This window comes from Allobosea sp. GW821-FHT03A12 (assembly GCF_058986765.1).
Genome location: NZ_JBYSVZ010000008.1, coordinates 54,511 through 160,413, shown reverse-complemented (window position 1 = coordinate 160,413; position 105,903 = coordinate 54,511). Strand labels below are relative to the sequence as shown.

At 66.0% G+C, this 105,903-nt stretch carries 110 protein-coding genes and 3 pseudogenes (1 of these 113 only partly in view); 55 read left to right on the top strand and 58 right to left on the bottom strand.

The genetic code is table 11. The features are described from left to right. Together AC3WLC_RS28765 and AC3WLC_RS28760 are read right to left on the bottom strand one after the other, a co-directional pair. The coding region (locus AC3WLC_RS28765; RefSeq protein WP_493687314.1) for a carboxyl transferase domain-containing protein at positions 1-200 on the bottom strand (200 nt) is incomplete at its 3' end. A 117-nt stretch (positions 201-317) separates the two neighbouring features. Next, on the bottom strand, positions 318-1,694 hold the full coding sequence (locus AC3WLC_RS28760) for an aminotransferase-like domain-containing protein (protein ID WP_493687313.1): 1,377 nt from the start codon (positions 1,692-1,694) through the stop codon (positions 318-320). A gap of 97 nt (positions 1,695-1,791) precedes the next feature. Between AC3WLC_RS28760 and AC3WLC_RS28755 the strand changes: the two genes are divergently transcribed. Genes AC3WLC_RS28755 through AC3WLC_RS28740 form a run of 4 tightly spaced genes read left to right on the top strand, consistent with a single transcriptional unit; the run spans position 1,792 to position 3,753 of the window. After that, the gene (locus AC3WLC_RS28755) at positions 1,792-2,388 is read left to right on the top strand and encodes a LysE family translocator (protein ID WP_493687312.1); all 597 of its coding nucleotides are present in this window, start codon (positions 1,792-1,794) and stop codon (positions 2,386-2,388) included. A gap of 53 nt (positions 2,389-2,441) precedes the next feature. Then, on the top strand, positions 2,442-2,753 hold the full coding sequence (locus AC3WLC_RS28750; RefSeq protein WP_493687311.1) for an ArsR/SmtB family transcription factor: 312 nt from the start codon (positions 2,442-2,444) through the stop codon (positions 2,751-2,753). After that, on the top strand, positions 2,750-3,094 hold the full coding sequence (locus AC3WLC_RS28745) for an SRPBCC family protein (protein WP_493687310.1): 345 nt from the start codon (positions 2,750-2,752) through the stop codon (positions 3,092-3,094). The genes AC3WLC_RS28750 and AC3WLC_RS28745 overlap by 4 nt, the downstream gene beginning before the upstream one ends. A gap of 50 nt (positions 3,095-3,144) precedes the next feature. Next, on the top strand, positions 3,145-3,753 hold the full coding sequence (locus AC3WLC_RS28740; RefSeq protein WP_493687309.1) for an ATP-dependent Clp protease proteolytic subunit: 609 nt from the start codon (positions 3,145-3,147) through the stop codon (positions 3,751-3,753). A gap of 102 nt (positions 3,754-3,855) precedes the next feature. Here AC3WLC_RS28740 and AC3WLC_RS28735 read toward each other — a convergent pair whose 3' ends face one another. Continuing rightward, positions 3,856-4,245: a DUF1801 domain-containing protein gene (locus AC3WLC_RS28735; protein WP_493687308.1), complete on the bottom strand. Its 390-nt coding sequence runs from the start codon at positions 4,243-4,245 to the stop codon at positions 3,856-3,858. Between the two features lie 5 nt (positions 4,246-4,250). Beyond that, positions 4,251-5,039 carry an ATP12 family chaperone protein gene (locus AC3WLC_RS28730; RefSeq protein WP_493687307.1) on the bottom strand — a complete coding sequence of 263 codons (789 nt, stop codon included), beginning with the start codon at positions 5,037-5,039 and terminating at the stop codon, positions 4,251-4,253. Positions 5,040-5,414: 375 nt separating this feature from the next. Here AC3WLC_RS28730 and AC3WLC_RS28725 point away from each other — a divergent pair, with 375 nt between their 5' ends. Further along, the gene (locus AC3WLC_RS28725; RefSeq protein ID WP_493687306.1) at positions 5,415-5,672 is read left to right on the top strand and encodes a YjhX family toxin; all 258 of its coding nucleotides are present in this window, start codon (positions 5,415-5,417) and stop codon (positions 5,670-5,672) included. A gap of 61 nt (positions 5,673-5,733) precedes the next feature. On the opposite strand, the gene AC3WLC_RS28720 is transcribed toward AC3WLC_RS28725, so the two are convergent. Both AC3WLC_RS28720 and AC3WLC_RS28715 read right to left on the bottom strand, forming a co-directional pair. Further along, complete coding sequence (locus AC3WLC_RS28720; protein WP_493687305.1) at positions 5,734-6,099, bottom strand: VOC family protein; 366 nt, start codon at positions 6,097-6,099, stop codon at positions 5,734-5,736. Positions 6,100-6,138: 39 nt separating this feature from the next. Next, positions 6,139-7,137: a P1 family peptidase gene (locus AC3WLC_RS28715; RefSeq protein WP_493687304.1), complete on the bottom strand. Its 999-nt coding sequence runs from the start codon at positions 7,135-7,137 to the stop codon at positions 6,139-6,141. A gap of 240 nt (positions 7,138-7,377) precedes the next feature. On the opposite strand from AC3WLC_RS28715, the gene AC3WLC_RS28710 reads away from it, so the two are divergent. Beyond that, positions 7,378-8,046: a Spy/CpxP family protein refolding chaperone gene (locus AC3WLC_RS28710; protein ID WP_493687303.1), complete on the top strand. Its 669-nt coding sequence runs from the start codon at positions 7,378-7,380 to the stop codon at positions 8,044-8,046. 98 nt (positions 8,047-8,144) lie between these two features. Here AC3WLC_RS28710 and AC3WLC_RS28705 read toward each other — a convergent pair whose 3' ends face one another. After that, a complete protein-coding gene (locus tag AC3WLC_RS28705; RefSeq protein WP_493687302.1) occupies positions 8,145-8,390 on the bottom strand; it encodes a hypothetical protein in 246 nt (81 codons plus the stop codon). Positions 8,391-8,674: 284 nt separating this feature from the next. Here AC3WLC_RS28705 and AC3WLC_RS28700 point away from each other — a divergent pair, with 284 nt between their 5' ends. Further along, the gene (locus AC3WLC_RS28700; RefSeq protein ID WP_493687301.1) at positions 8,675-9,391 is read left to right on the top strand and encodes an MgtC/SapB family protein; all 717 of its coding nucleotides are present in this window, start codon (positions 8,675-8,677) and stop codon (positions 9,389-9,391) included. A 9-nt stretch (positions 9,392-9,400) separates the two neighbouring features. Here AC3WLC_RS28700 and AC3WLC_RS28695 read toward each other — a convergent pair whose 3' ends face one another. After that, positions 9,401-9,907, bottom strand: coding sequence for a DUF3060 domain-containing protein (locus tag AC3WLC_RS28695; protein ID WP_493687300.1), 507 nt, complete (start codon positions 9,905-9,907; stop codon positions 9,401-9,403). Positions 9,908-10,119: 212 nt separating this feature from the next. On the opposite strand from AC3WLC_RS28695, the gene AC3WLC_RS28690 reads away from it, so the two are divergent. Together AC3WLC_RS28690 and AC3WLC_RS28685 are read left to right on the top strand one after the other, a co-directional pair. Next, positions 10,120-10,977 (top strand): heparin lyase I family protein, encoded by an 858-nt coding sequence (locus AC3WLC_RS28690; RefSeq protein ID WP_493687299.1) that lies wholly within the window; start codon positions 10,120-10,122, stop codon positions 10,975-10,977. A 181-nt stretch (positions 10,978-11,158) separates the two neighbouring features. Beyond that, positions 11,159-12,643 (top strand): tyrosine-type recombinase/integrase, encoded by a 1,485-nt coding sequence (locus AC3WLC_RS28685; RefSeq protein WP_493687298.1) that lies wholly within the window; start codon positions 11,159-11,161, stop codon positions 12,641-12,643. A 113-nt stretch (positions 12,644-12,756) separates the two neighbouring features. Here AC3WLC_RS28685 and AC3WLC_RS28680 read toward each other — a convergent pair whose 3' ends face one another. Both AC3WLC_RS28680 and AC3WLC_RS28675 read right to left on the bottom strand, forming a co-directional pair. Further along, entirely contained in the window at positions 12,757-13,128 is a 372-nt protein-coding gene (locus AC3WLC_RS28680) for a hypothetical protein (protein WP_493687297.1), read from the bottom strand. A 340-nt stretch (positions 13,129-13,468) separates the two neighbouring features. Continuing rightward, positions 13,469-14,161, bottom strand: a complete 693-nt coding sequence (locus tag AC3WLC_RS28675) for an SIR2 family protein (protein ID WP_493687296.1) — start codon at positions 14,159-14,161, stop codon at positions 13,469-13,471. A gap of 361 nt (positions 14,162-14,522) precedes the next feature. Between AC3WLC_RS28675 and AC3WLC_RS28670 the strand changes: the two genes are divergently transcribed. Both AC3WLC_RS28670 and AC3WLC_RS28665 read left to right on the top strand, forming a co-directional pair. Further along, positions 14,523-15,122, top strand: coding sequence for a hypothetical protein (locus AC3WLC_RS28670; RefSeq protein WP_493687295.1), 600 nt, complete (start codon positions 14,523-14,525; stop codon positions 15,120-15,122). Between the two features lie 535 nt (positions 15,123-15,657). After that, a complete protein-coding gene (locus tag AC3WLC_RS28665; RefSeq protein ID WP_493687294.1) occupies positions 15,658-16,167 on the top strand; it encodes a hypothetical protein in 510 nt (169 codons plus the stop codon). Here the strand turns inward: AC3WLC_RS28665 and rnhA are convergent. The 3 genes from rnhA to AC3WLC_RS28650 form a co-directional block, all read right to left on the bottom strand. After that, a complete protein-coding gene (gene rnhA / locus AC3WLC_RS28660) occupies positions 16,164-16,658 on the bottom strand; it encodes a ribonuclease HI (RefSeq protein WP_493687293.1) in 495 nt (164 codons plus the stop codon). The two genes, AC3WLC_RS28665 and rnhA, sit on opposite strands and share 4 nt — an antisense overlap. Positions 16,659-17,926: 1,268 nt before the next feature. Continuing rightward, positions 17,927-18,268: a hypothetical protein gene (locus tag AC3WLC_RS28655; RefSeq protein ID WP_493687292.1), complete on the bottom strand. Its 342-nt coding sequence runs from the start codon at positions 18,266-18,268 to the stop codon at positions 17,927-17,929. Positions 18,269-18,504: 236 nt separating this feature from the next. Beyond that, positions 18,505-18,918: a hypothetical protein gene (locus tag AC3WLC_RS28650; protein ID WP_493687291.1), complete on the bottom strand. Its 414-nt coding sequence runs from the start codon at positions 18,916-18,918 to the stop codon at positions 18,505-18,507. Between the two features lie 289 nt (positions 18,919-19,207). Here AC3WLC_RS28650 and AC3WLC_RS28645 point away from each other — a divergent pair, with 289 nt between their 5' ends. Further along, a complete protein-coding gene (locus tag AC3WLC_RS28645) occupies positions 19,208-19,711 on the top strand; it encodes a hypothetical protein (protein WP_493687290.1) in 504 nt (167 codons plus the stop codon). Here AC3WLC_RS28645 and AC3WLC_RS28640 read toward each other — a convergent pair. Then, positions 19,701-20,258: a recombinase family protein gene (locus tag AC3WLC_RS28640; RefSeq protein WP_493687289.1), complete on the bottom strand. Its 558-nt coding sequence runs from the start codon at positions 20,256-20,258 to the stop codon at positions 19,701-19,703. The two genes, AC3WLC_RS28645 and AC3WLC_RS28640, sit on opposite strands and share 11 nt — an antisense overlap. Positions 20,259-20,470: 212 nt before the next feature. Between AC3WLC_RS28640 and AC3WLC_RS28635 the strand changes: the two genes are divergently transcribed. Then, complete coding sequence (locus tag AC3WLC_RS28635; RefSeq protein ID WP_493687288.1) at positions 20,471-21,256, top strand: hypothetical protein; 786 nt, start codon at positions 20,471-20,473, stop codon at positions 21,254-21,256. A 136-nt stretch (positions 21,257-21,392) separates the two neighbouring features. On the opposite strand, the gene AC3WLC_RS28630 is transcribed toward AC3WLC_RS28635, so the two are convergent. From AC3WLC_RS28630 to murI, 7 genes are all read right to left on the bottom strand, one after another. Then, positions 21,393-21,680: a hypothetical protein gene (locus tag AC3WLC_RS28630; protein WP_493687287.1), complete on the bottom strand. Its 288-nt coding sequence runs from the start codon at positions 21,678-21,680 to the stop codon at positions 21,393-21,395. A gap of 99 nt (positions 21,681-21,779) precedes the next feature. After that, the gene (locus tag AC3WLC_RS28625) at positions 21,780-22,541 is read right to left on the bottom strand and encodes a hypothetical protein (protein WP_493687286.1); all 762 of its coding nucleotides are present in this window, start codon (positions 22,539-22,541) and stop codon (positions 21,780-21,782) included. Between the two features lie 327 nt (positions 22,542-22,868). Beyond that, positions 22,869-23,486: a 30S ribosomal protein S4 gene (gene rpsD, locus AC3WLC_RS28620; RefSeq protein WP_152012763.1), complete on the bottom strand. Its 618-nt coding sequence runs from the start codon at positions 23,484-23,486 to the stop codon at positions 22,869-22,871. Positions 23,487-23,694: 208 nt separating this feature from the next. Beyond that, entirely contained in the window at positions 23,695-24,360 is a 666-nt protein-coding gene (locus AC3WLC_RS28615; RefSeq protein WP_493687285.1) for an antibiotic biosynthesis monooxygenase family protein, read from the bottom strand. 16 nt (positions 24,361-24,376) lie between these two features. Next, positions 24,377-25,366 carry an alpha/beta hydrolase gene (locus tag AC3WLC_RS28610; protein WP_493687284.1) on the bottom strand — a complete coding sequence of 330 codons (990 nt, stop codon included), beginning with the start codon at positions 25,364-25,366 and terminating at the stop codon, positions 24,377-24,379. A 175-nt stretch (positions 25,367-25,541) separates the two neighbouring features. Then, complete coding sequence (locus AC3WLC_RS28605) at positions 25,542-25,763, bottom strand: hypothetical protein (RefSeq protein WP_493687283.1); 222 nt, start codon at positions 25,761-25,763, stop codon at positions 25,542-25,544. A gap of 70 nt (positions 25,764-25,833) precedes the next feature. Then, on the bottom strand, positions 25,834-26,697 hold the full coding sequence (gene murI, locus AC3WLC_RS28600) for a glutamate racemase (RefSeq protein WP_493687282.1): 864 nt from the start codon (positions 26,695-26,697) through the stop codon (positions 25,834-25,836). Positions 26,698-26,845: 148 nt separating this feature from the next. Here murI and AC3WLC_RS28595 point away from each other — a divergent pair, with 148 nt between their 5' ends. Next, positions 26,846-27,772, top strand: a complete 927-nt coding sequence (locus AC3WLC_RS28595) for a bifunctional helix-turn-helix transcriptional regulator/GNAT family N-acetyltransferase (RefSeq protein WP_493687281.1) — start codon at positions 26,846-26,848, stop codon at positions 27,770-27,772. A 6-nt stretch (positions 27,773-27,778) separates the two neighbouring features. Here AC3WLC_RS28595 and AC3WLC_RS28590 read toward each other — a convergent pair whose 3' ends face one another. Beyond that, complete coding sequence (locus AC3WLC_RS28590) at positions 27,779-28,792, bottom strand: hypothetical protein (RefSeq protein ID WP_493687280.1); 1,014 nt, start codon at positions 28,790-28,792, stop codon at positions 27,779-27,781. A gap of 104 nt (positions 28,793-28,896) precedes the next feature. Then, a complete protein-coding gene (locus AC3WLC_RS28585; protein WP_493687279.1) occupies positions 28,897-30,213 on the bottom strand; it encodes a flavin monoamine oxidase family protein in 1,317 nt (438 codons plus the stop codon). Between the two features lie 358 nt (positions 30,214-30,571). Between AC3WLC_RS28585 and AC3WLC_RS28580 the strand changes: the two genes are divergently transcribed. Further along, positions 30,572-32,839, top strand: coding sequence for a TonB-dependent hemoglobin/transferrin/lactoferrin family receptor (locus AC3WLC_RS28580; RefSeq protein ID WP_493687278.1), 2,268 nt, complete (start codon positions 30,572-30,574; stop codon positions 32,837-32,839). A 193-nt stretch (positions 32,840-33,032) separates the two neighbouring features. Next, entirely contained in the window at positions 33,033-33,434 is a 402-nt protein-coding gene (locus tag AC3WLC_RS28575) for an HIT family protein (protein WP_493687277.1), read from the top strand. Positions 33,435-33,903: 469 nt separating this feature from the next. Here the strand turns inward: AC3WLC_RS28575 and AC3WLC_RS28570 are convergent, their stop codons facing one another. Genes AC3WLC_RS28570 through AC3WLC_RS28560 form a run of 3 tightly spaced genes read right to left on the bottom strand, consistent with a single transcriptional unit; the run spans position 33,904 to position 36,325 of the window. Continuing rightward, positions 33,904-34,263 (bottom strand): VOC family protein, encoded by a 360-nt coding sequence (locus tag AC3WLC_RS28570; protein WP_493687276.1) that lies wholly within the window; start codon positions 34,261-34,263, stop codon positions 33,904-33,906. A 48-nt stretch (positions 34,264-34,311) separates the two neighbouring features. Further along, positions 34,312-35,673: a sensor histidine kinase gene (locus AC3WLC_RS28565; RefSeq protein ID WP_493687275.1), complete on the bottom strand. Its 1,362-nt coding sequence runs from the start codon at positions 35,671-35,673 to the stop codon at positions 34,312-34,314. After that, on the bottom strand, positions 35,660-36,325 hold the full coding sequence (locus AC3WLC_RS28560; RefSeq protein WP_493687274.1) for a response regulator: 666 nt from the start codon (positions 36,323-36,325) through the stop codon (positions 35,660-35,662). Before AC3WLC_RS28560 ends, AC3WLC_RS28565 begins: the two co-directional genes overlap by 14 nt. A 105-nt stretch (positions 36,326-36,430) precedes the next feature. On the opposite strand from AC3WLC_RS28560, the gene AC3WLC_RS28555 reads away from it, so the two are divergent. The 3 genes from AC3WLC_RS28555 to AC3WLC_RS28545 are packed head-to-tail and all read left to right on the top strand — an operon-like array spanning position 36,431 to position 39,160. Next, positions 36,431-37,210 (top strand): ABC transporter ATP-binding protein, encoded by a 780-nt coding sequence (locus tag AC3WLC_RS28555; protein ID WP_493687273.1) that lies wholly within the window; start codon positions 36,431-36,433, stop codon positions 37,208-37,210. Positions 37,211-37,226: 16 nt separating this feature from the next. Further along, positions 37,227-38,093: an ABC transporter permease gene (locus AC3WLC_RS28550; protein ID WP_493687272.1), complete on the top strand. Its 867-nt coding sequence runs from the start codon at positions 37,227-37,229 to the stop codon at positions 38,091-38,093. Between the two features lie 50 nt (positions 38,094-38,143). Then, positions 38,144-39,160, top strand: coding sequence for an ABC transporter substrate-binding protein (locus tag AC3WLC_RS28545; protein WP_493687271.1), 1,017 nt, complete (start codon positions 38,144-38,146; stop codon positions 39,158-39,160). 69 nt (positions 39,161-39,229) lie between these two features. Here the strand turns inward: AC3WLC_RS28545 and AC3WLC_RS28540 are convergent, their stop codons facing one another. From AC3WLC_RS28540 to AC3WLC_RS28525, 4 genes are all read right to left on the bottom strand, one after another. After that, positions 39,230-40,027: an RNA methyltransferase gene (locus AC3WLC_RS28540; RefSeq protein WP_493687270.1), complete on the bottom strand. Its 798-nt coding sequence runs from the start codon at positions 40,025-40,027 to the stop codon at positions 39,230-39,232. Between the two features lie 75 nt (positions 40,028-40,102). Continuing rightward, on the bottom strand, positions 40,103-42,286 hold the full coding sequence (locus tag AC3WLC_RS28535; protein ID WP_493687269.1) for a methyl-accepting chemotaxis protein: 2,184 nt from the start codon (positions 42,284-42,286) through the stop codon (positions 40,103-40,105). 121 nt (positions 42,287-42,407) lie between these two features. Further along, the gene (locus tag AC3WLC_RS28530) at positions 42,408-44,918 is read right to left on the bottom strand and encodes a methyl-accepting chemotaxis protein (RefSeq protein ID WP_493687268.1); all 2,511 of its coding nucleotides are present in this window, start codon (positions 44,916-44,918) and stop codon (positions 42,408-42,410) included. A 135-nt stretch (positions 44,919-45,053) separates the two neighbouring features. Then, positions 45,054-46,196, bottom strand: a complete 1,143-nt coding sequence (locus tag AC3WLC_RS28525; protein ID WP_493687267.1) for a dipeptidase — start codon at positions 46,194-46,196, stop codon at positions 45,054-45,056. Positions 46,197-46,602: 406 nt separating this feature from the next. Between AC3WLC_RS28525 and AC3WLC_RS28520 the strand changes: the two genes are divergently transcribed. The 9 genes and pseudogenes from AC3WLC_RS28520 to AC3WLC_RS28480 all read left to right on the top strand — a co-directional run bounded on the left by AC3WLC_RS28520 (position 46,603) and on the right by AC3WLC_RS28480 (position 55,575). Next, a complete protein-coding gene (locus AC3WLC_RS28520; protein ID WP_346356910.1) occupies positions 46,603-47,520 on the top strand; it encodes a branched-chain amino acid ABC transporter permease in 918 nt (305 codons plus the stop codon). 5 nt (positions 47,521-47,525) lie between these two features. Next, entirely contained in the window at positions 47,526-48,908 is a 1,383-nt protein-coding gene (livM, locus tag AC3WLC_RS28515) for a high-affinity branched-chain amino acid ABC transporter permease LivM (RefSeq protein ID WP_493687266.1), read from the top strand. Next, positions 48,908-49,714, top strand: a pseudogene (locus tag AC3WLC_RS28510) (ABC transporter ATP-binding protein); the annotation flags it as partial. The gene livM and the pseudogene AC3WLC_RS28510, both read left to right, overlap by 1 nt. A gap of 26 nt (positions 49,715-49,740) precedes the next feature. After that, complete coding sequence (locus tag AC3WLC_RS28505) at positions 49,741-50,472, top strand: ABC transporter ATP-binding protein (RefSeq protein ID WP_346356907.1); 732 nt, start codon at positions 49,741-49,743, stop codon at positions 50,470-50,472. Positions 50,473-50,500: 28 nt separating this feature from the next. Further along, positions 50,501-50,854: a DUF6867 family protein gene (locus tag AC3WLC_RS28500; RefSeq protein WP_493687265.1), complete on the top strand. Its 354-nt coding sequence runs from the start codon at positions 50,501-50,503 to the stop codon at positions 50,852-50,854. Between the two features lie 147 nt (positions 50,855-51,001). After that, positions 51,002-52,117, top strand: coding sequence for a branched-chain amino acid ABC transporter substrate-binding protein (locus AC3WLC_RS28495; protein ID WP_493687264.1), 1,116 nt, complete (start codon positions 51,002-51,004; stop codon positions 52,115-52,117). Between the two features lie 187 nt (positions 52,118-52,304). Beyond that, positions 52,305-52,952 (top strand): glutathione S-transferase family protein, encoded by a 648-nt coding sequence (locus AC3WLC_RS28490; RefSeq protein ID WP_493687263.1) that lies wholly within the window; start codon positions 52,305-52,307, stop codon positions 52,950-52,952. A gap of 129 nt (positions 52,953-53,081) precedes the next feature. Next, positions 53,082-54,881, top strand: coding sequence for a rhomboid family intramembrane serine protease (locus tag AC3WLC_RS28485; RefSeq protein ID WP_493687262.1), 1,800 nt, complete (start codon positions 53,082-53,084; stop codon positions 54,879-54,881). A gap of 76 nt (positions 54,882-54,957) precedes the next feature. Next, on the top strand, positions 54,958-55,575 hold the full coding sequence (locus tag AC3WLC_RS28480; RefSeq protein ID WP_493687261.1) for a tetratricopeptide repeat protein: 618 nt from the start codon (positions 54,958-54,960) through the stop codon (positions 55,573-55,575). A gap of 29 nt (positions 55,576-55,604) precedes the next feature. On the opposite strand, the gene AC3WLC_RS28475 is transcribed toward AC3WLC_RS28480, so the two are convergent. After that, a complete protein-coding gene (locus AC3WLC_RS28475; protein WP_493687260.1) occupies positions 55,605-56,165 on the bottom strand; it encodes an RBBP9/YdeN family alpha/beta hydrolase in 561 nt (186 codons plus the stop codon). 43 nt (positions 56,166-56,208) lie between these two features. Then, entirely contained in the window at positions 56,209-57,516 is a 1,308-nt protein-coding gene (gene purB, locus AC3WLC_RS28470; RefSeq protein WP_493687259.1) for an adenylosuccinate lyase, read from the bottom strand. 180 nt (positions 57,517-57,696) lie between these two features. Here purB and AC3WLC_RS28465 point away from each other — a divergent pair, with 180 nt between their 5' ends. Next, positions 57,697-58,047, top strand: a complete 351-nt coding sequence (locus AC3WLC_RS28465) for a DUF1428 domain-containing protein (RefSeq protein WP_493687258.1) — start codon at positions 57,697-57,699, stop codon at positions 58,045-58,047. 7 nt (positions 58,048-58,054) lie between these two features. On the opposite strand, the gene rpe is transcribed toward AC3WLC_RS28465, so the two are convergent. From rpe to AC3WLC_RS28440, 5 genes and pseudogenes are all read right to left on the bottom strand, one after another. Further along, complete coding sequence (gene rpe / locus AC3WLC_RS28460) at positions 58,055-58,735, bottom strand: ribulose-phosphate 3-epimerase (protein ID WP_493687257.1); 681 nt, start codon at positions 58,733-58,735, stop codon at positions 58,055-58,057. A gap of 52 nt (positions 58,736-58,787) precedes the next feature. Further along, positions 58,788-59,465 carry a glutathione S-transferase family protein gene (locus AC3WLC_RS28455; protein WP_493687256.1) on the bottom strand — a complete coding sequence of 226 codons (678 nt, stop codon included), beginning with the start codon at positions 59,463-59,465 and terminating at the stop codon, positions 58,788-58,790. Between the two features lie 120 nt (positions 59,466-59,585). Then, complete coding sequence (locus AC3WLC_RS28450) at positions 59,586-59,747, bottom strand: hypothetical protein (RefSeq protein WP_493687320.1); 162 nt, start codon at positions 59,745-59,747, stop codon at positions 59,586-59,588. A 313-nt stretch (positions 59,748-60,060) separates the two neighbouring features. Next, positions 60,061-60,249, bottom strand: a pseudogene (locus AC3WLC_RS28445) (glutathione S-transferase family protein); the annotation flags it as partial. A 66-nt stretch (positions 60,250-60,315) separates the two neighbouring features. Next, positions 60,316-61,284, bottom strand: coding sequence for a hypothetical protein (locus AC3WLC_RS28440; RefSeq protein WP_493687255.1), 969 nt, complete (start codon positions 61,282-61,284; stop codon positions 60,316-60,318). A 344-nt stretch (positions 61,285-61,628) separates the two neighbouring features. On the opposite strand from AC3WLC_RS28440, the gene AC3WLC_RS28435 reads away from it, so the two are divergent. Next, a complete protein-coding gene (locus AC3WLC_RS28435) occupies positions 61,629-62,876 on the top strand; it encodes an NAD(P)/FAD-dependent oxidoreductase (protein ID WP_493687254.1) in 1,248 nt (415 codons plus the stop codon). Positions 62,877-62,878: 2 nt separating this feature from the next. Here AC3WLC_RS28435 and AC3WLC_RS28430 read toward each other — a convergent pair whose 3' ends face one another. The 4 genes from AC3WLC_RS28430 to AC3WLC_RS28415 all read right to left on the bottom strand — a co-directional run bounded on the left by AC3WLC_RS28430 (position 62,879) and on the right by AC3WLC_RS28415 (position 65,927). Beyond that, positions 62,879-63,751, bottom strand: coding sequence for a bile acid:sodium symporter family protein (locus AC3WLC_RS28430; RefSeq protein ID WP_493687253.1), 873 nt, complete (start codon positions 63,749-63,751; stop codon positions 62,879-62,881). 131 nt (positions 63,752-63,882) lie between these two features. Then, positions 63,883-64,293: a DUF3574 domain-containing protein gene (locus tag AC3WLC_RS28425; protein ID WP_493687252.1), complete on the bottom strand. Its 411-nt coding sequence runs from the start codon at positions 64,291-64,293 to the stop codon at positions 63,883-63,885. Between the two features lie 78 nt (positions 64,294-64,371). Beyond that, positions 64,372-65,604, bottom strand: a complete 1,233-nt coding sequence (locus AC3WLC_RS28420) for an FAD-binding oxidoreductase (RefSeq protein ID WP_493687251.1) — start codon at positions 65,602-65,604, stop codon at positions 64,372-64,374. After that, positions 65,601-65,927, bottom strand: coding sequence for a cupin domain-containing protein (locus AC3WLC_RS28415; RefSeq protein WP_493687250.1), 327 nt, complete (start codon positions 65,925-65,927; stop codon positions 65,601-65,603). The genes AC3WLC_RS28420 and AC3WLC_RS28415 overlap by 4 nt, the downstream gene beginning before the upstream one ends. Before the next feature lie 118 nt (positions 65,928-66,045). On the opposite strand from AC3WLC_RS28415, the gene AC3WLC_RS28410 reads away from it, so the two are divergent. Continuing rightward, positions 66,046-66,732 carry a GntR family transcriptional regulator gene (locus AC3WLC_RS28410; protein ID WP_493687249.1) on the top strand — a complete coding sequence of 229 codons (687 nt, stop codon included), beginning with the start codon at positions 66,046-66,048 and terminating at the stop codon, positions 66,730-66,732. Positions 66,733-66,858: 126 nt separating this feature from the next. Then, complete coding sequence (locus tag AC3WLC_RS28405; protein ID WP_493687248.1) at positions 66,859-67,374, top strand: flavin reductase; 516 nt, start codon at positions 66,859-66,861, stop codon at positions 67,372-67,374. Between the two features lie 127 nt (positions 67,375-67,501). Here AC3WLC_RS28405 and pcaB read toward each other — a convergent pair whose 3' ends face one another. Further along, the gene (pcaB, locus tag AC3WLC_RS28400) at positions 67,502-68,872 is read right to left on the bottom strand and encodes a 3-carboxy-cis,cis-muconate cycloisomerase (protein WP_493687246.1); all 1,371 of its coding nucleotides are present in this window, start codon (positions 68,870-68,872) and stop codon (positions 67,502-67,504) included. A gap of 167 nt (positions 68,873-69,039) precedes the next feature. Here pcaB and AC3WLC_RS28395 point away from each other — a divergent pair, with 167 nt between their 5' ends. After that, positions 69,040-69,492 (top strand): SRPBCC family protein, encoded by a 453-nt coding sequence (locus AC3WLC_RS28395; protein ID WP_493687245.1) that lies wholly within the window; start codon positions 69,040-69,042, stop codon positions 69,490-69,492. Between the two features lie 3 nt (positions 69,493-69,495). Here AC3WLC_RS28395 and AC3WLC_RS28390 read toward each other — a convergent pair whose 3' ends face one another. Beyond that, positions 69,496-70,839: a methyl-accepting chemotaxis protein gene (locus tag AC3WLC_RS28390; RefSeq protein ID WP_493687244.1), complete on the bottom strand. Its 1,344-nt coding sequence runs from the start codon at positions 70,837-70,839 to the stop codon at positions 69,496-69,498. A gap of 338 nt (positions 70,840-71,177) precedes the next feature. Between AC3WLC_RS28390 and AC3WLC_RS28385 the strand changes: the two genes are divergently transcribed. The 3 genes from AC3WLC_RS28385 (at position 71,178) to AC3WLC_RS28375 (ending at position 74,970) form a co-directional block, all read left to right on the top strand. After that, complete coding sequence (locus AC3WLC_RS28385; protein ID WP_493687243.1) at positions 71,178-71,675, top strand: (2Fe-2S)-binding protein; 498 nt, start codon at positions 71,178-71,180, stop codon at positions 71,673-71,675. Between the two features lie 107 nt (positions 71,676-71,782). Next, positions 71,783-74,146, top strand: a complete 2,364-nt coding sequence (locus AC3WLC_RS28380) for a xanthine dehydrogenase family protein molybdopterin-binding subunit (protein ID WP_493687242.1) — start codon at positions 71,783-71,785, stop codon at positions 74,144-74,146. A 17-nt stretch (positions 74,147-74,163) separates the two neighbouring features. Beyond that, positions 74,164-74,970: an FAD binding domain-containing protein gene (locus AC3WLC_RS28375; protein WP_493687241.1), complete on the top strand. Its 807-nt coding sequence runs from the start codon at positions 74,164-74,166 to the stop codon at positions 74,968-74,970. A gap of 297 nt (positions 74,971-75,267) precedes the next feature. Here the strand turns inward: AC3WLC_RS28375 and AC3WLC_RS28370 are convergent, their stop codons facing one another. Both AC3WLC_RS28370 and AC3WLC_RS28365 read right to left on the bottom strand, forming a co-directional pair. Beyond that, positions 75,268-75,624, bottom strand: coding sequence for a SnoaL-like domain-containing protein (locus AC3WLC_RS28370; RefSeq protein ID WP_493687240.1), 357 nt, complete (start codon positions 75,622-75,624; stop codon positions 75,268-75,270). Positions 75,625-75,689: 65 nt separating this feature from the next. Further along, a complete protein-coding gene (locus AC3WLC_RS28365) occupies positions 75,690-76,292 on the bottom strand; it encodes a trimeric intracellular cation channel family protein (RefSeq protein ID WP_493687319.1) in 603 nt (200 codons plus the stop codon). Positions 76,293-76,417: 125 nt separating this feature from the next. Between AC3WLC_RS28365 and AC3WLC_RS28360 the strand changes: the two genes are divergently transcribed. The 8 genes from AC3WLC_RS28360 (at position 76,418) to AC3WLC_RS28325 (ending at position 82,992) form a co-directional block, all read left to right on the top strand. Continuing rightward, the gene (locus AC3WLC_RS28360) at positions 76,418-77,335 is read left to right on the top strand and encodes an AAA family ATPase (protein ID WP_493687238.1); all 918 of its coding nucleotides are present in this window, start codon (positions 76,418-76,420) and stop codon (positions 77,333-77,335) included. 116 nt (positions 77,336-77,451) lie between these two features. Then, positions 77,452-77,826, top strand: a complete 375-nt coding sequence (locus AC3WLC_RS28355) for a nuclear transport factor 2 family protein (RefSeq protein WP_493687237.1) — start codon at positions 77,452-77,454, stop codon at positions 77,824-77,826. Next, positions 77,823-79,022, top strand: a complete 1,200-nt coding sequence (locus AC3WLC_RS28350) for a vWA domain-containing protein (protein WP_493687236.1) — start codon at positions 77,823-77,825, stop codon at positions 79,020-79,022. The genes AC3WLC_RS28355 and AC3WLC_RS28350 overlap by 4 nt, the downstream gene beginning before the upstream one ends. A gap of 38 nt (positions 79,023-79,060) precedes the next feature. Next, on the top strand, positions 79,061-79,387 hold the full coding sequence (locus tag AC3WLC_RS28345) for an XdhC family protein (protein ID WP_057188819.1): 327 nt from the start codon (positions 79,061-79,063) through the stop codon (positions 79,385-79,387). Between the two features lie 12 nt (positions 79,388-79,399). Next, positions 79,400-80,032, top strand: a complete 633-nt coding sequence (locus AC3WLC_RS28340) for a LysE family translocator (protein ID WP_493687234.1) — start codon at positions 79,400-79,402, stop codon at positions 80,030-80,032. 4 nt (positions 80,033-80,036) lie between these two features. Beyond that, the gene (locus AC3WLC_RS28335; protein WP_493687233.1) at positions 80,037-80,666 is read left to right on the top strand and encodes a LysE family translocator; all 630 of its coding nucleotides are present in this window, start codon (positions 80,037-80,039) and stop codon (positions 80,664-80,666) included. A 3-nt stretch (positions 80,667-80,669) separates the two neighbouring features. Further along, positions 80,670-81,362: an XdhC family protein gene (locus AC3WLC_RS28330; RefSeq protein WP_493687232.1), complete on the top strand. Its 693-nt coding sequence runs from the start codon at positions 80,670-80,672 to the stop codon at positions 81,360-81,362. Positions 81,363-81,375: 13 nt separating this feature from the next. Next, complete coding sequence (locus AC3WLC_RS28325; protein ID WP_493687231.1) at positions 81,376-82,992, top strand: NTP transferase domain-containing protein; 1,617 nt, start codon at positions 81,376-81,378, stop codon at positions 82,990-82,992. Between the two features lie 3 nt (positions 82,993-82,995). On the opposite strand, the gene bcsS is transcribed toward AC3WLC_RS28325, so the two are convergent. Further along, positions 82,996-83,709, bottom strand: coding sequence for a cellulose biosynthesis protein BcsS (gene bcsS, locus AC3WLC_RS28320; protein WP_493687230.1), 714 nt, complete (start codon positions 83,707-83,709; stop codon positions 82,996-82,998). Between the two features lie 178 nt (positions 83,710-83,887). On the opposite strand from bcsS, the gene AC3WLC_RS28315 reads away from it, so the two are divergent. Both AC3WLC_RS28315 and AC3WLC_RS28310 read left to right on the top strand, forming a co-directional pair. Beyond that, the gene (locus AC3WLC_RS28315) at positions 83,888-84,157 is read left to right on the top strand and encodes an usg protein (RefSeq protein WP_346356868.1); all 270 of its coding nucleotides are present in this window, start codon (positions 83,888-83,890) and stop codon (positions 84,155-84,157) included. An 81-nt stretch (positions 84,158-84,238) separates the two neighbouring features. Continuing rightward, positions 84,239-84,835, top strand: a complete 597-nt coding sequence (locus AC3WLC_RS28310; protein WP_493687229.1) for an exopolysaccharide biosynthesis protein — start codon at positions 84,239-84,241, stop codon at positions 84,833-84,835. Between the two features lie 10 nt (positions 84,836-84,845). On the opposite strand, the gene AC3WLC_RS28305 is transcribed toward AC3WLC_RS28310, so the two are convergent. Then, positions 84,846-87,032, bottom strand: a complete 2,187-nt coding sequence (locus AC3WLC_RS28305; protein WP_493687228.1) for a putative bifunctional diguanylate cyclase/phosphodiesterase — start codon at positions 87,030-87,032, stop codon at positions 84,846-84,848. Between the two features lie 294 nt (positions 87,033-87,326). Here AC3WLC_RS28305 and AC3WLC_RS28300 point away from each other — a divergent pair, with 294 nt between their 5' ends. After that, positions 87,327-87,827, top strand: a complete 501-nt coding sequence (locus AC3WLC_RS28300; protein WP_493687227.1) for an RrF2 family transcriptional regulator — start codon at positions 87,327-87,329, stop codon at positions 87,825-87,827. Between the two features lie 168 nt (positions 87,828-87,995). Next, a complete protein-coding gene (locus AC3WLC_RS28295) occupies positions 87,996-88,919 on the top strand; it encodes a DMT family transporter (RefSeq protein ID WP_493687226.1) in 924 nt (307 codons plus the stop codon). Between the two features lie 4 nt (positions 88,920-88,923). On the opposite strand, the gene AC3WLC_RS28290 is transcribed toward AC3WLC_RS28295, so the two are convergent. The 4 genes from AC3WLC_RS28290 to AC3WLC_RS28275 all read right to left on the bottom strand — a co-directional run bounded on the left by AC3WLC_RS28290 (position 88,924) and on the right by AC3WLC_RS28275 (position 93,020). Beyond that, positions 88,924-89,673, bottom strand: coding sequence for a proteasome-type protease (locus AC3WLC_RS28290; RefSeq protein WP_493687225.1), 750 nt, complete (start codon positions 89,671-89,673; stop codon positions 88,924-88,926). Positions 89,674-89,750: 77 nt separating this feature from the next. Beyond that, positions 89,751-90,578: a transglutaminase family protein gene (locus AC3WLC_RS28285; RefSeq protein ID WP_493687224.1), complete on the bottom strand. Its 828-nt coding sequence runs from the start codon at positions 90,576-90,578 to the stop codon at positions 89,751-89,753. A gap of 32 nt (positions 90,579-90,610) precedes the next feature. Continuing rightward, complete coding sequence (locus AC3WLC_RS28280; protein WP_493687223.1) at positions 90,611-91,552, bottom strand: alpha-E domain-containing protein; 942 nt, start codon at positions 91,550-91,552, stop codon at positions 90,611-90,613. Between the two features lie 52 nt (positions 91,553-91,604). Next, positions 91,605-93,020 (bottom strand): circularly permuted type 2 ATP-grasp protein, encoded by a 1,416-nt coding sequence (locus tag AC3WLC_RS28275; RefSeq protein ID WP_493687222.1) that lies wholly within the window; start codon positions 93,018-93,020, stop codon positions 91,605-91,607. Positions 93,021-93,210: 190 nt separating this feature from the next. On the opposite strand from AC3WLC_RS28275, the gene AC3WLC_RS28270 reads away from it, so the two are divergent. Next, positions 93,211-93,828: an NAD(P)H-dependent oxidoreductase gene (locus tag AC3WLC_RS28270; RefSeq protein ID WP_493687221.1), complete on the top strand. Its 618-nt coding sequence runs from the start codon at positions 93,211-93,213 to the stop codon at positions 93,826-93,828. A 9-nt stretch (positions 93,829-93,837) separates the two neighbouring features. Here the strand turns inward: AC3WLC_RS28270 and AC3WLC_RS28265 are convergent, their stop codons facing one another. Continuing rightward, entirely contained in the window at positions 93,838-94,455 is a 618-nt protein-coding gene (locus AC3WLC_RS28265) for a TetR/AcrR family transcriptional regulator (RefSeq protein WP_493687220.1), read from the bottom strand. Positions 94,456-94,579: 124 nt separating this feature from the next. On the opposite strand from AC3WLC_RS28265, the gene AC3WLC_RS28260 reads away from it, so the two are divergent. Then, positions 94,580-95,593, top strand: coding sequence for an SDR family oxidoreductase (locus tag AC3WLC_RS28260; protein WP_493687219.1), 1,014 nt, complete (start codon positions 94,580-94,582; stop codon positions 95,591-95,593). A 73-nt stretch (positions 95,594-95,666) separates the two neighbouring features. Here AC3WLC_RS28260 and AC3WLC_RS28255 read toward each other — a convergent pair. Both AC3WLC_RS28255 and AC3WLC_RS28250 read right to left on the bottom strand, forming a co-directional pair. After that, a pseudogene (locus AC3WLC_RS28255) lies at positions 95,667-96,017 on the bottom strand (LysR substrate-binding domain-containing protein); the annotation flags it as partial. A 10-nt stretch (positions 96,018-96,027) separates the two neighbouring features. Continuing rightward, positions 96,028-96,891, bottom strand: a complete 864-nt coding sequence (locus tag AC3WLC_RS28250) for a PhzF family phenazine biosynthesis protein (protein WP_493687218.1) — start codon at positions 96,889-96,891, stop codon at positions 96,028-96,030. Between the two features lie 311 nt (positions 96,892-97,202). Here AC3WLC_RS28250 and AC3WLC_RS28245 point away from each other — a divergent pair, with 311 nt between their 5' ends. Next, a complete protein-coding gene (locus AC3WLC_RS28245) occupies positions 97,203-97,877 on the top strand; it encodes a helix-turn-helix domain-containing protein (protein ID WP_493687217.1) in 675 nt (224 codons plus the stop codon). On the opposite strand, the gene radC is transcribed toward AC3WLC_RS28245, so the two are convergent. From radC to AC3WLC_RS28230, 3 genes are all read right to left on the bottom strand, one after another. After that, positions 97,855-98,583, bottom strand: a complete 729-nt coding sequence (gene radC, locus AC3WLC_RS28240) for a RadC family protein (RefSeq protein ID WP_493687216.1) — start codon at positions 98,581-98,583, stop codon at positions 97,855-97,857. The genes AC3WLC_RS28245 and radC overlap by 23 nt on opposite strands. Beyond that, entirely contained in the window at positions 98,580-99,404 is an 825-nt protein-coding gene (gene map / locus AC3WLC_RS28235) for a type I methionyl aminopeptidase (protein ID WP_493687215.1), read from the bottom strand. Before map ends, radC begins: the two co-directional genes overlap by 4 nt. A 66-nt stretch (positions 99,405-99,470) precedes the next feature. Then, entirely contained in the window at positions 99,471-100,391 is a 921-nt protein-coding gene (locus AC3WLC_RS28230) for an alpha/beta fold hydrolase (RefSeq protein WP_493687214.1), read from the bottom strand. A 152-nt stretch (positions 100,392-100,543) separates the two neighbouring features. On the opposite strand from AC3WLC_RS28230, the gene AC3WLC_RS28225 reads away from it, so the two are divergent. The 4 genes from AC3WLC_RS28225 (at position 100,544) to gpt (ending at position 105,249) form a co-directional block, all read left to right on the top strand. After that, entirely contained in the window at positions 100,544-101,395 is an 852-nt protein-coding gene (locus AC3WLC_RS28225; protein WP_493687213.1) for an FkbM family methyltransferase, read from the top strand. A 127-nt stretch (positions 101,396-101,522) separates the two neighbouring features. Next, complete coding sequence (locus AC3WLC_RS28220; protein WP_493687212.1) at positions 101,523-102,287, top strand: competence/damage-inducible protein A; 765 nt, start codon at positions 101,523-101,525, stop codon at positions 102,285-102,287. 513 nt (positions 102,288-102,800) lie between these two features. Then, entirely contained in the window at positions 102,801-104,630 is a 1,830-nt protein-coding gene (locus AC3WLC_RS28215) for a methyl-accepting chemotaxis protein (protein ID WP_493687211.1), read from the top strand. 109 nt (positions 104,631-104,739) lie between these two features. Further along, positions 104,740-105,249 (top strand): xanthine phosphoribosyltransferase, encoded by a 510-nt coding sequence (gene gpt / locus AC3WLC_RS28210; protein WP_346358177.1) that lies wholly within the window; start codon positions 104,740-104,742, stop codon positions 105,247-105,249. Positions 105,250-105,258: 9 nt separating this feature from the next. Here gpt and AC3WLC_RS28205 read toward each other — a convergent pair whose 3' ends face one another. Beyond that, positions 105,259-105,903 carry the 3' portion of a DMT family transporter gene (locus AC3WLC_RS28205; protein WP_493687210.1) on the bottom strand. The gene runs 264 nt beyond the window's last position, so the window shows 645 of its 909 coding nt (coding positions 265-909); the start codon falls outside the window, past its right edge; it ends in the stop codon at positions 105,259-105,261.

Genomic DNA, 105,903 nt, shown 5'->3' with positions numbered 1-105,903 from the left:
GCCTTGTCCATGCCGAAATCGACGGCGCGGTGCTGCACGAACATGTCGAACTCCTCGAAGGAATCCTTGTCGAGCAGGAGCTCGATGCGCTCGCGGGCCGTCAGCTTGCCGCGCTTGTGCTGCGCCGCGATCCGCTTCTCGCCGCCGCCAAGACGAGCCCCCGCGCGACGGTCTTCAAGCTGTTCAAGGATGTCCTTCATGAAGAGCCTCCCGGCGCGGTCTTTAAAGGTCTTGTTTCCCGCTTAAGCGGGGCTGCGAGCGAAGTCCATTGCGGCCTTCGCAGCATGCGACTGGCATTTTGTGCACTGCCGCGCCGGTCAGAGCGTGGCCCGGCTCTGCGGGGCGCTGCTGTCGAGAAGCAAGGTGCGCAGGTTGGCAAGCGCATCCTGTAGCCTGTCGAGCTTCGGGCCGCCCAGGCTGAGCCGCATCCCCCAGGACGGCGCCTGCGCGCTGGCCAGGAATATCTCGGGATCCGGCAGGAGGATGCCCGAGGCGGCGGCACGGGCGGGCAGGGCTTTGGCGCGCTCCGGCGCCATCGGCAGCCAGATATGGAAGCCATTGCCCGTGCTCATGGCGATCCCCGGCGGGAGGAGTTCGCGCGCCAGAGCGACGCGGCGGCCGGCCTCCTCGCGGATCGAGCGGGCGACCGAGGCTGCCGTGCCCTCGCTGAGCCAGCGTTCCATGATCAGGCAGGAGAGCAGGGACGCCATGGTGCAGGTGGCGGCGAGCTCGGCGAGGGCGGGCTCCAGCCAGGGCTTAGGGACCACCAGCGAGCCGATGCGCAGGCCCGGGCTCAGCACCTTCGACAGGCCGGAGACATGCAGCGTCCGCTCCGGCGCGAGCGCGGCGATCGCGATCGTGCCCGGCTCGGCCAGAGCGGAATGGATGTCGTCCTCGACGATCACCGCGTCATGAGCCCGGCAGAGCCTTGCGATCTCGCGGCGTCGCGCTTCGCTCATCGTCGCCGTCGTCGGGTTGTGCAGGGTCGGGGTGGTGTAAAGCACGGCGCGCCGGCCGGCCTTCTTCGCCTGATGCAAGGCGTGGTCGAGCGCCTGCGGAACGAGGCCTTCCTCGTCGATGGCGAGCCCGGTCAGCCGCAAGCGGCGCCGGCGGGCGAGGGCGATCGCTCCGGGATAGCTCAGCGCCTCGGTCAGGAGCTCGGTGTCCGGGCCGCAGGTGATCGCGAATGCGATCGCCAGGGCATGCTGGGCGCCGCTGCAGATCAGCAGCCGCTCGGGCGTGGCGGCGAGGCCGGTTGGCGCGAGCCAGCGCGTCAGCAGCGCGCGATGCTCGGTTCGCCCGGCGGGCGCCGCATAGGCGCCGAAGCTGTCGGCATCGAGCCGCCTTGCGAGATCGGAGAGGCTGGCGGCGAGAAGGCGATCGCTCAGCTGCTGTGGCGGCACGTTGATGCTGAGATCGACCACGCGGCTGGCCGCCTGCGACAGGCCTGCGACGAACATGCCGCGCCCGCGCACGCTGCGGACGAGGCCGCGGCGTTCGAGCTGGGCATAGGCCTTGGTCACCGTGCCGATGCCGATATCGAGCTGCCAGGCGAGGGGACGATGGGCCGGCAGGCGCGCGCCTGGCGGCAGCGAGCCGTCGGCGATGTCGCGGGCGAGGGCCTCGACCAGCCGCTCGCTCGCTGAGCCACTGCCATCCGCGAGCTGAGGTTTCCAGGGCGAAGCCAGGAGCATGTCACCTCGAAATTGCGTCATGAGACACTTTTTAGTCTATGCAATAAGTGTCACATGCACAATCACCGGCGCGACGTTTCCCAACGCTGGACCGGTCATGACGCCGCAACTCCTCATTGCCTTCGTGGGCTATGCCTTCGTGACCTCGATCACGCCGGGGCCGAACAACACGCTGCTGCTGGCCTCCGGCGCCAATCACGGCTTCCGCGCCAGCCTGCCGCTGCTGTTCGGGATCAATCTCGGCTTCTGCGGGCTCGTCCTTGCGGTCGGGCTCGGGTTAGGGGGCCTGTTCAGCGCGATCCCTGTCCTGCATGACGTCCTGCGCTATGCCGGCAGCGCCTATCTTCTCTATCTCGCCTGGAAGATCGCGCGTTCGGCGCCGCTGGAGCCTGGAGCCGACGCGGCGCCGCCGCTCAGCTTTCCGGCGGCTGCGGCGTTCCAATGGGTCAACCCGAAGGCCTGGATCATGGCGGTCGGAGCCGTCGCGGCCTATACGCCAACGGACGGCTATTTCCTCAACCTCGCGATCGTCGTGATCGTCTACGCCCTGGTCAACGGGCCCTGCATCGCCGTCTGGGCCGTCGGCGGCACACTGTTGCGCGGCCTGTTGGCCGATCCGGCCCGCCAGCGCATGTTCAACATCGTCATGGCGTTGCTGCTCGCTGCTTCGCTCTATCCGATCCTGGTGAGCTGACGGCAGTTCGGGGCAGCTTGCGAATGAAATAAGTGTATGCTTATGTATCTGGCATGGAGCAGGACATCTTCAAGGCGCTGGCCGACCCGACTCGCCGGACGATCTTCGAGAAGCTCGCTTCCGGCGGCATGAACGCCAGCGCCTTGCGCGAGGGCATGGCGATCAGCCAGCCGGCGATGTCGCAGCATCTCGCCGTGCTGCGGACCGCCGGGCTGGTGCGCGAGGAACGGCAGGGGCGCTTCGTCAATTACGAGGTCGACCCGGACGGGCTTGCCCTGATCGCGCAATGGCTGGCGAAATACCGGACCTACTGGCCGGCGCGCATCGATGCCCTCAAGGATCTGCTGCGGGACATGGACCAATGAACGAGAGCGACACGCAGGATCGGACGAAGCAGCTGGTGTTCGAGTACCAGCTCGACGCGCCGCCCGAGAAGGTCTGGCGGGCGCTCAGCATTCCCGCCTTCCGCGAGCGCTGGCTGCCGGCTGAGGTCGAGGCGCTCTCCAGCGTTCCGGGGGAGGAGATGCGCTATAGGTTGAGGGAGGACGAGCCGCCCTTTCTCGAAAGCACCGTGACCTTCAGGCTCGCGCCGAACGAGGGCGGGACGGAGCTGCGGATCATCCATAGCCTGACCGATGCGAGGCTGGCAGAGCAGCCGCCAGCGCCGGCGAACAGCAACCAGCCGATGATGCTGCGCGCCGCCTGACGCGGCTCGCAAACCAGTCCACCAACATCGCAGAACTGAGGAGGTCGTCGATGCACGGTACGATGCAGCTCGTCCCTATGGTCGTCGAACAGTCGACCCGCGGGGAGCGTTCCTTCGACATCTATTCGCGCCTGCTGCGCGAGCGGATCATCTTCCTGAACGGCGAGGTCAACGACGCCAGCGCCGCGCTGGTCTGCGCGCAATTGCTGTTCCTGGAGGCGGAGAACCCGAAGCGGCCAGTCCATTTCTACATCAACTCGCCGGGCGGCGTCGTCACCAGCGGCCTCGCGATCTACGACACGATGCAATATATCCGCTCGCCGGTGCATACGCTCTGCATGGGCACGGCCCGCTCGATGGGCTCCTTCCTCTTGATGGCGGGCGAGCCGGGCGAGCGTGCAGCGCTGCCCAATGCCAGCCTGCATGTCCACCAGCCGCTCGGCGGGGCGCAGGGGCAGGCCTCGGACATCCTGATCCATGCCGAGGAGATCCAGAAGACCAAGCGCCGCATGATCCGGCTCTATGCCGAGCATTGCGGACGCACGGAAGAAGAGGTCGAGCGTACACTCGACCGCGACCGGTTCATGACCGCCGAGGAAGGCAAGGAGTGGGGGTTGATCGACCGCGTGCTGACCGAGGCGCCGGCGGCGGCTGCCTAGGACAGTTCCGCAATTCTGCGAATCACGAAACTGCTCTAGGTCTTTGTTTTATTGCATTTTCTTCACGCGAACCGGTGTCCGTTTCGCTCGAAAATGCTCTAATCAAGCGCTCGGCTTGCTGGGATCGCCGATCTCGTGGTTGAGCGCGACCGCGGCGCGCACCAGCTCGGTCGCGGCCGTCATGTCAACCGCATCACCCTCGCGCAGCACCATGGTGGCGAGCTCGAACTTGCCGCCCGGCTTCAGCCGCGGCTCGATCCCGCGCAAGCGCTTGCCGCGCCAGAAGCCGAAGAGGACGCGCTCGGCCTCAGCCCGGATCAGCAGCACCGGCCCGTTCGAAAAATAGACCAGATGGGTCCACTTGATCCGCTCGTCGAGCGGAGCGGCGGCCTTCACCGCGGCGCGCAGGGCTTCGACTGTGGCGAGCCGCCAGCCATCGAGCTGGGCGATGTAGTCTTCCGGGTTATCGGCCTTGGGCGCGCCCGGAATCATCGCCGCTAGCCTTGCGTCAGCAGCAGCACGGCGGCGTCGTATTCCTTGCGGCGGATGGCGCGGCGCTCGGCCGCTTCCTCGTCCTGGCCCCAGATTCCGATCTGGTAGTCCTCGTCGAGATGGGCGGCCGCCCAGGCAGCATCGGCGTCGATCAAACCTTCGGCCAGCGCCAGCATCACGATGGTCGAGCCGGTCAGGGTCATGACATTGTGGGCGCCGGCAAGTGCGACCGGGGAGGAGATCGCGGCGACGCGCTTGCTCACGGCATCGAGCACGGTCTGCGGCTGCTGTGCGAAGACGACGCCCTGCGCCATGACGAAGCGGCCGCCGATCCGCTCTTCGAGCGCCGTGATCAGTGGGTTCCAGACCTGGTCCTGCCGCTCGACCAGCGCTTCCGGCTCGCCGGCGCGGTAGCAGAGCGCATCGCTGCCGGCATAGCGGACGATCTCGGCGCGGACCGCCTCATGCTGGTCGGCGACGCCGTCGAGCGCCGAATTGACCAGACGGGTCAGCGGCATGCGCGACGGGTCGATCTCAGCGGTCTGGGCCTCCCATTCGGCTGCGAGCGCGTCGGCGACGGGGCGCGAGGCGATGGCGAGGTGCTTGCGGGCCGGGGTGCGGGCGGTCCGGCCGTCGAGTGCGACATGGAACAGGCCGTCGCGCTCGAGCACGCCGGCCTTCTCGTAGAAGCGCTTCGGCAGGGGATTGCGCATCGCCTGCTGGGCAGCAGCGACGGGATCGGGCTGGCGCTGGCCGGCGGCGCCGAAGCGGGCGAGGAAATCATCGGTCGACATGGCGCGTCCATAGCGCATCCGGGGGCGGGCGTGAAACGGCTTCAATGAAGACGCTGCCTTGACGCGTTATGGACGCTCGCCTAAACGCCTCCTCCCCGGACGCGAGGCGTCCGCGCGATGTCCAAGAGGGCTTTATGTTGGAGACTGTGGGAACCCGGTGAGGTTTCGCTGCGGCGAGACCTGATCCAGCGCCGGGTGAAAGACGAGGCCCAGCGCGCTTTCCGTTCGACCGGACCGGTCGAACGAGAAGAATTCGCGCAGACTCAAAGTAGAGCATGTTCTCTTCGCAAAAGTGGTTGCCACTTTTGCGGAACATACTCAGGGCCCGCCTTCACTGCTGCGCTTGTCATGGTTCCATGCACAGGCTCTACCAACATGAACATTTCGCGGGGCGAGCAGCGCGTGTTGCACGTGCTGGCCCGTGGCGGACAGATCCGCCATCTTCGCGGCGAGGACGGCCGCATCAATCACATCGACTGCTTCACCCATGAGGGTTTCGTCCTAAGCGATTGCACGCTCGCCATCTTCGCCGGGCTCCGGCGAAAGCGGCTGATCGAGTCACGCGAAGGCGGCCCTTATCGGATCTCGCGGCTCGGGCGCCTCGGCGTCCGTTCGCAAGCGGACAATCGATGACCAAGGCGGGAGGGCGTAAGCCCTCCCGTTTTCGCTTCGGGCCAGGGGGAAACGAGGGCTCTCAGCCCGGCTCGAACAGCTCGATCACATTGCCCGACGGATCCTCGCACAGGATCTGCTTGCCGCCCGGCCCGACCACGATCTCATTGCGGAAGGGCACGCTCTTGCGGCGCAGGGCCTCGACGAGTTCCGCCAGATTCTCGACCTCGATGACGAAGCGGTTCCAGCCGCCGGGGATCGGCTTGCCGCCGCCCGGCATCGCCCGCGAGGCCGAGGCGCCGGGGCCGGCGAGCCAGAGCTTGAGGTCGCCGCGTTCGAGGATCGCCATGGCCGGCCCGAATTGCTGCTTCAGCGCAAAGCCGAGCCGGTCGACATAGAACCTTGTGGCTTCGTCGACGTCGGTCACGAAATAGCGGACGGTGGCCATCGCTTCGCTCCCTCGCGTCGCGGGGCGTTGCGCTCCCGCCTATGCGCCGAACCTGTCGCGCCAGGCCGGCTTGGCGCCCGCAAAGGGCAGGGCGCTGGCCGAGTATACCGCCCGCGCCACGGCGCGCGCCAGCACGTCGGCGGCGGTGGCGCAGAGCTCGGTCAGGGCATAGGCGTCGGATGGCGCGCCGCTATGGCCGGTCGCGGCAGCGAAGACGACGTCACCGTCGAGCGGGGCATGCACCGGCCGCAACGCCCGCGCCAGCCCGTCATGAGAGCAGAGTGCCATGCGCTTGGCCTGCGCCTTGGTCAGCACCGCATCGGTCGCAACCAAAGCGATGGTGGTGTTGGCGCCGGGCCCGCCCTTGAAACGCAGGGTCAGATCATCGGGCGCGAGCGTCGCCGGCCAGCCGCGGCCGCCGAACTCACCGCCCTGCTCGTAAGGGGCGGCCCAGAAATGCGGGCCGTCGCCGATCGTCGCCGTGCCGACGGCGTTGACTGCGACCAGCGCGCCGACAACCTGGCCGGTCGCGGCAATCGCGCTGGCCGAGCCGAGCCCGCCCTTCAGCGTCTTCGTCGTCGCGCCGAAGCCGGCGCCGGCGGTGCCGAGCCCGAACTCCTTGCCGGCCTGCGTGGCGGCGAGCCGGCCGAGCTCACGATAGGGCGCCTCGCCATCGCCGCGGGCGAAGGGCTTGTCGCCGCCATTGGCGAGGTCGAACAGGATCGCCTGCGGCACGATCGGCACGCGATAGCTGCCGACCGGGAATCCGCGCCCCTCGGCAGCCAGCCGGGCCATGACGCCGTCGGCGGCCGACAATCCCCAGGCGGAGCCGCCGGAGAGGACGATGCCGTCGACATGCTCGACCGTCATGCCCGGCTCCAGCAGCGCGGTGTCGCGCGTGCCGGGCGCACCGCCGAGGACGGCGACGGAAGCGATGCTCGGCCGCTCGAACAGGGCGACGGTGACGCCGGTCGCGGCGGCCGCGTCCTCGGCATTGCCCACGAGAACGCCACGAACATCGGTGATGAGATTGCGCATGGTGGACACTCGTTGCCGACAGGCCGCTTTGACCAGGCCCGCATGCTGCGCCGATTCGGCATCGCCGTGCGACCTGCCGGGAACTTACCGCTCGCCGGCGCGTCATGCCGACATTACGATCTTGTCATGCGTGCGCCATGGCCGGGTCAGGCCATCCGGGGCATCGTGGCGGTATCGCGACCCGGCTTCGAGACCCGCAAAGCGACCCGTTGTTGTAAAGACCACAATCGGAGACCTCGCATGAAACGCATCGCCCTCATCGTCGCTTCCAGCGCCGCGGCTGTCGCTGCGACCCTGGCGATCGCACAGCCGCAGCCGATCCCGCCCGCTCCGGGCAGCAATCCGCCGGGGCAGCAGCAGAACGAGACGCGCGGCGACCGTGCCGATCGCGGCGACCGCTCCGACCGGCGCGAGGAATGGCGCCAGCGCCGCGCCGAGCAGGCGACGGCCCGGATGAACGAGCGCCTCGCCCAGCTGCGTACCGATCTCAAGCTGAAGCCCGAGCAAGTGCCGGCCTTCGAGAAGCTGGAGGCGCTGATCAAGCGCAATGCCGAGCAGCGCCGCGAGCGCTTCGCCAAGATGCGCGAGCAGCGCGAGCATTATCGCGACGCCGACATCATGGAGCGGCTCGACATGATGGCGACCCGCCAGGGCGAGCGCGCCACCCGCAGCAAGGAGATGGCCGACGCGGTGCGCCCGCTCTGGTCGACCTTCAGCGACGAGCAGAAGACCGTGGCGCGCCGGGCCGTGCGCCAGGCGATGTCGGAAGGCCGCGAGCGCATGCGCGAGATGCGCGGGCGCTCGATGGAATGGCATGGCCGCGGCGGCGATCGCGATCGCTATGGCGACGACGACCGGGGCCCGCGCCGCTGGCGCGACCGCGGCCATGACGACGACGATCGCGGCTGACTGTCGAGATTCCGAAACAGAGAAGGGCGGTCCGGAAGGGCCGCCCTTTTTCGTTTGTCCAGCTCCCTGGCATGAGGGCTGGCGGCTGTCCGGGGTCGTCAGGTACCCACAGCGTCCTTCACGCATTTCGTCGTGAAGCTGCTCTTGGCGGCGCCCGCCAGTTTCTTGTCGGCCGCCTGCTTGTCGCAGGCTGCGCCGGCATCCTTCTCGCATTTGGTGACGAAGCTGGTCTTGGCCGCGCCGGCGAGCTTCTTCTCGGCGGCCTGGGCATTGCAGCTCGGGCTCTGGGCGTAGGCGGCACTCGACAGGCCGACGGCGAGGGCAGCAAGGATGAGCGTCTTCATGGCGGGATGATCCCTGTGGCGGGATCGGGATGTTAGCCTGAGTCGCGACGCAGCGTCATGGCGCAGACAGGGTACGCTAGGAGGCGGTCAAACATGCCGGTTTCGCGAATCAAGTCAGGGTGTTGTCGCGTCCGGCTGAGAAGTCGAATCAATGGCCGTAGCCGCAGCCGATCGCGCCTGCCGGCCAGTTCGGCTTCCCTTCATTGAACCGTCACATCCCGCCCGCTATAGGCGGCGAGGTCGCGGCGGTCGGAAGCGCGCCGCCGTCACCGGGAGGCAGGCGCATGCGCTTCATCCAGACCTTCGATCTCTATCCCTTCCTCGACTCGGTCGTCAGCCTGCTGGCCGCCTTCGTGCTCGGCGCGCTGATCGGGGCCGAGCGGCAGTATCGGCAGCGGACGGCGGGGCTGCGTACCACGGTGCTGGTCGCGGTCGGCGCGGCCGCTTTCGTCGATCTCGCCATGCGTATCGCCGGCGCGGACGGCGCGATCCGTGTGATCTCCTATGTCGTCTCCGGCATCGGCTTCCTTGGCGCCGGCGTGATCATGAAGGAGGGGATGAACGTCCGCGGCCTCAACACGGCGGCGACGCTCTGGTGTGCGGCCGCGGTCGGCGCCTGCACCGGCGCCGATATGGTGGCGGAAGGCGCGCTGGTCACGGTCTTCGTCATCGCCGGCAACACCTTGCTGCGGCCGCTGGTCAACGCGATCAACCGCATCCCGATCAATGAGAAGGCCTCGGAGGCGACCTATGAGGTGGTCGTCACCACCGATCCCGAGGCACTGCCCTCTGTGCGCGAAAAGATGGTCGAGCTGCTCGAGCAGGCCAATTACCCGGTCGGCGACGTCAAGACCGTCGAGCGTGGCGAGGAGGCAATCGAGATCGTCGCGACGCTGATCAGTACTGCCGTCGAGCGCAAGGAGCTCGATGCCGTGGTCGAGCGAATCGAGCGCCTGGCTGGCGTCACCCACGCGACCTGGGAGAGTAGTACGAGCGACTGAGCGCTGACCTCAGCGCTTGACGATGCGGTTCTCGACGCCCGTGGTCGAGATGCTCGGCGCTTTGACCTCGGCGGCCGCGGCCCAGCTCACGCTGTTCTTGGCGCCACCGACCTCGATCTTCGCCGGCCCGGTCAGCTCCAGCTCGATCATGTGATCGGCGCCGGAGACGTCGATCATGGCCGGGGTCTCGCCGCCATGGACCTTGGTCGAGACGGTGTTCTGCGCCGTCTCGACCGTCAGGTTTCCGGTCGAACCACCGCTCGCCTTGTTCTGGGCGCCACTGACGGCGAGCGAGGTCGAATCCTCGAAGCTGACCTTGTGGCCGCTGCCGTGGATGCCGATCGCGCCGCAGCTGCCCTTGAGCTCGACCGCATGACCCTGGCCGGTGACCGCGACATCCTCGCCATTGCAGGTGAAATCGCGCGACTGGCCGACGCCGGCGATGCTGATCTCCTCGGCGCCCGCGAGCGACGGTACGAGGATCGCTGTGGCGAGGAACAGATAAGGCAGGCGCAAGGCGATTCCCTCCGGGTTGTCTCGGGAGACTCATCTTTGCGGGCGACTATGGCGCCGATGCGGAGCGTCTGCGCATCGCTCCGATCTCGACGCGGTGGGCGATTGATCCTCGTCGCCATGCCGGTAAGCTCGCCTCGGGCAATGGCAGCGAGGGCTGAATGAAGCGAGTCGCGACAGACCGCAGCTATGCAGCTGCGGCGTTTTTCTGCGGGATGTCGCTCATCGGCGGTCCCAGCCTCGCCGAGGCGCCGGCACCCGCCTTCCAGACCAGCTTCGCCACCGGCTGCCTGAACTCCAAGGACTGGAAGGTCTCGGGCCAGCTCGACAAGGCGGTGCGGGCCGATCGCATCCGCTGCGTCGATGGCGAGCGGGCCGGGCAGGAGAGGCCGGCACTGGCGATCACAGTGAAGCCCGGCGACGCCTACGACCCCAATCCCGGCTCGACCCCGACCGAGCGCTCCGAAGTCCAGATGACCGCCGAGCTGATCCGCTTCGACGCGACGAGCTGGTACAGTTTCCGCTTCCGGGTCGAGAGCCCATGGGCGCCGCGGCGCAACCGCACGGTGATCCAGCAGATCAAGCAGAACATCGACCTGCGCTATGAGAAGGGCCGGGGCGGCGAGGAGATCTGCGACGCCGCCAACCCGCTGTTCAAGATCGAGGTCGATTCGGACAATGGCAAGCCGGTGTTCCGGGCCAAGACGGCGGGGACCGCGAGCTGCGGCGACAGCCTCGGCCAGGCGCAGTTCTGCGGCGACTGGCCGGTCGAGCCGGATCGCTGGCACCGCGTCAACGTCATGATCCGGCCGAGCCAGCAGGCCGGCGAGAGCCGCCTCAGGCTCTGGCTCGACGGGCGGGCCTGCCCGGAGTTCCGCGGCGTGCTCGGCTATCCGCGCTATGGCACGATGAAGGACGGCAAGCCCTTCATCGACACGCAGCCGCGCTTCGGCATCTATCGCGACGCGCTGCCCGAGGTCAGCCAGACGATCCTGTTCGACGACATCGCCTTCTGGGCGCAGGACCCGGCCGGCCATCCGGCCTGGCGCGGTGTCGCGAGCGCCGGGCAATAAAAAAGGAGAGGGCGGGAAGCCCTCTCCTGAAACAGACCGAAAGCGGGGTGGAGGCCATCCCGCAGGCCGTGATCAGCGCGAGTAGAACTCGATTTTAGTTCTGCCTAACCCTCTGAACTCATTGACGCATAACCGTTTTTAGCTATGCGTGTGGGGTGAAACGTGTGGGGGAGCGTGTGGGGTGGCGAAGATCGCGGGATACCTTGAGCAACGCCGAATGGGGTTTGCTGCGGTTGTGGATGTGCCTTCGGCTTTGCGGGATGTCGTCGGCGCGAAGCGGCTCAAGAAGGGCCTCGGCACAAGGGACAAGCATCTTGCGCAGGCCCGTCTCCCCAAGGCGCTCCTAGAGCTTCACTCGCGTATTGACGCGGCTCGCCGAGGGCACCCCAGCACAGACCCGAGGACGGCCGAGGCCATGGAACTTCGAGAGCGTCTGCAAGAGGTGAGGTCCGGTGTCGGGACCGTCTATCAGCCGCATGAGGTGTGGGACCCGGCACGGGGGAAATACACCGTCATTGAGGCGGAGGTCGCCGAAGGCCTCCTTATTGACACCGTGCAGGCCCGCAGCGAGGCGATTGGTGATGAGGAAGGTGAGAAGCGGGGAGACGCCTTCGCTGATTTGGCGCTCGGCCGCTCAACGCCGCTGAAGCATTACATGGAGACGTGGCTGTCGGAGCCCGGCAAGCGCGGGATGGCGAGGGCGGAGCGGACGAAACTCGAATACAAAGGCATTGTGACGGCCTTTGAGCATTGGCTGGCGAACGGCCGGCATGCTTCAACCGTCGAGGCCGTAACCCGGAAGATCGCAGGCGAGTATGTCAGCTCGCTCCACAAGGACGGCAAATCTGCTGCCCGCATCCGCGACGTAGTGGCCGCATTCTCGACCTATTGGGTTTGGCTGGAGAAGCGCGGGTGCGTCCCGGAGTCCTTCAATCCGTGGAAGGGACAGGCTGTCGCTAAGGTGAAGAAGGTGGTGGCTCTATCGTCGGGCGAGGAACAGAGCGATGACGAGCCGAGGCCATTCGAAACAGAGGAGTTGGAAAAGCTCTTCAAGGATGTCGAGGACATCGCTCTTCGGGACCTCATGCACGTTGCGACGCTATCCGGGATGCGGATTGACGAGGCTTGCAGCCTGACGGTCGGGCAGTGTGCGGAAGGCATCTTCGACGTTCGGGGCACCAAGACCAAAGCTGCCAAGCGGAAGGTCCCTATCCACCCTGACCTGTCGGAGCTGATAAAGCGACGCTGCACTGATAAGCCGTCAACCGACTGGCTTTTCCCGGAGGCCGGAGCGCCCGACAAGTTCGGCAAGCGGGCTCCTGTTATGAGCGCCCGGTTCTACAAGTTCCGGCTTGATCGCAAGGTGGATGACAAGCCTGCGGGGAAGAAAGTGTCCCGCGTCAACTTCCACTCCTTCCGCCGTTGGTTCGTGTCGGAGGCGGTCAAGGCGGGGACGCCCGTGCACGTTCTCCGGCAGGTTGTCGGGCATGAGCAGCCGAAGAGCGACGTGACGCTGAGCACATACTTCCGAGGCGAGCTGGAGCAGGCGAAGGTCGCGTGTGTGCAGGGGGTGGTGATGCCGGAGTCCGTCCGAAATCTGATGCCAGTTTCTTCAGGTCTGCTAGCAGGGCCAGCGGCAGGGGAGCTTCAGGAGGCCCAAGGGTAGCCTGTTGCCGGCAGCAGGCGTGCATCTCAGAAGCCTGTAGGTGGAACGGGCCTTATAGTGGCCGTCCTCCGCCTCAACTCGTCATTCGCCCCCACGAGTTCCGAAAGGGGTGCCTACGCCTTCGCCTTCTCGGGAACGCCGAGGTCAAGCTCATACTCCTGGCCGTCGCGAACCTTCTTGAGAAGGTCTACCGCCTCGTGTGAGTATTTGTGATACGGCGTCTTATTCACGCGCTCGGTGCGATGATAACGATTATCGGTCGCCTTAATGTAGACTTTCTTTTGCAGTGCGATCTTGTCGATCAATGCATTGGCTAGATGCCAAGTGTCTCCGCCAAGGGCTTGTCCAAGTTCAGTTGCGCTGAACGGGAACTGAGCAGAGGCTGCGCTGAAATCATTGATGTTGGCAATTCCAAATAGCTTTGCAAAAGACGTGGAGTCTTCGACCGCAGCTGACAGCATTTTGAAATCAGCTTCGACGGTCATCTTAGGTATGTCTCGGCGAACGAGTTCGTAGGATCGCGCAATGAGCGACCTAAGGACTCTCGTGTTGACCTGACTTAGTGCCGGGTTCGCGGAGAATGCGTCGAATACCCATCCAAAATCAGATGCTTCGATCAGCTTTACGCGCACGTTTCGGTCATCTTCCGTCGGGATAACGCGATCACGCGCGGGCCAGCTATCCTCGGTTAGCTTATCATTCCACTGAAGAATAAAGACGTTCGGTATCACGCCGCCCTTCTCAGGCAGGGCCTCGTCAATGTCGGAAAGGATTGCTCTGATGTTCGGGTCTCCGGCGCTGTACCCAATGAATACGAGTGGATGCTCATTGAAAAAAAGTCAGCAGCTTTGCGGAGAGGAACTTCTTGCGTTTCATAAAGTCGTTGTAGTCAGTTTCCGTGAAAACGATGCTATCGAACTCAGAAATGCATCCATGTATTTTGAAAATCTCACCTATCGAGAAATGCTGCCCCTTTAGTATCTGCTGCCCAATGATCCGCTTGTGATCGGGGAAAATCATCTCCAGCATTTCATCGTAGTTCGTGGTGATGATCGCGTGCGGTCTGATCCGAGCCAGCGACTCAATCTCGGCTTGATGTTCGGGGCTCAGACCGCCGATGGCCGTCGGCTGAAGTGAGGACAGGTGCGAAGCAATCATGTATTTGATGTATGACTGAGCCCCGACATTTTCTGCGAACATGTCTTTGGGGAACTCGTTATTTCCAGCTCCCCATGCCCACTCTTGATAAAGACGAGCAAACTCTTCGCCTATCTTAATTGGTTCTTTTAGTTGCTGCTTGTAAAATACCAGACCTTTGTTGATGTTCGACGCCTTGCCTGCGAGGAACTCGAGAAGCTCCTCCCAAGATGGAGCACCCATGTACCTTTTCGGTAATCCTGATCCGACAAACAGGATGGGTTGGCAGCCGAACTCCTCGACGGTATTTGTGATGTCTTCAATGATTTCAGAGACGTACCGCTCGTACCTCGGCTGTTTCGCTGCCTCGTCCGCTTGCACCGCTACGTCTCCCGCCAAATCAGGCCGCTATACTACCTTAGCTTGATGTGCTTTTCGCAAGCCCCCATTGCGAGCGGAGCCCGACCGAGGATGATCCTGCCTTAATGGCCCCGGAGAGCTTTCACCCTCCGGGACTTCAAACATGAAGTCACTTCAGTTTTCGTCGCCGCCACCCGGCACGATCGCTCGGTGAACCGTGATCTTATCCTTCAGGATCGCCTCGCGGACCTCGGGGCATCCTCGCCAACCTGCTGTTCCGCCGCCTGCCGGCAAACTGTGGTTCCGCCATGGTGGCGATAAGGGTTCCTGTGTAAGGGAGCCGCCGAAGCAGGCGTTGCCTGTCTGGGAGTGGGGGAAGTGAATGTCCGCGAAGCGCGAGGGTTTCGCCGTCAATAGAGCTGGGTTGCCGGCTGACTTCCCAACGCAAGCGCACAGTCCTCGGTTTTGGGAGGAGCTGGGACGCGCGGTCGCCACGTTCGGGTTTCTTGAGGAGGTCTTGGGAAAGGCCATTTTCACTTTCACCGCGACCCGCAGCTATCCCGAAGACGAGATTGAAGCTGCTTATAAGAAGTGGCTGCCGACGTTGGAACGAGCCCTGTCGGATGCGTTAGGGAGCCTCATCGGCTCCTACGGCAACGCGGTGAAGGCGCACGGCGAGGCCACGATCACGAACATAGACGACTTGCTGGCCGACCTTCGCGCCGCGTCCAAGTTGAGGAACGTGCTCTGCCACGGGTCGTGGCGCATACCTGACGCTCGGGGCAAATCGATACCCTTGTTTGTCAACCGCGAGAAAGAGGTCTTCGAAACTCCGATAGACGAAGCCTATCTCCGGCAGGTTAGGCAGCACGTCGTAGAGCTGATATGCGCGGTTATCGACACCGTGACGCGCATGGGCTGGCAGTTTCCCGGCTCAGGCGGCCCCGGCGTAGTAGCGATCTTCCAATCATCTCGTGCTTAGCTTGGGAAGGCCCCGGCAGGCCGGCCGAAAGCGTTGCGGATGAGTGTGGCTAGCGAGGGCGAGCCGGAGGCCGCTGGAGCCTGATCACTGACAGCTGAGAGCGCCTAGCCGGGAACGGGTGATGCCCCGGCCTTCAGCTCTGCCAGCGCGGCAGCGTCATATGGCGCGAAGACCGGACCTACGGTCTCGTTCTCCCGGACAGTGAGCTTTGCGGCCACTCCGAGCGGAGCCTTCAGGGACCATGCGGTTTCCCCTTCGCGCGTCATGGAGATGATTGAGGCAGGGGCATGGCCTTCCTGAAGAAGGACCCGAGCGGCGGAGGGAAGTGGCGTGCGGGTGGAGCAAATGACTCGGCCGGTGGCGTTAGTGACCGTGTAGAGGGCATTGAACTCGCCCTTACGGTTCCGAGGGGTCTTGCAATATGTGAGGTGGATTTCGGGTGTGGCTGTCATGGGTATGAGAAAACCCGCCGAGCGGATGCTGGCGGGTGTGGGTGGAGGTTGACGACGTGGGTTTGAGTTCGGATGAGCCGACCATGAACACGCCCGGAGGTTTGGACGGGCTCGTCGGCCTTCAGCTTTCAGCAATCAGGCGGGCGGCTGATATGGTCATGCTTCATTTCGGCCCTATGCGACCGCATGCCTCGGGGCGCGGGGCCGTGGGTGAGTATGCGCTGCATGTTCAATGCCCTTGGCGCTTCGACAGCCCGACCGAAACAATCACAGGACGCGACGACCTCTGGGAGTACGGCGGCGCCGGAGAGGCTCCCGAAGACTGGACGTATGACAATGGCCTAAGCCGCCAGGACGCGAAGCTGACGACCTATTTCGGCTTACCGGATCGCAGAGGCGGTTGGCTGATCGAGACCCCGCGCTTGCTCGTCGTGGCAGTTGAGGCATCTACGCGCGGTGATCTGAGCATCCAACTGTCTGAGAACCATGCGCTCATCGTTTTCCCCGCAGGGACCGGCGAGGAGGCTTGGCGGTTCTTCGCGACAGCTGGAGACAATCATGTGGTTTTCCCGGAGGAGCCGGCAGAGCCCTAGCGCGTCATCTTCCGCTTGAGCTTGAGGGCTTCTGCGTATGCCAGCCTGTCGACCTCTTCGTTTTGGAGGTGACCGGCATGGCCCTTCTGCCAGCGCCATTCGAGCTTGGCGGGCTTCTCCGCTAGCTCCACGAGCTGAAGCCAGAGGTCGAGGTTGCTGACAGGCTTGTTGTCCTTCCCGCGCCAGCTCCGCATGCGCCATCTCGGGAGCCACTCGGTCATGCCCTTCACCACATACTGAGAGTCCCCGACCATCGTGACGAAGGCTCCCGGTCGGATGGTTTCAAGGGCCTTGATGGCGGCCATTAGTTCCGCGCGGTTGTTCGTGGTGTCGGGAAGCGAGTCTTTCAGGACCTTGCGGGAACCCGTCAGGGTGTTGACGAGGATCGCCGCGTATCCTCCGGGTCCGGGGTTGCCGAGGCAGGAGCCGTCGAAATAGGCCGTGATTTCCCGATGGGGTAGGGGTTCTTCGCCCTGTAAGGTCTCCGTCAAGGACGGCTGCTTTCGGCTTTGGCTACCAGAGTAGCCGGGACCTCTGCGATGGGCCTGTATCCGGGAGGAGTGTAACGGCAAACCATGATCCGGAGGCGGGAGTATGGTCCTGCCCTCATCTCCGCCACCCGGCTCCCGCAGGAGCGTTCGGCCGGCGATCATCGCGACCGTATCGAGGCTTGGTCTCCTTCACCTGATTGGTGGTGAGGTTCCTGCGGCGGGGGTCTGTCAGGTCGCCGTTGGTGTGAGTTACGCGGGTGGCTCTATGGCCCTTGCCAGCGATCCCGAGAATGATGCGGGAGACCTTCGCGTATCGTGCGGTCCCGCTGTAGGTCGTCACGTAGCCGTGGTGGAGATGCCAGTTCAGCGAGAAACCTGCGGAACGGACCCGCTGGTAGTCGTCGGGGGCGATGAGGGCGAACCTGTCTGAGTTCGCTAGGGGGACTTGCAGAAGCGGTAAGGAGTCTGCGGGGTCCGTTGTTGGGATTGGTGGCCGGAGGGCCTCGCGTTTCATGGATGGGTGTGTCCTACGGTTACGGATGAGAAAAGGCAGGAGACAGATGCAAACAGAGATACGCGCAAATAAGCGCGGGCGACCTGCCTGAAGGTGTCTGAAGGTGACTGCGGGAGGGGGCCTTGGGTCTGCGGGCTTCGCCCGCCGGCATCGACCACCCTGAAGGAGACCGGGGGCAGGGGTAGTTAGACAAGGGTGGAGTGACTCCACTTTCATCGACCCCGTTGCCGGGGGCTATAGGTGAACCTGAAGGAAGATCTGCAAGATAACCTGCAAGAGAGAGGATAGGGGGAAGAAGTCAGGAACAACCTTCAGTCCCTCCCACAGAGACCTTCAGGTATCCTACAGGACCTTCCCCCCTTTCCCCCCTTCCATCGCTGGCGGGTACGACATTCACAGCCCCTTCGTCTGTGGTGTCGGGTAGTCTGCTCCGGGCGTCCGGGGCTCGTATCCTGCGTTGCTGATAGGCGGTCGGCGGTCTTGTCCTGCAATAGAGGTCCCTAATCGACCGGGGCCGCATCGGCGATCTTGGGTAGCTGTAGGTGCAACCTAATGGCACCCGGCCCGCCATTCGAAGCGGCCTGTGAAAGGTGAAGTCACTCCGCAGTCGGCGGGGCGTGAATAGCTGTAGGTGGTCCCTATTCGGCTGTCGGGCCGGGAAGGGCGTGGTCTAAATGGCTTAAGGTGCAACCCAATCGACTGAAGTGACTTCACGGTGGCCGGCAAAGGCGGGCCGTATAGCCTAAGGTGGTCCCTAATCGCCTCGCGCATCCATCAGCCCCTCAATCTCTCTTGCAACGCCCCTGCCGTACTCCGTCAGGCTGACCACGAGCACGCCCTTCTCCTTCCGTGTCCGAACCAGCAGGGCGTCTTCCATGAGCACGATGTTCCGATAGCCGCTGCCGTTTCCCATAGTCAGCGCCCTTTCCAGCTCCGGCTTTGTCATCTCTCCCCGACAGGCGACTAGCAGGAACGCTGCGGCTGACCTCATCTCCCATCGGTCGTGGATTTGGTTGAGCCGCTGGAGGACTAACAGGAGCCGTGCAAGAGGCGGGAGGCCACCGGCGGCTTTCGTCCTGGGGGACTGCGTTGTCATGGGCAGCTCTTCGGGCAGTAGCTCGGGCGGCTGTCCTCCGGATGGTCAGGACCGCAGTAGGTCATAGCAGCGCGGACGATCTGAGCGTTGCTAGGCGAATAGACCCACATGAAGAGGGCCGCGGCGAGGAACCAGATGACGGGCATTGAAGGGCTCCGGGTGGTCGGTCTGAAGACAGAAAAGCCGGAGCGGATCGTTCCGCCCCGGCTGGATAGGCATCGAAAAGTGAAGTCACTTCAGGTTTCGGGCAGGAGGGCTCTGCGGCGCTGCGGTGCCCATCCCAAGGGCTCCGCCACCAGCATCTTGAAGAGCCCCGCAGCGATGACCGACAGGACCACGGTCGGAGCCCCGAGAGCCAGCCAAGCGGCCTTGTTCCAAGCCAGCGGGTCGCTCGTGGTCCTCGTGATTTCCACCCGAGGGCAGTCTACGGTGATGTGCCAGCGGCCGACACGAAGCGTAAAGCCGGTGATGTCGCCCGCGCCTCCGTCGAGTTCGCCGTGTTGATTGTACGTGCTATCCGTGCGTAGGACTTCGCGATGAAGGAACGGGAGCCAGTAGGGGCGGATGTTGTCTCGACCGAGGAATGCTTCGCCAAAGTAAGGAAGGCGGACGTCCTGCGAGAACTCAGTCTGAATGCTTTGCTCAGTCACAGTCGGTCTCCCGAAAGGCAGCCTTATCGCAACACTTTCATGAGTCCTTATCTGATTGCGGTCCAATCAGTTTTCTGACTCGATCAGGCTCCATCGAGTCATTTCTGTGATGTATCCGGCAGCGGCTCGGGTCTTCCGGCAGGACGGCCGGGCAGGGCTTATGGGTAGTGGGTAGCCGGCTGGACGGTGACCAGCCTGTACGCTGGAGGCGTGCAGCGGGAAGGAGCATCTAGGGAACCGGGCCCCCCCTGTGCTTAGCTGTGGCGAAAAGCCCCAAGGAGTCCGTGTGATGTGCGAGAGCGACCCGATACTGAAATACAGCACGGCAAGAGGGTACGTTCAGTCGGCGCTGCTCCTGATTTCAAACCCCGCTCGGTTTCAAGTGGCGGAAGACAGTTCGTTCTTCCCATCCTTCCACATGTTGTGCGGATTTGCGGTCGAGCTGTACCTGAAGTCGTTTCTTGATTTCGCCGGAGTAATCGAGCGGGAATTGATTAGGGCAGGGCACAATCTATTCACGCTTCAGACAATGGCGCATGAAAAGGGTCTTTCCGATCCTGCAATCGTGCAGCTCGTGGACTATCTAGGAGAAAAGCATAAGAGCTTGGAGTTTCGCTATATGAAGGCGTCGGGCCGATACGACTATGGGGATCTGCGTCTTGTTTTTTCGGCCTTCTCGACACTCGATAACAGGGTTGACGAACTAATCGGGGCGCGAGCCTCGTACGGGCTGACATCGGGAGGTGAGTGGCTCTTGTCGGAACGGCAAGCGCGGTGGAGGTTCACATCCTAGCTGGTTCTGCTGTCAGGATGCGATGCACCTGCATGCGGCTCACACCAAGCTCCTTCGCGATCTCCGTAGGACCCTTGCCGGCCGCCTTCAGGCTCCGCACCTTGTCTGCGTCGATCCTGCGCTTACCGCCCGTGTAGACCCCGGCCTCCTTCGCTTTGGCTATGCCGTCCCGCTGTCGGGCCTTGATGAAGCCCCGCTCCATCTCAGCGACCATCCCGAGGACCGTCAGAACGATCCTGCCGGTGTCGCCCTTGGTGGACACATGGGGCTCTAGGACGGTGAGGCTGGCTCCCTTCAGGTCGCACTCATGGACGATGTTGAGGACATCCCGCGTCGAGCGTCCCAACCTATCGAGCCGCGTGACCATCAGCTCATCGCCGGGGCGGAGGAAGTCGAGGATCGCGGCCAGCTCATCACGGCCATCCAGGCTAGCGGCACTGACCTTCTCCTTACGGATGGTCGTGCAGCCTTCCGCCTTCAGCCGCTCAACCTGCCCCTCATAGTCTTGGTCTGTGGTCGAGACGCGGGCGTATCCGATCTTCGCCATGGTTGGCCTCTGTGTAACGTCAGGGTCTAGAGTCGTGACTCTTTCTGTAACAAATGCCTGATGTCAACCCTGATGTGACGCGACGGGCGTAACATGGCGGAGTCACTCTAGGGTGTACCGTGAAGTGACGTCTTGTCGTGCGTCGTGTTGCTGGTGTTGGTCCGCCAATTCGGAGAAGGTCTGCCGGATTTCAGGGAGCGGGCGGCCGAGCAATGCAGGACATCATCAGGATCAATGGAGAGGGGGTTGGGCTGCCAGCCAAGGCAGCTGCTTCCATCGCGGCAGACGCCGTTGCCGGGTGTTTCGAGATGATGGAGGGGCGCGAGCTGGGCACGCCTAAACCACTAACCGGCCAAGCCTTCGCCCTTCAGCTCGGTATGCCGGCACTCAAGCCCGACGAGCGGGCTGAGATGTACCGAACTTGGCTCATATCAAAAGGCTTCCATGACATTCTGAAAGGGCTGCGAACGTCGTTTGAGGAGGCGTTTCTGTATCTCGCTTTTTTCAACAAGAAGCGGATCGTTGGCCGTGATTTAGATGCGTTCCTGCGAGAAGTAACGAAGAAGGCCGGCTCATTGCCTTTTGTTGCCCTGATTGATCGTGTTGCTGAGCAACTGACTTCGCCCCTCTCGTATCTGCCAGAACTGCTTTCACTACAAAAGGCGCGGAACTGCCTTGAGCATCGGAACGGGATTGTTGCTCCGATCGATGCGACGGCTGGCAGCACGGACCTCGTACTCCGATACCCACGCATCAAGGTCTATTTCAAGAGGTCCGACGGTGAGGTCGAACTTACGGCGGGCACTGTAGTCGAACCCGGCGACGAGCGCAAAGAAGTTGATGTCTACACGAAGCTGATCGTGTACGAGCGTTGCTTTTCTGTAGGAGAGCACATCCTGCTTTCGTCTGCTGAGTTCATCGAGATTGCAATGGCTACCTGTCTCATCGCTGATGATCTCGTTGCTAAGCTCCCAAGAATGAGCGAGCCCGGCCAGTGAACGCCTCCTTTCAGTTCCCCGGCAGGCTCCCCTGATGTCACCTACAGGAAACGGGAGGGGGCACGGGGGGAAATCGAGAAGCGGCCGGAGAGGGGAGGCTTTCAGATTTTCTCGGCTGACTATCCGGCGATTAATCTCAACCAAGAGGCCAGCCACCGCTACCGGACCAAATCGTAGATCGCGCGTCAGAAATTAGTTTTGATCCACCACGAGCTAAGAACCCTGCTAATAGCTCATCGACGGTATCCATAATCCGGACGACCGTATCGTTGAAGTTGCGATCCATTGCGAGTTTCTGCGGCTGAAGAGCGTGCCGGTTAGTGATCCGCTTAATCCGTTCGGCCGCAATAGGATGCGTATCGCGATTGCCTTTCTTTCCAACAGCTTGTTCCATGATTTCAAGGCTCGAAAGGGATCTGAGCATTAGAGATGCTCCAGCTCCTGTTGAGTTATATGGATTGTGGAGAAATTCAAACGGCGCGTAGTCTAAGCGACCGCATAGTTTGATGGCAAAAGCATCTGCTTAAAATTCTTGAGGCAAGGGATCTGCATCGATCGATCGATGACGAAGTGCGTGGTGCCCAAACTCATGAGATAGTACGAAGTATTCCATCGACCATGCGATTTGCTCGAACATCATGATCTCGTCCTGCCGCGATGGCCGAAGCGGCACCATGACGTGTGTGCCCGTGGTCGCAAAAGACATGAATATGCGAAGCCAATACACCGCAATGTCCGGGCGACTCAGTAGGAGGCTACGGTCTTTTTCTTTGTCAGGCGGTGCTTCAGACCAATGAAGAGGGTCGAGATTGAGGGTACGGGTGTATGCTCGGGCTATCAATCCACACCAGCGAAACAAGAACGAGCTGACACTTAGTATGCCTTCCTCGGTCATGATCACATTGGTCATAGAAGCGAAAATACCGATTTTGGGGTCGATACCAAGCGCCACCGCTTTATGAGAGGTGTAACCCATCGCATCCATCGCCGACATGATCGGTTCGGCGATCTGGCGCAACTGTCGCTCAAGATGAGGCGCAACGCCAGGACTTGTTGGAAGGTCGACGGGATCATGCGAGGTGTGAGCTGTCATTCTCATCATCTCGATTTGCTCATCGGGCCAACCCGCGTTCTTAAGGGCAGTAGTTAGCCTATTCTCGTCTGCCTGCTTATCATGATTGGGGTCTTGAAGTGTTGCGTTGGGATCAGCCGCCGCCCGCTGAAAGATCTGACTCCAGAGATCGAGAGCTGCTCCGTTGGAGTGCGCAGGAGGCTTATTAGTCATGGTCTCGTCACCTGAATGCGGCGAGGCGGGGAGCGGACAGCGCGGGTCAACCGGCATATGTCATAGGACTAGCTGAACTGCCAGCGAACCCTGTCGGAAAGCTCCGGGGCCGTTGGCCCAATCAGTTTGAAGGTGCCCAAAAAGTCGAAAGAGTCTTCGCGCTATGGAGCGCGGCGGGCCGGAGCGTAGGCTCAACAGCCGGGCGCGGGAGTGCCCTCAAAAAACGTGAGGGGGAAAGCGTGTGGGGTGGCGTGTGGGGGAGGGCAAAATCTCGCCATCCCCCAAATTGTTGAAAATAAACGGGTATTCGTCCCCGTTCCGAACGTCTTACCGAGAGTAGAACTCGATGACCAGGTTCGGCTCCATCTGCACCGCGTAGGGCACGTCCGTCAGCGTCGGGGTGCGGGTGTAGGTGGCGGTCGACTTGGTGTGGTCGGCGTCGATGTAGTCAGGCACGTCGCGCTCGGCGAGGGCGGCCGACTCGATCACGATGGCGAGCTGGCGCGAGCTCTCCTTGATCGCGATCACGTCGCCCGGCTTGACCTGGTACGAGGCGATGTTGACGCGCTTGCCGTTCACGGTGATGTGGCCGTGATTGATGAACTGGCGGGCGGCGAAGACGGTCGGGACGAACTTGGCGCGGTAGATCACCGCGTCGAGACGACGCTCGAGCAGGCCGACCAGGTTCTCGCCCGAGTCGCCCTTCAGGCGGATCGCCTCGGCGTAGTAGCGGCGGAACTGTTTCTCGGAGATCGAGCCGTAATAGCCCTTCAGCTTCTGCTTGGCGCGCAGCTGGGTGCCGAAGTCGGACGGCTTGCCCTTGCGGCGCTGGCCGTGCTGGCCGGGGCCGTATTCGCGGCGATTGACCGGGGACTTCGGACGGCCCCAGATGTTCTGACCGAGACGGCGGTCAATCTTGTACTTCGCCTCATGGCGCTTCGACATGTCGCGTGTCCTCTATGGTTCGCGAGTTGAGGACCGCGCCCTCCTTCTCCCCGTCTCCGGGGCGACAGATCCGGCTCGAGAAGACGAGCGGATCACGGGTGCGGAAAAAGCCACGCGGCCCCGTGAGGAGCCGCGCGACGCCGGCTTACAAGCACTGCCGGCGCGATTTGTCAAACCCGAAGGGCAGATTTCTGTCGTCCGGAGCCGCTCAGCGGCTCACCGGTGGAAAATATTGCGGCGCTTCGCGTCTGTCGAAACGGCCATAGTCGCGGATGATCCGTACCGTCCGGTGCCGCAGCGCCGCCGCGCCCGCGAGCGGCTTCGGCACGAAGTCCTTGGCCACACTGGCATCGCGCCAGGAGGCGAGCAAAGCGAGCTTGCCGGGGTTGTAGATGCTGGCGAAGAGATCATGCTCGATCAGGCCGGGCCAGCCGGTCAGGCCGATCTGCGCGAGGAGTTGGTCCGGTCGCTCGCCGAGATCGATTCCATCCTGCGGCGTGATCTCGGTGAAGCTCGCGACCTTGGCGATGCCGGTTTCGGTTTCTTCGAGGTGCTGGTCGCCCGATGAGGTGGCTGGTGAAGCACTGTCTTGGATCACCTCGCCGATGCGCAGGTGATAGTCCTCGAACACCTCGTCGCGCCCCTTGCGTTGCACGGCGTGGTGTTCGCCCTGGGCGCGCCAGCGGACCAGCGATTTCTCGTCGCGCCAGGATGAATGCGACAGCACCCAGCCGGGCCGCATCAGGCTCTCGAAGCGCTCATTGTCGATGAAGCCGTCGATGCCTTCGAGGATCGGCTTCAGCTGCTTGCCGAGAGTGAGGTACTCGTCCTTGCGGTCGGTGTGAGGGTGGACTTCGAAGATCACGGAAAACATCGGTTTCTCCGTCGGTTCAAGCAGCAAGGGCAGGCGCGTCGGCGCCGGTGAGGAAGGCGATGCTCTCCTGCCAGAGCGCAAAGCGCATCGTCTCCAGATGCATCAGATGCGTGCCGCGGCTGAGCTTGATGTCGCGCTTCAAGGGCGAGGACCTGAAGGCGTCGAAGAGCCAGCGCGCATCGGCGTCGGTGATCAGGCTGTCCCATTCGCCGCGGATGATCGAAACGGGCGCGCGGACCGCAGCCGGATCGTAAGGCAATCGGCCCCGCCAGGCCTTGCCGATATCGGCCATCGGACCGGCCGGCGTCCGGACGCTGGCGGGTTCGTGCGAGCGTGCTTGCGGATCGCTGTCGAGATAGCGCTCGCCCCAATCGTCGAAATGCCGGCGCGACAGAACCGGCTCAGCGCCAGCCGGGACGTCCTCGACGAAACGGCGCCACTGGTCATCGAGCGAGATCAATCGCCAGGCCGGCAAGCTGGGCGAGGGCGCGTTGCCTGACGGCTGGCGTTGTGCGATCGGCCCGAACAGGACGAGGCGGTCGATCAGCTCGGGATGAGACCCGGCGAAGCGGCCGGCCGGCATCGAGCCCCAGGAATGGGCGATCAGGGATAGTCGGTCGAGACCGGAGCGGCCAAGGATGAAACGGACGCCGGCCTCGATCTGGCGCGCAGCATCCTCGGTCGTGCCGAGTGGTGCGTTCGTCGAGGCCGGTTTGTCCATCGCTGGATAGCGTCCGGAATGGCCGTAGCCATAGAAGTCCAGGCCCCAGACATCGAAGCCGGCCTCGCAGAGCGCGTCGCGCCAGGAGCGCCCGTCGAAGCGATGGGCGATCGACAGCGCCGAGGGGAAGGTCGCGCCATGGATGTAGAGCACCGCGCGGCGCGGCGAGAAGCCTGTTGCCGGTGCCGGGAGATGGCGCAGGAACAGCGGCAGTCCGTCGAGCGGGCCGGCAATCAGAAAATGCTCTTCCCGCGGGTCGAGCGGAGCGATGTCGTCAGCAGTCAAGGCAACCTCCGGCGATGCGAGCACGCAGCTGACGGCCGAAGACGGAAGGCCGTCCTCGGCTATGCTTGCGGCTCGTGGTGATCGTCAGAGAGTAACCCGAACAATGCCCCGCTGTTCTGCGCGATCGCTTCGGCGATCGCCGTAGGGTTTTTGACCGTCTGTGAGGCTGCTCGCGTCAGTAGCGCCAATAGGCGCGGCGATGATGCGGATGCTTGTACCAGCCGAGATGCCGGTCGCGATTCCAGCCATGGTGCCGGCGCGGGCCGTAGCTGTGGCCGTAATGGTGGCCCTTGTGCCCATGCCAGCCTTTCGGCTTGGCCTGGGCATCGCCGCTCAGGCCGGGGCCGAGCAGCAGTGCGCCGCAGGCCAGGGCGATGGCGAAGATCAGCTTTCTCATCCTGTCCTCCCTCGTAGAGGTGCTGGTGGCGCCGATAACGCCTCCAGATCAGAACAGTTCCAAATTGTGGTCAGAGTGCGAGCGGCAGCGGCTCGGTCTCGATCCGCGCCAGGCCGAAGCCGGCGAGCGCGATATGGGCCGGACCGGAGAGGCTGGTGCCATCGGTGAAGACGGCGACGGTCGAGGCGTGCTCCGGGCGTGGCTGGGTCGGGCCGAGCAGTTGCGCCGTGCGCCGCGCGATCGCCGGGGCGGGGTCGATCCACTCGACCGGCCAGGGTGCCAGCCGCTGCAGGCGGGGCAGCAGCAGCGGGTAATGGGTGCAGGCGAGCGTCACCACATCGGTGCGGCGGCCGTCGCGGGCGACGAAGCAGGGCGCGATCTCGGCGGCGATCGCAGCGTCGTCTACCGGCTCGCCCTTCAGCGCCGCTTCCGCCAGGGCGGCCAGATTGCGGGCGCCGACCAAGGTGACTTCGCAGCCGGCTGCATAGCGTCCGATCAGATCGTGCGTGTAATCGCGGGCGACGGTGCCGGGCGTCGCCAGCACCGAGATCAGCCCGCTGCGGGTGCGCTCGGCCGCCGGCTTCACCGCCGGCACCGTGCCGACGAAGGGAATGGCGAAGCGGGCCCTGAGCGCCGGCAGCACCAGGGTCGAGGCGGTATTGCAGGCGATGACGACGAGATCGGGATGGAAGCGCTCGACGAGACGCTCCATCACCACGAGCACGCGGTCGACCAGCGCCGGCTCGTCGAGGCGGCCATAGGGGAAGGCGGCGTCGTCGGCGGCATAGACGATGTCGGCATCCGGGCGCTGGCGCATGACCTCGCGCAGCACGGTGAGGCCGCCGAGGCCGGAATCGAAGACAAGGATGGTCGGGGTTCGCAAGGACAGCACCGGCGCGGCATAGCCGGCTCCGGCCAGAAGATCGACCCGCATCGCACTCATACCTACTGCGTCCGCCAAGCCTTCGATTGGGCTCCTGGCGGGTTAAGGAGCGGTGAACGCTTCGCTTCGGGTCCCTTGATAATTTAGTTGACTCTGTCCATTAATCGGCATTTCTCATCGCAGGATGAGGAGGCCAGCCATGTCCGCCATCGACACGCCTGCCATTGCGGCGATCCGCCGTTTCGGACGCTTCCACACCCGCTTCATCGGGGCGTTGGGCGGCGATCTGCACGGCTCCGGCTTCGGGCTGACCGAGGGGCGCGTGCTCTACGAATTGGCGCAGCGCGATGGCTGGCGGGCGGGAGAGCTGGCGCGCGAGCTCGGGCTCGACCCGGCCTATCTCTCGCGCCTGCTGAAGCGCTTCATGGAGATCGGCTGGCTGGAGCGGGCGCGGGCGGATGGGGACGGCCGCGCCTATGAGCTGAAGCTGACCGCGATGGGGCACGAAGCCTTCGCGCCGCTCGACGAGGCCTCGCGCGGGCAGGCCGACATGATCCTGTCGCGCCTGGGGGCGGGTGAGCAGACGAGCCTCGTCTCGGCGCTGGAGCGGGCGCAGACGCTGCTGTCGGGCGCCGCCAGCCCGCAACCTTCCGTGTCGATCCGCGAGCATCGCCCCGGCGATATCGGCTGGGTGATCTCGGCCCATGCCAGACTCTATTTCGAGGTCTATGGCTGGGACATCAGCTTCGAGGCGCTGGTCGCAGAGATCGCGGCGAAGTTCCTGCGCGAGTTCAAGCCTGGGCTGGAGCGCTGCTTCATCGCCGAGCTCGATGGCGCGCCGGTCGGCTCGGCCTTCGTCGTGCAGGAGAGCGACGAGGTGGCGAAGCTGCGGCTCGTGTTGGTCGAGACGCGGGCGCAGGGGCTCGGCCTCGGCAAGCAGTTGGTGCGGGAGGCGATCGCCTTCGCCCGTGCCGCCGGCTATCGCCGCATGGCGCTCTGGACCAACGACATCCTGCATGCGGCCCGCGCCATCTACATCGCCGAGGGCTTCAGGCTGGTGGCGGAGGAGCAGCATCACTCCTTCGGGAAGGATCTGGTCGGGCAGAATTGGGAGCGCGACCTGTAGCTGCCGTCACTGCACCGAGGTCAGCGCCGCGCGCTGGAAATCGGCGCGGCGCTGCTGGTGCAGCGAACCGTCTCCCATGGTCACCACCGAGAACATCACGAAGCCGCCCTGCTTGCGCGGCAGCACATAGAACTCGGAATACTTGGTGTCGCCGCCGTTCTCGCAGGAGGAGAAGCCGCGCAGCACGCTGGCGCCTTCGACTGTGTCGGTGGTCCGGCCCGAGGCGAACCGACCCTGGCAGCCGCGGGCATCGGCGGCGGAGACCGCGGCGGCGACGTCGATATCCTTCTGGTTGGGATTGGCCAGGACGCGCACCAGCCCGGTCGCGCCCTTGGCCTGCCAGCCGGCGCCATTGCCGCCGATGCCGGACGGCGCTTCCGGCCCGCTCAGCACCTTTGGCTCCGGCAACTGCGTCTTCAGCAGGAAATTGGTCGCGAGCGTCACCGCTTCGAGCTGGATCGCCGGGTCGGTCGCCGCGGCGGCCGTCGTCGTGCCGCTACCTTGCGCGGGCCCCGGTGTGCCGGGCGCGACCTTCAGATTGGCGTTCGCCTTCACGCAGTCGAGCAGCGCCGGCATGATCTCGGCGGTCGAGGTGAGGCGGAAGGTGTAGCGCGCGCCGAGCATGTTGGCTTCGAGGAACTCGGCACCGCGGAAGGCGCGGACGATGTTGGAGTTCGCCGGCATCACCACGACGACGAGCTGCGCCTGCACCGCCTTGGCGTTGATCCGGACCGTGTCGTTGCGGTCGAAGACCATCTCCATCGGCACCTCGGCGCCCGGCTTCAGCCCCCAGGCTCGGTTTGAGAAGCCGAGATTCCAGCCATAGGCGCTGTTGAGCGAGGCGTGCATGGTGACGCCGCTCTTATAGCTTGCCGAGACCGCGCAATGCGAGAAGTCGCCGGTCTGGTTGTTGGTGAAGGCGCCGCCGGCCCAGTTGCCGACCGAGAATTTCGCATAAGGTCCGGCGGCGAACACCGGTGATGCCAGCAGGACGCCGGCGAGAATGAGCGACAGGCGCATCATCAGGCTCCGCATCGATCCCCAGCCTCGCCATGGTGGCAAAGACCGGGCGGGTCGGGCAAGCCTTGTGCGCGCTTGGGCCGGTCTCGGCAGCCCCGGGGCTCTCAGACCTTGAGGCGGGCAACCGCCGCCGCAGCGGTGCGGCCAGCAAGCGTCGCGCCGCCCGCGGTCATCGCGCCGCCGCCGGCGGTCGCCTCGCCGGCGAGCCAGAGCTTGCCGCCGATCGGCTCGGCCAGGACCTCGCGCGCGCCGGCATGGCCCGGCCGGCAGACGGAATAGGAGCCGTGCGAGAACGGGTCGGTCCACCAGGCCGGGAAGGAGACCGGGCCGGCCGCCTTGCGGAACTCGGAGCCGACCATGCCGGCGAGCAGGTCGACGATCTGCTCGCGCGCCGCATCGGCGCCCGCGGTCGAGAGGTCGCGGGCGAAATCGCCGCCGCAATAGCCGATGACGAGGTCGCGATCGTCGGGGAAGAGATCGAAGCTGATCAGCCGTTCCGGGGAGGCGGCTTCGAAATAGGTCGTGCCGGGCGCGATGCCGAAGCGATCGCCCGCGACCTTGAGCGCGATCTTGGTGAGCGCGCCCATGCCGATGCCGGCGAGCGCATCGCGGGTGCGGGCAGGAAGTTCCGGCGTGAAGCGGATCGCGCCGGCCTTCAGCACGCCGACCGGCACGGTGACGATGCAGGCGCGGGCCCACAGGGTTCCCGCGGCGGTGGTGACGGCGACGCGTGAACCGCTCCAGTCGATCGCCGTGACCGGCTGCTTCAGGCGGATGTCGAGCCCTTCGGCATAGCGGGTGACGAGATTGCCGTAGCCGCTCGGCACGACATAGTCCTCGCCGGCCCAGAGCCGCTGATAGTCGCGGGCCGAGATGCGTGCCGATTCCTCGCCGATCGAGAGCAGCATGCCGGAGGCGGCCACCGACGCGAGATCCGGGCCGAGATCGCTCAGCACCTCGGCGACCGACAAATCGCGATCGTCGAGATCGGCATTGTCGAGCCGCCGGTCGATCTCGCCGAAGGCGCCGCGGCGGCGGGCGCGGTCGCCGGCCGGCATCGGCTTGCCGTTGGTGAAGAGCTGGAAGCCGCCGCCGCGGCTCTCGTTCGGGGTCTGCACGCCGAGCTCGCGGGCGATCTCGGTCCAGGGATTGCGCTCGGCCCAGTGGATGAACATCGCGCCGGCGTCATAGGACGGGCCGAGCGAGGAATCGGTGAAGGTCCGACCGCCGAGGCGGTCGCGGGCTTCGAGCACGATCACGGAGCGCCCGGCTGCCTGGAGCTGCTTCGCCGCGGCGATGCCGGCCGCTCCGGCGCCGATCACGACCGCGTCCGGCTCGGCGGCGCGGGCAGGCGAGCGCCCGCCGGCGGCGCTCATCGCCAGCGCGGTCGCGCCTGTCAGCAATGTCCGGCGGTCGAGCATGAAGGACGGCCCTGTGTCTTGAAGCGGGCTGATGATGCCAGCCGCTTTTCGCACCGCAATACACGAGCACGCGTGTGGCAGGAGCAGGGCCATCACAGCTTTGCGAGGTCGGCCGAATATCCGTTTCGGAGGGTCGTTCGTCTTTCAGTTTAGAAGAATGATAAATTCAGTCTGGAATTCCAATAAATAAGTAATGTATCGCGCAACCGCGAGTCTATTGACAGTTAAATTGAGCTTTAATAACCGCTGATGGTGAAACTAAGGCGCATGACCTAGTTTTCACGGATTATAAAAAGCAATTCGACTTGGCAAGACGGTTTGGCAAGTCGAATTGCATGTCAGCGACAGGATATGGGCGATGGGGATGAATTGCAGCGGGCTGCGCCGAGGCGTGGCGCTTGGGGCCTTGATGCTGGCGGCAGCGCCGGCTCTCGCGCAGCAGCAACGCAATCCCGCTCCGCCCGCGGCCACCGAGCAGGTGCAGCTCGACCAAATCAATGTCCAGGGCGAGCGTGAGGCGGCGCCGCTGCTGCAGGGGCCGACGACGACGACGACGACCCGCGCCGAGCTCGATCGCCAGCAGGTGCAGAGCCTGACCGACCTCTCCAACCGGGTCGAAGCGGGCATCACCTTCAATCGCCAGAACGGCTCGCTCAACATTCGCGGCCTCGACGGCGCGCGCGTGCTGACCACGATCGACGGCATTCGCCAGCCCTTCCTGATCGATACCCGCGTCAGCCGCGCCGGCGCCAACGCCTTCGACTTCGACGCGCTGTCCTCGCTCGACCTGCTGCGCGGCGGCAGCGGCGGCGCCACACTCGGCGGCGGTGCGCTCGGCGGCGCGCTGGCGGTCCGCACGCTCGACCCCGAGGACATCATCCGCAACGGGCGCTCCTATGGCGCGCTCGCCAAGACCGGCTATGACAGCACCGACCGGGCCTGGTTCGGCAGCGCGGCGGCGGCGGCGCGCATGGGCGGCACCTCGGTGCTGCTCCAGGGCGGCTTCCGCAACGGCAACGAGGTGGACAGCAAGGGCAACGTCAAGACGATCGGCGTCGACCGCACCGCGCCCAACCCGACCGACTTCAACCAGTACAGCTTCCTCGGCAAGATCTACCAGCAGGTCGGCGAGGCCCATCGCTTCGGTATCACCGGCGAGTTCTTCAAGCGTGCCGACCGGGTCCAGACCCGGACCAGCACGGTGTCGCTGACCGGCAATTTCCGTCCGGGCGCCTATCAGACCGGCGAGGATGTCGAGCGCAACCGCGTCTCGCTGACCTATGACTACAAGCAGCCCGGCGGCCTCCTCGTCGACGAGGCACATGCCAACCTCTACTGGCAGCGGCTGAAGCGCAACGACCTGGTCAGCGCCTGGCGCTACACCAGCATCGTCGGACCCTATGGCCGCGACAACGAGAACGAGGAGACCGCCTATGGTTTCAACGGCCATGTGATCAAGAACCTGCAGACCGGCGCGCTCTCGCACCGCATCCTGGCCGGTACCGAGCTGCGCATGTCGTCGCTGAAGCAGTATTCCTCGGGCATCGACAACTGCCCGGCGCGGCCGGCCGGCGGCTCCTATACGGGAGCGTTCGCCACCTGCAACAACCTCTTCACCAACCAGTCGGACCAGCCCGACATCGATGGGCGGCTCGTCGGCATCTATGTCCAGGACGAGATCGGCCTGCTCGACAACCGCCTGCGCATCACGCCCGGCGTGCGCTTCGACTGGTATGAGGAGAAGCCGCAGGCGACGCCGGCCTATTCGGCCAGCGGGTCGAACCCGGTCGGCCTGCCGCCGTCCTCGAGCGACTCGGCCTGGTCGCCGCGCGTCCGGCTCGAATACGACATCCTGAAGAATGCGCCGCTCGTGAAGGACGTCACCGTCTTCGCGCAATGGGCCAAGAGCTTCCGGGCGCCGACGGCGGACGAGCTCTATGGCCGCTTCGGCGGGCCGAGCACCTATCTGCGCGCCGGCAACCCGGTGCTGCGTCCGGAGAAGGGCAACGGCGTCGATGTCGGCCTGCGCTTCGGCGACAAGCAGCTCGGCGGCTCGATCACCTATTTCTACACCAACTACCGCAACTACATCGAGCAGTACCAGCTCCAGGCCCCGGGTGTCGGCGGCCTCTATCCGCAGGGCGGCATCGTCAGCCTGCGCAACATCCCGCGCGCCGAGATCCAGGGCGTCGAGATCAACGGGCAATACGCCTTCGCGCCGAACTGGCTGGTGCGCGGCTCCTTCGCCTATACCCGCGGCCGCAACAAGACCGACGACATCTTCCTGAACTCGATCCCGCCGATGCAGGGCATCGTCGCCGTCGCCTATGGCACGGATCGCTGGGGCGCCGAGGTCTCGGCCAAGATGGCCGGCAAGCGCGACGACGTCTCGACGGTCCAGGCCGGCACCGGCTTCAAGGCGCCGGGCTATGCGATCTTCAACGCTTCGGCCTGGTGGCGCCCGATGCCGGAGATCGCCGATCTCGAATTGCAGATCGGCGTCTACAACATCTTCGACCGCAAGTACTGGGACGCCGCCAACGTGCCGCTCGCCCGTCCGCAGCCGCGCGACTACTACAGCGAGCCCGGCCGCACCGTGAAGGCGACGCTCAAATACCAGTTCTGAGCGTCAGAGTTTCGAGACCACTTCAGCCGGCCCCACGGGGTCGGCTTTTTTGTCGGAGGGAGGGAAGCGGGCGGGTCCGATGAAGGGCTGCTATGGGTCGAAGACGGAAGTTTATCGCGATCCTACGTGCTATCGTCAGCACATGAGCGCGACATGCCTAAGCTGCGAGGTTGTTTCGGGCGGCCGAGAGGTCATGGGCGGAGCAATCCATGAGACGGCATACTTCCACGCCCATCAAGACATCGCTTATCCGATACCCGGCTGCGTCATCGTCGCCTCGAAGAGACATTTCAAGTTGCTCGCGGATATGGATGAGCAGGAGACGGCGACCTTCATTCCCACGGTCAAGGCCATTCGGAAGGCACAGGCCGAAATCGGGATCGAGGCAGTCTACTATTTCTACAACGAGGACACGCGGCACCACTTCAATTTCTGGATGGTCCCGCGCTATCCGTGGATGGCTCGGTTCGGCAAGTCCGTGGAAGCGGTTCGCCCAGCCATGATCTATGCGCGCGATAACCTCTGCTCGGAAGCGGAGCTTGCCTTAGTCGCCGAGACGGCGGAGCGACTGCGGGCAGTTTTATCCCCGCGATGAAGTCCGCAGCGGGCGGAGGCGGACTTTCGCCACGTCCGCAACGAGCGTTTTGCGTGGGACATGCTCCAAATGGGCCGATGCCTTATTGCTCAGCCCGCTTTTTGGCGAAAAAATGAGCTAGATGGAGAGCCAGGCCAAGAAAATTCAGTATAGCGACAGCCAGCAGGGTATGTATTAAATACGACTCTATCTTTCTCCAAATATAATTTCCAGAACCTAGATAGGAGGATATCAAGATTACTCCGCAGATGAGTACCTGAGCAGCACTTAAACTAGCTAAGATCGTCGACAAACGAAGCGCTCTGGCCATCGACGCTATCCCATTCACGCTATCGGCTTTTGAGCAGCAGTTTGCATTGCAATCGTGAACCAGCACCTAAAATCCGTGCTCTAAGTGAGTGACCAATGGCGCAGCAGACCGGGAGTTGCCTCGGCGAACGTCCAAGACGGGGCGGAAACAGCCGTCCCGCTACCTCAACTCCAGAAGCTCGATGCGATTCCCGAAGGGGTCGTCGGCATAGATTCGCTTGATGCCCGGCAGGTCGATGTCGGGGCGGAATGCGAGGCCGTTCAGCTGTAGCGTGGCGATCGCATGGCTCAGGTTCTCCACCCGGAATGCCGGATGCGCTTTCCTTGCCGGCGAAAACGGCGTCTCGACGCCGAGATGGACCTTGATCGTTCCGCTCTCGAACCACACGCCGCCTCGCGCACGCAGCTCTTCGGGCTTGTCGACCTCGCGCAGGCCGAGAACATTGCAGTAGAAGGCGCGCGCCTCCTGTTCCCGGCCTTCCGGCATTGCCAGCTGGATGTGGTGCAGTTCAACGATCATGCCGCTTCTCCCGCGCTTGCGACGTTCGCCGGATGCTCGCCATCCGGCTTACCCGGCGAGGACGAGTCGGACCCGCGTCATCCCATCCTCCCGCGTCAGGACGAGCTCGCCCTTGTGAGCGCGCGCCACCTCGGCCGCAATGGCGAGGCCGAGGCCTGAGCCATGTGACGCCGCGCCCTTGGCGAAGGGCTGGGCCAGCTCCGCCAGCGAGCCGGAAAACCCGTCGCCATCATCGGCGACCTCGATCCAGACATATGTTTCGTCCGCGCCGACCGTGACGACGAGGCGGCTATGGGCGCCGTGGGCGAGGGCGTTGTCGATCAGGTTGCCGAGCGCTTCGCGCAGGCTGACGGCATCGCCGGGGATGATCGGCGCCGGCATGGCCGGCTCGAAGCTGATGTCGACCTCGCGTGGCAGCGACAGCGGCACCGCGGTGCTGAGCACGGTCTTGGCCAGGGCGTTGAGGTCGACCGGGGCGAGCGCTGCCGCATCGGCCCGGTGGATCACCATGGCATGGTCGAGGAGCTGGCCGGTCAATCGGCCGAGCTCGGTGGTGCGCTCGCGGACGCGTGTGATCGTCTCGGCCTTGCGCCGCGACGGTGCGGTCGCCGAGAGGATCTCGACCTGCGCATCGAGCGCCGCCAGCGGCGTGCGGATCTGGTGGGCGGCGTCGGCGATGAAGCGCTGCATCAGGGCGACGCGATCGGAGAGGCGGCGCATGAAGCCATCGATCGCCTCGACGAGGTTGCGGACCTCGACCGGTGGCTGCGTCTTGATCGGGCTGAGATCGTCGGGGGTTCGCCCTGCGATCTCCTGCTCGATGCGGGCGAGCGGCTTCAGCGCGAGCCGGACGGCGAAGCCCGTCGCCAGCAGCGCGAGCGCGCTCATGATCGCGATGACGCCGAGCGCCTTGAAGGTCAGATCGCGCGCCAGCGATATGCGTGCCTGCATGGTCTGCGCGACGACGATGGTGGCCCAGCCGCCGGCGAGCGGATCGTCGAAGCGGCGCGACAGCGTCGCAATCCGGACCGGATGGCCCTGATATGTGCCATCCTCGAGTACGACGCCGCTGCGCGTCGCCTCCCAGGTCGCTTGCGATCGCAGGTCCTCATAGCCGGCGACGACGACGCCGCGGGGATCGACGACCTTGTAGAAGACGAGGTCGTAATCGGAGAGCGTCGCGATCGCCGAGGCCGGCGGGTCGAGCGTCAGCACGCCGCCCTGGAGATAGACGTTCTCGGCGATCTGGACGGTGCCGCCCGAGAGCAGCCGGTCATAGGCCTGCTGCGCCGCGAGCTCGGCGGAATGCCAGGCGATCAGCCCGAGCGCCACGGCTCCGCCCGCCAGCACCGCCGAGAGCACGGCGATGATGCGGGCCCGCAGCGAAAGGCGCAGATCAGAGAGCGGCAAGTTGATAGCCCAGCCCGCGCAAGGTGCGGATCTCGATCGGTGCATCGGCGAGCTTGCGCCGCAGCCGTGCCACGAATTGCTCGACCGCGTTCGGGCTCGCCTCCTGCTCGAAATTGAACAACTGCTCGACCAGCTCCTCCTTCGGCACGATGCGCTCCGGCCGGGCAGCGAGGATCTCCAGCACGGTGAGCTCGCGCCGCGTCAGGTTGAGCGGGCGCTCGCCGATGCTGGCGATACGGCCGGCGCGATCGATGACCAGAGGGCCCACGCGTATGAGGTTGTCGGACTGCCCGGCGCTGCGGCGTAGCAGCGCCCGGGCGCGGGCTTCGAGCTCGCCATAGTCGAAGGGCTTGATCAGATAGTCGTCGGCGCCAAGGTCCAGCGCGCCGATGCGCTCGTCGACATGCGAGCGGGCGGTGAGCACCAGCACCGGCGTCTTGAGCTTGCGCGCTCTCATCCCCTTCAGGATGGCGAGCCCGTCCTGCCCGGGCAGCGTCAGGTCGAGGATCACAAGGTCATAAGCCTGGACCTCGATCAGCTCGGCGGCGGTCTGGCCGTCCTGCTCCCAGTCGACGGCGTGGCCGATCTTCTCGAGCCGCATCACGACGGCTTCGGCGATGTCGGCCGTGTCTTCGACGACGAGGATGCGCAAGCCCTGGGTCTCCGTTTCCCTGAGTCAGGTTGGTGTCAGCGGAGCAGGTTATCCCATCCCGCAAGCGCCCATAAGTGTGCTGGGAAACGAAGCAAGGGAGGGTTCATGCTAGCCCCGTTCGACGCCGCATCCGCGACACCGCTCCTCTCCGTCGAGGGCGTGACGCTGCAGTACAAGACCCCCGACGTCGTGGTCACAGCGACCCGGAAGGTCTCGTTCGACGTCTACCCGTCCGACCGCTTCGTCCTGCTTGGCCCCTCCGGCTGCGGCAAGTCGACCTTGCTCAAGGCGATCGGCGGTTACCTTTCGCCGGTCGAAGGGCAGATTTCCCTGAAAGGGCGCGCAGTCACCGGCCCCGGCCCAGACCGGATGATGGTGTTCCAGGAGTTCGACCAGCTGCTGCCGTGGAAGACGGTGCGCGAGAACGTCGTCTTCGCGCTGACGGCCTCGGGCCGGGCGACGCAGGCCGAGGCCGAGGAGCGGGCGCGCTCCTATATCGAGAAGGTCGGCCTCGCCAAGTTCATCGACAGCTACCCGCACATGCTGTCGGGCGGCATGAAGCAGCGCGTCGCGATCGCCCGCGGCATGGCGATGGAGCCCGACGTGCTGCTGATGGACGAGCCCTTCGCCGCGCTCGACGCGCTGACGCGCCGCAAGATGCAGGACGAATTGCTGCGGCTCTGGGACGACACGCGGTTCACCGTGCTCTTCGTCACCCATTCGATCGAGGAGGCGATCCGCATCGGCACCCGCATCCTCCTGCTCTCGCCGCATCCCGGCGAGGTCAAGGCCGAGCTCAACAGCGTGCCGCCCGAGGAGATGGGCACCGGCAAGCAGTCGGCGCTCGAAACCCGCATCAACGACATGCTGTTCGCTCATCATTGAGCCGGAGGTGACCGACATGACCGATCTCGTCAGCTTCCGCCCCGAAATCATCCGCGAGGTCCATTCGAGCGATGCGCCCGTGGTGGCGAAATCGATCGGCCTCGCCGAACGGATCTATCGCATAGGCTTCGTCCGCAAGGCTTTCATCCTCGCCGTCCTCGCTCTGGCCTGGGAGCTTTATGGCCGCTGGCTCGGCAATCCCCTGCTGTTCCCGACCTTCGGTCAGACAGTCGAGGCCTTCATCGGCAACATCGTCAACGGCGTCATCCCGCAGCGCATGCTGGTCTCGCTGCAGACGCTGGTGATCGGCTACGGCATCGGCATCGGCCTCGCGGCGCTGCTGACCACGCTGGCGATCGGCTCGCGCATCGGCGCCGATCTGCTGGAGACGCTGACCTCGATGTTCAATCCGCTGCCGGCGATCGCCTTGCTGCCGTTGGCGCTGATCTGGTTCGGGCTGGGCACCGGCAGCATCATCTTCGTGCTGGTGCATTCGGTGCTGTGGGCGATTGCCCTCAACACCCACGCCGGCTTCCGCTCCGTCTCGAACACGCTGCGCATGGTCGGGCAGAACTATGGCCTGCGCGGCCTGAAGCTTGTGCGGCTGATCCTGATCCCGGCGGCGTTCCCGGCGATCCTGACCGGCCTCAAGGTCGGCTGGGCCTTCGCCTGGCGCACGCTGATCGCGGCCGAGCTCGTCTTCGGCGTGTCCTCGGGTTCCGGCGGCCTCGGCTGGTTCATCTTCGAGAACCGCAACCAGCTCGAGACGGCGAACGTCTTCGCCGGCCTGTTCACGGTCATCCTGATCGGCCTGTTCGTCGAGAACATCATCTTCGCCACCATCGAGCGCAAGACCATCCGCCGCTGGGGCATGCAGCACTGACAACCCGCATCAAAAGGCCGAACGGCCAAGGTTCCAAGGGAGAGACTCCAATGACGATCAAGACCTGTCTTCGTGCTGCCGTTACAGCGCTGGCACTCGGCGCCGCCTTCATCGCCCCGGCCCGGGCCGAGGTCAGCGAGGTCCGCATCTCCAAGGGCTTCGGCATCCTCTATCTGCCGCTGATCGTGATGCAGGATCAGCAGTTCCTGGAGAAGCGCGCCAAGGCGGCCGGGCTCGGCGACGTCAAGGTCAACTGGCTGATGCTCGACGGCGGCAACGTCATCAACGACGCGATGATGGCCGGCACCCTCGATTTCGCCGGCACCGGCGCACCGGGCTTCGTCACGCTCTGGGCCAAGGCCAAGGGCATTCCGGGCGTTGAGGTCGTCGGCGTCTCCGGCATGAGCTCGACCTCGCTCTGGTTGATGTCGAACAAGCCGGAGCTAAAGGCGCTGAAGGACTTCACGACCGCCGACAAGATCGCGCTGCCGGGGATCAAGACCTCGCTCGCCGCGGTGGTGCTGCAGATGATCGCGGCCAAGGAATTCGGCGATGCCAGTTATGCCAAGATGGACCCGATGACGGTCAGCCTGCCGCATCCGGAGGCGCTGGCGGCACTGATCGGCGGCAAGACCGAGATCAAGGCGCATTTCACCTCGCCGCCCTTCCAGTACATCGAGGCGAAGAGCCCCGGAATCCACCGCGTGCTCAACTCGGTCGACTATCTCGGCAACCTGACGCTCGACGTCACCTTCGCGCCGAAGAAGTTCGTCGACGCCAACCCGAAGATGACCCAGGCCTTCATCGACGCGATGGACGACGCCACCGCACTGATCGCCAAGGACAAGAAGCTGGCGGCCGAGATCTTCGCCAAGAGCTCGAAGGTCAAGGTCGACGCGGCCGAGGTCCAGGAGATGATCGAGGACAAGGATGCGCGCTTCACCGCGACGCCCGAAGGTGTGATGCAGTTCGCCGAGTTCATGCACAAGGCCGGCTCGATCAAGGTCAAGCCGGCCAAGTGGAGCGACATGTTCGTGCCGCAGCTCGCAGGGCGCTCGGGGAGCTGAAGCTCTCGCAAGCCGACGACGACAAGGCGCCGCCGCAGCTTCTGCGGCGGCGTTTTCATGTGGAGATCGTCAGGCTTTCGGCTCGCGGCCGGCTCTCGGCCCCTCCGCCAGCGACTTGAAGACGCCGCGCAGGGTGCGGGCCTCCTGCTCGGTCATGTCGAGCCGGTGCAGGATGTCGCGCAGATTGGCGGTCATGATCGGCTTCTTGCCGGGCGGGAAGAAGCCGCAGCGATCAAGCTCGCCCTCGAGATAATCGAACATCGAGAGGACGGTGGCGCGGGTCGCCGGCGGGGAGGGGTTGTTCTCGCGGAAGGCGGGCTCGCCGCCATTGGTCTTCAGCCATTCATAGCCGCAGAGCAGCACCGCCTGCGCCAGGTTGAGCGAGGCGAAGGCGGGGTTGACCGGGAAGGTCAGGATCGCGTCGGCGAAGCTGATTTCCTCATTCGTCAGCCCGATGCGCTCGCGCCCGAACAGGATGCCGACGCGTTCTCCTGTGGCGATGCGCTCGCCGAGGTTCGGCATCGCTTCGGCCGGGGTGAAGACGCGCTTCATCTGGCCGCGCTCGCGCGCCGTGGTCGCCAGCACATGGTTGAGGTCGGCGATCGCTGCGGCAGCATCGGGGAAGAGCCGGGCATTGTCGAGGATGTGGGTGGCGCCGGAGGCGGCCGCGGTTGCGCCCTTCTTCAGACCGCCGCCGCTCGGCCAGCCATCGCGCGGTGCGACGAGGCGCAATTCGGTCAGGCCGAAATTCGCCATGGCGCGGGCGCACATGCCGATGTTCTCGGCGAGCTGCGGTTCGACGAGGATGACGATGGGGGCCTGTCCCGCAATGGACGGGCGTGTGCGGTCGGTGCCGGAACCGGTCATGTGATGAAGGCTGCGTCCTGAAAGAGGCGCAGCCATGCGCCGGCTGTGCCGCTCCCGTCAACCGCTCAGCGGTGATCAGGCGCGACGGCGCTCGTGCCGGAGATCGACCATGTGGCCGGCCTGGCCACTGTCACGCGTGCGGAAAGCCGCGACCAGACCGTTCAACCGCTCGATCTGCTGCGCCAGCGCCGTGGCCGAGGCGGCGCTCTGTTCGGCGAGCGCGGCGTTCGCCTGGGTCATCTCGTCCATATGGGCGATGGTCTGGCTCATCTCATCGATGCCGCTGGCCTGCTCGGACGAAGCCGAGGAAACCTCGGTGACCGTCGTCGCGACGCGCTGCGAGGCCTCGACGATCTGGCCGAGCACCGCACCGGCCGAGCGCACCAGCTCGACGCCGTCACCGACCTGCGTGTTCGAGGCCTTGATCAGCGCCGAGATGCTCTTGGCGGCCTCGGCAGAGCGCTGCGCGAGGGTACGAACCTCGCTGGCGACGACAGCAAAACCCTTGCCGGCATCGCCGGCCCGGGCCGCTTCCACCGCGGCGTTGAGCGCGAGCAGATTGGTCTGGAAGGCGATTTCGTCGATCACCGAGGTGATGTCCGAGATCTGGTGCGACGCCTTTTCGATCCGGGTCATCGCCTGCACGGCGTCGTCGACGATGGCGCCGCCCTTGCGGGCGATGCCACTCGCCTCATGCGAGAGCCTGGCGGCCTGGCGCGAGGCGTCGGCCGCGGCCTTGACCGAGGCGGCGAGCTCCTCGGTGGTCGCGGCGCTCTCCTCCAACGAGGAGGCCTGTTCCTCGGTGCGCTTGGAGAGATCGTCGGCGCCGCTGGTGATCTCGCGGCCGGCGGTCGCGACCTCGACCGATGTCGCCTTGATCGCGTCGACAGTGGCGGCGAGGCGCTCGATCGCGCCGTTGAAATCCTGCTTCAGCGTCTCGTAGTCGGGCGCGACCGCGTCCTCGATCCGCACGGTGAGGTCGCCCTGCGAAAGGCGGGCGAGCGCTTCCGCAAGCAGGGCGACGACCTCGCGCTGCTCGGCGAGCAGGGAGCCCTGTGCCGCTGCGGCCTCCTCGCGCTGGCGGGCGATGGCGAGGTTCTGGCGCTCGGCTGCGGCACGGCCCTCGCTGGTCTCGGCCTCCAGCCGCTGCACGGCGAGGCCATTGTCCTTGAAGACCTGCACGGCCTGCGCCATCTGGCCGATCTCGTCGCGACGCGAGAGGCCGGCGATGGCGACCTCGTAGTCGCCGGCGGCGAGCTTCAGCATGGCGTCGCGCAGGCGGCGGAGCGGCAGGGCGGTGGTGCGCCCGACGATGAAGGCGGCGATCAGGCCGAGCACGAGCGCGGCCGCGATCGTCCCCAGGATGATCATCTGTGTCCAGCTCTGCGCCTGCGCGAGGCGAGTGCCGGCCTGCGCCTCTTCGGTCGAGAGCCGGGTTTCGAGCTCCTGCAGCGGCGGGGCGATCAGGTCGAATTCGCCGGAGAGTTTCTCGCCGGCGAGCATGAAGTCCTTCTCGGCCTTGCTCCAGGCGGGGACGATCTCGGCGTAAGTCCTGAAGGCCGGCTCGATCTCGGCCCTGGCCTCGGCTGGGACGCCCGGGCGGCCGAGCGCGCGCTCGAAGCGGCCCTGCTCGACCTCCCATTGCCCGAGCAGGCTTTCGTCGAGGGAGAGGCGATAGGCGGCGTCGATCCGGCGCAGCGCCGCGAGGATGCCGGGGAGGCGGGCGAGGTCGGCCGAATCCGAGCCCATGCTGTTGGAGCGCACCTTGGTCTCGAGCGCCTCGGCGGCGTCTTCCAGCCTGGCGGCAAGACCTTCGGGAGCGGCGGAACGCAAAGCGAGCTGCATCGCGCTGATCGCCTTGAAGTCGGCCTCGATCGCTTTCATCGGCGCTTCCAGCGCGGCGATGCTGTCGCGTACGCGCTCGGCTCCGTTGGCGCCGCCGAGCCGCGCAATCGCCTGTTTCAGTGATTCAAGACCGCTGCCGAAGTCCTTGATATCCGTCGTTTCCTGGCGGAAGCGGACATCGCGGCTCAAGGCCTTCAACGCGAAGCTCGCGGCACCGACTTCGCGCGAGCGGGCGGCGAGGGCGGAATAGGCTTTGTGGTCCTCGAAGGCGGCGGTGAGCCGGCCGCTGCCGGTCCAGGACGCCAAGCCGATCAGCACGAGGCCGAGAACGAAGACGACGCTGACCAGCGCTATCCGGAGCTGGATCGTCAGGCGCGATGCAGGCGAGCGCGATTGTTCGGTAGACAACGCCATGACCCTCACACCTGTCGAGATTGGGCGGAGCATGGCAAAACAGGCTTAATGTTCCGCTAAACGAAAAAACGGGCGCGGCCTCTCGGCTGCGCCCGCTTTTTTCCAAGACGGCCTGTGGGCCCTAGAACTCTTCCCAGCCGGACTCGTCCGAGCGTGTGTTGGCGTGCTTGCGGGCGGGAGCCTGGCGCGGCGCCTTCTGCTCGGCGAGCGCTGCGGCGAGCTTGCGCAGCCGCTGCGGCTCCGCGCCCGGGCCGGTCGCGATCGCGGCCAGATCGGTGGTGCGCAGCGGGGCCTGGGCATGCGGGGCTGCCGGGAACGGCGAGCGGGCGATCGGCGCGAGCTCGTCGCCGGTCCGGAACGTCGCGACCAGCGCATTGAGCTCGGCGATCTTGCCGGCGAGCGCGTTGGCCGAAGCGGCGCTCTGCTCGGCGAGCGCCGCATTGGCCTGGGTCATTTCGTCCATATGCGCGACGGTTTGGCTCATCTCCTCGATGCCGTTGGCCTGTTCGCTCGAAGCGGTCGCGACCTCGGAGATGGTGGTCTGGACGCCGCGCGAAGCCTCGACGATGCGGGTCAGTGCGTCGCCAGCCTGCTTGACCAGCTTCACGCCGGCCTCGACCTCGGTGTTCGAGGAGGAGATCAGGCCGGAGATGTCCTTGGCGGCTTCACCCGAGCGCTGCGCGAGTGTGCGCACCTCGGAGGCGACGACGGCAAAACCCTTGCCGGCGTCGCCGGCGCGGGCGGCCTCGACCGCCGCGTTGAGCGCGAGCAGGTTGGTCTGGAAGGCGATGCCGTCGATCACCGAGACGATCTCGGAGATTTTCTTCGAGGCGCCTTCGATCCGGGCCATGGCCGCGACCGCCTCGCCGGCGATGGCGCCGCCGTCCTGGGCGACCTGCATGGCCTGGCCGGCCTGGCGAACCGCCTGCTGCGAAGCCTGGGCAGACGCCTTGACGGACGCCGCCAGCTCCTCGGTCGTCGCGGCGCTCTCCTCCAGCGAGGAGGCCTGCTCCTCGGTGCGCTTGGAGAGATCGTCGGCGCCGGTCGAGATCTCGCGGGCCGAGAGGCCGACGTCGGAGGCGTTGGCCTGGATGGTGCGCATCGTCGTCGAGAGCCGCTCGGCGGTCTGGTTGATCGCCTCCTGCAGCGCGGCGAAGCGGCCACGATAGCCGGTGGTCACGCGGTGAGTGAGATCACCGCCGGCGAGCGATTGCATCGCCTCAGCGAACTCGGTCGTTGCGGCATCGACGACGGCGTTGATCTCGTTGACGCCCTCGACCAGCTCGCGCAGCGGCCCCTCGACATCGCCGGCCTCGGCCTGGCCGGAGAAGTCGCCGGCGCGGGCGGCCGCGACGATCTGCGCGACCTCGCCGACGAGGGTGCGGACCTTGGCGGCCTGCTCAGCATCGGCCAGCATGGCGACCTCGCGGTCGCGCCGGTTGGTTTCGAGCGCGAGCGCGTTCTGGCGGTAGTCCTCCAGCGCCGCGCTCAGCGTGCCGAGCTCGTCGGGGCAGGGCGGAGCGGGGATCTTCTGGGCGAAGTCACCGGCCTGCATGCCGGCGAGCGCGGTCTGCAGCTGGACCAGCGGCCGGGTGATACGGCGCTGCACTCCGCGCCAGCTCACGACGCAGATGGCGAGCAAGGCGAGGAAGAGGCCGCCAGTGATGGCGAGCCGGGTCCAGGCCCGTGCCAGCGTCGCCTGCGTCACGTTCTCCATCTCGTCGAAGGACTGGCCGACGGCGGCGAGCATAGTGTTGAACGGGCCGTTGCACTGCTTGGTCCATTCCTCGGCGCCGACGACCGGGCTGCTGCCCTGGCCGACGCGGCCGATCTGCTCGTCCATCAGCTTGTTGGCGGCGGTGACCTCGGTGTTCATCGCATTGACCTTGCGCACCAGCTCGGAGCCGACGCCCGGGCGCCCGGCCAACTGGGTCAACTGGGCGACGCCTGCGTCGGAGGCGCCGCGCATCTCGCCGAGCCGGCGAAGCTGCGCCGCATCCATCGGCTTGTTGCTGCCGAAGACCGGGCGCAGCACCGAGCACTGCGTGCCGTAGCTCGACCGGACCCGCCAGCCGGCGGCCTTGAAGTTCTGCAGGTCGGCGAGCGCCGGATCGGACATGCGGACCGCCGTCGAGGTCGCGTCGGAGGCCGTGGTCATCGCGGTCTCGATGTCGCCGACACCATTGTACCAGGGCATGGTGGCGGCGAGGCTGCGCTGCGGCTTCGGCTTGGCGGCCTCGGCGTAGATCTCCGGCAGCTTGCTCGCGGTCGCCTTCTCCTTCTGCTCGATCGCGTCGGCGAGCGCCTTGCGGTCGGCGAGGTCGGTGCTGCGCAGCAGCGCCATGGCGCTGGCGAGTGCGTCGCGATTGGCCTGCTCGATCTTCTTCAGCGTCGGCGCCGGATCGTCCGCGACCTGGATCGCGGTCTGGGCCTGGCCGCGATTGGAGCGGATCGTGTTGCCGGCGTTGAGGAGGGCTTCGTCGGCCGCGACCAGCTCGACGAGGCGCCGGCTGGTCAGGACGTCCTCGACGGCCTGTTCCGCGAGAAAGGCGAGCGCGCCGAGGCCAGGCACGCACAGGCATGCCATGGTGGCGACGAGGTAGTTCCTGATCGAGGCTGGGAAGAGGTTCACGGGTCCTGTCCGGGCTGTTCTGGCGCGGACAGGAAAGGAGCTAATGCCCCGTCCCCGTTCGCAATGTCGGGCCCGGCAGCGTTGCCAGCATACCTTTAAAATTTTGCCTCATTTCCGCCTTGGCGATTGCCGCGCTCAGCGCGCGGCAACGCTTGCGACCGAGCGCATCACCCGGAGCATGTTGCCGCCGGCGAGCTTGGCGAGGTTCTCGTCCGACCAGCCGCGGCGGATCAGCTCGGCGATCACGCGCGGGAAGGTCGAGGCGTCCTCCAGACCCTCGGGATTGAGGCCGCCGAAGAAGTCGGAGCCGATGCCGATGTGATCATGGCCGATCCGCTTGGCGAGGTATTCGACATGGTCGCAGTACTGCGCCAGCGTCGCCTTCGGCCGCGGACCGGCGGTGCGGACGATCTCGGCCTCGGCCTTCTTGTAGTCGAGCCCGTCCGGCGTCTTGCCGTACTGGTCCTTGGCCGGGCGGTGCCAGTCGCGCGAGGCCTGGCTGATGAAATCAGGCACGAAGGTCGCCATCACCAGCCCGTCGTTCCTGGCGACCCGGTCGAGCACGTCGTCCGGGACGTTACGCGGGTGGTCGCAGAGCGAGAAGGCGTTGGAGTGCGACCAGACCACGGGGCCCGTGCTGACGTCGAGCACGTCGTGCATCACCTTGGGCGAGACATGGGCGAGGTCGACGATCATGCCGAGCCGGTTCATCCGGCCGATGACTTCCTTGCCGAAGGCGGTGAGCCCGTTGTGGCGCGGCGCGTCGGTCGCCGAATCGCACCAGTCATGGGTGTCGTTGTGGCAGAGCGTCATCAGCCGAACGCCGAGGCCCCAATAGGCGTCGAGCGAATCGAGCTCGTTGTCGAGCGCCGAGCCGTTCTCGATCGTCATGAACAGGGCGATGCGGCCTTCCTTCTGGGCTGCTTCGACATCGTCGGCAGAGAGGCCCGGCCGGAAGACGTCGGCATGGCGCTGCCAGATCCGGCGCATCAGCGCGATCTGGGCCAGCGCGAAGCCGGCGGGCTTGGGATGATTCGGCGGGACATAGGCCGCGAAGAACTGCCCGGCGAGCTTGCCGGCCTGCATGCGCGGGATGTCGGTGTCGGTCTCGGGATGGATCTTGCCGAGATCGTAGGCGGCAAGATCGCCCTTCGCGCCCCGGTCGAGCCGCACGACGAAAGGCAAGTCGTTGTGGCCGTCGATCAGCGGGACGCGATCGAGCAGAGCGAGCGCCTTGTCATAGGCGGCGTCGGTGACGGGAGGGGCGGCGAGGACCATGGCGCACCTGGAAAGCGGGAAGCGGGATTCGCGGGGAGGCTGATCGTGGCAGCGCTCGGGCCGGCGCGCGAGGCCTAAAGCGCGGGCCCGGAACGCGATTAGAGCCACCATTCCGGTATCTCGCGCTGGGGTAGTGCGACATCGGCGACAGCAGGGTCCGATATCGCGGGATCGTGTACTGCATGCCGAGCAATCATCTTGCGCCGAATGCGCGCAGGGCCGCAGCATCGGCTGCCTATTGCATATGCAAAGTGACGCAGATTGCTTTTGACAGAAATGTGGCGCGGAGTGATTGTCGAGCGCGCAGTCGGTTGGTAGCTCTGCGCCGAAGTCGCATCCCGCATGCGCCGGTGTCATGCCGCGCAACAAGAACGGGTAATTGATTCGAGGGGTTAGGCGTCGTTCCATGGAAGTATTCGTCCAGCAGCTCATCAATGGGCTGACCCTGGGGTCGATCTACGGCCTCATCGCCATCGGCTACACGATGGTCTTCGGCATCATCGGCATGGTGAATTTCGCCCATGGCGACGTGTTCATGCTGTCGGCCTTCATCGCGCTGATCTTCTTCATGCTGATTTCGGCCTGGCTCGGTGCCGGCCTGATCGTGCTGTCACTGTTCTTCGTCCTGATCCTGGCGATGTTCTTCACCTCGCTGTGGAACTGGACGATCGAGCGGGTGGCCTACCGGCCGTTGCGCGGTTCGTTCCGGCTCGCGCCGCTGATCTCGGCGATCGGCATGTCGATCTTCCTGATGAACTTCGTCCAGGTCGTGCAGGGGCCGCGCAACAAGCCGACGCCGCCGATGCTGAACCAGTCGATCCTGCTGATCGACAGCTCGACCTATCCGGTCTCGATCTCCTACAAGCAGATCGTCATCATCGTGACGACGGTCGTGCTGCTCGCCGCCTTCTGGTACCTGGTGCAGAAGACGCCGCTCGGCCGGGCCCAGCGCGCCTGCGAGCAGGACCGCAAGATGGCGTCCCTGCTCGGCATCGACGTCGACCGCACGATCTCGATCACCTTCGTGATGGGTGCGGCGCTCGCGGCGGTCGCCGGCGTCATGTACCTCGTGCTCTACGGCGTCGTGAACTTCGCGGACGGCTTCACCCCGGGCGTCAAGGCCTTCACCGCGGCGGTCCTCGGCGGCATCGGCTCTCTACCCGGCGCGGTGCTGGGCGGGCTGCTGATCGGCCTGATCGAGGTGATGTGGTCGGCCTATTTCACCATCGACTACAAGGACGTCGCCGCCTTCTGCATCCTCGCGGTCGTCCTGGTGTTCATGCCCTCCGGCATCCTCGGCCGGCCGGAAGTCGAGAAGGTCTGACGCCCATGGCAGGAGAGGCATCGAACCCCGCCAAGCGCCAGGCGGACATGACGACGGCGCTGAAGGAGGCTGCCTTCGCGGCGCTGATCACCTTCGGCCTGTGCATCCCGATCATCGCCTGGGGCACGCGCCAGAACCTCGACAACCAGCTCGTGCTCGATCCGCGCTGGGATGCGGTGGCCTGGGCGGTGGCGATCGTCTTCGTCGGCCGCTTCCTGATGGCGCTGCGCCAGCAGAAGCGCGGCGAGGGCAAGTCGGTGGTGCGGCTGCTGCCGCACGGCACGATCGGCTTCTTCCAGCGCCATTCGCGGATCTTCTCGCTGTTCGGCCTCGGCTTCCTGCTGACCTTCCCGATCATCGCGATCAACCTCGCGGGCTGGGGCGGGGCGCTGAAATGGATCGACAATTTCGGCGTCCAGATCCTGATCTACGTGATGCTCGGCTGGGGGCTGAACATCGTCGTCGGCCTCGCCGGCCTGCTCGACCTCGGCTATGTCGCCTTCTATGCGGTCGGCGCCTATTCCTACGCGCTGCTGGCCAAGAATTTCGGCCTGTCCTTCTGGATCCTGCTGCCGCTCGCCGGCATCCTCGCCGCCTTCTGGGGCATGATCCTCGGCTTCCCGGTGCTGCGGCTGCGCGGCGACTACCTCGCCATCGTGACGCTGGCCTTCGGCGAGATCATCCGCCTCGTCCTGATCAACTGGACGGAGTTCTCCAACGGCTATGCCGGCATCTCCGGCATTCCGCGGCCGAGCTTCTTCGGGATACCGTTCACGGCGGGCGATGACGGCTTCGCGGCGGTGTTCGGGCTCGAATTCTCGCCGCTCTACCGAACGATCTTCCTCTATTACGTCATCCTGTGCATGGCCTTGCTGACCGCCTATGTCAGCCTGCGCCTGCGGCGCCTGCCGGTCGGGCGCGCCTGGGAGGCGCTGCGCGAGGACGAGATCGCCTGCCGTTCGCTCGGCATCAACACCACCAACACCAAGCTGACCGCCTTCTCGCTCGGCGCCATGTTCGGCGGCTTCGCCGGCTCGTTCTTCGCAGCGCGGCAGGGCTTCATCTCGCCTGAATCCTTCGTCTTCATGGAATCGGCGGTGATCCTCGCCATCGTCGTGCTCGGCGGCATGGGCTCGCTCTGGGGCTGCGCCATCGCCGCGATCGCGATGATCGGCGGCACCGAGCTGCTGCGCGAGCTCGACTGGCTGAAGCAGATCTTCGGCCAGGACTTCGACCCGACCAAGTACCGCATGCTGATCTTCGGCTTCGCCATGGTGGTGATCATGATCTGGAAGCCGCGCGGGCTGATCTCGACCCGCGAGCCGACCGCTTTCCTCAAGGAGAAGAAGGTGATCTCGGCCGACATGGTCCAGGAGGGGCATGGCTGATGACGACCAAGCCGCTTCTTCAGGTCGAGCATGTCACCATGCGCTTCGGCGGCCTGACCGCCGTCAACGACCTCTCCTTCGAGGCCCGCAAGGGCGACATCACCGCCCTGATCGGCCCGAACGGTGCCGGCAAGACCACGGTGTTCAACTGCATCACCGGCTTCTACAAGCCGACCGAAGGCATGATGACGCTGACGCAGGACAGCGGTGACAGCTACCTGCTCGAGCGCATGCCGGACTTCCGCATCGCCTGGAAGGCCAAGGTCGCCCGCACCTTCCAGAACATTCGCCTGTTCGGCGGCATGACGGTGCTGGAGAACCTCCTGGTCGCGCAGCACAACCCGCTGATGATCGCCTCGGGCTTCACCTTCCTCGGCGTGCTCGGCATCGGCGGCTACAAGGCCCGCGAGCGCGAGGCGATCGAGAAGGCCAAGTTCTGGCTGGAGAAGATCAACCTGATCCATCGCGCCGACGATCCGGCCGCCGACCTGCCTTATGGCGACCAGCGCCGCCTCGAGATCGCGCGGGCGATGTGCACCGACCCGGTGCTGCTCTGCCTCGACGAGCCGGCCGCCGGCCTCAACCCGCGCGAGAGCCTCGACCTCAACAATCTGCTCCTGTCGATCCGCAAGGACCACGGCACGGCGCTGCTCCTGATCGAACACGACATGTCGGTGGTGATGGAAATCTCTGATCATGTCGTGGTGCTCGACTACGGCACCAAGATCGCGGACGGCACGCCGGCCGAAGTACAGGCCGATCCGAAGGTGATCGCCGCCTATCTCGGCGTCGACGACGAAGAGGTCGAGCAGGTGGAAGCGGAGGTCGGCCTATGAGCGAAGCTCAAGCGCTTCTCTCCGTCCGCGGCGTCAAGACCTATTATGGCAAGATCATCGCGCTGAAGGGCGTCGACGTCGATGTTCGCCAGGGCGAGATCGTGACGATGATCGGCGCCAACGGCGCCGGCAAGTCGACGCTGATGATGACGATCTTCGGTGCCCCGCAGGCGCGCGAGGGCAGCATCACCTATGAAGGGCGCGACATCACCAAGATGCCAAGCCACGAGATCGCGCGCCTCGGCATCGCGCAGTCGCCGGAAGGCCGGCGCATCTTCCCGCGCATGACCGTGTTCGAGAACCTGCAGATGGGCGCCGCCGTCGCCGGCATGCAGTATTTTGACGAGGACCTCGAAAAGATCTGCAAGCTGTTCCCGCGCGTGAAGGAGCGCCTGCAGCAACGCGGCGGCACGCTCTCGGGCGGCGAGCAGCAGATGGTGGCGATCGCGCGTGCGTTGATGGCGCGGCCGAAGCTCCTGATGCTCGACGAGCCCTCGCTCGGTCTCGCTCCCCTGATCGTCAAGCAGATCTTCGAGGCGATCAAGGAGCTCAACCGCAGCCAGGGGCTGACCGTGTTCCTGGTCGAGCAGAACGCCTTCCATGCGCTGAAGCTCGCCCATCGCGGCTATGTCATGGTCAACGGCGTCATCACCATGAGCGGCTCCGGCAAGGAACTGCTCGCCAATCCGCAGGTGCGGGCGGCCTATCTCGAAGGCGGGCGGCATTGAGCGCCGCGGGCTTGAACGGAGCACGATGATGCAGGGCATCCTCTACGAAGAGCCGACCATCTGGCTGTTCCTGCTGGTGACTGTGGTGATGGGCGGCTGGGCCGCCTGGATGGCCGGCCGGGCGGTGGCGATCACCTGGCGCCCGCCGCTCCAGCTCGTCTTCTACACGCTGATCCTCGGGCTGGTGATCCGCTTCATCCACTTCGCCCTGTTCGAGGCGACGCTGCTGACGCTGCACTATTACATCGTCGACACGCTGGTGCTCTTCGCCTTTGCCCTCGCCGGCTGGCGCTACAACCGGGCGCGGCAGATGACGACGCAATATCGCTGGCTCTACGAGCGCACCGGACCCTTCAGCTGGAAGGCGCGTGCGAGCGCCTGAAGCCGGCGAAAACACCACGAAAGTTCACTGGGCTTGCCGCGTGACAGCACCGCGAAAAAGCGCAAGACTGCGTATTCCGGTGGCACCACGCGCCGAGACGGGACGGCCAGGCCGACCCGTAATATACTCACAGGGGAGTCACAACGCATGAAGAAGCTGCTCTTGGGCGGAATTGCCCTTGGCGCGGTCCTTGCCCTTTCGGGCGTAGCGAACGCACAGATCAAGCTCGGCGTCGGCGGCCCGATCACGGGTCCGAATGCGGCGTTCGGCGCGCAGCTGAAGAACGGGGCGGAACAGGCTGCCGAAGACATCAACGCGGCGGGCGGCATCCTCGGCCAGAAGATCCAGGTCGTGGTCGGCGACGACGTCTCGGATCCGAAGCAGGGCGTCTCGGTCGCCAACAAGTTCGTCGGTGACGGCGTCAAGCTGGTGCTCGGCCACTTCAACTCCGGCGTCACCATGCCGGCGTCGGAAGTCTATGCCGAGAACGGCATCCTGATGATCAGCCCGTCGGCGACCAACCCGAAGATCACCGAGCGCGGCCTCTGGAACGTGTTCCGCACCTGCGGCCGTGACGATCAGCAAGGTTCGGTGGCGGCCGAGTACATCGCCAAGAACCTCAAGGACAAGAAGATCGCCATCGTCCACGACAAGACGACCTATGGCCAGGGCCTTGCCGACGAGACCCGCAAGGGCCTGACCAAGGCCGGGATCAAGGACGTGCTCTATGAAGGCGTCAACGCCGGCGAGAAGGATTTCTCGGCGCTGATCTCGAAGCTGAAGTCGACGGGCGCCGACTACCTCTACTGGGGTGGCCTGCACACCGAGGGTGGCCTGATCGTGCGCCAGATGCGCGACCAGGGCCTGAAGACCGTGCTGATCTCCGGCGACGGCATCACCACCGACGAGTTCGCCACGATCGGCGGCCCGGGCGTCGAAGGCACGCTGATGACCTTCCCGCCGGACCCGCAGAAGCGTCCTGAGGCGGCTGCGGTCCTGAAGAAGTTCGAGGCTCGCAAGTTCAAGCCGGAAGCCTACACGCTGTACAGCTATGCCGCTGTCCAGATCATGGCCGAAGGCGCCAAGCGCGCGAACTCGGTGGATCCGAAGAAGATCGCCGCGGCGCTGCATGGCGGCGAGCCGGTCGAGACCGTCATCGGCAAGATCGGCTTCGACAAGAAGGGCGACATCACCCGTCCCGACTACACCGTCTACACCTGGAAGAAGGGTGCCGACGGCAAGATCGGCTATGTCGAGAACTGATCGCGTCTGATCGCCTCGCGGCGTGAGACGAGCCCGCTCCGGAGCGATCCGGGGCGGGTTTTTCTTTGGCGGCTCCTGCAGGGCCGAGCCGGGCCTTTAGAGCCGCGGTCAAGAAACCGAGGCGCGTTGTCGGGGGAGGCGATGCCGTCCTCCGGCTGCAAGCGCTAAGCAATCAGAGGAGTCGCCGATGACCGTCACCATCACCGCCTTCGAGCGCTCACCGGATCGCGGCAGGGGCCTGGCGCGCGACATGCGCGTGCGCTGGGCGCTGGAGGAGGTCGGGCAGCCCTATGAGGTTCGTCTCGTTTCCTTCAGCGCCATGAAGCAGCCCGCGCATCTGTCGCTGCAGCCCTTCGGGCAGATTCCGACCTATGAGGACGGAGATCTCAACCTGTTCGAGTCGGGGGCGATCGTGCTCCATATCGCCGAGCACCATCCGGGCCTGCTGCCGGACGATGCCAATGCGCGGGCGCGGGCGATCATGTGGATGTTCGCGGCGCTCGACACGATGGAGCCGACGATCTTCGACCGCGCCATGGTCGGGATCCTCGAGCGCGATGAGCCCTGGTACGAGCAGCGCCTGCGTAGCCTCGACGAGCGGGTTCGCAAGCTGCTTGGACGTCTTTCCGATCGCCTGGGTGATGCAGACTGGCTCGATGGCGCCTTCAGCGCCGGCGACCTCTTGATGGTCACAGTGCTGCGCCGCCTGCAGAGCTCGGGCATTCTGGACGAGTACCCACGCCTTGCCGCCTATGTCGCCCGCGCCGAGGCGCGGCCGGCCTACCAGCGCGCATTCGCGGCCCAGCTGGCGGTCTTCACCGCGGCGGCGGGCTGATTGCGCGCTGGCGCCGTTCCGTTCGCGAGGGCTCATCTCGCTGTCAGCATAGGTTGAAGCGACGTAGGGTCTTGCATCTTGCAATTGGTTTTGCTGAGTTGACGGAGGATGGGCGGCCAAGGGCTGGGGATGGACGGACCACCGACTTGGAAAACGGGCGGATTGATCCGTCGCGGCATTGCCTTCCTGATCGACCTGATCGTCGTGATGGTTGTGACCCAGCTCCTGGCGAGCGTCTTGTTCCCATTGTCCAACGGCATGCTGGTCGACAGCACTGCCGTGATCATTTCGTGCGAGCCGGCCAAGGAACGTCCGCAAGAGGTCGAGGTTCGGCCCGGCTTTGACCCGACTGTGGAGAAGGTCTGCACCAGGAGCTTATTCGGGCAGCCCGTCGCTCGCTTCTACACCATGTCCCGGCAGGAGGCCGGCTCGAGCGTCACGACATCGATCAGCTATTCGCTCGACAGCCAGAACCAGGTGGCGCTCACATTCGACCTGTCGCTGCTACAATGGCCGCTGGTCGCCTTGATGCGCTGGTTGCTGGAGGCGAGGGGATGGCAAAGCCCCGGGCGCCAGGCGACTCTCCTTTACGTTCTGCCGCGCCTTGGCGTCGACGCGCGTCCAGCACTTCGCCGCCGCTACGTCTTGTTCGCGCTGCCCAGTACCGTCTTGCTGGCGATCAGTATCGGGATTTCCGCGGCCCTGTGGGCTGGGTTGACGCTGCCGAGCGATCTGCCGCCTACCTTGCTGCTTGTCTCCAGATTGCCCGAACTCACGGCGGTGCTCGTCGCCGCGACGGCAATCGCTCGTGGCCGGGAAGCCTTCTACGACGAGGCGGCGGGAACGAGCGTCGTCTATATCCGCGAAGAGATCGAAACGGCTGCGCAGTTCCCGCAGTTGCCCGCGCCGGAGCCAAAGCAAGCAAGCACGATCAGCGGCCTGCTTTCTCCCGTGCCGTGGGCGACCTTGGCGCTGGCCGCGATCCTCGTCCTCGTCTTCCTGGGCGAACTTGCCATGTCGGTCGAGGGCGCGCGGATCATGGCCGTGACCGCGCCGACTCTGGTGCTGTTCGGCGCGATGTCGAGTGAGTTGGTCTTTCAAGCGGGGCAGTGGTACCGGCTGGTCTGTTCCATATTCTTGCATGGCAGCACAGCCCACCTGCTTGCCAATGTCATATTGCTCGTGATCGTCGGCTGGTTCCTTGAGGCCAGGCTCGGCATTGGCTGGCTGCTCGCGATCTTCCTGCTGGGAGGATTGGCCGGCTCCCTCGCTTCGGTCAGCTTCAATCCGCCCGCTCTTTTGGGCATTGGCGCGTCCGGAGCCGTGCTGGCTCTCGTCGCTGCGGGGCTGGTGCTCAGCTTCAGGAGGCCGGACACCACCCGAAGCAGATGGCTGAGGGGGTTTTGCCTCGCAGCCCTTTTCGGCGCCGTTTTTTCGAGTACCGGGTTCGGCCCGATCCGCGTCGATCATGCCACGCATATCGCCGGAGCGCTGAGCGGTGCCGCGCTCGGTTTGCTCGTCTGGTGGAGCTGGGACCGCGAAACGGAGCGTCCCCGCTGGCGTCGGACCGCTCTGGCCAGTGCATTCCTTCTGCCCGCGCTGACGTTCCTGTCGATTCCCCGGGCGGGCTTTGGCGACGTGTCCCTGGCGAGATTTCTGATCCCGGAAGAACGCTTGCCCAAGACGGATGCTGATTGGGTCGCGCAGTCCACCGAACTGGTACGGCGTTATCCTCGCGATCCTCGCAGCCATGTCGCCCGGGCACTGGCGCTCCATGACGACAAGGCGGAACGCGAGAAGTCATTGGCGCTGGTCAAGAGGACGCAGACGGATTTGGTGTCTACCGAAGGCCCCGAAGGTCGAGCAGAATGCCCTGTTCCTGATCGGTCAGGCTCGATTCAAGGTTCGGGATTGGGACGCTGCGAATGATCTCTTCACTCGCGCCATCGCAATCAATGCGCCGACTCGATCCGAAATCTTCGGTGCGCGTGCCGCGACAGCGCGCATGCTCGGCCGTCCGGAAGCTGCGTTGGATGACCTGCAAGCCCAATTGCGATCGCAGCTGGTCAATGCGGAGATACTTCAAAGCATGGCGGGCGCGCTATCCGACATGGGGCGCCACCCAGAGGCGCTGCAAAAGCTTGACGAAGCTCTGCTGCTCAATCCCAAGAACTTCGGCGCTACGCGCAGCCGCGGTTGGTACGCATTTCTCGATGGCCGCTCAGACGAAGCCGTTCGAGGCCTCGAACGTGCCGTGGAACTGAATCCGAACGATGCCTATGCCGCGCTCTTCCTGCACATCGCGTCGATGCGGGCAGGCCAGGGCGAGCGCATCACAGCATCTGGTGCAAAGGTCGATATGCAGGAATGGCCTGCGCCGATCATTCGATATTACCGTGGTGAGATCGACGCCGAGCAACTCCGCGAAGCTGCCAAGAACCAGGATCCGGTCAAATACAATGAGCAGGATTGCGAGGCGAGCTTCTATATTGCCGAGGCGCGCCTCATGCAGGGGGCGACGAAGGACGCTGAACCGCTCCTGAGCCACGCATGGCAAATCTGCCCGAAGACGTTCTATGAATGGGGGGCTGCCCGGGCCGAGCTACGCCGCATCGGTCAATAGTCGGCTGCGGGAGGCTGTGCTCCCGCCATTCAGACCGCCGTCAGGCTCTTCATGAAGCCGGCGAAGCGCAGCAGCCCATCCGGCCAGGGGCCGTGGCCGGATTCGGTATTGATATGGCCGCTGTCGCCGGCATCGACGAATTCGGAGCCCCAGGCTTCGGCCAAGGCCTTGGCCTCTTCCGGCGTGCAATAGGGATCGGTCGCGCTGGCGATCAGCACCGAGCGGAAAGGCAGGGGTTTCAGCGGGATCGCGGTGAAATCCTCTGCCATACCGGGAATGGCGCGTTTGGCCCGTTCGGCGGCGGGGGCGACCAGGAAGGCGCCGGTGACCTCATGCGGCTTCAGATGCTCGGCCGCATGCGCGACGGCGCTGCAGCCGGCCGAATGGGCGACGATGACGACCGGCTTCGTTGCGGCGCGCACGGCGGCGACGATGCGGTCCGCCCAGCCGTCGCGGGTCGGCTTGTACCAGTCTTCCTGCTCGACGCGGCGGGCGGTGGGCAGCTTGGCTTCCCAGCGGCTCTGCCAATGGTCGGGCCCGGAGCCCGACCAGCCGGGGACGATGAGGATGTCGGTGTCGGAGGTTTTCATAGCCGCTAGATAGCGTCCGGTTTCGTGGAATCCAGCCGGTGCCTCAGGCCTCCCCGAACACCCGGCGGAAGATCGTGTCGACATGCTTGAAGTGGTAGCCCTCGTCGAACATCGCCTCGAGCTCGGCCACCGAGAGCTTCGCCGTGACGTCCTTGTCGGCCTTGAGGTTGGTGAGGAAGTCCTCGCCATGCTCCCAGGTGCGCATCGCATTGCGCTGGACCATCGAATAGCTGTCCTCGCGGCTGGCGCCGGCCTGGGTGAGCGCGAGCAGGACGCGCTGCGAATTGTGCAGGCCGCCGAGCTTGTCGAGGTTCCTGCGCATGTTCTGCGGATAGATCAGCAGCTTGTCGACGACGCCGGTGAGGCGGGCGAGGGCAAAATCGAGCGTCACCGTCGCATCCGGGCCGATCATGCGCTCGACCGAGGAATGCGAGATGTCGCGCTCATGCCAGAGGGCGACGTTCTCCAAAGCCGGCGTGACCATGCCGCGCACCAGCCGCGCGAGACCGGTCAGGTTCTCGGTCAGGACGGGATTGCGCTTGTGCGGCATCGCCGAGGAGCCCTTCTGGCCCGGCGAGAAATACTCCTCCGCCTCATAGACCTCGGTGCGCTGGAGATGGCGGATCTCGGTGGCGAGGCGCTCGACACTGGAGGCGACGACGCCAAGCGTGGCGAAGAACATGGCGTGGCGGTCGCGCGGGATGACCTGGGTCGAGACCGGCTCCGGGGTCAGGCCCATCTTCTCCGCGACATATTCCTCCACCTGCGGGTCGATATTGGCGAAGGTGCCGACGGCGCCGGAAATCGCGCAGGTCGCGATCTCGGCGCGCGCCGCGACGAGCCGGGCGCGGCAGCGGTCGAACTCGGCATAGGCCTGGGCGAGCTTGAGGCCGAAGGTCACCGGCTCGGCATGGATGCCATGCGAGCGGCCGATGGTCGGGGTCAGCTTGTGCTCGAAGGCGCGGCGCCTGATGGCGGCGAGCAGGGCATCGACATCGGCGATCAGGATGTCGGCTGCGCGGGCGAGCTGCACGGCGAGCGTGGTGTCGAGCACGTCCGAGGAGGTCATGCCCTGGTGGACGAAGCGCGCCTCGGGGCCGACGATCTCGGCGAGATGGGTCAGGAAGGCGATGACGTCATGCTTGGTGACGCGCTCTATCTCGTCGATGCGGGCGACGTCGAAGGTGGCGTCCTTGGCCTTGGCCCAGATCGTCGCGGCCGCTTCCTTCGGCACGACGCCGAGCTCGGCGAGCTTGTCGGTGGCGTGCGCCTCGATCTCGAACCAGATGCGGAAGCGCGTCTGCGGCTCCCAGATCGCGACCATCTCGGGGCGGGAATAACGGGGGATCATAGCGGGCTCGCGACGTGACGATGAAAGGCTCGCCGGCTCGCTAGCACGGACGGGCCGCTGACGGAATGCCGGAGGGCTGATGCTGACAGCTTCGGACCTCTATCATGCCTAGCGTCCGCGCCGGCTGGGCAGGCGCTCCTGGCTTGTGGAGCGCCGACAGACCCAAGGAGGAGAAGACCGATGTCCTATGTCGATGGTTTCGTTGCGGCCGTGCCTGCTGCCAATCGCGAGGCTTATATCGAGCACGCCCGCAAGATGGCGCCGCTCTTCAAGGAATTCGGCGCGACGCGGATCGCCGAGAACTGGGGTGACGACGTCCCGCACGGCAAGCAGACCGATTTCTACCGGGCCGTCGCGGCGAAGGACGACGAGGTCGTCGTCTTCTCCTGGGTGGAGTGGCCGAGCAAGGAGGCGCGCGATGCCGGCTGGCAGAAGATCATGCAGGACCCGCGCATGGCGCCGGACGCCAACCCAATGCCGTTCGACGGCGCCCGCATGATTTATGGCGGCTTCGCCGGGATCGAGCTGTAAAAGGCTATCAGACCCAGTCGCCGCGCGCCGCCTCCGCTGCCTTGCGGATGGCGGCGATGTTGCCGGCATAGGCCGAGGGCCCGCCCTTGAATACGGCGGAGCCGGCGACGAGCGTATCGGCGCCGGCCTTGATGCAGAGCGGCGCGGTCTCCGGCGTGACGCCGCCGTCGATCTCGAGCGCGATCGGGCGCTCGCCGATCAAGGCGCGGATCTGCGCGATCTTGTCGACCACCGAATGGATGAAGCTCTGGCCGCCGAAGCCGGGGTTGACCGTCATCAAGAGGATCAGGTCGACATCGCCGATCAGCGGCTCGGCAGCGCTCGCCGGCGTCCCGGGGTTGAGCACGATGCCGGCCTGCTTGCCCTGCGCCTTGATCGCCTGCAGCGTCCGGTGCGGATGCGCCCCGGCCTCGACATGGAAGGAGATCAGGTCGGCGCCGGCCTTGGCGAAGGCCTCGATGTAAGGATCGACCGGCGCGATCATCAGGTGGACGTCGAAGAACTTCTTGGTGTGCGGCCGGATCGCCTTCAGCACATCGGGGCCGAAGGTGATGTTGGGCACGAAATGCCCGTCCATCACGTCGCAATGGATCCAGTCGGCGCCAGCTTCGTCAACGGCGCGGACCTCCTCGCCGAGCTTGGCGAAATCGGCGGAGAGGATGGAGGGGGCGATGCGGATCGTGCTCATGCGGCGTGGTCTAGCGCCGCGCCGCGCCCCTCGCAATCGCGAAAGGCCGTTCTCAGGCGCGTTTCAACGGGAAGGAGAGGCGCCGGTCGGCCTCGGCGATCTCGATGGCGGCCTGGGTGAAGGCGGGGCGCAGCTTCAGTCGCTCGAACCAGCGCGACAAGCCGTCGAAAGGGGCGAGCGAGGGGCCGCCGAGGCGAAGCGAGAACAGCACGCTCATGAACAGGGCGATGTCGGCAACCGAGACGGCGTCGCCGAAGAATTCGCGGCCGGCAAGCCGGTCCTCCAGCACGCCATAGTGCTTCTCCAGCGCGTTCTCGGCGATCAGCGCATCGGTTTCCTGGGCGAAGCGCCTGGTCTGGTCGGTCGAGGGCGGGCTGGTGCGATGCATCAGCGGCTTCAGAGCCTGCAGCATGATCTCGTCGGCGTAGAGCTCGTCGAGCCGGCAGCGGGCGCGGGCGCCGGGGCAGAGCGGCAGGAGTGGCGGCTCCGGATAGGCGTCTTCGAGATATTCGAGGATCACGGTGGAATCGTAGAGCACGATCCCGTCATCGTTCAGCACTGGGACCTGCTGCTTGGGGTTGATGGCGACGACTTCGGGATGCTTGGGGTCGTAGCCGGTCGTCTGGTTGAACGGCACCATGATGCGCTCGAAGGCGAGATTTTTTTCGCGCAACGCGATCTCGACCTTGCGCGAGAACAGGCTGAGCGGCCCCGAATAGAGCGTGATCATAACAGGAACTCCGGCTTTTCTTGCCGGAACACTGACAAAGCTTACAGTCAGCTCGCGTCAGCAGGGATTTCTTCGAGGCGGCGACGCCCGCCCAGGCGCCTCGGCCATCGCCCCTCGGAGTCAGAGACGCTGGAGCGGCAGCGACAGCTTGCGATCCCAATCGGCGATCTCGGCCAGTTGTGCCGCAAAGACGGGACGCGCGGCGACCCGCTCGTACCAGGCCGCGAGCGCCGGCAGGGTTGTGAATGACGGCCCGTCCAGCCGGCGGACATAGTGCACCATCAGAAACGTCCCGATGTCGGCGGCGGAGAAGGCGCCGCAGAGATTGGCCGAACGCTGCTTCGATGTCGGAGAAGTAGCGCGCCAGCACGGCTTCAGCTGCCTTGGCCGCGGCCTCTGCTTGCTCCAGCTCTGTCTGCGGCAGGCGTTCGCCATTGCGGTGGAAGAGCTGGCGCAGCGCGCCGAACAGCACTTCGTCGGCGAAGAGCTCGTGCTGGCGGCAGCGTGCCCGCTCGATCGGCGTTGCGGGGTAGAGCGGCGGCTGCGGATAGGCCTCGTCGAGATATTCGAGGATCAGGGTGGAATCGTAGAGGGTCAGCTCGCCATCAATCAGAACGGGCACCTGCCCCTTGGGATTGGCGGCGAGCACGTCAGGATGCTTGGGATTATAGCCAACCATCTGGTTGAACCGTACGATGACGCGTTCGAAGGCCAGCCGCTTCTCGGCAAGGGCGATCTCGACCTTGCGGCCGAACAGGCTGAGTGGTCCGGAATAGAGCTTCATCGGCATTGCCTCCCCGCTCCGGGCCGTCAACGCGGCCGGTTGCGGGCAGCCTGGGAGCCGCTCTGGTCAGCGCGCGTCAGCAGAGGCTTCCTTGCGCCTGATCCGCGCCGCGACACCGCGCAGCAGCCAGGGCAGCAGGTAGATCGGGAACTGGGCCAGCGCGAAATAGAGGAAGGTGGTGGGCGGCACGCCGGCGCCAAGGGCTGCGACGAGCAGACCCATGTTCCGCTGGCCGGTGCCGTAGCCGATCATGAAGCGCTCGGAGGTCGGAAACCGGCGTAGGGCCAGCCAGGCGCTGGCGAGACCGACGGCCGAGACCAGGAAGGCGACCGCCAGGAACAGCGCGACCTGTGCCGGCCGCTCCATCGCCGCCTTGGTGACGCCGTCCATCGCCGCGATGGCGAAGATGAAATACATCAGCACGCCGAAGCCATCGAGATTGGGCTTGAGCTCCCGGATGCGCTCGGCCCCCAGCCAGCGCCGCATGGCGAAGGCGACGACCATGCCGCCGCCGATGAACATGACGAGCCGCAGGGTCAGCGCGAGCCGGTCGAGCGGAACGGCGGCGCCCGCCAACCCGTCGACCAGAAGCGGTGCGATCAGTGGGCTTATGATCGTGGTGACGATGACGCCGGCGATGATCAGCGAAGGCTCGAAGCCATAGAGGATCGCGACAGCCGGCGACGACATGATCGGCGGCGCTGCGCCCATGATCGCGATGCCGAGCAGGAGGCCGGGATCGAGCGCCTCGCGACCGAGCAGAGCGAGGGCCGCGGCGATCAGCAGCGCCGGGGTGAACAGCAGCCAGAGGCAGGTCAGTGCGAGCTTGCCCGGCCGGCGCACCAGCCCGGCGATGACGCCGAGGTCAGCACGCATGAACACGACGGTGGTGAAGCAGAAGATCGTGATCGGCAGGAGCGGGCGCGCCGCAGCCGAGAACTGCGGCAGAGCGAGGCCGAGGAAGATCGAGAGCGCGAAGCCCTGCGTGCCGTAGCGGCCGAGCAGAGCGAGGGCGGAGGCGAGGGCAGCGAACATCGAGACCGGAACAGCAAACGGAGCGCCACACTGGCCGATCCGGAGAGCCGCGTCATCTGGCCTTGGCGCAGAGCGCTCCGGCGTCATTGCGAGTGTCATAGGCTGAAGCAGCGCTGCCTGAACGAGTCCTTCCCGGAGTCCGCGCTGCTCGCAATTTGTGCTGCTGCTGGCCGCAGAAAATTGTGCACCAATGTCCGATCTGATCGGCATTCCTGCTGTATTGCAGCAAATGGTGCAGAAGCTACGAAACTTTGCCGGATATGCCGCAATATTCCACACAAGAGCTGACAGCGCCGCAGTCGGCGCTATTCTTGCCTCGGGGAAGGCTGGCGGAGTCAGGTCGAATGCGCACGGACGCGATCGTTGTTGGGGCAGGCATCGTCGGGATCTCGGTGGCGCTGCATCTGCAGAAGGCGGGCCGCTCGGTGCTGCTGGTCGATCGCGGCCAGCCCGGCGGCGAGACGAGCTACGGCAATGCCGGGTTGATTCAGCGCGAGGGCGTCTATCCCTATGGCTTCCCGCATGATTTCGGCGCGCTCATCCGCTATGCGATGAACAACACCATCGATGCGCACTATCATTGGAACGCGATCCCCAAGCTCGCGCCCTTCCTGTGGTCGTACTGGATGCATTCGCGCGCCTCGCAGCACGAGGCGATCGCGCACAAATATGCGACCCTGATCGAGCATTGCGTGACCGAGCACGACGCGCTGGCGCAGGAAGCGGGTGCGACTGATTTGCTGCGCCGCAAGGGCTGGATGAAGGTGTTCCGCACCGAAGGCGAGCGCGATACGCGTCTCGCCGAGGCAGAACGCTGGAAGCGCGATTTCGGCCTCAACCATCGTGCGCTCGACGCCGAGGCCCTGCGGGCCGAGGAGCCGCATCTCGACCAGAGCCTGATCGGCGGCCTGCACTGGACCGACCCGGTGACGGTGATCGACCCGCTCGGCCTGTCCAAGGCCTATCTGGCACTGTTCGAGAAGCTCGGCGGCCGCTTCGCCCAGGGCGACGCCGGCACGCTCACGCAGGACGGCGATCGCTGGAGCGTGACGCTGGCCGACGGCACCAAGGCGCTCGGCACGGATGCGATCGTCGCGCTCGGCCCCTGGGCCGACGTGCTGACGAACCGGCTCGGCTATCGCCTGCCGCTCGCGGTCAAGCGCGGCTACCACATGCACTACAAGCCGCTCGGCAACGCCGTGCTGAACCATCCGGTGCTCGACACCGAGCGTGGCTATTTCCTGGCGCCGATGCGTCAGGGCGTGCGCCTCACCACCGGCGCCGAATTCGCCAATCGCGGCGCGCCGAAGACGCCGGTGCAACTCGCCCGCGCCGAGCCGATCGCCAAGACCCTGTTCCCGCTGGGCGAGCGGCTCGACTCCGAGCCCTGGCTCGGCAACCGCCCGTGCACGCCCGACATGATGCCGATCATCGGCCCGGCACCGAAGCATCGGAACCTGTGGTTCTCCTTCGGTCATGCCCATCACGGGCTGACGCTGGCGGCAGTGACCGGGCGCATGGTCGCAGAGATGGTCAGCGGCCAGAAGGTCTTCGTCGACCCGACGCCGTTCGCGCCGGCGCGGTTCGGCTGAGGCTAGGCCGGGCGCAGCGTCGCGTTCCGCCGCACCAGCCAGACGGCGAAGGCCGAGGCCGTCACGTACATGACCAGGCTGTAGATGCCGGGCACCACGGCGGCGGCCGGATTGCGCAGCACGTTGAGCGCAATGAAGATCGCCAGCGCCGCATTGTGGATGCCGATCTCCATGGCGATCGCCACCGCCTGGCCTTTCGGCAGGCGAAGCGCCAGCGGGGCGAGATAGCCGGTGAGCATGCTGACGAGGTTGAAGGCGAGGCAGGCGCCGCCGACCGCGATCAGGCTCGGCAGCAGCGCCTTGCGCTCGATATAGATCGCGCCGGCGATCAGCACGGCGAGGACCAGGATCGAGAAGACTTTGATCGGCGTCTCGGCGCGGACGGCGAAGCGCTCGGCCTGCGCCCGGATCAGCATGCCGATCGTGACCGGGATCAGGATGATCGCGCCGACCTCGATGACCTTGCGATGCGGCGGCGGCACATAGTGCTCGGCGTCGAGGAAATGGGCGAGCGAGAGGTCGAGCACGATCGGCAAGGTGAACAGGCAGAGCAGGCTGTTGACCGCCGTCAGCGTGATGTTGAGCGCGACGTCGCCGCGGGCGAGATGGCTGTAGATGTTGGCCGTCGCTCCGCCGGGAGCCGCCGCCAGCAGCATCAGGCCGACGGCATGGTCGGCCGAGAGCTTCAGGCCGATCGCGATGGCGAAGGCGGCGAGGGGCAGCAGCAGGACCTGGAGGAAGAGGCCGAAGCCGACGGCGAGCGGATAGCGCGCGACACGGCGGAAATCCTCGATCGTCAGGCTCAGGCCCAGGCCGAGCATGACGATGCCGATGGCGAGCGGCAACAGCAGATCGGTCAGGATCGAAGCCTGCATTGCGCGTTTCCCCTTGTCGGCATTTTCTATGCCGCAGCGTCAGGCTAGTTGAGGAACCCTGGCTACGCCACTGATCGGGTAGACTCTTTTCGTGACAGGGTTTCCACTTTCCTCGCTTGGGCGATCTAACGTTAGAACGAGGCGCAGGCCGGCTTCAGGATCAGCCCGACCGATTGCTGGCTGAAGCGGCGTTTATAGGCCTCGGCGATGGCGGCGAGCTTGTCGCGGTTGCCGGCTTCGTCCGGCATGGCGATCAGCACGAGCTTGCTCGGCTCGCGGATCAGCCTGCTCCGCTCGTTGTCGCGGTATTGCCCTGTCGCATCGAGGACGGTCAGTCCATCGGGGAAGCGCGGCGTCACCTCCTGGTCGACGAACCAGCGGAAACCCGTCTCGCTGACGCCGACGCGGTCGCCGATCTTGCGGCCGAAGAGCAGTTCGGCTGATAGCATCGCCTGCTGGCCGGGCGCGCAGGCCTGCGGCGCGAGGCTGGCGCAGCCCGAGGTCATGCCGGCGAGGAGAAGGGCAAAGCCGAGTCGGATCATGACGTTGCCCTTGTTGGCAGAGGCTTTGATTCAGCTGCCTGAGCGGCCGATTCAAAGTCTAACGCCGGCGTGATCCCTTCAGAAGCGCTGCGGGCTGAAATGAGAGATGTCGATCGCGGGCTGGCGGCCGGCGATCAGCGCGGCGACGAGACCGGCCGTCGCGGTCGACTGGGTCATGCCGTAATGGCCGTGGCCGAAGGCGTAGACGACATTGGGATTGCGGCTCGCCTTGCCGATGACGGGCAGCGAATCCGGCAGCGAGGGGCGAAAGCCCATCCAGACCCTGCCGCTCTCGAAGGCCGGCAGCCCGTCCACCAGCTTCGCCGCCTTGTCGTAGAGCGCCTTGGTGCGGGCATGGTTGGGCGGCGCCTTGAGCCCGCCGAACTCGACCGCGCCGCCGATGCGCAGGCCGCTTTCGAGCGGGGTCATGACGAAGCCGTCATCCTTGAAGCCGATCGGACGGCTGGTCAGGCCGGTCACGCCGGGGAAGCTGACATTGTAGCCGCGCTCGGTGTCGAGCGGGATATTGTCGCCCATCGCCGCCGCCAAAGGCTTCGACCAGGCGCCGGCCGCGACGACGACGCGATCGACGACGCGCTGCCAGCCATCGGGGCCGATCAAGGCAGGGCGCTCGCCCAGCGAGATGTTGGTGACCTCGGCCTTCTCATAGGTGGCGCCGCGCGCCAGCGCCGTTTCGAACAGCGCCATGGTGAGGGCGAGCGGGTCGCTGATATGGGCGCAATCGGGATGGAAGGCAGCGCCGGCGAAGCGATCCTTCAGGGCCGGCTCGAGCTGGCGCAATTCCTGCGGCTGCAGCATGTCGACGGCGATGCCGGCGGCGCGCTGGCGTTTGGCAAGCGCTTCGAGCTCGGCGGTGTCGCGCGGATCGTTATAGGTGTAGAGCGCGCCGCGGCGATGGATATGGTTGCTGATCCCGGCCTTTTCGGCGCGCGCCAGCCAGGCCGGCAGCGCCAGCTGCTGGATGGCGATCATGCCGGCGATCGAGCGCTCATAGGCAGCAGGCCGCGCCGCGAGCAGGAAGCGCGCCAGCCAGGGCAGCAGGTGCGGGAGATAGCTAAGGCGGATCGCCAGCGGCCCGAGCGGATCGAGCAGGAAGCCCGGCACCTTGCGCAGCATGTTCGGGCTGGCGATCGGCAGCACGTCGGTGTGCGCGATGATGCCGGCATTGCCGCGCGAGGGACCGAAGGCCGGGCCCTCCTTGTCGAGGATCAGGACCTCATGGCCCTCGTCGAGCAGGGCATGGGCGGTGGCCGAGCCGACGATGCCGGCGCCGATGATCGCGATCTTCATGTAGTGGGCAGCAGCTTGAGCGCCGCCGGCTGCTTCACCTCGATCTCGACGAAGGCGATCGGGTGGGGCGAGCCGTTCATCACATCGTGCTGGATGCCGGCCTGGCGCATATAGGCCTGGCCCTGCGCCAGCGGCACGTCGGTTTCCTTGCTGCCGTCATGGATGCGCAGGGTGCCGGCGACCAGCATGATCACGAAATAGGGCCAACCGTGGCTGTGCCAGCCGGTGACCGCACCCGGTTCGAAGTCCCAGCGCGTGATCCGGACGGTGTCGTCGTCCTGCTGGAGCGTGGCCACGGCGGGGGTCGTGCAGATGAACGCCATGTCGCCTCCATGTGCGGAATATTAACCGCCGATCGGCCGGCTTGTCCGCCTTGCGGTCTGGTTGAAAGTTCTGATATATCAACGCTATCCGAAGCGTCAAGCATCACGGGTGCCGCCCATGACCGAGGATGCCCGCGTTTCCGGCGAGGAGATCGTCGGCGCCCGCGCTTCCGCCAGCCTGTCCGATCTGGCCTATCGCCGTCTCGAGGAGGCGATTGTGACCCTGTCGCTGCGGCCGGGCGCGGTGCTGACCGAGGCGCAGATGATCGAGCTCGTCGCGGTCGGCCGCACGCCGGTGCGCGAGGCGCTGATCCGGCTGGCCCAGCAGGGGCTGGTCGAGATCCTGCCGCGCAAAGGCGTCGTCGTCACCGCCATCGATGCGATCGACGTGATGGCGGCGCTCGATGCGCGCGAGGTGCTGGAGCGCCTGATCGCGGCGGAGGCGGCCAGGCGGGCCGGTCCGGGCGAGCGCAGCGCCATCCTGGCCAAGGCACGGGCGATGCGCGAGGCGGCGCAGGCGGACGACGTCAACGCCTATATGCGTCTCGACAAGGAGCTCGATACGCTGGTCGCGGCGGCGGCGCGCAGTCCCTATGCCAGCCGGGCTGTCGAGCCCTTGCAGGCGCTGATCCGGCGGGCCTGGTACTTTTTCGACCGGCAGGTCGACCTCGTGCCGGCCGCGCAGCACCACGTGATCCTCGCCCAGGCGCTGGTCGCAGGGGAGCCCGGAGCTGCCGCCGAGGCGAGCGATGCGCTGATGATGCATCTGCGCGCCGGGCTGCTGGCGGCGCTGCGCCGTGAGTGAGTCCGTCGCATCGTGATATATCTTAACCTTGCCGCAGAAACGCCCGGGATGTCGACAATTGACGCAACTGGCCTTTTACCCCTGCGCGCTTAGATAAAAGGCAGTAACCTCGCGCAGAGTTGGGCGATGAACAGCATGGTCGATGCCGCCTTACGCGCCGCGCTCCCCGATGCGCAGGCCTTTCGCGAGGCGATGGCGCAGGTGGCGAGCGCCACCCATATCGTGACGACCCTCGGTCCGGCGGGCCGGGCGGGTCTGACGGCGACGGCTGTCGCCTCGGTCTCGGTCTCGCCGCCGACCGTGCTGGTCTGCATCGAGGCCGCCAGCCGGACGTTGGCGGCGATCGAGGAGAGCGGCATCTTCTGCGTGAACACGCTGGCGGCGGCCGATCACGAGCTCGCCACGGTGTTCTCGGGCCGGCGCGGCCTGACGGGCGAGGAGCGCTTCGCCATCGGCGAATGGGGCGAGCTCTCGACCGGGGCGCCGGTGCTGGCGAGCGCGCTCGCCAGCTTCGATTGCCGCGTCGCCGCGGTTCACCGTGTCACCACTCACCGCATCCTGATCGGCCAGGTGGTGGCGATCGGCGGCGGCGGTTCCGGCCCGGGGTTGGTCTACCGCCATCGCCGCTTTGGCGGGTTCTGAAAAGGCATCCCGGCTTCCTTCGTCATTGCGAGCGTTGCGAAGCAATCCAGGGGCATCGAGCTCAACGTCCGCCTGGATTGCTTCGTCGCTGCGCTCCTCGCAACGACGAAGAGCGCTCTGATCTCCTTCAGCCATTGCCGCCCATGTATTCCCGCTCTTCCTCATAGAGCACGAGGATGCGGTCGATGATGGCGTCGGTCGCGCCACGATAGGTCGTCGGGTCGAACAGGTCGTCGAGTTCCTCGCCAGTGAGCTTGCCGGCGAGCTTCGGGTGCTCGGCCAGGACGTCCCTGAGATGGCGGCCGCTGGCGATGCAGTCGCGGCTGGCGTCCTCGAGCAGGTGATGCGCCTCGCCGCGGCCGATCGTCTGGGCCAGCGCGAGCGAGACCCGCTCTGCCATGACCAGCCCGTTGGTCAGGTCGAGATTGTATTGCATCTGCTCGGGGAAGACCTGCAGTCCCTCGACCAGCGCGACCGCATGGTTGAGCGCTCCGCCCGCAATCAGGAAGAGCTCGCGCAAGGTTGGCCATTCGGCGTGCCAGCCACCCATGGCGCGCTCATGCTCCTGCGGCATCGCCGCGAGCATGGTCGCGACCAGCCCGGGCGTGCGCTTGGCCGCGGTCAGGATCAGCGTGCACAGCACCGGGTTGCGCTTGTGCGGCATGGCCGAGGAGCCGCCCTTGCCGGGCGCTTCCGGCTCGGCGAGCTCGGCGATCTCGGTCTGCGCCATCAGCGAGATGTCCTGGGCCATCTTGCCGAGATGGCCGAGAAGCAGGCCGAGCTCGGTCGCGATCCGGGCCGGGCGCCGGCGCTGGGTGTGCCAGGGCACGCGGACGGCGCCGATCGAGGGCATGATGCGGGCGAAGGCTTCCGAGACCGCATCGGCCTTGTCGCCGAGCGAGGCGAGGCTGCCGGCGGCGCCGCCGAGCTGATGCGCGGACTGCCCCCAGATCATGAAATCGTCGTGGAAGGCGACGATGGGATCGAGCCAGTTGGCGGCCTTCAGCCCGAAGGAGATCGGCACCGCATGCTGGAGGAAGGTGCGGCCGATCATCGGCGTGCGGCGATGATCGCGGGCGAGAGCGGCGAGGGCATGGGCGAGGCGGGCGGACCGTGTGAGGATCAGCTCCTGCGCCGCGTGGTACTGTTGGGCCTGGCCGGAATCGATCACGTCCTGGCTGGTCGCACCGTAATGCACCCATTTGCCCGCCTCGGCATCGACCGTGGTGACGCGGGCCGTCAGCGCCTTGACCAGCGGGATCGCCGGATTGCCGGCGAGCGTCGCGGCCTTGCCGATCGTTGCGATGTCATAGAGCTCGGCCTTGCATTGCGGGGCGATCGCCTCGGCCGCAGCGGGCGGAATGACACCGGCTTCAGCCTCGGCACGGGCGAGGGCGGCTTCGAAATCGAGCATGCCCTGCAGCGCGGCGCGATCGTCGAGGACGGCCGCCATCTCGCGATCGGCGAAAAGCTCGCCATAGAGGCTGTCCTCAGCCATGTCCGGGCGCGCCTTGGTGCGGAGCGGTCGTTGCAACCCACATCCCAGCTTCGTCCTCTTGTGCGCGCCGGTGCTTTCCGGTCATGGATTAGGGGAACTTGGATAGACCCGAGGCGGCCAGGCCTGCAACATGTCAGTGGCTTCGGAGAACGGTGAGGAACGACGCCATGGCGATGACGATGAACGGCGAAGTAACACTGCCCGCGGCCAAGCAGGTGGTCTGGGAAAAGCTCAACGATGCCGAGGTGCTGAAGACCTGCATCCCCGGCTGCGAGCAGCTCACCAAGGATGACGACACGCATTTCTCGGCGGTGGTGAAGGTCAAGCTCGGCCCGGTGAAGGCGACCTTCAAGGGCAAGGTCGAATTGCAGGACCTCGACCCGCCGAACGGCTACCGTATCGTCGGAGAGGGCGAGGGCGGCATTGCCGGCTTCGCCAAGGGCGGCGCCAAGGTCATGCTCGAAGAGGCCGAGGGCGGGCAGACCCTGCTGCGCTACGAGGTCGGGGCGCAGGTCGGCGGCAAGCTGATGCAGCTCGGCTCGCGCCTGATCGATTCGGTCTCGAAGAAGCTGGCCGACGAGTTCTTCGCCAATTTCGCCAAGGCGGTCAGCGAGGGCTGACGCTCAAGACGCTCGGCGCAGGGCGGCGAGCGCCTCACTGACCGTTGCCTCTGCGGCGCCGACCTGGAGGGCGATGTCGGCCGCCGCGGCATTGGCGCGCTCCAGCGCCTTCTCGGTCTTGCCGAGGCTGTCGTTGACGCGGGTCGCGCTGTCGATCGCCTCGTCCGAGCCATGCGCGACCTCGGCGGCGTGCCGGGCGATGCCGCCGGTGACGCTGCTCTGCTGGGCGACCGCATCCGAGATCGCCTCGGAATCCGACTTGATCTCGCCGATCGTCGCGCCGATCGAGGCGGCGCGGACGCCGCAGGCCTCGGCGCTGGCCGAGAGCTCGGCGATCTGCGCTGCGATCTCCTGCGTTGCCGAGGCGGTCTGCGTCGCCAGCGACTTCACCTCGGCCGCGACCACGGCGAAGCCGCGGCCGGATTCGCCGGCGCGGGCCGCCTCGATGGTGGCGTTGAGGGCGAGCAGATTGGTCTGCGCGGCGATGTCCGCGATCATGCCGACGACTGTCCCGATGCTGCTGGTGGCCTGGCGCAGCTGGGCGATCGCCTCGTCCATCGCCTGAGCATCGGCGACGGCCCGGTTGGCGATCTCGAGGCTCTGGCGGGCGCGCTGGCCGATCTCGGCGATGTTGGCCGACATCTCCTCCGTCGCTGCCGCCGTCTGCATCGCCTTCTCGCGGACGAGCAGCGAGGTCTGGGTGACGGAGCCGACCTGCTCCTTGATGAAGCTGCTGGCCGCCGAGGTCTCGCCGGCGGTGTCGACGAAGAGGTCGACCGCCTTGCTGATCGCGCCGTCGAGCTGGCCGATGCGCGAGGTCAGCGTCGCAGCGACCTCGTCGAGCGCGACGCCGCGACGGCGCGCCTCCGCCGCCTCGAATTCGCGGTCGAGCGACATCGCGGTGTTGACGTCATAGGTCAGCACCCGCTCGATGATGAAGAGATCATGCGGGATGTCGCGCCGCGAGAAGACGAGGCGCGTGCGGCTTTCCTCCAGAAATATCCGGAACAGGGTGAAGGCGATCGAGGCGCGGGCGCGGGCGCCGACCTGGCCGTGGCGCTCGAGAAGCGTGAGCCGTTCGAGCGAGTCGCAATAGCGCTGGTCGAAATCGCCCTCGAAGAGCAGGCGGAAATGGTCGGCCTCGGCGGCATAGAGCTCGGCCGCGGCCGGCTCGACCGCGAGCTTCAGCATCGGGTGGATGGCGAAGGCGCGCGCGAAATCCTGCTCGACGACCTCGACGATGACACGCTCGACGATGGCGCGATAGCGGCGCAGGCGCAGGCGCTGGCGCTCGTCATAGCCGATCGCCTTGAGGCGACGCTGGACGTGTTCGAGGATCGTAGCCAACCGCGCCATCCATGAGCGCGACGATCGGAGATCGTCATTCCAGCCCATGAGGTTGCATGGGCGTGGTTAAGAATTCGGCAAAGGGACGGCTCGCGCCGGTTGTGCTTCGCGAAGCTGCTTTCCGGGAGGCATTCGCCAAAACCATGCAAAAACATCGCCAAACGGGGCCGCTCGCGGAATGGCTGCCCGCTTGACCGCGGAAAATCCCGGGTCCACATTGGTTTTTGAAGTTGTTCCAAGGAAATTCTCCGCTGGTCCGTGACGGGCCGGCGCATGGATCGTGCGGCCTTCGAGATGTCGTCGGCCGTTCAGAAAACAGGCTTTCGGAGGAGTGCCCCATGGCCAATCTGTCCATGACGGTGAACGGCAAGGCCGTCACCGCGACCGTCGATCCGCGCACCCTCCTGGTGCAGTTCCTGCGCGAAAATCTCAGACTGACCGGAACGCATGTCGGCTGCGACACCAGCCAGTGCGGAGCCTGCGTCGTGCATCTCGACGGCAAGGCGGTGAAGGCCTGCACCACGCTGGCGCTGTCCTGCGAGGGCGCCCAGGTGACGACGATCGAGGGCCTCGCCAATGGCGGGACCTTGCATCCGATGCAGGAGGCCTTCCGCGAGCATCACGGCCTGCAATGCGGCTTCTGTACGCCGGGCATGATCATGTCGGCGGTCGACATCGTGAACCGGCGCGGCAACCACCTCGACGAGAAGACGATCCGCGAGGACCTCGAAGGCAATATCTGCCGCTGCACCGGCTACCACAACATCGTCAAGGCGATCGCGGCCGGAGCCGAGGCGATGGGCGGCGCTGTCCCGGCCCGGCAGGCCGCCGAGTAGCGTGTTCCCGAGGCTGCGCAGGCCAGGGCCGGCGCTGCCTTCTTCCGATGTGATCCCCGAAACATGCTGATAGCGCCCACCAAGAGGCGCCACGCCAGGAGGAATCCATGTCCGCCACCGGAATCGGCGCTCCCGTCCGCCGCAAGGAAGATCACCGCTTCATCACCGGCCAGGGCCGCTATACCGACGACATCAACCGGCCGGGCCAGGCCCATGCCTATTTCCTGCGCTCGCCGCATGCGCATGCCACGCTCAAGAAGATCGATACGAAAGCCGCCGCGGCGATGCGCGGCGTGCTTGGGATCTTCACCGGCGACGATCTCGAAGCCGACAAGGTCGGCGGGCTGATCTGCGGCTGGATGATCCACAACAAGGACGGCTCGCCGATGAGGGCCGGCCCGCATCCGGCGCTGGCGCAGGGCAAGGTCCGCTATGTCGGCGATCATGTCGCGGTGGTGGTAGCCGAGACGCTGGCGCAGGCGCGTGACGCGGCCGAGGCGATCGTCGTCGACTATGGCGTGCTGCCGGCGGTGACCGATACCGCGGGCGCGGCGAAGTCGAAGACTCAAGTTCATGCCGAGGCGCCGGACAATACGGTGTTCAACTGGCATCTCGGCGACAAGGGCGCGACCGAGGCTGCCTTCAAGGCGGCCAAGCACGTCACCAAGCTCGACATCGTCAACAACCGGCTGGTGCCGAACCCGATGGAGCCGCGCGCTGCGGTCGGCGATTACGACCAGGGCGAGGGCGCCTTCACGCTCTATACGACCAGCCAGAACCCGCATGTCGCGCGGCTCGTGCTCTCGGCCTTCATCGGCATCGCGCCGGAGAACAAGCTCAGGGTGATCGCGCCGGATGTCGGCGGCGGCTTCGGCTCGAAGATCTTCATCTATGCCGAGGAGACGGTCTGCGTCTGGGCGGCGAAGAAGGTCGGCCGTCCGGTGAAATGGACCTCTGACCGGACCGAGGCCTTCCTCTCCGACGCGCATGGCCGTGACCACGTCACCCATGCCGAGCTCGCCATGGACGGCGAGGGCAAGATGCTGGCGATGCGGGTGCATACCACCGCAAATCTCGGCGCCTATCTCTCGACCTTCTCGTCGTCGGTGCCGACCTATCTCTACGCGCCGCTGCTCTCGGGCCAGTACGACATCCCGGCGATCTATTGCGAGGTCGATGCGGTCTACACCAACACCGCCCCGGTCGATGCCTACAGGGGCGCCGGCCGGCCTGAGGCGACCTTCGTGGTCGAGCGGCTGGTCGAAGTCGCGGCGCGTGAGCTCGGCAAGGATCCGGCCAAGTTCCGCACGCAGAACTTCGTCAGGAAGTTCCCGCACCAGACGCCGGTGATCATGATGTACGACACCGGCAACTACAGCGCCTCGCTGAAGAAGGCGATGGAAATCATTGATTACAAAGGTTTTCCGAAGAGGCGGCGTGACTCCGCCCGCAATGGCAAGCTGCGCGGCATCGGCTTCTCCGCCTATATCGAGGCCTGCGGTATCGCTCCCTCAGCCGCGGTCGGCTCGCTCGGCGCCGGCGTGGGCTTGTGGGAATCGGCCGAGGTCCGGGTCAACCCGATCGGCACGGTCGAGGTCCTGACCGGCTCGCACAGCCATGGCCAGGGCCATGAGACGACCTTCGCCCAGCTCGTCTCCGACCGGCTCGGCGTGCCCCTGGAGAACGTCTCGATCGTCCATGGCGACACCGACAAGGTGCAGATGGGCATGGGCACCTATGGCTCGCGCTCCGGTGCCGTCGGCATGTCGGCGATCTTCAAGGCGATCGACAAGGTGATCGCCAAGGGCAAGAAGGTTGCGGCCTATGTGCTGGAGGCGGACGAGGCCGATATCGACTTCAAGGACGGCAATTTCACCGTCAAGGGCACCGACCGGAAGCTCGATTTCGGCTCCTGCGCCCTGCAGGCCTATGTCGCGCACAAGTTCAACGGCCAGGATCTCGAGCCGGGGCTGAAGGAGGGGGCGTTCTACGACCCGACCAACTTCACCTTCCCGGCCGGCGTCCATATCTGCGAGCTCGAGATCGATCCCGACACCGGCATGACGAGGATCGAGCGCTGGGCGGCGGTCGACGATTTCGGCAACGTCATCAACCCGATGATCGTCGAGGGCCAGGTCCATGGCGGTATCGCCCAAGGCGTCGGCCAGGCGCTGCTCGAAGGTGCCCGCTACAATGCCGATGGCCAGCTCGTGACCGCGAGCTTCATGGACTACTGCATGCCGCGCGCCGACGACCTGCCGTCCTTCGAGGTCGGTATGACGGTGACGCCATGCCCGTCGAACCCGCTGGGGATCAAGGGCTGCGGCGAGGCCGGTGCCATCGCCTCGCCGCCCGCGGTCATCAACGCCATCACCGACGCGCTCGGCCATGAGGACATCGCCATGCCGGCGACGCCGCAGGCCGTCTGGCGTGCCGCGCAGAAAACGCTCAGCCGCATGGCTGCCGAGTGATCTGAAAGGACGAGACGATGTACGCCTTCACCTATCACCGCCCGGCCACCGCGCGTCAGGCCGCCAGCCTCCTCGCCAAGAAGGAGGACGCCAAGCTGCTCGCCGGCGGCCATACCTTGCTGCCGACGATGAAACAGCGCCTGGCCTCGCCCGGCGCGCTGGTCGACCTTTCCTTATGCGCCGACCTCAAGGGCATCGCCCGCAAGGGCCGCAACCTCGTGATCGGCGCGATGACGACGCATGCCGACGTCGCAGCCTCGCCGGAGGTGCAGGAGGCGATCCCGGCGCTGGCCTATCTCGCCAGCCATATCGGGGATCCGCATGTGCGCCATCGCGGCACGATCGGTGGCTCGGTCGCCAACAACGACCCGGCGGCCGACTATCCGGCGGCGCTGCTGGCGCTCGGCGCGACGGTGGTGACCAACAAGCGCAAGCTGCCGGCCGACGAGTTCTTCAGCGGCCTCTACGAGACGGCACTGGAGGAGGGCGAGATTATCGTCAAGGTCTCGTTCCCGGTGGCGTCCAAGGCGGGTTACGCCAAGTTCCGCAATCCGGCCTCGCGCTATGCGCTGGTCGGCGTCTTCGTCGCCAAGCGCGGCAGCGAGATCGCGGTGGCGGTGACCGGAGCGGGCGAGGGCGGCGTCTTCCGCTGGCCGGAAGCGGAGGCGGCGCTGAAGGCGCGCTTCGCGGGTAAATCGCTCGATGGCCTCAAGCACACCGCCAAGGGCATCAATGGCGACATCCATGCCGATGCCGAGTACCGCGCCCATCTCATCGGCGTGATGGCCAAGCAGGCCGTGGCGCAGGCGACGGGGAAGGCTTGAGCCAGTCGTAGCACGTCATGCTCGGGCTCGACCCCCGGCTGTCTGGTTCGATTGATCAATGACGATAGAGGCGCGGGGAACCCTCTCCTGGAAGGAGAGGGCAGGGTGAGGTGTAGGAGATCAGACCAGTGTCGCGAGCGCTGACCGCACGGTCAGGTTCAAGCCAACGTTTGCAGTCCGAACACCTCACCCCTGCCCCTCTCCTTCCAGGAGAGGGGTTCCTCGCGCATGTCCAATCAGATCGCTCCTGTTGAAAATCCTCTGCGCTTCGCTTCGCCCGGGAATGACGGATGAGGCTCAATAAAAGAACCGCTCCTCAACGATCTTGCCGTCCTTGACGGTGTAGAGTCCGATCTCGTGCATCTTGCGGCGCTCGCCGCTCTCCTTGACGGTGACGTCGAAGTAGAAATGCACGGCGAACTGGTCGCCGTTGAGATAGGGGCCCGCGGTGGTGAACTCGTGGACCTCGTGATTGGCGGTCCACCATTCGCCCTTGCCCTTCACCGCCTGCTTGCCGTGGCACTCGGCCATCGGCCCGGGCATGTTCTCGTAGCTGGCGATGTCCTCGGCATTGTAGGTGCGCGCCGCCTCCTCGTGCTTGCCCTCCTTGAGCAGGGCGACGAAATCGGCAGCGAGTTCGGCTGTGCTGGTCATGGCTTGTCCTCCGCCCGCAATCTGGCGGAGCCTGCGACCAGAACCCGGCAGCAGAGTGACGTCGCTCAGTGCAGATCGCGCGTGTAGACGAATTTCGGCATGCTCCAGTTGAAGCGGAGCGCCATCACGCGCAGCACCAGTCCGACCGTCATGGCCAGCACCGTGACGAAGTCGTGCGGCAGCTCGACGCCGCGCCCGGCCACGTAGATCAGTCCTGTCACCACCGAGACGGTGGCATAGAGCTCGCTGCGGAAGAGCAGGGGGACATCGGCGCAGAGCATGTCGCGCAGCACGCCGCCGACGCAGCCGGTGATCAGCCCGGCGGTGATCACGATGATGAAAGGCTGCTGCATCTCCAGCGCGACATTGCAGCCGATTACGGTGAACAGCACGAGGCCGACCGCATCGAGCAGCAGGAAGATTTTGCGCAGCCTGTGCATGAAGCGGGCGAGGCCGATGGTGACGAGCGCCGCCCCGGCGGTGATCAGCAGGTAGTGCGGATGCTGGACCCAGCTCAGCGGATAATGGCCGAGCAGCATGTCGCGGACCGAGCCGCCTCCGAGCGCGGTGATGCTGCCGAGCATGCAGACGCCGACCCAGTCCATGCTGCGGCGGCCGGCCGCCAATGCAGCGGACATGGCTTCGACGATGATCGCGACGATGTACATTGCGCCGAGCACGCCGGATTCTCCGCTCGCTATCCCTCCGGCCTGTTAGGGACTAAGGAAAGCGACAGGTCAAACCGGCCTTGTGAGGCTGGCGCCGCTGCGACATCTGCCAAGACCGGGACCGCATGACGACTGCTTCATTGCCGACCTCCATCGACGCCACGCTGTCCCTGCTGCAATCCCAGGGCTATGTCTCCGACCGGGCGTTGGCGACCGTGCTCTTCCTGGCGCTCCGGATGAAGCGCCCGCTGCTGCTCGAAGGCGAGGCCGGCACCGGCAAGACCGAGATCGCCAAGGTGCTCTCGGCAGCGCTCGGGCGCCGGCTGATCCGCCTGCAATGCTATGAAGGGCTCGATCTCGCCTCCGCCGTCTACGAATGGAACTATGCCGGCCAGATGATGGCGATCCGCCTCGCCGAGGCCGGCGGCGTCGCCGGCGATCGCGAGCGCCTGGAGAGCGACCTGTTCTCCGAGCGCTATCTGGTCAAGCGCCCGCTGCTGCAGGCGCTGGAGCCGCAGGAGGGCGGGGCGCCGATCCTCTTGATCGATGAGCTTGATCGCACCGACGAGGCCTTCGAGGCCTTCCTGCTCGAGGTGCTGGCCGATGCGCAGGTGACGATCCCCGAGCTCGGTACGGTAAAGGCGGTCGAGCCGCCGATCGTGATCCTGACCTCGAACCGCACCCGCGAGGTCCATGACGCGCTGAAGCGCCGCTGCCTCTATCATTGGGTCGGCTATCCCGACGCCGCCCGCGAGCTCGCGATCCTCAAGGCGAAGACGCCGGCTGCGCCGGCCAAGCTGGCCAAGCAGGTGGTGTCCTTCGTGCAGGCGATCCGCAAGGAGGAACTGTTCAAGGCGCCGGGCGTCGCCGAGACGCTCGATTGGGCGAGCGCCTTGGTCGAGCTCGATGCGGTGGCGCTCGATCCGGCGATCGTCTCCGACACGCTGGGCGCACTGCTGAAGTATCAGGACGATATCCAGGCGATGCAGGGCTCCAAGGTCGGCGAGTTGCTCGACCAGGCCAAGCAGGCGGCGCGAGGGTAGCCCGTCATTCTCGGGCGGAGCGAAGCGCAGACCCGAGAAACTCGGGCGGGACGAAACTGGTTTCCGAGATGCTCGGGTCAAGCCCGAGTATGACGCGCTATGACGGGAGAGAAGCGATGAACGATGACATCAAGGCGATCGAAGCCGCGACCTGGACCTATCTCGACGGGCTTTATGAAGGCAACGTCGACAAGCTGACATCGGTCTTCCACCCGACCAGCGCGCTGACGCAGTCGCTCGACGGTGAGCTCAAGGTCGTGCCGCGCGAGCAGTGGTTCGAGGCGGTGCGGGGCCGCAAGTCGCCGAAGGAGACCGGGCTGGAGCGCGGCGACCATATCCTCGCGATCGACCTGGTCGGGCCGTCCATGGCGCTGGTCAAGGTCAAGTGCCAGATGCCGCCGCGCTATTTCACCGACCTTCTCTCGTTCCTGAAGGTCGACGGCAAATGGGTCGTGGCGCAGAAGGTGTTCATGACCGAGACGGCCGCTTGACCGGCAAGCTGCCCGAGAACGTCGCCTATTTCGCCCGTGCCCTGCGGGGCGCCGGCCTGCGCGTCGGGCCGGGCGCCGTGGTCGAGGCGGTCGAGGCGCTGGCGGATGGGGCGCTCGGCGGGCGCGACGATGTCTATTGGGCGCTGCACGCGATCTTCGTGAAGAAGCACGAGGATTCAGCGGTCTACGATCAGGCCTTCCGGCTGTTCTGGCGCCGGCGCGGGCTGATCGAGAAGTTGATGGCGCAGATGTCGCCGGTGACGCCGCGGGTCGACAGTGAGCCGCAGAAACCGGAGGCAGGGGCCCTGCGCGTCGCCGAGGCTTTCACCCCGCCGCCGCGCGAGGAGGAGCCGCCGGTCGAATTGACCGAGCTCAGCGCGCGGCTCACCGTCTCCGAACGCGAGACGCTGAAATCGCGCGATTTCGCCCAGATGAGCGCGGCCGAGATCGCGAGGGCGCGCCACCTCATCGCGGAACTTCGCCTACCCAATGACGCGGTGCCGACGCGGCGCTTCCAACCTGCTCATGTCGGGGCAAGGATCGATCCGCGCCGCACCTTCCGCCGCTCGCTCAGGGGCGGCGGCGCCTCGATCGATCTTGCTTTCCGCGAGCGAGCCGAGGTTCATCCGCCACTGGTCGCGCTCGTCGACATCTCCGGCTCGATGGCTGAGTATTCGCGCATCTTCCTGCATTTCCTGCATGCCGTCACCGAACAGCGCCGGCGCGTGCATTCCTTCGTCTTCGGCACGCGCCTGACCAATGTCACGCGCATGCTCCGCGCCCGCGACCCCGACGAGGCGCTGGCGCTCGCCGGCAAGGCGGCGCCCGACTGGGAGGGCGGCACGCGCATCGCCTCGGCGCTGCACGCCTTCAACCGGGTCTGGTCGCGCCGGGTGCTGGCGGGCGGGGCGGTGGTGCTGCTCTTCACCGACGGGCTGGAGCGGCATCTGGGGCCCGATCTCTCCTTCGAGATGGACCGACTGCACCGCTCCTGCCGTCAGCTGACCTGGCTCAACCCGCTCCTGCGCTATGACGCCTTCGAGGCGCGCGCCAGCGGCATCCGGGCGATGCTGCCGCATGTCGACCAGTTTCGGCCGATCCACAACCTCGCGGCGATGGCGGATCTTTGCGCCGCGCTCTCATCCGACGCACGGCAGGTCACCGATCCGCGCCAGTGGTTGAAGAAGGCGGGTTGAGTCATGATCTCAACAATATCCGTAGCGGGACCGTTCCCATGATCAGCACCGACACCGACATCCTCGCCACCGCCGAGGCCTGGGCCAAGGCCGGGCGCGGCGTCGCGCTCGCCACCGTGGTCGAGACCTGGGGCTCGGCCCCGCGCCCGGTCGGCTCGCATCTCGTCATCGACGGCGAGGGCAATTTCCTCGGCTCGGTCTCGGGCGGCTGCGTCGAGGGCGCGGTCGTCGCCGAGGCCGGCGACGTCATCGCCGACGGCAAGCCGCGCACGCTGGAGTTCGGCGTCGCCGACGAGACCGCCTGGCAGGTCGGCCTCTCCTGCGGCGGCCGGATCAAGGTCTATGTCGAACCGGTCCGGGCTTAAGGGAACGCGCTGATGCCCTCCTGGGAAACGCTTCTCGCCTTCGCGACGGTGACGCTGGTCATCGCCTATTTCCCCGGTCCGGCGCTGCTTTACACGGCGGCGCAGACCATCGCCCATGGCCGCAAGGCCGGGCTGATGGCGATGCTCGGCATCCATCTCGGCTGCTATGTCCATGTCGTCGCCGCGGCCTTCGGTCTGTCGGCGGTGTTCAAGCACGTGCCCGAGCTCTATGTCGCGGTGAAGATCGTCGGGGCGCTCTATCTGGTCTGGCTCGGCATCGGCATGATCCGCTCCAAGCTGGGCGGTGGCGACGTGCAGATCGTGGCGCCGGCCAAGACGGTCCGGCGCGCGCTCATCGATTCCTTCATCGTCGAGGTGTTGAACCCGAAGGTCGCGCTGTTCTTCATCGCGCTCTTGCCGCAGTTCGTCGATCCCGCTGCCGCCATGCCGGTCTGGGCGCAGTTCCTGATCCTCGGCACGATCGTCAACTTCGCCTTCTCCTCGGCCGATCTCGTCACCGTCCTGGCTGCCAGCCTGGTGATGAAGACGATGAAGGCGAGCCGCGCCGGCTTCGCCTTCGGGCGCTGGCTCGGCGGCTCGCTGATGATCGCGCTCGGCCTCAAGCTCGCCACCGACAAGGGCTGACCCTATGGCGTCGATCGAAGTCCTCTTCGCACTCGTCCTGGCGACGCTCGTCTTCGCCTATATCCCCGGACCGGCGGTGCTCTACATCGCCGCCCAGACCATGTCGCGCGGCCGCAAGGCCGGCTTCATGGCGGTGCTCGGCGTTCACCTCGCCGACTATGTCCATGTCCTTGCCGCCGCCTTCGGCCTGTCGGCGATCTTCCGGCATGTGCCGGAACTCTATCTGGCAATGAAGCTGCTCGGCGCTGCCTATCTGATCTGGCTCGGCATCAGCTTCTTCCGCCGCGTGGCGCCGGTTGAGGCCGCTGCCGATGTCGCGCCGCGCACGCCGATGCGGGCGCTTGCCGACAGCCTCGCGGTCGAATTGCTCAACCCGAAGACGACGATCTTCTTCGTGTCGTTCCTGCCGCAATTCGTCGATCCGTCGGCGAGCCTGCCGCTCTGGGCGCAGTTCCTGATCCTCGGCGTGCTGGTCAACCTGCTCTTCACCTCCTCGTCGATCCTGACGGTGCTGACCGCCTCCTATATGCAGGCGAAGGTCGCCGCCAACGGTGCGGCGCAGCGCGTGATCCGGGCGATCGGCGGCACTATCCTGATCGGGCTCGGCGCCCGCATCGCGCTCGACCGGAACTGAGCCATGGACCTCTCGCTTCTCTCCACGCTCAATGCCGAGCGCGCCGCCAGGCGCGCGACCGTGCTGGTGACCGATCTTGCGACAGGCGTGCAGCGCCTGGTGAAGGAGGCCGATCTCGCTGGCGATGAGCTGGCGGAGGCGCTCGACAAGCAAGTGCGCAGCGGCAAGAGCGGCACTGTCGAGGTCGACGGCAAGCCCTATTTTCTCACCGTTCAGGCGCCGCCGCCGCGCATCGTCGTCACCGGCGCGGTCCATATCTCGCAGGCGCTGGCGCCGATGGCCAAGTTGCTCGATCTCGACATCACGGTGATCGACCCCCGCACCGCCTTCGCCACGCAGGAGCGCTTCCCGGAGGTGACGCTGCTCGCCGAGTGGCCGGAGGAAGCGCTGCAGAAGGTGCCGTTCGACGGCTACACCGCCTTCGTCGCGCTGACGCATGATCCGAAGATCGACGATCCCGCCTTGCAGGCGGCGCTGCGCTCGAACTGCTTCTATATCGGTGCGCTCGGCAGCCGGAAGACGCATGGCAAGCGGCTGGAGCGGCTCGCCGAGGCCGGCTTCGGCGAGCCCGATGTGAAACGCATCCGTGCGCCGATCGGCCTCGACATCGGCGCGGTCTCGCCGGCTGAGATCGCGCTCGCCATCCTCGGAGAGATCGTGCAGGCCCTGCGCGGCCCGCGTCGCAAGCCGATTTGAAAGACTAAGCCTGATGAAGTTCGGTCCCATTCTCATCGCTGAAGCCGCCGGCGCGGTTGCGGCCCATACGGTGCGTGCCGGCGAGGCGATCGTGCGCAAGGGCGCGACGATCGGCGAGGAGGATGCGCGCAAGCTTGCCGCCGCCGGCCTGAGCGAGATCGTAGCCGTGCAGCTCGAGCCCGGCGACATCGATGAGAACGCCGCCGCGGAACAATTGGCGCGGGCGCTGGCGGGCCGGGCTGTGGTGACCGAGGCGCCGTTCACCGGCCGGGTCAACCTGTTCGCCGCGGCGCCGGGGGTGCTGCAGATCGATGCCGCCGTGATCGATGCGCTGAACGGCGTCGACGAGGCGATCACGGTCGCGACCCTGCCGGCGCTGAAGCCGGTGGTCGCCGGCGAGATGGTCGGGACGGTCAAGATCATTCCCTATGCCGTGCCGGAGAAGCGCATCGAAGAGGCACTGGAGCGGCTCGGCGCCGACAAGCCGATCGCGATCGCCGAATACAAATTGAAATCGGTCGCGGTGGTCTCGACGCTGCTGCCCGGCCTGAAGACCAGCGTGGTCGACAAGACCTTGCGCACCATGGCCGAGCGGCTCGAACCGGCCAGGGCCGCGATCGAGCGCGATGCCCGCGTTCCGCACGAAAGCCCGCCGCTGGCGCAGGCGATCCGCGAGGCGGTCGCCGGGCCGGCTGAGATGGTCGTCGTCTTCGGCGCCTCCGCCATCACCGACCGGCGCGACGTCGTGCCCAAGGCGCTGGTCGAGGCGGGCGGCACGGTCGAGCATCTCGGCATGCCGGTCGACCCCGGCAATCTCCTGATGCTGGGCGAGCTCGACGGCAAGCCGGTGATCGGTGCGCCCGGCTGCGCCCGCTCGCCCAAGGAGAACGGTTTCGACTGGGTGCTGCAGCGCAGCCTCGCCAAGGTGCCGGTGACGCGCGCCGAGATCCAGAAGATGGGCGTCGGCGGCCTGCTGATGGAGATCGTCTCGCGGCCGCAGCCGCGCGCGCCCGGTCATGGCGAGGCGGCCGCCGTCGCCGGCATCGTGCTGGCGGCCGGGCGCTCGACCCGGATGGGCGCCGGCAATAAGCTGCTGCAGGAGGTGCGCGGCAAGCCGCTGGTGCGCCACGCCGTCGAGGCGCAGCTCGCCTCGCGCGCCGCGCCGGTGATCGTCGTCACCGGTCACCAGCAGGACGAGGTCCGTGCCGCGCTCGCCGGGCTCGACGTCACCTTCGTGCACAACCCGGCCTTCACAGAGGGGCTCGCCGGCTCGCTTAAGGCCGGGCTCGCGGCGCTGCCGAAGGAGGGGCCCGGCGTCGTCGTCTCGCTCGGCGACATGCCGAACGTCACCGCGGGGGTGATCGACCGGCTGGCCCAGGCCTTCGCCGATCGTCCCGATGCGCTCGCCGTGGCGCCGACCCTGCTCGGGCAGCGCGGCAATCCGGTGCTGCTGGCGCGCAAGCTCTTCGCCGAGGTCGCCAAGCTGAGCGGCGACCAGGGCGCGCGCCGCCTGCTCGATGCGGCCGGCGACGCGGTCGAGGAGATCGCGCTCGACGACCCCGCAGTTGCGCTCGACATCGATACGCCCGAAGCGCTGCGGGCGCTGACAGGGCAGGGGCCGCGCGGCTGACCCTCACCGCTTCCAGAGCAGGCCGAGCGTGACATAGGCGCCGGCCTTCTCGTCCCGCGTCTTCTGGACGCCACCGGCGAGGCGCCAGTCGAGGCCGAACAGGTGCAGGCCGGTGAGATGCAGGCCCAGCCGCAGCTTGTGATAGTCGCGCTCGCGATAGCCCTCGATCTCGGGGCCGAGATAGAGCTCGTCCATCAGCCGCCAGCCTCCCGCGAGGCGCCCCCAATAGCGGCTGCGATCGGACGGGACCGCATAGGCATTGGCCTGCAGCAGCCAGTTCTCGATCGGTTTCGACCAGAGATCGGCCTGCAGGCGCAGCATGCCGCGCTGCTCGAAGCTGCGCTGGCTGCGGGTTTCGCTGTAGCGGGCTTCGATCTCAGGGCCGGCCGAGAGCGAGAGGAACGTATCGTCGATCCGCCATTCATAGCCGAGCAGGGCGTTGAACTCGGTCTTGTAGAGACGCCCCTGCTTCGGCTTGCGCTGGGCCGGCTCGACGCTCTCGCCCCATTTCAGGCCGAGACGGAAGCCGCTGGCGTCGAGCCCGCCGCTGTCACCGAACGCCCATTTCAGCCCGACCGAGCCATAGGTCTTGCTGGCATCGGTTTCGAGCGAGCCGAAGATCGCCAGCGAGAGCGGGCTGCGTTCCATCAGGGCCGGATCGGCTTTCGCGGGCGAGGAGGCGAGCGTTATCGCCGCGCCGATGGCGCGCGCGAGCATGCCCGAACGCCTCGCGACCCCCCACGCCACGCCAACGCCCCTTCCGTCCCGAGGGACGGCTTCCCACATGTCATGAGTGTGGCAGTTGGAGAAATTCCCGCAAGCGTTTGTTAACCATCCAGGAGCAGCCTGAAGGCAGCCGGCTCATCGTCTTCTTCGATCAAGGAGCGTATCGGTCATGGTCTCGCAGGATTTCCTCCGCCAACTGGCAGGTTATGGGCTGACGACCGCCAGGATCCTCTACCGCATGCCGGATCATCCGGACTTCCTGCAGACTTACGTCTGGCAGGACTACGACCTCGCCCCGCGCTTTCCGGAGCTGCACAAGTTCCTCGATTTCTGGCGGCGCGAGCTCGACGGTCCCTTGCATTCGATCACCGTGGCGCATTCGCACCTCATCCGCCCGGCCGAGATCGTCAATGTGAACGGCGTGCTGACCTTGCATTGACGGGCATGCAGCCGGTGGGGTTGTTGGCGCGCAGCGGGGCATGCTAGGCCGCAGGCCCTGCTCATCGCCTGGCGAGCCTGCTTGTCCTCCCCCCTGCGCACTTCCGGATTGCTGATCGCGCTCGCTCATCTGCCGGGCCCGCGCGTCGCCGTCCGCGACATCGTCGCGGCGCTGCGCGACCGGGCCTATGCGCTGCTCGTCGTGCTGCTCGGCCTGCCGAACTGCCTGCCGATGCCTCCGCCGATCCCGCTGGTCTGCGGCCTGGTGCTCGCCTTCGTCGCCGCGCAGATGCTGATGGCCCGGGCGACGCCCTGGCTGCCGCACAGGCTGCTCGACCGGACGATCGCCCAGACGGACCTGGCGCGCGCGGTCGAGCGCGCTCTGCCGCCCTTGATCCGGCTCGAGCGCTTCTCGAAGCCGCGGCTGACCATGCTGGGTGGCCCCTTCGCGCTGCCGGTGCTCGGTGCGGTGCTGCTGTTCCTGGCGCTCGGGCTGATCGTGGCCGCGCCCTTCATCGGCCAGATCCCGCTCGGGCTCGCGGTCTGCCTGGTTGGGCTCGGCCTGGTCGAGCGCGACGGTGTGCTGATCATCGCCGGGGCCGTGGTCGGCGTCGCCGGCCTCGCTCTGTCGGCCGGCTTCGCCTATGCGCTGGTGAGCTGGCTGGCGAGCTTCTTCTAAGGCTTGCAGATCACGCCGCGAGGGCCTGCTCGAACGGCCGGTCCAGCGTCAGCAGGCGGTCGATCTCCTCGGGCGGCACGCCCTTGGAGAACAGGAAACCCTGCAATTCGTGGCAGCCGATTGCCTGCAGGAAACGGTGCTGCTCGGCGGTCTCGACACCCTCGGCACAGACGCGCAGGCCGAGCGCCCGGCCGAGATGCACGACCGAATGGACGAGGATCGCGGATTCGCCGGTCGCTTCCATATATTCGAGGAAGGAGCGGTCGATCTTGATCTTGTCGAAGGCGAAGCGGCGCAGATAGATCAGGCTCGAATAGCCGGTGCCGAAATCGTCGAGCGCCAGGCTGACGCCATGGGCGCGCAGGTCCATCATCGCAGCCTCGGCCGCATCGGCATCCTCGACCACCACGCCCTCGGTCAGTTCCAGCTCGAGCCGCTCGGGGTCGAAGCCGGTCTCGTCGAGGACGCGGATCACGCTCGCGACGAAGTCCTTGTGGCGGAACTGGATCGGCGAGACGTTGACCGCGAGCTTGATACCCGGCCATTGCCGGGCCTGCTCGCAGGCGCGGCGCAGCACCCATTCGCTCAGCGGCACGATCAGGCCGCGTTCCTCGGCGATGCCGATGAACTCGGACGGAGGGATCATCCCGTGCTCGGGATGCGGCCAACGCACCAGCGCCTCGACCCCGACGATGGTGGAGCCGTCGATCGAGACCTGCGGCTGGAAGTGCAGCAGCAGCTGGTCGCGGGCGATGGCGTTGCGCAAATCCTCCTCGACCATGCGCTTGAGATGCAGCGCCCGGTTCATCTGTGGCTCGAAGAAGGAATAGCGGTTCCGGCCCTCGTTCTTGGCCTGGTAGAGCGCGGTGTCGGCGAGGCGCAGCAGCGTGCTGCGGTCTGCGCCGTCGCGCGGCGCATTGGCGATGCCGATCGAGCAGCCGATGCTGACGGCGACGCCGCCGATCTCGAAGGGCTCGGTCAGCGCGTCGAGGATGCGCTGGCCGAGCGCGGCGCTGGCATTGGCCGCGGCCATGTTGGTCTGGATGATGCCGAACTCGTCGCCGCCGAGGCGGGCCACCGTATCGCCGAGACGCAGGACCGTGGTCAGGCGCTTGGCGACCTGGCGGATCAGCTCGTCGCCGGCATTGTGGCCATAGGTGTCGTTGACGGCCTTGAAGCGATCGAGGTCGAGCAGCAGCACGGCGAGGCCGCTCTTGGTCCGGCCGAGCTGGGCGATCTCCTGGTCGAGGCGCAGGTCGAAGGTGCGGCGGTTGGACAGGCCGGAGAGTTCGTCCTGGCCGGCGAGGCGATGGATCTGGCTCTCACGCAGGGCAATCTGCTGGGCGGCGTTGCGCAGGCGCAGGAAGACGTAGACGAAGAGCGCGGCGAAGAGGGCGCTGACCGCGCCCAGCGCCCAGGCGAACTGGCTGATCATCGCATCGCCGGGGCGTTCCGGCGTCCAACCCAGCCAGGCGCTCACCGTGCCGTCGGGCGAGGGGATATCGCGTCGGCCGAGCGGGTTGGCGGGGCGCTCGCTCACGACTTCCAGCCGGGGCAGGCGATAGCGCAAGGCGAGTTCGTCGAGCTGTGCCTGCGTCACCTTGCGATAGCCGACGATGAAGGCGGCGGCCTCGGGCGAGGCCGGGCGGGTCGCCGGCTCGCCCTTGCGCAGGTCGGCGGCCATGACGCCGACGGTGTCGGGACCGTTCTGGAGCAGCATGGCGGTGATCGGACCGTCGCCGATGCCGTGCGCTTCCGCCGGCGCCGCGCCGCCGGGCAGGTCGAGCCTAAGGCGGGTGAGGGCGTCATAGCCGGCCTGCGTCGCGGTTTCGCCGCGCTCGATGCCGGCGAGGACGCGGCCGGAGGCGGTGACCAGATAGGTGCCGTCGAAATCGAGGAAGCGATTGCTGAGCTGGGCGAAGGCCCATTGCAGGGTCGCGCTCGGCAGGAGGCTGTTGAGGACCGGCTGCAACACGCCCGCGGCCTGCAGATTCTCGAAGCGCAGCCGGCGTAGATGCGCCTGCGTCGTCAGCGCCGTCTCGACGCGATCGCGCTGGCGAGTGGCCTCGAGCTGGTTGGTGTCGCTGACCATTGCCGACATCACGCCGAGCACCGCCGTCAGCACGAGCGCGAACGCAGCCGCCAGCGTCGCCAGCGTGCGGGTCAGCATGCGCGCCGACGATTCGGTGTTCGTCATCTTCACGTGTGTCGGCAAGACGGGACCTGTAGCGGCACGCTGACAGCGGACCTTGGCAGGGGAATCTTGCCATCCGGTTTCCAGCACCGCCGAGAAACCGGTGAAGATGCGGATTTTCCGACCGAAATCGCCGGGCCGACGCAGTTTGCCCGCCGGTTCGTGAGGTGGGGCAGGGTTGCGAGATGCGCAGCGCGCAAGGCGCTCAAGCCCCGCGCGCGCAGATCGGGGGAGCGGCAAGCTTGAATCATGGATATAATTCATCCATGATTATGGAGGGGATCAGGAGACCGACCGATGAAGCTGAGCGAGGGCGTGGAGTGGGGCGCGCATTGCGCGATCGTCGTCGCCGGCCTGACTGGCCGGGCCACGATCCCGGGCAAGGCGCTCGCCGAGTATCATGGGGTTTCCGAAACCTATCTGCTGAAGCATCTCAAGGCACTCGTGACGGCCGGCATTTTTGAATCGGTCCCAGGCCCGCGTGGCGGCTATCGGCTCGCACGCGACGCTGCCGAGATCACCTTGCTCGACATCGTCGAGGCCATCGATGGCAAGCAACCGGCGTTCCGCTGTACCGAGATCCGCCAGCGTGGCCCCACCGCGGTGGAAGCCTGTGCCTATCGCGGGCCCTGCGGCATCAACAGGGCCATGCTGAGCGCCGAGGCGGCCTGGCGGCAGGCGCTGGCCGGGCACACCCTGGCGTCGCTCGCTGCTGGCGTTGCGAAGACGGCGGACCCGCGCGTCATTTCCGGAACGCAGGAATGGCTCGCCCGCAACGAGCGGAAGACCATCTCGTGAAACGCTCGGCGTTGCCGCTGATCTCCGAGGCGCTCCGAAGCGTCGCCGCTGTGCGGCCGCCTTAGCCGTCACCCCGGCATCTCCATTCAACCCTGCAATTCATCAAGCCTCGCGCCAGCGCGGCAGCGAACGCGCTCGTGCTGAATTCAAGCTAAGAGGAACGCAGCCGTGACCAATGCCGCCCAGATCAGCGGAAGGACGCCGCCTCTCTCGAACCCCTACCTGCTTCTCGTGCTGACCATGCTGTTCTGGGGTGGAAACTCGGTCGCGGGGAGATTGGCGGTCGGCGAGATTTCGCCGATCGCACTGACGTCACTGCGCTGGATCGTCGTCGGCACCGTGATGTTCGCCCTGTACCGGCGCCATTTGCGGGCATGTTGGCCGGAGCTTCGAGCGCACAAACCCTATCTCCTCGCCATGGGGATCATCGGTTTCACCGCCTATAATTCCCTCATCTATTGGGCCGCGCATTCGACCACGGCGCTCAACATCAACATCATCACGGCTGCCATGCCGGCGATGATCCTGATCGGTGCCCTCATGCTGTTCGGCCAGCCGGTGCGCCCGCTGCAATGGGCCGGGATGATCGTCTCAGTTCTCGGTGTCGCCGTCGTGGCGACGAAGGGCGAGCTTGCGACGCTCGGGCAGCTTGCCTTGAACACCGGCGACCTTCTCGTCCTGGTCGCGACCGCCTTCTACGCGACCTATTCCTTGCTGCTGCGCAAGCGTCCGCCGGTTCCAAGCATCGTCTTCTTCGCCGCGATCACCCCGGTCGCGGCGCTCTCTTCGCTTGCCCTACTCGGCGCCGAGGTGGCCTCTGGGCAATTCTCCCTGCCGACGATGAAGGGCTGGCTGGTGCTGGCCTATGTCGCGGTATTTCCGTCGCTGCTGGCGCAGATCTTCTTCATCCGCGCCGTCGAGATCATCGGCTCGGGGCGAGCGGGCATGTTCGCCAACCTCGTTCCGGTCTTCGGCTCCAGCCTCGCGATCGTCATCCTGGGCGAGGCCTTCGCCGCCTATCACGCCGCTGCGCTGCTGCTCGTGATCATGGGCATACTGATTGCGGAATATCGGCGCAGCGGCGGCAATTGAAGGTTCAACTCTCGGTCGGCTCATAGGGCGGGCGCGGGATCGCCATATGGGCGGCGCGCAAGGCGGCCGACCAGCGCTCGCGCAGGTCGTGGAAATAGGGCTCGCCCGCCTCGATCCGGCGGTTGAGCTCGGGAGCGGCGGCGTCGCGCCGAAGCACGATGATGTCGATCGGCAGGCCGACGCCGAGATTGGAGCGCATGGTCGAATCCATCGAGATCAGCCCGACCTTGAGCGCGTCGTAGAGATGGGTCTTGAAGGTGACGGCGCGGTCGAGGATCGGTTTGCCGTATTTGTGCTCGCCGATCTGGAGGAAGGGCGCGTCCATGCCGCATTCGATGAAGTTTCCGGCCGAGTAGACCATGAAGAGCCGCATCGGCTGGCCCTTGATCTGGCCGCCGAACAGCAGCGACATGTCGTATTTGACCCCGGCCTCGCGCAGCCCCTCGCCATCGGTCTCGCGCACGACGCGCACGGCGCGGCCGACGAGCTGCGCGGCGCGGAACATCGAGGGCGCGTTCTGCAGCGTTTCGGCCTCGCCGGTTTCGGGATTGGGGATGCCCTCATGCAGCAGGCTGACCACCGACTGGGTGAGGGAGAGATTGCCGGCGGTGGCGAGCGCCATGGTCCGCTCGCCCGGCCAGGAGAAGATGTGCAGCTTGCGGAAGGTCGAGATGTCGTCGAGCCCGGCATTGGTGCGGGTGTCGGCGATCATCACGAGCCCGTCCTGGACGAGGATGCCGGCGCAATAGGTCAAGGTCGAACTCCGCAACGCGCCGGGACGGCGTGCGAGGCTGGTATCAGGCGCTCATGACGGGGACAATGCGCTGGGCGTCACTGTCCCTGGAAGCGCGGCTTGGCCGCCTGGGCGCTGACCTCGACCAGGAGGCTCTCGCCCTGACCGCCGGTGCGGGCGCCGCGGACCGGGGCGGCATCGGCAAAGTCGAGCCCGGCGGCGACACGCACATGCGTGTCGATCGGGCAGAGCCCGTTGGCGGCATCGAAGCCGATCCAGCCATAATCGGGCAGATAGGCCTCTGCCCAGGCATGGGCGCCGTCGGCATGGGGCAGCGTGTCCGAGGCCGCGACATAGCCGGAGACATAGCGCGCCGGAGCGCCGAGCATGCGGGCGCAGGCCATGAAGACATGGGCTACATCCTGCGGGATGCCTTCGCCGGCCTCGACACAGGCCGCGGCGCCGATGCCGACATGGTCGGCGGTCGGTACGCAGCGGATCTCGGCGTGGATCGTCTCCATCAGCGCGTGCAGCTTGGTGAGGTCGCTGCCGTCGCGGCTGGCGGCCTTGTCGGCGAGCGCCCGTAGCGCTTCGCTGCCTTGCGTCAGGCGGGTGTCGCGCATGAACACGTCGGGCGGCACCTTCTCGGTCACACCGCGGACCACGCCGGCGAGGTCGACGGTCTCGACCAGCCCATTGATCTCGATCGTGTAGCCCTCGATCGCCCCTTCGGCCGAGAAGTCGTGGGTGATGTTGCCGAACGGATCCTGCCCGGCATGCAGGCGCCCGTCGATATCGGGCGCGATGCGCCACGACATGACGTGCTGGCCGTCATGGTCGCGCGGTGTCAGCCGCAGGACCTGCCTGAGCTGGCGCGCCGGCTCTGCATAGGAATAGGCGATGCTGTGGGAGATCCGGATCCGCATGCGGGGAGGAGTCCAAGTCCTGTTGGAGACTCTTACTGCAGGTATTGCTCGACGATGACGTTTCCGAGGCGGTTGTTCTCGGTGATGAAGTCCTCGATGAACTCGTGCAGCCCGCGCTGCAGAACCGCCTCGATCGGCGTGTTGGCAAGATGGGTCAATGTCTTGCGCGCCTGGCGCTGGGCCGGTCCGTGCCGGTTATAGGCGTCGCCGATCTGGTCGAGGAAGCGCGAGATGTTCTCGTAGCAGCTCGCCAGCGAGCGCGGCATGCGCCGATTGAGGATCAGGAGGTCGGCAATCAGGGTCGGTTTCACCGCCTGGCGGTAGACCCAGTGATAGGCGGTCAGCGCCGAGACCTCGCGCAGCATCGTGGTCCACTGGAAATAGTCGAGCGAGCCGCCGACCTGCTCGGTCTCGGGCAGCAGCACATGGTATTTCACGTCGAGGATGCGGGCGGTGTTGTCGGCTCGCTCGACATTCACGCCGAGCCGCGAGAACCAGTAGCCGTCGTCGCGCAGCATGGTCCGGTAGGCCGAGCCGTCGAAGGCGAGCGAGACGCTCTTCACCCAGTCGAGGAAGCGGGCGAACTCCTCGCGGTCCATGCGCTTGCGCTCGAAGCGCTGGAGTTCGAGCCAGGCGCCGTTGAGCGCGTCCCACATTTCCGAGGTCAGCGCCGTGCGCACGGCGCGGGCGTTGGAGCGGGCGAGGGCGAAGCAGTTGCGGATCGAGGTGGGGTTGTCCGGATTGAAACTGAGGAAATCGCAGACATTGCGCTCGTTCGCCTCGCCGTAGGCCTTGGCGAAGGTATCTTCGCAGCCGGCGGTGGCGACCGCGCTCTGCCATTCGGTGCCGGCGCCGCCATAGGCGGAGGGCAGGTTGGTCAGGCGGGTGGTGGCGTCGAGGATACGGGCGAGGTACTCGGCCCGCTCCACATAGCGCGAGACCCAGTAGAGGCTGTCGGCGGTACGGGAAAGCATGCTCAGGTCCGGGATTCCGGGGTGATGCGAACTAGGGCGAAAACGATCTTCGTCATGCGTCGAGCACCCAGGTGTCCTTGGTGCCGCCGCCCTGGCTGGAATTGACCACGAGCGAGCCTTCCTTGAGCGCGACGCGGGTCAGCCCGCCCGGCACGCAGGAGATGCCGTTGGCGCCGGAGAGGACATAAGGCCTGAGGTCGACATGGCGCGGCGCCACGCCCGAGGCGACGAAGGTCGGGCAGGTCGAGAGCGCCAGGGTCGGCTGGGCAATGAAGCCCTCGGGCTGCGCCTTCAGCTTCTTGCGGAAGGTCTCGATCTGCTGCTTGCTGGCATGCGGGCCGACCAGCATGCCGTAGCCGCCGGAGCCGTTGACCTCCTTGACGACGAGCTTTTCTAGATTGTCGAGCACATAGGCATTGGCCTCGCGCTCGCGGCAGCGATAGGTCGGCACGTTCTTCAGGATCGGCTCCTCGCCGGTGAAGAATTTCACGATCTCCGGCATGTAGCTGTAGACCGCCTTGTCGTCGGAGACGCCGGTGCCGACCGCGTTGGCCAGCGTGACGTTGCCGGCCTTGTAGGCGCCGATGATGCCGGGCACGCCGAGCACGGAATCGCTGCGGAAGACCAGCGGATCGATGAAGTCGTCGTCGATGCGCCGGTAGATCACGTCGACGCGCTTGGGACCCTGCGTCGTGCGCATGTAGACGACGTCGTCCTTGACCAGGAGGTCCGAGCCCTCGACCAGCTCGACGCCGAGCTTGTCGGCCAGGAAGGAGTGTTCGTAGAAGGCCGAATTGTACTGGCCAGGCGTCAGCAGGCAGATCGTCGGATCGGAGGAGGCCGTGCGCGGCGCGACCGAGCGCAGCGTCGCCAGCAACTGGTCGGGATAATTGTCGACCGGCGCGACGCGATGGGTGGCGAACAGCTCCGGGAAAAGCCGGAGCATCACCTCGCGGTTCTCCATCATGTAGGAGACGCCCGACGGCGTGCGCGCATTGTCCTCGAGCACATAGAAGGTGTCGGCGTCGACGCGGACGATGTCGATGCCGGCGATGTGGCAGTAGATGCCGTGCGGCACCTGGAAATCGACCATCTGCAGCTGGTAGCAGGCGTTGCGATAGACCAGGTCCGGCGGGATGATCCCGGCCTTCAGGCACTCCTTCGGCCCGTAGACATCGGCCAGGAACATGTTGAGCGCGGTGACGCGCTGGCGCAGGCCCTTCTCCAGCTTGGTCCATTCCGGCTTGGTCAGTACGCGCGGGATGATGTCGAAGGGGATCAGGCGCTCGGTCGATTCCTCGTCGCCATAGACGGCGAAGGTGATGCCGATCCGGCGAAAGAACAGCTCCGCCTGCGAACGGCGCAGCGCCAGCATCTCGGGCGGCGCCTCCTTCAGCCAGCGATCCAGTTCGCCATAGGCCGCCCGCAGGCCGCCTTCCCCCCCAGTCATCTCGTCGAATGCGACCATGCAGCCGTCTTCCCCTGTTTCGGCTAGCCTATGCGCATTCGCTCCAGTTGGGGAAGGGGTCTGTTGCCAGCGCTTTGAGAGGCCTTTGCCGCTTTCTTGGGCAGAGCGCGAGGGCTTGATCGGGACATGCTCGGCGGAGAAAGCCGCCGAGGCCCTTGCAGACTCCGGTGCCGTGTAGTCGTTGTCGGCCATGCGGATTCTCTCCCTGGTCGCTCATCCTCGCGGGTCCAGTTTTTGCCATGCGCTCTCGGCGCGGGTTCGGAGCGCGCTGTCCGAGGCCGGCCACGATGTCCTCCATCACGATCTCTACGCCGAGGGGTTCGATCCCTGTCTGAAGGCGGAAGAGGCCTATACCGTCGGCGATACGTTCGAAGCGGTCCTGTTCCGCGCGGAAGATCCGATTATTCGACAGCATCGATCCGACATCGCAACTGCCGACGGCCTGCTCGTCGTGCATCCGAACTGGTGGGGAAAGCCGCCTGCGATCTTGTCGGGCTGGATGGATCGGGTGCTGGTTCCGGGCGTGGCCTATCGCCTGCGAACGGCGGACGGCCTGCCGGAGGGGCTGCTGGCGCTCAGGACCGCACTCATCCTGAACACCTCCGATACACCCGCGCTGCGCGAAGAAGCGGAGTTGGGTGATCCGCTCGAACTGATCTGGGGGCGTTGCGTGCTGCCCTATTGTGGCGTGAAAGCTTATCAGCGGCATGTCTTCAGGCCGGTTGTCGGTAGCGCGGACGGCGAACGAGCAGGCTGGCTTGCTGAGGCTGAAAGCCTCGGCAAGGCGGTGTTCGCCCCGGATCGATAGCGGCCGAGTTCAGCCGGGGAACGTGGCCGCGGCGCCGATTGCGGCCGTGATCAGGACCGCAAGGCTGGCTCCAGCCCGGCTCTCATCGATCTGGCCGCGCAGCAATTCGAGCGAGATCGCTTCGCCCGCGCCGAGGATGCCGATGCAGCGCAAGTGCAACTCGTCGGCTGTCAGATGGCTCGCATGCGGCGCGAAGGCGCTCTGCCAGATCCCGACATAGCGGGCGACGAGCTCGCGCTGAACGGTCTCCATCGCCTCGCTGCCCTTGAGCGCGGCCGAGAGCGCGTACCATTCGGTTCCGACCTCCAAAGCGCAATTCATATAGGCGGCTGCGATCGTCGCGGCGATGGCATCGAGCCGGCCGGCCGTCGCCTTTAGCGTCTCGACGAGAATCGTCGTCTGCCGGTCGTCGATGCGCCGGAAAAGCGCGACCATCAGCGCTTCGCGGGTGCCGAAATGGTCGTAGGCGACCGGCTTGGTGACGCCGGCGCGCTCGGCGACGCGGGCGAGGGTCAGCGCTTCGGTACCTTCATCGCGGACCATCTCCTGGGCGCAGTCCAGCAGCTGCTCGCGGCGTTCCTGTTTCGGCAGCTTGCGGGGCGAGGCGATGGCGAAGGTCGGTGACATGGCGATTCAAGAATCCTGGCGAAGGCTCGCTTGACAAGAGGGAAATCGAATTCCTACTTAAAGTAAGTTACTTTTGGTAGAAATTCCAGCGCCCACGCGACTGGCTCGTGACGGAGACCATCTGATGTCCAGCATAAAGCACCCCGTCCTCATCATCGGCGGCTCTGGCGTCGTCGGCGTGCAGGCGGCCGCAGCGATCCGGCGCCTGCATCCTGGCTTGCCGGTCACGATCGCCGGCCGCGATCTTGCGAAGGCGCAGGTCGTAGCGGAGAAGCTGGGCGTCGAAGCGCTCGCTGCCGACCTGTCGAAGCCTGATCTCGGCTTGCCCGAAGCCGCGCGCTTCAGCGCCGTCATCGTCTTCGTCAAGGACGATTGGAGTAACGCGCTGCGCTTCGCCCAGCGCCATGGCATCCCGCACCTCAGCGTCTCCAGCGGCGCCTTCGAGATTGGCATCGAGACCGCCCGGTTCATCCGTGAGCCGCAGGCGGCGCCGATCGTCCTGGCCAGCCAATGGCTCGCCGGTGCGGCGCTGTTCCCGGTGCTGGAGCAGGCTAAGGCCTTCCGCTCGATCGACCGGATCCATGTCGGCGTGCTGCTCGACGAAGAGGACATGGGCGGGCAGGCGGCGCTGGCCGACTATGAGCGCATCACCCAGGCTGGCACCGCGACGCTGACGCTCAAGGATGGCCGCTTCGCCTGGATTTCGGGCGAGGAGGCCAAGGCGCGCTATCGCAGCGTCGACGGCGTCGAATTGCCGGCCATGGCCTACGGCCCGCTCGATGTGCTCAGCCTGGCGACCGCGATCGATGCGAAGAACATCCGCTTCGATCTCGCCTTCGACATCTCGGCCAGCCGCCGCAGCGGCGAGCCGTTCTCGACCGAGAGCGTGATCGCAATCGAGGGCGTGCTGCACTCGGGCGAACGCGCAAAACGCAGTCTCGAGGTCGTGCATCCGCAAGGGCAGGCGCCGCTGACGGCGCTCGGCGTCGCGCTCGCGACCGAACGCGCGCTCGGGCTTTCCGGCGGCGAGGCGCTGAAGCCCGGCCTCTACTTTCCCGACGGGATCATCGATCCCGCCTACTATGTCGCCCGGATGAAAGAGTTCGGCGCGGTCTTCACGGAGAAGACCCGGGGCTGAGTCCATGCCCGGTCCCGCGCTGGGCCGCGGGAGTGGGGGACGGGCTTCATCACTGTGCGCGGCCGAGCCTTCGCTATGGCTGCGCGACGAACTCGGAGACTTGTTCTCGGCAGAAGTCGAGATAGGCGCGTACGGCGCTCGAAGGGAAGCAGTGCGCCGGGTAGAGCAGATTGATCTCTTGCTCCGGCATCGGATGGCCCGGCAGGAGTGCGCGAAGCCCGCCTATGCGCAGCGCTTCGGTGGCGAGGAACGGCGGAAGCTGGGTGACGAATTCTCCGGCCAGCGCCCGATTGCGCAGATGCAGGTAGTCGTTCGTCGTCAGAAGCGGAAAAGGCTCAACCCGCTCGTCGCCGAGTCGCCAGATCGTATGGGCGTCGGTATCGCGGCCCCAGCTTGCGCATGGGAGCCGACCGAGTTCCTCCCAGGTGCGGGCTTTATAGCGGTATCTCCCCCATGAGTTCGGCCCTGCCGGACAGCCAGCAGCGCTCGTCCTCGCGCTCGACCGTGATCTGCGACGGCCGCCCCATGGCCTCGCCCTGCCTGACGAGGACGCGATGCTGCGACGTCAGGCCGAGGTCCCAGGCGCTCCAGGCCAGGGCCGCTGCCGCGATGCCGGTCGCGGCATCCTCGGGATAGCCGGAGGAGCGCGGGAACTGCCGGGCCGAGAAGACGCCGGCATCCGCATCGACCGGCGCGAACGGATACAGTCCGGTCGAGCCTATCGCATCGCAGAGCGCTTCGATCCGGGCGAAGTCAGGCCGAAGACCGTTCAGGGTTTCCAGCGAGCGCAGCGGTACGAGCGTCTTGACGCGGCTGGTCGCGGCATTGAGCACCGGGTAGTCCAACAGGTCGGAAGGCGTCAGGCCGAGCACGTCGAACACGGCGGCAGGATCGTCGACGTCGGAGGAGCGACCCCGAGGCTGGCTCACGCTCGCCTGCCCACCCTCGACACGAGCCTGAACTGGCCCCGACAAAGTCGCGATCGACACAGTGGGCTTCGGCAATTCGCCGAGATGGTCGAGCAGCCAGATCGTGCCAAGCGTGGCGTGGCCGCACATCTCCATCTCATGGTTCGGTACGAAGAAGCGGAACTGGTAGTCGCAGCCGTCGCGGCCGGGCAGGACGAAGGCGCTCTCATGGCCATGCCGGCCTGCGATTTGGCGCATCGCCTCGCCATTGAGTTGGCGGGCGTCGACGACGATGGGCGCCGGATTGCCGCCGCCGGGTCCGTTGCCGAACACGTTGACGGTGAAGACCTGTTCGTCATAGCGCCGGGTGGAGTTACGAGCAGTTGTCATGCCCCGAGCTTGCCGGCCGGCGTGGCATCCCGCGCGTCCCAACGGGCCATATCGCGCGACCCGGCGGGCCACAGGCTCCATGAGCCCCGTATATTTCTCTGAATGTGCTAGGCTGACGTCGCATGCTTCGATCCTTCGAGCACATCCGGCATTCGGCGCCGCCATCGCATCTTCTCGATGCGAGCGAGCAACGTGCCGTCGTGACCGGGGGCGGCCCGCAGTATCGGACGCAGTGGCATTGGCACGACTGTGCGATGATCCTGGTGCCTACGCGCGGCACGATCGCCTTCAGGGACGAGACGCGCCGGTCGGTGACCTGGCTCAGCGAGGATCGCTTCATCGTCGTGCCGAAGATGCAGGCGCACGAGTCGCAGGCGCTCCGCCAGTCGAGCAATCACGTCGCGCTCTATCTGACGGAAGCGGCGCTCGCGCAGCTTGCGACGTCGCATCCGCTCGAGCGCCGGATCAGCAAGCCGTCGCTGTTTGCCGCGACGCCGTTGATGCGGACACTGCTGCGCCTGTGCTGCGCCGACACTGCCGAAGCCGCGCCCAAGGCTGCACAGGATCATCTGGCTGCGGCCCTGCTCATCGCGACACTGACCCGCATCGAGCAGGGTGAAGCGCTTTCAGGCGCAAGCCGCGATGACCATGGCAGCGCCCTGGTCGCCGAGATGCGCGCGGCCCTGGGCGAGCGTCTGGGCGAAGACCTTCCGCTCGATGAGCTCGCCAATGCATTTGGCCTGTCGCGACGGCAGGCGACGCGGCTGTTCCGGCAGTTCACCGGCATGTCGATCGGCGACTACCGCAACGATCAGCGCATCGAAGCCGCCCGCCGCCTGCTGGCCGACACGACCCTGCCGGTCGGCGAGATCGCCTGGCGCACCGGTTTCGACTCGGGCTCGGCGCTGGCGCGGGCGATGCGCCGGACCCTGGGCGAGTCGCCGGGCGCGCTGCGGGCCGAGCTCAGATCAACCCCAGACCCTTGAAGCTGGCATGGCCGTCGCGGCCGACGATGATGTGGTCGTGGATGGCGATGCCCAGCGGCTTGGCGATGTCGACCAGCTCGCGGGTCATGCGCATGTCGGCGCCGGACGGGGTCGGGTCGCCGGACGGGTGGTTGTGAACCAGGATCAAGGCGGTCGCCGAGAGCTCCAGCGCCCGGCGCATCACCTCGCGCGGGTAGACCGGGGTGTGGTCGACCGTGCCGGTCTGCTGCACCTCGTCGGCGATCAGCGCGTTCTTCTTGTCGAGGAACAGGATGCGGAACTGCTCGCGCTCGGCAAAGGCCATGGCGAGGCGGCAATAGTCGATCACGGAGGACCAGGAGGAGAGCACCGGCTTCTTGGCGACCTGGCCCTTCATGGTGCGTTTCAGCGCCGCCTCGACGATCTTGAGGTCGAGCGCGACGCTCTCACCGACGCCCTTGACCTCCCTGAGGCGCGAGACCGGCGCACCGATCACCTCGGCGAAGGAGCCGAAATGCTGGATCAGCTGCTTGGCAAGCGGTTTGACGTCGCGCTGCGGGATCGAGCGGAAGAGCAGCAGTTCGAGCAGCTCGTAATCGGGCAGGGCAGCGTCGCCCGCATCGAGGAAGCGTTGGCGCAGGCGGTCGCGATGGCCAAGATGATGCGGCGGGGCCTCGTCCGGGGCGGCGGCAATCGGAGCTGACTTGCCGCTGCCGCCGTTCTTCATGGGCGCGGCGCGAGCGGGTTGTCGAGGCCGGCGGGCGAGAGCGTGAAGATCTCGCAGCCGGTGTCGGTCACGCCGACCGTGTGTTCGAACTGGGCCGAGAGCGAGCGGTCGCGCGTCACCGCCGTCCAGCCGTCGGAGAGCACCTTCACGCTCGCCTTGCCGAGATTGATCATCGGCTCGATGGTGAAGAGCATGCCGGGCTTGAGCTCGACGCCTTCGCCGGGGCTGCCGTAGTGGAGGATGTTCGGCGCGTCGTGGAAGACCTGGCCGAGGCCGTGGCCGCAGAAATCGCGTACCACCGAGCAGCGCTCGCCCTCGGCATAGCGCTGGATGGCGAAGCCGATATCGCCGGTGGTCGCTCCGGGGCGCACGACGCGGATGCCGCGCAGCAGGCTCTCATAGGTGATCTCGACCAGCCGCTCGGCTTTGCGCGGGATGTCGCCGACCGCGAACATCCGGCTGGAATCGCCGTGCCAGCCATCGACGATCAGCGTGTAGTCGATGTTGACGACGTCACCCTCGCGCATCGGCTTGTCGTCGGGGATGCCGTGGCAGACGACGTGGTTGATCGAGGTGCAGATCGACTTGGTGTAGCCGCGATAGAACAGGGTCGCCGGATAGGCGCCGTTGTCCATCGCGAACTGGAAGGCGAGATCGTCGAGGCGCTGCGTGGTGACGCCGGGCTTGACCTCGCTGGCGAGCATGTCGAGGCCGCGCGCCGTCAGCTGCCCGGCCTTGCGCATCGCCGCGAAAGCTTCGGGTCCATGCAGCTTGATGGCGGGATCGCGCCGCCCGCGCGAGATCGATTCGTTCAAGGTCATTCCGTAGGGCCGCTCCTAGACCTCCTTATCTATTGGGTTTGAAGGGCTGCGCAAGCGCCGCCGGGCTCAGGGCGCACGGATGAGGAATTTGCGGACCTCAGCAATGGTCGCCTTCGGATTTTCCTCCATGATCCAGTGCCCGGAATCTGGGACGATGCCTTCGCTGACATCGGTCGCGGCAAAGCGCATCACCACTGCCATGGTCGGCCCGAACGACTTCTCGCCGCCCAGCGCGAGTACCGGCATCGCAAGCTTGCCCTGCTGCGCGAGGAAAGCCTTGTTGTCGATTGCGTCCTGGTCGAAGGCCGCGAATTGGGCAAAGCCGGAATGCATCGCGCCCGGTCTGGCGTAGAGCGCGGCGTAATGCTGGCGTGCCGCCTCGCTGAAGCGGCTGGGCGTCGCGGAAAACTCGTTCCAGAAGCGGTCGAGATAGATGCGTTCGCGCCCGGCGACCAAGCGCTCCATGTCCGGCCCGCCGAAGCGGAAGTGCCAGAGCAGCGGGTTCTTGAGGATTTCTTCCCAGGGGCCGACACCGGGGACCGGCGCGTCAATCAGGACAAAGCGGGAGACGCGATCCCGATACTGGGCGGCAAGGGCGAAGCCGACCATGTTGCCGATGTCATGGGTCACGAGGTCAGCCTTGGCAATGCCGAGCTTGTCGAGGACGCCAGCGATGTCGTGCGCCTGGTTCTTCTTGTCGAAGCCGCCCGAGGGCTGGGCCGAGAGCCCCATGCCGCGCAGATCGGGCACGACCACGGTGCGTTCACGAGCGAGGTCGGCTGCCATCGGCGCCCACATGTCACCCGTCTCGCCATAGCCGTGCAGCAGCACGACCGCTGGCCCGCTTCCGCCGATGCGGACGTGCAGAGTCGTGCCGTTGGTGGCGATCTCCTGCGTCTTGAAGTCCGCAGGGAACGGCTCGACCTGGGCCTGCGCCGGCAGCGCCAGACCGAGAGCCACGACCAGGGCGGAGGCGAATCTGAGCATGATGGACTCCAATGCCGCGGGCTCTCGCGGTGCGATGCGAGTGGGTCCCATCAGCGCGCCAGAATCTCGCAGGATGCAAGCTTGGTCGTCGTTCGTGCCTGCCCACTGTCATCCGGCTGGCGCGAAAGGCCGGCGAGGTGTACAGCGCGCCGATGGCACTTAATGAGATCAGACCGGCCGAGGAGCAGCCCTTCGGCACCTTCGCGCCGCAGGGGTTCATCGCCCGCATCATCGGCTGGACGCGTGGCGCTTCCGGCTCCTTCCTCGGCCGCAAGGTCGCCTTCGCGCTGCGCCGCCTCGGGCTCAACCGGCTCAAGGGCCAGCCCGTCGACATCGAGGCGCTCGGCGCCCAGATGCGGCTCTATCCGGAGGGCAATGTCTGCGAGAAGCGGGTGCTGTTCACGCCGCAATATTTCGACGCCCGGGAGCGCGAGCTCTTGGCCTCGCGCATTCGTGACGGATTCAGCTTCATCGATGTCGGCGCCAATATCGGCGCCTATTCGCTGTTCGTCGCGGCGCGGGCCGGGCGGGGCGCGCGTATCCTCGCGGTCGAGCCGCAGCCCGACATCTTCGCACGGCTGACCTACAACATCGCCCAGAACCCGTTCGGCACGGTCAAGGCGATCGCCTGCGCGCTGGCCGACAAGCCGGGCGAGCTGACGCTTTTTCTCGATCCCGCCAACAAGGGCGAATCGAGCGTGCGCATCCTGCGCTCCAGCAACGCGAACTCGGTCAGGGTGCCGGCGACGACCCTGCTCGCGCTGGTACAGAGCGAGGGCTATGAGCGGATCGATGCGATCAAGCTCGATGTCGAAGGCGCCGAGGACCTGATCCTCGAACCCTTCCTGCGCGATGCGCCCGAAGCGCTCTGGCCCGGCTTCGTCATCGTCGAGGATTCGCGCGGCCGTTGGCAGGCGGACCTGCCGGCCCTGCTGGAGAGCAAGGGCTACAAGCTGGTCGCCCAGACCCGGCTCAATCTCGTCTACGAGCGCAAGAGCACTTGAGACCCGCGCCTGACACGCCCGCCGCGCGCGCATGGCGGCCCCGACCGGCGCGCCGCTTGAGCAATCGCGCGCAAGCGGCTTAGCTCGCTCGCAGATCGGGGCGAACGAGAACAGCAGGAACAAGCCCATGACGGCAGCGCCAGCGCCCGCCTTCCAACCCGTGGTCACCGCCGCGATCCTGGTGATCGGCGACGAGATCCTCTCCGGCCGGACCAAGGACAAGAACATCGGCTACATCGCCGAGTACCTGACCAATATCGGCATCGAACTGCGCGAGGTCCGGGTCGTGCCGGACCTGACCGACGAGATCGTCTCGGCGCTCAACGCGCTGCGCGCGCGCTACACCTATGTCTTCACCACCGGCGGCATCGGCCCGACCCATGACGACATCACGGCGGATGCGGTCGCCACCGCCTTCGGCGTGCCGATCGACTACGACCAGCGTGCCGTCGACATGCTGCTGGAGCGCTTCCCCAAGGACCAGCTCAACGAGGCCAGGATGCGGATGGCGCGCATTCCGGCTGGCGCCGACCTGATCGCCAATTCGGTGTCGAAGGCGCCTGGCTTCAGAATCGGCAATGTCCATGTCATGGCCGGCGTGCCTGCGATCATGCAGGCCATGCTCGACGTCGTCGGGCCGACGCTCAGGACCGGCGCCAAGATTCTGTCAGAGACGGTGCAGGCAGGCCTGCGCGAGGGCGATATCGGCACGCCGCTGGCCGAGATCGCGAAAGCCCATCCCGACTGCTCGATCGGCTCCTACCCGTTCTGGTCCGAGACCGGGCCTGACACCAACGTCGTCATCCGCTCGCGCGATTCGCAGAAACTGGCGCTGGCGACGGCGGCGGTGAAGGCGATGGTCGAAGCGGAGCGGGCGCGATTGCAGAGATAGAGCTGGTCTGGACCCGACCAGTTCGCCGGCGTTGACGAGCCGCGCCGCGTCAGTGCGTCGGCATTCATGACAGGGGCAGGCGCTGCGCGATGGATTCCGGTGCCCGATTCCGCAAGCAACCGGCCCCGGCGGCGGATGACACTCTATGGTTGTATCAACCTGGAGTTTCGCCTCGATGGGTCTTCTTGCCGATCGGCCCCAGGTTGATCGCGCGGCGGGGCGATGATCTCCTATCATCGGCCGCGACTTGTCTATTTTATCTCATTTTACACGGATATATGTCTTCTAAGTAATTCTTGAAACGACATCGTTGTGTTTTTTATCTTCTTTGCTTGTCAAAAATCGCTGGTTTCTGCGTCATTCGTGTGCGAATGAGTATTCGATTCTTGGCTTCGCGCTGGCTGATGGGTCTAGTCGTACGTCAAAGGTATTATTCGGCTTGATAATTTAGCATTATCAGTCCGTAAACGAATTAATTGCACTCTTGACCTATTAAAAATGGGGGCAAGGGGCATGCGGCTCAATCCTTTCGGGAGCGGCGCCTCGCGCCGCGATCTCGCGGCTGAAATTGCGGCGCTGAACCGTTCGACGGCGGTGATCAGCTTTGCGCTCGACGGCACGATCCTCGATGCCAACGAGAATTTCCTGAAGGCGATGGGCTATACGCTCGATCAGGTGCGCGGGCGCCATCACAGCATCTTCGTCACCAAGGAAGAGGCCGCGAGCGCCGAGTACAAGGCGTTCTGGGCGCGGCTCGCGCGCGGCGAATACGAGGCGCGTCAGTTCCTGCGCGTCGCCGCGGATGGCAGCGAGCTCTGGATCGAGGCGAGCTACAATCCGGTGCTCAATTCCAGCGGCAAGCCGGTCAAGGTGATCAAGTTCGCGACTGTCATCACCGAGCAGAAGAACCACGAAGCCGACATGGCCGGACAGGTCTCGGCGATCCGCAAGGCGATGGCGGTGATCGAGTTCACGCTCGACGGCCATATCCTCGACGCCAACGAGAACTTCCTCGCCGTCACCGGCTATTCGCTCGGCGAGATCAAGGGCAAGCATCACTCGATGTTCTGCGACGCGGCCTATCGCAGCTCGCCGGAATACCGCGTCTTCTGGGAGAAGCTCGGCCGCGGCGAATACGATTCCGGCCAGTACCAGCGCTTCGGCAAGGGCGGCCGCGAGGTCTGGATCCAGGCGAGCTACAACCCGATCATGGACGCCAAGGGCCGGCCGACCAAGGTGGTGAAATATGCCACCGACATCACCGAGCAGAAGGCGGCGCGCCAGCTCGCCAAGGCGGTCGGCGAGGCGCAGGCCGTCATCGGCCAGGCCAAGGACAAGGACCTGACGACTCGGATCGACATGGCCGGCAAGGAGGGTGAGGTCGCCATCCTGTGTGGCGGCATCAACGAATTGATCGAGACCATGGCCGAGGTGATCGGCGCCGTCGGCGTGATCTCGGGCAAGGTCGGGGCCGCGGCCGACAAGATGGCGAGCGAAAGCATCGAGCTCGCCGAGCGCGCCGAGTCCCAGGCTGCGAGCCTGCAGGAGACGGCGGCGACGACCGAGGAGCTTGCCGCCTCGATCAAGACCAGCGCCGGCAATTCACGCCAGGCGGCGGCGCTCGGCGACGAGGCCAAGACGGTCGCCTCGCGCGGCGGGGCGATCGTCACCGACGCGGTCGCGGCGATGGGCCGGATCGAGCAGGCCTCCACCTCGATCGCCGACATCATCTCGATGATCGACGAGATCTCGTTCCAGACCAATCTGCTGGCGCTCAACGCCGCGGTCGAGGCGGCGCGGGCCGGCGATGCCGGGCGGGGCTTTGCGGTCGTCGCCTCGGAGGTCCGGGCGCTCGCCGGCCGCTCCAGCGAATCGGCCAACGGCATCAAGTCGCTGATCGCCAATTCGAGCGAGCAGGTCCGTTCCGGCGTCCAATTGGTCAAGGATGCCGGCCGCACGCTCGACGAGATCGTCGATGCGGCCAACCGGGTCGCCGGCACCATCGCCGAGATCTCGAGCGCGGCGACCGAGCAGGCCAATGGCGTCGAGGAAATGGCCAAGACCGTCGCCCATATGGACGAGATCACCCAGCGCAACTCGCTGATGGCCGACGCCAGCTCGAAGCTGTCGCGCGACCTGCAGGGCGAGACGCAGGCGCTGGCCGCGCTGGTCGGTGCCTTCCGGCTCGGCGGCAGCGACCAGCCGGCGCGACTGGCGGCCGATCTGCGCGCGGTCCTGCCGATGATGACGAGGGCGACAGCCGCACCTGCCAGACCCATGCCGCTCCCGCGCGCCAGGGTGGCCAATGGTGGCCGGGGCGACGACGGCTGGGCCGAGTTCTAGGGGCTGGCGGGGGAGCCGCGCCGGGGATTGTGTCTCCAAGGCTCTTGCCAGCGTCGTCCGGATGCGCTTTGCGGAAAGGCTCTTTCTTAAGCCCGCTGCAGGACCAGCCATGGCCGACGCTTCCGCCAACAAGGCCTTCCCCGTTTCCTGGGACCAGTTCCACCGCGACGCCCGGGCGCTCGCCTGGCGTCTTTCCGATGCCGGTCCGTTCGAGGCGATGGTCTGCATCACCCGCGGCGGCCTGGTGCCGGCGGCGATCATCTGCCGCGAGCTCGGGCTGCGCATGATCGAGACGGTCTGCGTCGCGAGCTATCACGACTACAAGAACCAGTCCGAGCTTCGGGTGATGAAGGAGATCGCTCCTTCGATCCGCGCTATCGGCGATGGCAAGGGCAAGGGCGTGCTCGTCGTCGACGACCTGACCGACACCGGCAAGACCGCCCGCGTCGTGCGCGAGATGCTGCCGAACGCCCATTTCGCCACGGTCTACGCCAAGCCGGCCGGTGTGCCGGTGGTCGACACCTTCGTCACCGAGGTCAGCCAGGACACCTGGATCTATTTCCCCTGGGACATGGGCCTGTCCTATGTCGAGCCGATCGCCAAGGACCATAAGGGCTGAGCGTCAGGCTCAGGCGTTGCTCGGCGCTTTCAGGGCCACCAGCATGCCGGTGACGGAGAGCGCCATGCCGGCGATCTCCAGCGTCGAAGCCTGCTCGCCGAGCAGGATCGCGCCCGCCAGCGCCGTGATCACCGGCACCAGCGGGAGGAACAGCGCCGCCCGGCCGGCGCCGAGAATGGCGACGGCCTGGGTGTAGAGGAAGAGCGCGCCGGCGCCGACCATCACGCCCTGATAGAAGGCCTGCAGCGCGACCGCCGCCAGCGGCACCTGCAGCAGGTGGATCGGCTGGACCAGCGCGAGCAGCGGCAGGAGCGGCAGCGAGAGCAGGCAGGTCGCCATGGTGACCTCGACCGCGTCCGCGCCCCAGCGCCGGGCGAGCAGGCCGAATGTCGACCAGAGCAGGGCGATCAGCACGAAGAGCAGGTCGCCGATCCAGGCGCCTTCCCGCGTCGGGGTGTTCGCCATCGCCTCGAAGGAGAAGACCGCGATCCCGGCGACGATGATCGCCAGCCCGATCACCCTGAGCGGGCTGATGCGGTCGCCGAGCACGAGGACCGCGAGCAGCGCGGTCGCGACCGGGATCAGCCCGGGCGTGATCACCGAGGAGTGCAGGGCCGGCGCGAAATGGGCGCCGCCGACCAGGAGCAGGCTGTA

Bases quoted from the DNA above. Each gene is read 5' to 3' on its own strand.
- AC3WLC_RS28760 (WP_493687313.1), bottom strand. From the start codon at position 1,694: ATGCTCCTGGCTTCGCCCTGGAAACCTCAGCTCGCGGATGGCAGTGGC.
- AC3WLC_RS28755 (WP_493687312.1), top strand. From the start codon at position 1,792: ATGACGCCGCAACTCCTCATTGCCTTCGTGGGCTATGCCTTCGTGACC.
- AC3WLC_RS28750 (WP_493687311.1), top strand. From the start codon at position 2,442: ATGGAGCAGGACATCTTCAAGGCGCTGGCCGACCCGACTCGCCGGACG.
- AC3WLC_RS28745 (WP_493687310.1), top strand. From the start codon at position 2,750: ATGAACGAGAGCGACACGCAGGATCGGACGAAGCAGCTGGTGTTCGAG.
- AC3WLC_RS28740 (WP_493687309.1), top strand. From the start codon at position 3,145: ATGCACGGTACGATGCAGCTCGTCCCTATGGTCGTCGAACAGTCGACC.
- AC3WLC_RS28735 (WP_493687308.1), bottom strand. From the start codon at position 4,245: ATGATTCCGGGCGCGCCCAAGGCCGATAACCCGGAAGACTACATCGCC.
- AC3WLC_RS28730 (WP_493687307.1), bottom strand. From the start codon at position 5,039: ATGTCGACCGATGATTTCCTCGCCCGCTTCGGCGCCGCCGGCCAGCGC.
- AC3WLC_RS28725 (WP_493687306.1), top strand. From the start codon at position 5,415: ATGAACATTTCGCGGGGCGAGCAGCGCGTGTTGCACGTGCTGGCCCGT.
- AC3WLC_RS28720 (WP_493687305.1), bottom strand. From the start codon at position 6,099: ATGGCCACCGTCCGCTATTTCGTGACCGACGTCGACGAAGCCACAAGG.
- AC3WLC_RS28715 (WP_493687304.1), bottom strand. From the start codon at position 7,137: ATGCGCAATCTCATCACCGATGTTCGTGGCGTTCTCGTGGGCAATGCC.
- AC3WLC_RS28710 (WP_493687303.1), top strand. From the start codon at position 7,378: ATGAAACGCATCGCCCTCATCGTCGCTTCCAGCGCCGCGGCTGTCGCT.
- AC3WLC_RS28705 (WP_493687302.1), bottom strand. From the start codon at position 8,390: ATGAAGACGCTCATCCTTGCTGCCCTCGCCGTCGGCCTGTCGAGTGCC.
- AC3WLC_RS28700 (WP_493687301.1), top strand. From the start codon at position 8,675: ATGCGCTTCATCCAGACCTTCGATCTCTATCCCTTCCTCGACTCGGTC.
- AC3WLC_RS28690 (WP_493687299.1), top strand. From the start codon at position 10,120: ATGTCGCTCATCGGCGGTCCCAGCCTCGCCGAGGCGCCGGCACCCGCC.
- AC3WLC_RS28680 (WP_493687297.1), bottom strand. From the start codon at position 13,128: ATGACCGTCGAAGCTGATTTCAAAATGCTGTCAGCTGCGGTCGAAGAC.
- AC3WLC_RS28670 (WP_493687295.1), top strand. From the start codon at position 14,523: ATGTCCGCGAAGCGCGAGGGTTTCGCCGTCAATAGAGCTGGGTTGCCG.
- AC3WLC_RS28665 (WP_493687294.1), top strand. From the start codon at position 15,658: ATGAACACGCCCGGAGGTTTGGACGGGCTCGTCGGCCTTCAGCTTTCA.
- AC3WLC_RS28655 (WP_493687292.1), bottom strand. From the start codon at position 18,268: ATGACAACGCAGTCCCCCAGGACGAAAGCCGCCGGTGGCCTCCCGCCT.
- AC3WLC_RS28645 (WP_493687290.1), top strand. From the start codon at position 19,208: ATGTGCGAGAGCGACCCGATACTGAAATACAGCACGGCAAGAGGGTAC.
- AC3WLC_RS28640 (WP_493687289.1), bottom strand. From the start codon at position 20,258: ATGGCGAAGATCGGATACGCCCGCGTCTCGACCACAGACCAAGACTAT.
- AC3WLC_RS28635 (WP_493687288.1), top strand. From the start codon at position 20,471: ATGCAGGACATCATCAGGATCAATGGAGAGGGGGTTGGGCTGCCAGCC.
- AC3WLC_RS28630 (WP_493687287.1), bottom strand. From the start codon at position 21,680: ATGCTCAGATCCCTTTCGAGCCTTGAAATCATGGAACAAGCTGTTGGA.
- AC3WLC_RS28625 (WP_493687286.1), bottom strand. From the start codon at position 22,541: ATGACTAATAAGCCTCCTGCGCACTCCAACGGAGCAGCTCTCGATCTC.
- rpsD (WP_152012763.1), bottom strand. From the start codon at position 23,486: ATGTCGAAGCGCCATGAGGCGAAGTACAAGATTGACCGCCGTCTCGGT.
- AC3WLC_RS28615 (WP_493687285.1), bottom strand. From the start codon at position 24,360: ATGTTTTCCGTGATCTTCGAAGTCCACCCTCACACCGACCGCAAGGAC.
- AC3WLC_RS28605 (WP_493687283.1), bottom strand. From the start codon at position 25,763: ATGAGAAAGCTGATCTTCGCCATCGCCCTGGCCTGCGGCGCACTGCTG.
- murI (WP_493687282.1), bottom strand. From the start codon at position 26,697: ATGCGGGTCGATCTTCTGGCCGGAGCCGGCTATGCCGCGCCGGTGCTG.
- AC3WLC_RS28595 (WP_493687281.1), top strand. From the start codon at position 26,846: ATGTCCGCCATCGACACGCCTGCCATTGCGGCGATCCGCCGTTTCGGA.
- AC3WLC_RS28590 (WP_493687280.1), bottom strand. From the start codon at position 28,792: ATGCGCCTGTCGCTCATTCTCGCCGGCGTCCTGCTGGCATCACCGGTG.
- AC3WLC_RS28585 (WP_493687279.1), bottom strand. From the start codon at position 30,213: ATGCTCGACCGCCGGACATTGCTGACAGGCGCGACCGCGCTGGCGATG.
- AC3WLC_RS28580 (WP_493687278.1), top strand. From the start codon at position 30,572: ATGGGGATGAATTGCAGCGGGCTGCGCCGAGGCGTGGCGCTTGGGGCC.
- AC3WLC_RS28575 (WP_493687277.1), top strand. From the start codon at position 33,033: ATGGGCGGAGCAATCCATGAGACGGCATACTTCCACGCCCATCAAGAC.
- AC3WLC_RS28570 (WP_493687276.1), bottom strand. From the start codon at position 34,263: ATGATCGTTGAACTGCACCACATCCAGCTGGCAATGCCGGAAGGCCGG.
- AC3WLC_RS28555 (WP_493687273.1), top strand. From the start codon at position 36,431: ATGCTAGCCCCGTTCGACGCCGCATCCGCGACACCGCTCCTCTCCGTC.
- AC3WLC_RS28550 (WP_493687272.1), top strand. From the start codon at position 37,227: ATGACCGATCTCGTCAGCTTCCGCCCCGAAATCATCCGCGAGGTCCAT.
- AC3WLC_RS28545 (WP_493687271.1), top strand. From the start codon at position 38,144: ATGACGATCAAGACCTGTCTTCGTGCTGCCGTTACAGCGCTGGCACTC.
- AC3WLC_RS28540 (WP_493687270.1), bottom strand. From the start codon at position 40,027: ATGACCGGTTCCGGCACCGACCGCACACGCCCGTCCATTGCGGGACAG.
- AC3WLC_RS28535 (WP_493687269.1), bottom strand. From the start codon at position 42,286: ATGGCGTTGTCTACCGAACAATCGCGCTCGCCTGCATCGCGCCTGACG.
- AC3WLC_RS28525 (WP_493687267.1), bottom strand. From the start codon at position 46,196: ATGGTCCTCGCCGCCCCTCCCGTCACCGACGCCGCCTATGACAAGGCG.
- AC3WLC_RS28520 (WP_346356910.1), top strand. From the start codon at position 46,603: ATGGAAGTATTCGTCCAGCAGCTCATCAATGGGCTGACCCTGGGGTCG.
- livM (WP_493687266.1), top strand. From the start codon at position 47,526: ATGGCAGGAGAGGCATCGAACCCCGCCAAGCGCCAGGCGGACATGACG.
- AC3WLC_RS28505 (WP_346356907.1), top strand. From the start codon at position 49,741: ATGAGCGAAGCTCAAGCGCTTCTCTCCGTCCGCGGCGTCAAGACCTAT.
- AC3WLC_RS28500 (WP_493687265.1), top strand. From the start codon at position 50,501: ATGCAGGGCATCCTCTACGAAGAGCCGACCATCTGGCTGTTCCTGCTG.
- AC3WLC_RS28495 (WP_493687264.1), top strand. From the start codon at position 51,002: ATGAAGAAGCTGCTCTTGGGCGGAATTGCCCTTGGCGCGGTCCTTGCC.
- AC3WLC_RS28490 (WP_493687263.1), top strand. From the start codon at position 52,305: ATGACCGTCACCATCACCGCCTTCGAGCGCTCACCGGATCGCGGCAGG.
- AC3WLC_RS28485 (WP_493687262.1), top strand. From the start codon at position 53,082: ATGGACGGACCACCGACTTGGAAAACGGGCGGATTGATCCGTCGCGGC.
- AC3WLC_RS28480 (WP_493687261.1), top strand. From the start codon at position 54,958: ATGCTCGGCCGTCCGGAAGCTGCGTTGGATGACCTGCAAGCCCAATTG.
- AC3WLC_RS28475 (WP_493687260.1), bottom strand. From the start codon at position 56,165: ATGAAAACCTCCGACACCGACATCCTCATCGTCCCCGGCTGGTCGGGC.
- purB (WP_493687259.1), bottom strand. From the start codon at position 57,516: ATGATCCCCCGTTATTCCCGCCCCGAGATGGTCGCGATCTGGGAGCCG.
- AC3WLC_RS28465 (WP_493687258.1), top strand. From the start codon at position 57,697: ATGTCCTATGTCGATGGTTTCGTTGCGGCCGTGCCTGCTGCCAATCGC.
- rpe (WP_493687257.1), bottom strand. From the start codon at position 58,735: ATGAGCACGATCCGCATCGCCCCCTCCATCCTCTCCGCCGATTTCGCC.
- AC3WLC_RS28455 (WP_493687256.1), bottom strand. From the start codon at position 59,465: ATGATCACGCTCTATTCGGGGCCGCTCAGCCTGTTCTCGCGCAAGGTC.
- AC3WLC_RS28450 (WP_493687320.1), bottom strand. From the start codon at position 59,747: ATGGTGCACTATGTCCGCCGGCTGGACGGGCCGTCATTCACAACCCTG.
- AC3WLC_RS28440 (WP_493687255.1), bottom strand. From the start codon at position 61,284: ATGTTCGCTGCCCTCGCCTCCGCCCTCGCTCTGCTCGGCCGCTACGGC.
- AC3WLC_RS28435 (WP_493687254.1), top strand. From the start codon at position 61,629: ATGCGCACGGACGCGATCGTTGTTGGGGCAGGCATCGTCGGGATCTCG.
- AC3WLC_RS28430 (WP_493687253.1), bottom strand. From the start codon at position 63,751: ATGCAGGCTTCGATCCTGACCGATCTGCTGTTGCCGCTCGCCATCGGC.
- AC3WLC_RS28425 (WP_493687252.1), bottom strand. From the start codon at position 64,293: ATGATCCGACTCGGCTTTGCCCTTCTCCTCGCCGGCATGACCTCGGGC.
- AC3WLC_RS28420 (WP_493687251.1), bottom strand. From the start codon at position 65,604: ATGAAGATCGCGATCATCGGCGCCGGCATCGTCGGCTCGGCCACCGCC.
- AC3WLC_RS28415 (WP_493687250.1), bottom strand. From the start codon at position 65,927: ATGGCGTTCATCTGCACGACCCCCGCCGTGGCCACGCTCCAGCAGGAC.
- AC3WLC_RS28410 (WP_493687249.1), top strand. From the start codon at position 66,046: ATGACCGAGGATGCCCGCGTTTCCGGCGAGGAGATCGTCGGCGCCCGC.
- AC3WLC_RS28405 (WP_493687248.1), top strand. From the start codon at position 66,859: ATGAACAGCATGGTCGATGCCGCCTTACGCGCCGCGCTCCCCGATGCG.
- pcaB (WP_493687246.1), bottom strand. From the start codon at position 68,872: ATGGCTGAGGACAGCCTCTATGGCGAGCTTTTCGCCGATCGCGAGATG.
- AC3WLC_RS28395 (WP_493687245.1), top strand. From the start codon at position 69,040: ATGGCGATGACGATGAACGGCGAAGTAACACTGCCCGCGGCCAAGCAG.
- AC3WLC_RS28385 (WP_493687243.1), top strand. From the start codon at position 71,178: ATGGCCAATCTGTCCATGACGGTGAACGGCAAGGCCGTCACCGCGACC.
- AC3WLC_RS28380 (WP_493687242.1), top strand. From the start codon at position 71,783: ATGTCCGCCACCGGAATCGGCGCTCCCGTCCGCCGCAAGGAAGATCAC.
- AC3WLC_RS28375 (WP_493687241.1), top strand. From the start codon at position 74,164: ATGTACGCCTTCACCTATCACCGCCCGGCCACCGCGCGTCAGGCCGCC.
- AC3WLC_RS28370 (WP_493687240.1), bottom strand. From the start codon at position 75,624: ATGACCAGCACAGCCGAACTCGCTGCCGATTTCGTCGCCCTGCTCAAG.
- AC3WLC_RS28365 (WP_493687319.1), bottom strand. From the start codon at position 76,292: ATGTACATCGTCGCGATCATCGTCGAAGCCATGTCCGCTGCATTGGCG.
- AC3WLC_RS28360 (WP_493687238.1), top strand. From the start codon at position 76,418: ATGACGACTGCTTCATTGCCGACCTCCATCGACGCCACGCTGTCCCTG.
- AC3WLC_RS28355 (WP_493687237.1), top strand. From the start codon at position 77,452: ATGAACGATGACATCAAGGCGATCGAAGCCGCGACCTGGACCTATCTC.
- AC3WLC_RS28345 (WP_057188819.1), top strand. From the start codon at position 79,061: ATGATCAGCACCGACACCGACATCCTCGCCACCGCCGAGGCCTGGGCC.
- AC3WLC_RS28340 (WP_493687234.1), top strand. From the start codon at position 79,400: ATGCCCTCCTGGGAAACGCTTCTCGCCTTCGCGACGGTGACGCTGGTC.
- AC3WLC_RS28335 (WP_493687233.1), top strand. From the start codon at position 80,037: ATGGCGTCGATCGAAGTCCTCTTCGCACTCGTCCTGGCGACGCTCGTC.
- AC3WLC_RS28330 (WP_493687232.1), top strand. From the start codon at position 80,670: ATGGACCTCTCGCTTCTCTCCACGCTCAATGCCGAGCGCGCCGCCAGG.
- AC3WLC_RS28325 (WP_493687231.1), top strand. From the start codon at position 81,376: ATGAAGTTCGGTCCCATTCTCATCGCTGAAGCCGCCGGCGCGGTTGCG.
- bcsS (WP_493687230.1), bottom strand. From the start codon at position 83,709: ATGCTCGCGCGCGCCATCGGCGCGGCGATAACGCTCGCCTCCTCGCCC.
- AC3WLC_RS28315 (WP_346356868.1), top strand. From the start codon at position 83,888: ATGGTCTCGCAGGATTTCCTCCGCCAACTGGCAGGTTATGGGCTGACG.
- AC3WLC_RS28305 (WP_493687228.1), bottom strand. From the start codon at position 87,032: ATGACGAACACCGAATCGTCGGCGCGCATGCTGACCCGCACGCTGGCG.
- AC3WLC_RS28300 (WP_493687227.1), top strand. From the start codon at position 87,327: ATGAAGCTGAGCGAGGGCGTGGAGTGGGGCGCGCATTGCGCGATCGTC.
- AC3WLC_RS28285 (WP_493687224.1), bottom strand. From the start codon at position 90,578: ATGCGGATCCGGATCTCCCACAGCATCGCCTATTCCTATGCAGAGCCG.
- AC3WLC_RS28280 (WP_493687223.1), bottom strand. From the start codon at position 91,552: ATGCTTTCCCGTACCGCCGACAGCCTCTACTGGGTCTCGCGCTATGTG.
- AC3WLC_RS28275 (WP_493687222.1), bottom strand. From the start codon at position 93,020: ATGGTCGCATTCGACGAGATGACTGGGGGGGAAGGCGGCCTGCGGGCG.
- AC3WLC_RS28270 (WP_493687221.1), top strand. From the start codon at position 93,211: ATGCGGATTCTCTCCCTGGTCGCTCATCCTCGCGGGTCCAGTTTTTGC.
- AC3WLC_RS28265 (WP_493687220.1), bottom strand. From the start codon at position 94,455: ATGTCACCGACCTTCGCCATCGCCTCGCCCCGCAAGCTGCCGAAACAG.
- AC3WLC_RS28260 (WP_493687219.1), top strand. From the start codon at position 94,580: ATGTCCAGCATAAAGCACCCCGTCCTCATCATCGGCGGCTCTGGCGTC.
- AC3WLC_RS28250 (WP_493687218.1), bottom strand. From the start codon at position 96,891: ATGACAACTGCTCGTAACTCCACCCGGCGCTATGACGAACAGGTCTTC.
- radC (WP_493687216.1), bottom strand. From the start codon at position 98,583: ATGAAGAACGGCGGCAGCGGCAAGTCAGCTCCGATTGCCGCCGCCCCG.
- map (WP_493687215.1), bottom strand. From the start codon at position 99,404: ATGACCTTGAACGAATCGATCTCGCGCGGGCGGCGCGATCCCGCCATC.
- AC3WLC_RS28230 (WP_493687214.1), bottom strand. From the start codon at position 100,391: ATGCTCAGATTCGCCTCCGCCCTGGTCGTGGCTCTCGGTCTGGCGCTG.
- AC3WLC_RS28225 (WP_493687213.1), top strand. From the start codon at position 100,544: ATGGCACTTAATGAGATCAGACCGGCCGAGGAGCAGCCCTTCGGCACC.
- AC3WLC_RS28220 (WP_493687212.1), top strand. From the start codon at position 101,523: ATGACGGCAGCGCCAGCGCCCGCCTTCCAACCCGTGGTCACCGCCGCG.
- AC3WLC_RS28215 (WP_493687211.1), top strand. From the start codon at position 102,801: ATGCGGCTCAATCCTTTCGGGAGCGGCGCCTCGCGCCGCGATCTCGCG.
- gpt (WP_346358177.1), top strand. From the start codon at position 104,740: ATGGCCGACGCTTCCGCCAACAAGGCCTTCCCCGTTTCCTGGGACCAG.